96 protein-coding genes and 1 pseudogene (1 of these 97 running past the window's edge) are annotated in these 115,343 nt (G+C 60.7%); 50 read left to right on the top strand and 47 right to left on the bottom strand.

Annotated elements, in window-relative coordinates; all coding sequences use genetic code 11:
• The 6 genes from ABH944_RS35720 to ABH944_RS35695 form a co-directional block, all read left to right on the top strand.
• On the top strand, positions 1–637 hold the 3' portion of the coding sequence (locus ABH944_RS35720) for an ABC transporter substrate-binding protein (RefSeq protein ID WP_404612166.1). It extends 332 nt beyond the left edge of the window; only the last 637 of its 969 coding nucleotides appear in the window; its start codon lies off the left edge, out of view; its stop codon occupies positions 635–637.
• A gap of 107 nt (positions 638–744) precedes the next feature.
• Positions 745–2,259, top strand: coding sequence for a sugar ABC transporter ATP-binding protein (locus ABH944_RS35715; RefSeq protein WP_404612168.1), 1,515 nt, complete (start codon positions 745–747; stop codon positions 2,257–2,259).
• Positions 2,256–3,293 (top strand): ABC transporter permease, encoded by a 1,038-nt coding sequence (locus ABH944_RS35710; protein WP_404612170.1) that lies wholly within the window; start codon positions 2,256–2,258, stop codon positions 3,291–3,293. Before ABH944_RS35715 ends, ABH944_RS35710 begins: the two co-directional genes overlap by 4 nt.
• Positions 3,290–4,384 (top strand): galactofuranose ABC transporter, permease protein YjfF, encoded by a 1,095-nt coding sequence (gene yjfF, locus ABH944_RS35705; protein ID WP_404612172.1) that lies wholly within the window; start codon positions 3,290–3,292, stop codon positions 4,382–4,384. The genes ABH944_RS35710 and yjfF overlap by 4 nt, the downstream gene beginning before the upstream one ends.
• 166 nt (positions 4,385–4,550) lie before the next feature.
• Entirely contained in the window at positions 4,551–6,293 is a 1,743-nt protein-coding gene (locus ABH944_RS35700) for an IlvD/Edd family dehydratase (protein WP_404612174.1), read from the top strand.
• A gap of 64 nt (positions 6,294–6,357) precedes the next feature.
• Positions 6,358–7,287: a Gfo/Idh/MocA family protein gene (locus ABH944_RS35695; RefSeq protein WP_404612176.1), complete on the top strand. Its 930-nt coding sequence runs from the start codon at positions 6,358–6,360 to the stop codon at positions 7,285–7,287.
• Between the two features lie 66 nt (positions 7,288–7,353).
• Here ABH944_RS35695 and araH read toward each other — a convergent pair whose 3' ends face one another.
• The 5 genes from araH to ABH944_RS35670 form a co-directional block, all read right to left on the bottom strand.
• A complete protein-coding gene (gene araH / locus ABH944_RS35690) occupies positions 7,354–8,358 on the bottom strand; it encodes an L-arabinose ABC transporter permease AraH (protein ID WP_404612178.1) in 1,005 nt (334 codons plus the stop codon).
• Between the two features lie 68 nt (positions 8,359–8,426).
• The gene (gene araG / locus ABH944_RS35685) at positions 8,427–9,935 is read right to left on the bottom strand and encodes an L-arabinose ABC transporter ATP-binding protein AraG (protein WP_404612180.1); all 1,509 of its coding nucleotides are present in this window, start codon (positions 9,933–9,935) and stop codon (positions 8,427–8,429) included.
• A gap of 91 nt (positions 9,936–10,026) precedes the next feature.
• The gene (locus ABH944_RS35680) at positions 10,027–11,031 is read right to left on the bottom strand and encodes an arabinose ABC transporter substrate-binding protein (RefSeq protein WP_404612182.1); all 1,005 of its coding nucleotides are present in this window, start codon (positions 11,029–11,031) and stop codon (positions 10,027–10,029) included.
• Between the two features lie 664 nt (positions 11,032–11,695).
• The gene (locus ABH944_RS35675) at positions 11,696–11,953 is read right to left on the bottom strand and encodes a hypothetical protein (protein ID WP_404612184.1); all 258 of its coding nucleotides are present in this window, start codon (positions 11,951–11,953) and stop codon (positions 11,696–11,698) included.
• 33 nt (positions 11,954–11,986) lie between these two features.
• The gene (locus tag ABH944_RS35670; protein WP_404612186.1) at positions 11,987–12,484 is read right to left on the bottom strand and encodes a lecithin retinol acyltransferase family protein; all 498 of its coding nucleotides are present in this window, start codon (positions 12,482–12,484) and stop codon (positions 11,987–11,989) included.
• 583 nt (positions 12,485–13,067) lie between these two features.
• Between ABH944_RS35670 and ABH944_RS35665 the strand changes: the two genes are divergently transcribed.
• On the top strand, positions 13,068–13,352 hold the full coding sequence (locus tag ABH944_RS35665; protein ID WP_062090882.1) for a hypothetical protein: 285 nt from the start codon (positions 13,068–13,070) through the stop codon (positions 13,350–13,352).
• Positions 13,353–13,473: 121 nt separating this feature from the next.
• Positions 13,474–14,253: a PP2C family protein-serine/threonine phosphatase gene (locus ABH944_RS35660; protein ID WP_404612188.1), complete on the top strand. Its 780-nt coding sequence runs from the start codon at positions 13,474–13,476 to the stop codon at positions 14,251–14,253.
• On the opposite strand, the gene ABH944_RS35655 is transcribed toward ABH944_RS35660, so the two are convergent.
• The 9 genes from ABH944_RS35655 to ABH944_RS35615 form a co-directional block, all read right to left on the bottom strand.
• Positions 14,250–15,542, bottom strand: coding sequence for a sigma-54 interaction domain-containing protein (locus ABH944_RS35655; RefSeq protein WP_404612190.1), 1,293 nt, complete (start codon positions 15,540–15,542; stop codon positions 14,250–14,252). The genes ABH944_RS35660 and ABH944_RS35655 overlap by 4 nt on opposite strands.
• On the bottom strand, positions 15,539–18,598 hold the full coding sequence (locus ABH944_RS35650) for a peptidase domain-containing ABC transporter (RefSeq protein ID WP_404612192.1): 3,060 nt from the start codon (positions 18,596–18,598) through the stop codon (positions 15,539–15,541). The genes ABH944_RS35655 and ABH944_RS35650 overlap by 4 nt, the downstream gene beginning before the upstream one ends.
• A gap of 28 nt (positions 18,599–18,626) precedes the next feature.
• Complete coding sequence (locus ABH944_RS35645) at positions 18,627–19,379, bottom strand: peptidylprolyl isomerase (protein WP_404612194.1); 753 nt, start codon at positions 19,377–19,379, stop codon at positions 18,627–18,629.
• Between the two features lie 66 nt (positions 19,380–19,445).
• The gene (locus ABH944_RS35640; RefSeq protein ID WP_404612196.1) at positions 19,446–20,819 is read right to left on the bottom strand and encodes a beta-barrel domain-containing protein; all 1,374 of its coding nucleotides are present in this window, start codon (positions 20,817–20,819) and stop codon (positions 19,446–19,448) included.
• Positions 20,797–23,331 (bottom strand): FHA domain-containing protein, encoded by a 2,535-nt coding sequence (locus tag ABH944_RS35635; RefSeq protein ID WP_404612198.1) that lies wholly within the window; start codon positions 23,329–23,331, stop codon positions 20,797–20,799. Before ABH944_RS35635 ends, ABH944_RS35640 begins: the two co-directional genes overlap by 23 nt.
• Before the next feature lie 255 nt (positions 23,332–23,586).
• A complete protein-coding gene (locus ABH944_RS35630; RefSeq protein ID WP_404612330.1) occupies positions 23,587–25,041 on the bottom strand; it encodes an efflux transporter outer membrane subunit in 1,455 nt (484 codons plus the stop codon).
• Positions 25,042–25,234: 193 nt separating this feature from the next.
• Entirely contained in the window at positions 25,235–25,501 is a 267-nt protein-coding gene (locus ABH944_RS35625; protein ID WP_404612200.1) for a hypothetical protein, read from the bottom strand.
• 275 nt (positions 25,502–25,776) lie between these two features.
• Complete coding sequence (locus tag ABH944_RS35620) at positions 25,777–26,211, bottom strand: DUF4399 domain-containing protein (RefSeq protein ID WP_404612202.1); 435 nt, start codon at positions 26,209–26,211, stop codon at positions 25,777–25,779.
• Positions 26,212–26,270: 59 nt separating this feature from the next.
• Positions 26,271–26,666, bottom strand: a complete 396-nt coding sequence (locus tag ABH944_RS35615; protein ID WP_231937306.1) for a DUF4399 domain-containing protein — start codon at positions 26,664–26,666, stop codon at positions 26,271–26,273.
• Positions 26,667–27,113: 447 nt separating this feature from the next.
• Here ABH944_RS35615 and ABH944_RS35610 point away from each other — a divergent pair, with 447 nt between their 5' ends.
• Positions 27,114–29,000 carry an SUMF1/EgtB/PvdO family nonheme iron enzyme gene (locus ABH944_RS35610; protein ID WP_404612204.1) on the top strand — a complete coding sequence of 629 codons (1,887 nt, stop codon included), beginning with the start codon at positions 27,114–27,116 and terminating at the stop codon, positions 28,998–29,000.
• A 13-nt stretch (positions 29,001–29,013) separates the two neighbouring features.
• On the opposite strand, the gene ABH944_RS35605 is transcribed toward ABH944_RS35610, so the two are convergent.
• A complete protein-coding gene (locus tag ABH944_RS35605) occupies positions 29,014–31,095 on the bottom strand; it encodes a serine/threonine protein kinase (RefSeq protein WP_404612206.1) in 2,082 nt (693 codons plus the stop codon).
• A 379-nt stretch (positions 31,096–31,474) separates the two neighbouring features.
• Here ABH944_RS35605 and ABH944_RS35600 point away from each other — a divergent pair, with 379 nt between their 5' ends.
• The 7 genes from ABH944_RS35600 (at position 31,475) to speG (ending at position 36,716) form a co-directional block, all read left to right on the top strand.
• Positions 31,475–31,741, top strand: a complete 267-nt coding sequence (locus ABH944_RS35600) for a hypothetical protein (protein WP_062090870.1) — start codon at positions 31,475–31,477, stop codon at positions 31,739–31,741.
• A gap of 81 nt (positions 31,742–31,822) precedes the next feature.
• A complete protein-coding gene (locus tag ABH944_RS35595) occupies positions 31,823–32,098 on the top strand; it encodes a hypothetical protein (RefSeq protein ID WP_404612208.1) in 276 nt (91 codons plus the stop codon).
• A gap of 136 nt (positions 32,099–32,234) precedes the next feature.
• Positions 32,235–32,456, top strand: a complete 222-nt coding sequence (locus ABH944_RS35590; RefSeq protein WP_404612210.1) for a hypothetical protein — start codon at positions 32,235–32,237, stop codon at positions 32,454–32,456.
• Between the two features lie 254 nt (positions 32,457–32,710).
• Positions 32,711–34,105: a selenium-binding family protein gene (locus ABH944_RS35585; RefSeq protein ID WP_404612212.1), complete on the top strand. Its 1,395-nt coding sequence runs from the start codon at positions 32,711–32,713 to the stop codon at positions 34,103–34,105.
• A 49-nt stretch (positions 34,106–34,154) separates the two neighbouring features.
• Positions 34,155–34,796 carry a hypothetical protein gene (locus ABH944_RS35580; protein ID WP_404612214.1) on the top strand — a complete coding sequence of 214 codons (642 nt, stop codon included), beginning with the start codon at positions 34,155–34,157 and terminating at the stop codon, positions 34,794–34,796.
• 329 nt (positions 34,797–35,125) lie between these two features.
• Positions 35,126–36,097: a LysR family transcriptional regulator gene (locus tag ABH944_RS35575; RefSeq protein ID WP_404612216.1), complete on the top strand. Its 972-nt coding sequence runs from the start codon at positions 35,126–35,128 to the stop codon at positions 36,095–36,097.
• Positions 36,098–36,173: 76 nt separating this feature from the next.
• Positions 36,174–36,716, top strand: a complete 543-nt coding sequence (gene speG, locus ABH944_RS35570) for a spermidine N1-acetyltransferase (RefSeq protein ID WP_404612218.1) — start codon at positions 36,174–36,176, stop codon at positions 36,714–36,716.
• Between the two features lie 64 nt (positions 36,717–36,780).
• On the opposite strand, the gene ABH944_RS35565 is transcribed toward speG, so the two are convergent.
• A complete protein-coding gene (locus ABH944_RS35565) occupies positions 36,781–38,079 on the bottom strand; it encodes a glycosyltransferase (RefSeq protein WP_404659643.1) in 1,299 nt (432 codons plus the stop codon).
• 253 nt (positions 38,080–38,332) lie between these two features.
• On the opposite strand from ABH944_RS35565, the gene ABH944_RS35560 reads away from it, so the two are divergent.
• Positions 38,333–41,530: an autotransporter family protein gene (locus ABH944_RS35560; RefSeq protein WP_404612222.1), complete on the top strand. Its 3,198-nt coding sequence runs from the start codon at positions 38,333–38,335 to the stop codon at positions 41,528–41,530.
• Between the two features lie 271 nt (positions 41,531–41,801).
• Entirely contained in the window at positions 41,802–42,746 is a 945-nt protein-coding gene (locus tag ABH944_RS35555) for a cupin domain-containing protein (RefSeq protein ID WP_404612224.1), read from the top strand.
• On the opposite strand, the gene ABH944_RS35550 is transcribed toward ABH944_RS35555, so the two are convergent.
• Complete coding sequence (locus ABH944_RS35550) at positions 42,743–43,714, bottom strand: LysR family transcriptional regulator (RefSeq protein ID WP_404612226.1); 972 nt, start codon at positions 43,712–43,714, stop codon at positions 42,743–42,745. The two genes, ABH944_RS35555 and ABH944_RS35550, sit on opposite strands and share 4 nt — an antisense overlap.
• A 475-nt stretch (positions 43,715–44,189) precedes the next feature.
• Here ABH944_RS35550 and ABH944_RS35545 point away from each other — a divergent pair, with 475 nt between their 5' ends.
• The 5 genes and pseudogenes from ABH944_RS35545 to mug all read left to right on the top strand — a co-directional run bounded on the left by ABH944_RS35545 (position 44,190) and on the right by mug (position 47,382).
• The gene (locus tag ABH944_RS35545) at positions 44,190–44,900 is read left to right on the top strand and encodes an SDR family NAD(P)-dependent oxidoreductase (protein ID WP_404612332.1); all 711 of its coding nucleotides are present in this window, start codon (positions 44,190–44,192) and stop codon (positions 44,898–44,900) included.
• 68 nt (positions 44,901–44,968) lie between these two features.
• Positions 44,969–45,205, top strand: a complete 237-nt coding sequence (locus ABH944_RS35540; RefSeq protein ID WP_404612228.1) for a tautomerase family protein — start codon at positions 44,969–44,971, stop codon at positions 45,203–45,205.
• Positions 45,206–45,703: 498 nt separating this feature from the next.
• Positions 45,704–46,615, top strand: a complete 912-nt coding sequence (locus ABH944_RS35535; RefSeq protein WP_404612230.1) for a LysR family transcriptional regulator — start codon at positions 45,704–45,706, stop codon at positions 46,613–46,615.
• 18 nt (positions 46,616–46,633) lie between these two features.
• Positions 46,634–46,828: pseudogene (locus tag ABH944_RS35530) on the top strand (GlxA family transcriptional regulator); the annotation flags it as partial.
• Between the two features lie 8 nt (positions 46,829–46,836).
• The gene (gene mug, locus ABH944_RS35525) at positions 46,837–47,382 is read left to right on the top strand and encodes a G/U mismatch-specific DNA glycosylase (protein WP_404612231.1); all 546 of its coding nucleotides are present in this window, start codon (positions 46,837–46,839) and stop codon (positions 47,380–47,382) included.
• A 286-nt stretch (positions 47,383–47,668) separates the two neighbouring features.
• Here the strand turns inward: mug and ABH944_RS35520 are convergent, their stop codons facing one another.
• Positions 47,669–48,529, bottom strand: a complete 861-nt coding sequence (locus ABH944_RS35520; RefSeq protein WP_404612233.1) for a class I SAM-dependent methyltransferase — start codon at positions 48,527–48,529, stop codon at positions 47,669–47,671.
• A 307-nt stretch (positions 48,530–48,836) separates the two neighbouring features.
• A complete protein-coding gene (locus ABH944_RS35515; RefSeq protein ID WP_404612235.1) occupies positions 48,837–49,781 on the bottom strand; it encodes a helix-turn-helix domain-containing protein in 945 nt (314 codons plus the stop codon).
• A gap of 123 nt (positions 49,782–49,904) precedes the next feature.
• Between ABH944_RS35515 and ABH944_RS35510 the strand changes: the two genes are divergently transcribed.
• Entirely contained in the window at positions 49,905–51,152 is a 1,248-nt protein-coding gene (locus tag ABH944_RS35510) for a DUF1479 domain-containing protein (RefSeq protein WP_404612237.1), read from the top strand.
• A gap of 13 nt (positions 51,153–51,165) precedes the next feature.
• Here ABH944_RS35510 and ABH944_RS35505 read toward each other — a convergent pair whose 3' ends face one another.
• Complete coding sequence (locus ABH944_RS35505) at positions 51,166–51,384, bottom strand: hypothetical protein (protein ID WP_404612239.1); 219 nt, start codon at positions 51,382–51,384, stop codon at positions 51,166–51,168.
• A 315-nt stretch (positions 51,385–51,699) separates the two neighbouring features.
• Entirely contained in the window at positions 51,700–52,575 is an 876-nt protein-coding gene (locus ABH944_RS35500; protein ID WP_404612241.1) for a LysR family transcriptional regulator, read from the bottom strand.
• 128 nt (positions 52,576–52,703) lie between these two features.
• Between ABH944_RS35500 and ABH944_RS35495 the strand changes: the two genes are divergently transcribed.
• Positions 52,704–53,570, top strand: coding sequence for an alpha/beta hydrolase (locus tag ABH944_RS35495; protein WP_404612343.1), 867 nt, complete (start codon positions 52,704–52,706; stop codon positions 53,568–53,570).
• A gap of 130 nt (positions 53,571–53,700) precedes the next feature.
• Entirely contained in the window at positions 53,701–55,077 is a 1,377-nt protein-coding gene (locus tag ABH944_RS35490; RefSeq protein ID WP_404612243.1) for an MFS transporter, read from the top strand.
• 65 nt (positions 55,078–55,142) lie between these two features.
• On the opposite strand, the gene ABH944_RS35485 is transcribed toward ABH944_RS35490, so the two are convergent.
• A complete protein-coding gene (locus ABH944_RS35485; RefSeq protein WP_404612245.1) occupies positions 55,143–56,621 on the bottom strand; it encodes a hypothetical protein in 1,479 nt (492 codons plus the stop codon).
• Between the two features lie 359 nt (positions 56,622–56,980).
• On the opposite strand from ABH944_RS35485, the gene ABH944_RS35480 reads away from it, so the two are divergent.
• Positions 56,981–60,277: a patatin-like protein gene (locus ABH944_RS35480; protein ID WP_404612247.1), complete on the top strand. Its 3,297-nt coding sequence runs from the start codon at positions 56,981–56,983 to the stop codon at positions 60,275–60,277.
• A gap of 168 nt (positions 60,278–60,445) precedes the next feature.
• On the top strand, positions 60,446–61,267 hold the full coding sequence (locus tag ABH944_RS35475; RefSeq protein ID WP_404612249.1) for a DUF72 domain-containing protein: 822 nt from the start codon (positions 60,446–60,448) through the stop codon (positions 61,265–61,267).
• A 31-nt stretch (positions 61,268–61,298) separates the two neighbouring features.
• Here the strand turns inward: ABH944_RS35475 and ABH944_RS35470 are convergent, their stop codons facing one another.
• A complete protein-coding gene (locus ABH944_RS35470) occupies positions 61,299–62,180 on the bottom strand; it encodes a LysR family transcriptional regulator (protein ID WP_404612250.1) in 882 nt (293 codons plus the stop codon).
• Positions 62,181–62,269: 89 nt separating this feature from the next.
• Between ABH944_RS35470 and ABH944_RS35465 the strand changes: the two genes are divergently transcribed.
• Positions 62,270–62,842: a PACE efflux transporter gene (locus ABH944_RS35465; RefSeq protein WP_404612252.1), complete on the top strand. Its 573-nt coding sequence runs from the start codon at positions 62,270–62,272 to the stop codon at positions 62,840–62,842.
• On the opposite strand, the gene ABH944_RS35460 is transcribed toward ABH944_RS35465, so the two are convergent.
• Positions 62,826–63,575 carry a GntR family transcriptional regulator gene (locus tag ABH944_RS35460; RefSeq protein ID WP_404612254.1) on the bottom strand — a complete coding sequence of 250 codons (750 nt, stop codon included), beginning with the start codon at positions 63,573–63,575 and terminating at the stop codon, positions 62,826–62,828. The two genes, ABH944_RS35465 and ABH944_RS35460, sit on opposite strands and share 17 nt — an antisense overlap.
• A 157-nt stretch (positions 63,576–63,732) precedes the next feature.
• On the opposite strand from ABH944_RS35460, the gene ABH944_RS35455 reads away from it, so the two are divergent.
• From ABH944_RS35455 to ABH944_RS35445, 3 genes are all read left to right on the top strand, one after another.
• The gene (locus ABH944_RS35455) at positions 63,733–65,238 is read left to right on the top strand and encodes an SLC13 family permease (RefSeq protein WP_404612256.1); all 1,506 of its coding nucleotides are present in this window, start codon (positions 63,733–63,735) and stop codon (positions 65,236–65,238) included.
• Positions 65,239–65,281: 43 nt separating this feature from the next.
• Positions 65,282–67,681, top strand: coding sequence for a hypothetical protein (locus ABH944_RS35450; RefSeq protein WP_404612258.1), 2,400 nt, complete (start codon positions 65,282–65,284; stop codon positions 67,679–67,681).
• A 244-nt stretch (positions 67,682–67,925) separates the two neighbouring features.
• On the top strand, positions 67,926–68,858 hold the full coding sequence (locus tag ABH944_RS35445) for a glycoside hydrolase family 6 protein (RefSeq protein ID WP_404612260.1): 933 nt from the start codon (positions 67,926–67,928) through the stop codon (positions 68,856–68,858).
• A 60-nt stretch (positions 68,859–68,918) separates the two neighbouring features.
• Here ABH944_RS35445 and ABH944_RS35440 read toward each other — a convergent pair whose 3' ends face one another.
• A complete protein-coding gene (locus tag ABH944_RS35440; RefSeq protein WP_404612262.1) occupies positions 68,919–69,788 on the bottom strand; it encodes an intradiol ring-cleavage dioxygenase in 870 nt (289 codons plus the stop codon).
• 299 nt (positions 69,789–70,087) lie between these two features.
• Between ABH944_RS35440 and ABH944_RS35435 the strand changes: the two genes are divergently transcribed.
• The 5 genes from ABH944_RS35435 to ABH944_RS35415 all read left to right on the top strand — a co-directional run bounded on the left by ABH944_RS35435 (position 70,088) and on the right by ABH944_RS35415 (position 78,291).
• Positions 70,088–70,828, top strand: a complete 741-nt coding sequence (locus tag ABH944_RS35435) for a response regulator (RefSeq protein ID WP_404612264.1) — start codon at positions 70,088–70,090, stop codon at positions 70,826–70,828.
• Positions 70,821–72,140, top strand: coding sequence for an ATP-binding protein (locus ABH944_RS35430; protein WP_404612266.1), 1,320 nt, complete (start codon positions 70,821–70,823; stop codon positions 72,138–72,140). Before ABH944_RS35435 ends, ABH944_RS35430 begins: the two co-directional genes overlap by 8 nt.
• 269 nt (positions 72,141–72,409) lie before the next feature.
• The gene (locus tag ABH944_RS35425) at positions 72,410–73,660 is read left to right on the top strand and encodes an efflux RND transporter periplasmic adaptor subunit (RefSeq protein WP_404612267.1); all 1,251 of its coding nucleotides are present in this window, start codon (positions 72,410–72,412) and stop codon (positions 73,658–73,660) included.
• A gap of 12 nt (positions 73,661–73,672) precedes the next feature.
• Complete coding sequence (locus ABH944_RS35420; RefSeq protein ID WP_404612269.1) at positions 73,673–76,861, top strand: efflux RND transporter permease subunit; 3,189 nt, start codon at positions 73,673–73,675, stop codon at positions 76,859–76,861.
• Positions 76,858–78,291, top strand: a complete 1,434-nt coding sequence (locus ABH944_RS35415) for an efflux transporter outer membrane subunit (RefSeq protein ID WP_404612271.1) — start codon at positions 76,858–76,860, stop codon at positions 78,289–78,291. Before ABH944_RS35420 ends, ABH944_RS35415 begins: the two co-directional genes overlap by 4 nt.
• Before the next feature lie 995 nt (positions 78,292–79,286).
• Here ABH944_RS35415 and ABH944_RS35410 read toward each other — a convergent pair.
• The 3 genes from ABH944_RS35410 to ABH944_RS35400 all read right to left on the bottom strand — a co-directional run bounded on the left by ABH944_RS35410 (position 79,287) and on the right by ABH944_RS35400 (position 81,932).
• The gene (locus ABH944_RS35410) at positions 79,287–79,997 is read right to left on the bottom strand and encodes a YceH family protein (protein WP_404612273.1); all 711 of its coding nucleotides are present in this window, start codon (positions 79,995–79,997) and stop codon (positions 79,287–79,289) included.
• Positions 79,998–80,187: 190 nt separating this feature from the next.
• Positions 80,188–80,601, bottom strand: coding sequence for a DoxX family protein (locus ABH944_RS35405; RefSeq protein WP_404612275.1), 414 nt, complete (start codon positions 80,599–80,601; stop codon positions 80,188–80,190).
• 239 nt (positions 80,602–80,840) lie between these two features.
• Positions 80,841–81,932: an alpha/beta fold hydrolase gene (locus ABH944_RS35400; RefSeq protein ID WP_404612277.1), complete on the bottom strand. Its 1,092-nt coding sequence runs from the start codon at positions 81,930–81,932 to the stop codon at positions 80,841–80,843.
• Between the two features lie 128 nt (positions 81,933–82,060).
• Here ABH944_RS35400 and ABH944_RS35395 point away from each other — a divergent pair, with 128 nt between their 5' ends.
• The 6 genes from ABH944_RS35395 (at position 82,061) to ABH944_RS35370 (ending at position 88,542) form a co-directional block, all read left to right on the top strand.
• Entirely contained in the window at positions 82,061–82,972 is a 912-nt protein-coding gene (locus ABH944_RS35395) for a LysR family transcriptional regulator (RefSeq protein WP_404612279.1), read from the top strand.
• Positions 82,973–83,204: 232 nt separating this feature from the next.
• The gene (locus ABH944_RS35390; RefSeq protein ID WP_404612334.1) at positions 83,205–83,834 is read left to right on the top strand and encodes a TetR/AcrR family transcriptional regulator; all 630 of its coding nucleotides are present in this window, start codon (positions 83,205–83,207) and stop codon (positions 83,832–83,834) included.
• 369 nt (positions 83,835–84,203) lie between these two features.
• Positions 84,204–84,866, top strand: coding sequence for a DUF3313 domain-containing protein (locus ABH944_RS35385; protein WP_404612281.1), 663 nt, complete (start codon positions 84,204–84,206; stop codon positions 84,864–84,866).
• 202 nt (positions 84,867–85,068) lie between these two features.
• Positions 85,069–86,340 carry a paraquat-inducible protein A gene (locus ABH944_RS35380; RefSeq protein ID WP_404612336.1) on the top strand — a complete coding sequence of 424 codons (1,272 nt, stop codon included), beginning with the start codon at positions 85,069–85,071 and terminating at the stop codon, positions 86,338–86,340.
• A 1-nt stretch (position 86,341) separates the two neighbouring features.
• Positions 86,342–87,958, top strand: a complete 1,617-nt coding sequence (locus ABH944_RS35375) for a PqiB family protein (RefSeq protein WP_404612337.1) — start codon at positions 86,342–86,344, stop codon at positions 87,956–87,958.
• Positions 87,958–88,542, top strand: coding sequence for a PqiC family protein (locus ABH944_RS35370; protein ID WP_404612283.1), 585 nt, complete (start codon positions 87,958–87,960; stop codon positions 88,540–88,542). Before ABH944_RS35375 ends, ABH944_RS35370 begins: the two co-directional genes overlap by 1 nt.
• Positions 88,543–88,625: 83 nt before the next feature.
• Here the strand turns inward: ABH944_RS35370 and ABH944_RS35365 are convergent, their stop codons facing one another.
• The 9 genes from ABH944_RS35365 to ABH944_RS35325 all read right to left on the bottom strand — a co-directional run bounded on the left by ABH944_RS35365 (position 88,626) and on the right by ABH944_RS35325 (position 97,062).
• Entirely contained in the window at positions 88,626–88,979 is a 354-nt protein-coding gene (locus tag ABH944_RS35365) for a RidA family protein (RefSeq protein WP_404612284.1), read from the bottom strand.
• A gap of 60 nt (positions 88,980–89,039) precedes the next feature.
• Positions 89,040–90,176 (bottom strand): NAD(P)/FAD-dependent oxidoreductase, encoded by a 1,137-nt coding sequence (locus ABH944_RS35360; protein WP_404612286.1) that lies wholly within the window; start codon positions 90,174–90,176, stop codon positions 89,040–89,042.
• Positions 90,169–91,563 (bottom strand): FAD/NAD(P)-dependent oxidoreductase, encoded by a 1,395-nt coding sequence (locus ABH944_RS35355; protein WP_404612288.1) that lies wholly within the window; start codon positions 91,561–91,563, stop codon positions 90,169–90,171. Before ABH944_RS35355 ends, ABH944_RS35360 begins: the two co-directional genes overlap by 8 nt.
• Complete coding sequence (locus ABH944_RS35350; protein ID WP_404612289.1) at positions 91,553–91,924, bottom strand: (2Fe-2S)-binding protein; 372 nt, start codon at positions 91,922–91,924, stop codon at positions 91,553–91,555. The genes ABH944_RS35355 and ABH944_RS35350 overlap by 11 nt, the downstream gene beginning before the upstream one ends.
• A 120-nt stretch (positions 91,925–92,044) precedes the next feature.
• Entirely contained in the window at positions 92,045–93,187 is a 1,143-nt protein-coding gene (locus tag ABH944_RS35345) for an NAD(P)/FAD-dependent oxidoreductase (protein ID WP_404612291.1), read from the bottom strand.
• Positions 93,184–93,981: an ABC transporter permease gene (locus tag ABH944_RS35340; RefSeq protein ID WP_404612293.1), complete on the bottom strand. Its 798-nt coding sequence runs from the start codon at positions 93,979–93,981 to the stop codon at positions 93,184–93,186. Before ABH944_RS35340 ends, ABH944_RS35345 begins: the two co-directional genes overlap by 4 nt.
• Before the next feature lie 13 nt (positions 93,982–93,994).
• Entirely contained in the window at positions 93,995–94,867 is an 873-nt protein-coding gene (locus tag ABH944_RS35335; protein WP_404612295.1) for an ABC transporter permease, read from the bottom strand.
• A complete protein-coding gene (locus tag ABH944_RS35330) occupies positions 94,854–95,933 on the bottom strand; it encodes an ABC transporter ATP-binding protein (RefSeq protein WP_404612297.1) in 1,080 nt (359 codons plus the stop codon). The genes ABH944_RS35335 and ABH944_RS35330 overlap by 14 nt, the downstream gene beginning before the upstream one ends.
• Positions 95,934–95,982: 49 nt before the next feature.
• Positions 95,983–97,062 carry an ABC transporter substrate-binding protein gene (locus tag ABH944_RS35325; protein ID WP_404612299.1) on the bottom strand — a complete coding sequence of 360 codons (1,080 nt, stop codon included), beginning with the start codon at positions 97,060–97,062 and terminating at the stop codon, positions 95,983–95,985.
• A 138-nt stretch (positions 97,063–97,200) separates the two neighbouring features.
• On the opposite strand from ABH944_RS35325, the gene ABH944_RS35320 reads away from it, so the two are divergent.
• Positions 97,201–98,124: a LysR substrate-binding domain-containing protein gene (locus ABH944_RS35320; RefSeq protein WP_404612301.1), complete on the top strand. Its 924-nt coding sequence runs from the start codon at positions 97,201–97,203 to the stop codon at positions 98,122–98,124.
• Between the two features lie 30 nt (positions 98,125–98,154).
• On the opposite strand, the gene ABH944_RS35315 is transcribed toward ABH944_RS35320, so the two are convergent.
• Together ABH944_RS35315 and ABH944_RS35310 are read right to left on the bottom strand one after the other, a co-directional pair.
• Positions 98,155–98,715, bottom strand: coding sequence for an ureidoglycolate lyase (locus ABH944_RS35315; protein ID WP_404612303.1), 561 nt, complete (start codon positions 98,713–98,715; stop codon positions 98,155–98,157).
• Positions 98,705–99,682, bottom strand: a complete 978-nt coding sequence (locus ABH944_RS35310) for a LysR family transcriptional regulator (RefSeq protein ID WP_404612305.1) — start codon at positions 99,680–99,682, stop codon at positions 98,705–98,707. The genes ABH944_RS35315 and ABH944_RS35310 overlap by 11 nt, the downstream gene beginning before the upstream one ends.
• A gap of 208 nt (positions 99,683–99,890) precedes the next feature.
• On the opposite strand from ABH944_RS35310, the gene ABH944_RS35305 reads away from it, so the two are divergent.
• Both ABH944_RS35305 and ABH944_RS35300 read left to right on the top strand, forming a co-directional pair.
• A complete protein-coding gene (locus tag ABH944_RS35305) occupies positions 99,891–100,574 on the top strand; it encodes a DUF2848 domain-containing protein (RefSeq protein WP_404612306.1) in 684 nt (227 codons plus the stop codon).
• Positions 100,575–100,797: 223 nt separating this feature from the next.
• Positions 100,798–101,895: a branched-chain amino acid ABC transporter substrate-binding protein gene (locus ABH944_RS35300; protein ID WP_404612339.1), complete on the top strand. Its 1,098-nt coding sequence runs from the start codon at positions 100,798–100,800 to the stop codon at positions 101,893–101,895.
• A gap of 55 nt (positions 101,896–101,950) precedes the next feature.
• On the opposite strand, the gene ABH944_RS35295 is transcribed toward ABH944_RS35300, so the two are convergent.
• The 6 genes from ABH944_RS35295 to ABH944_RS35270 form a co-directional block, all read right to left on the bottom strand.
• A complete protein-coding gene (locus ABH944_RS35295; protein ID WP_404612308.1) occupies positions 101,951–103,099 on the bottom strand; it encodes a porin in 1,149 nt (382 codons plus the stop codon).
• 166 nt (positions 103,100–103,265) lie between these two features.
• A complete protein-coding gene (locus tag ABH944_RS35290) occupies positions 103,266–104,090 on the bottom strand; it encodes a quaternary amine ABC transporter ATP-binding protein (protein WP_404612310.1) in 825 nt (274 codons plus the stop codon).
• Positions 104,091–104,121: 31 nt separating this feature from the next.
• Positions 104,122–105,078 (bottom strand): ABC transporter permease, encoded by a 957-nt coding sequence (locus tag ABH944_RS35285; RefSeq protein ID WP_472975142.1) that lies wholly within the window; start codon positions 105,076–105,078, stop codon positions 104,122–104,124.
• 47 nt (positions 105,079–105,125) lie between these two features.
• Positions 105,126–106,163: an ABC transporter substrate-binding protein gene (locus ABH944_RS35280; RefSeq protein ID WP_404612312.1), complete on the bottom strand. Its 1,038-nt coding sequence runs from the start codon at positions 106,161–106,163 to the stop codon at positions 105,126–105,128.
• A gap of 62 nt (positions 106,164–106,225) precedes the next feature.
• Complete coding sequence (locus ABH944_RS35275; protein WP_404612314.1) at positions 106,226–107,452, bottom strand: M24 family metallopeptidase; 1,227 nt, start codon at positions 107,450–107,452, stop codon at positions 106,226–106,228.
• 30 nt (positions 107,453–107,482) lie between these two features.
• Positions 107,483–108,370, bottom strand: a complete 888-nt coding sequence (locus ABH944_RS35270; protein ID WP_404612316.1) for a HalD/BesD family halogenase — start codon at positions 108,368–108,370, stop codon at positions 107,483–107,485.
• 117 nt (positions 108,371–108,487) lie between these two features.
• On the opposite strand from ABH944_RS35270, the gene ABH944_RS35265 reads away from it, so the two are divergent.
• Both ABH944_RS35265 and ABH944_RS35260 read left to right on the top strand, forming a co-directional pair.
• Positions 108,488–109,390 carry a LysR substrate-binding domain-containing protein gene (locus tag ABH944_RS35265; protein WP_404612318.1) on the top strand — a complete coding sequence of 301 codons (903 nt, stop codon included), beginning with the start codon at positions 108,488–108,490 and terminating at the stop codon, positions 109,388–109,390.
• A 90-nt stretch (positions 109,391–109,480) separates the two neighbouring features.
• The gene (locus tag ABH944_RS35260) at positions 109,481–110,023 is read left to right on the top strand and encodes a GNAT family N-acetyltransferase (RefSeq protein ID WP_404612320.1); all 543 of its coding nucleotides are present in this window, start codon (positions 109,481–109,483) and stop codon (positions 110,021–110,023) included.
• Here the strand turns inward: ABH944_RS35260 and ABH944_RS35255 are convergent.
• Positions 110,020–110,952 (bottom strand): LysR family transcriptional regulator, encoded by a 933-nt coding sequence (locus ABH944_RS35255; protein WP_404612322.1) that lies wholly within the window; start codon positions 110,950–110,952, stop codon positions 110,020–110,022. The genes ABH944_RS35260 and ABH944_RS35255 overlap by 4 nt on opposite strands.
• Positions 110,949–112,505 carry a methyl-accepting chemotaxis protein gene (locus ABH944_RS35250; RefSeq protein WP_404612324.1) on the bottom strand — a complete coding sequence of 519 codons (1,557 nt, stop codon included), beginning with the start codon at positions 112,503–112,505 and terminating at the stop codon, positions 110,949–110,951. The genes ABH944_RS35255 and ABH944_RS35250 overlap by 4 nt, the downstream gene beginning before the upstream one ends.
• Before the next feature lie 401 nt (positions 112,506–112,906).
• Between ABH944_RS35250 and ABH944_RS35245 the strand changes: the two genes are divergently transcribed.
• Together ABH944_RS35245 and ABH944_RS35240 are read left to right on the top strand one after the other, a co-directional pair.
• Positions 112,907–113,677 (top strand): putative hydro-lyase, encoded by a 771-nt coding sequence (locus tag ABH944_RS35245; protein WP_404612326.1) that lies wholly within the window; start codon positions 112,907–112,909, stop codon positions 113,675–113,677.
• A gap of 28 nt (positions 113,678–113,705) precedes the next feature.
• Positions 113,706–115,010 (top strand): MFS transporter, encoded by a 1,305-nt coding sequence (locus ABH944_RS35240; protein ID WP_404612328.1) that lies wholly within the window; start codon positions 113,706–113,708, stop codon positions 115,008–115,010.
• Positions 115,011–115,343: the final 333 nt, after the last annotated feature.

Below are 115,343 nucleotides of genomic sequence, written 5' to 3'. Positions count from 1 at the left end.
CAAGATCCCGGTGATTCTCACTGACCGCAATATCGACGTCAAAGATACCTCGCTGTACGTGACCATGATCGGTTCGGACTTCCTCGAAGAAGGCCGCCGCGGGGGCAAATGGCTAGAAGACCACTATAAGAACGACGCCGGTCCCATCAACATAGCCGAGTTGCAGGGCACGGTCGGCTCAGCGCCCGCCAACGACCGTCGCGCCGGATTGCTTGAAGTGATCAAGAACGATCCGAAGTTCAAGGTCATCGCGTCGCAAAGCGGCGACTTCACGCTCGCCGGCGGCAAGCAGGTCATGGAAGCCTTCATCAAGACCTACGGCAAGCAGATCAACGTGGTCTATGCCCATAACGACGACATGGCGCTTGGGGCAATCCAGGCAATGGAAGAGGCCGGCATCAAGCCCGGCAAGGATGTGACCGTGGTCTCGTTCGACGCCACCAAGGGCGGCTTCGAAGCCATGGTCGCGGGCAAGATCAACGTCGACGTGGAATGCAGTCCGTTGCTTGGGCCCCAACTCATGACGGCCGTCAAGGACGTGAAGGCGGGCAAGACCTTGCCCAAGCGCATCGTGACCGAGGAAACCATCTTCCCGATGAGCGTTGCAGCGCAAGTCCTGCCGCAGCGCAAGTATTGAGCCGCGGCAGCCACGGAGAAAACACCCGGCAAACGCGAGTCCGGCTGTAACAGCGGACTCGCGGCGCACTTGCAATCCCCCCTTTCCTCCCTTTACGGCCTTCGTTCATGACCGGCTCGCCCATTCTTGAAACCATCGGTATCTCCAAGTCGTTCCCGGGCGTCAAGGCGTTGCAGAACGTGGACTTCAGCTTGTTTCCCGGCGAGATCCATACGCTGATGGGTCAGAACGGTGCCGGAAAATCGACGCTCATCAACGTACTCACCGGCGTCCATGCACACGATGCAGGCGAGATACGCCTCGGCGGCGAAGCCGTCAATTTCGCGACCCCGCTCCACGCGGAAGCGGCTGGAATCAGGACGCTTTATCAGGAAGTGAACCTGTGCCCGAATCTGTCCGTCGCTGAAAACGTGTTCGCCGGCCGGCAACCGAAACGGCGTGGCGCGATCGACTGGAAGACCATTCATGCCCGGGCCGAAGAGGCCTTGGCCGAGCTGAACGTCTTCCTGGACGTGACCAAATCACTCGATACCTATCCGATCGCCGTGCAGCAGATGGTGGCCATCGCGCGTGCGGTTTCGGTGGATGCGCGTGTGCTGATCCTCGATGAACCCACCTCGAGCCTTGACGACGGCGAAGTCGCGAGGCTCTTCGACGTTCTCCGCAAGCTCAAGCAATCGGGTATGGCGATCCTGTTCGTCACGCACTTTCTCGAACAGACCTACGCCATATCGGACCGCATCACGGTCATGCGTAATGGTGAACGTGAAGGCGAATATCTCGCCCGCGATTTACCCGTGGAACTCCTCGTTTCAAAGATGGTGGGCCATGAACGCATGACCGAGCGCCTGAAGCACGCGGCGGATGAACCGCCTGCGCCCAAGACCGCCGTGCCGCCATTCTTCGCCATGCGCGGGATTGGCCGGCGCGGTGTGATGAATCCTGTCGATATCGACGTTCAGCCCGGCCAGATCCTCGGGCTGGCCGGGCTGCTGGGTTCCGGCCGCACCGAAACGGCCCGGCTCCTGTTCGGCGCGGAGCGTGCGGATGCAGGTTCAATGTCTATCGATGGAAAACCGGCGAAGCTTCGTTCTCCTCGCGATGCGGTGCGCCGCGGCATCGGCTATTGCCCGGAGGACCGGAAGAAGGAAGGCATTGTCGCGGATCTTTCCATACGAGAAAACATCATTCTCGCGCTGCAGGTGCAACGCGGCTGGTGGCGCGTTATCGGCCGGGCGAAACAACGCCAGATAGCGGACGACTACATCGAGCGGCTGGGCATCAAGGCGCCCGATGCCGAACAGCCCATCGGGCTTCTGTCGGGCGGGAACCAGCAGAAGGTCCTGCTGGCGCGCTGGCTGGCGACAGAACCGAAGATGCTGATCCTCGATGAACCCACGCGCGGCATCGACGTCGCGGCCAAATTCGAAATCATGGATCGCGTGCTCGCGCTCTGTGCGAAAGGGCTCGGCATTGTCTTCATCTCGTCGGAGGTGAGCGAGGTGGTGCGCGTGAGCCATCGGATCGCGGTGTTGCGCGACCGGCGCAAAGTGGCGGAGGTCGAGGGACACGCGGCGTCGGAAGATCAGGTGTACAGACTCATTGCAGGGGGTAGCCGATGAACCGCATCAAAGCCGCGTTGCAACACCCCCTCATATGGCCGCTCATCACGCTCGTGCTGCTGTTCGTGCTCGACCTGAGCCAGAACGCCCACTTCCTCTCAATCACCGTGCTGGACGGTCACTGGTTCGGCGCGCCTATCGATATCCTCAACCGTGCCGCGCCGCTCGTGCTCGTCTCGCTCGGCATGACGCTGGTGATCGCAACACGCGGCATTGATATCTCTGTCGGCGCGGTCGTTGCAATTGCCGGTGCGGCAGCCGCCAGCATCCTGGCCGACGACCCTTCGCGAGTGATTGAAGCCCTGGCCGCAGCACTCGCAGTAGGTGTGCTCGCCGGCATGTGGAATGGCGTGCTGGTGGCGTTCGTCGGCATGCAGCCGATCATCGCCACGCTGATCCTGATGGTGGCCGGACGCGGCGTCGCGCAACTGCTCACGGGAGGCCAGATCATCCCCATCGGCGCACCGGGTTATCTCGTGGTGGGCGGCGGTTATCTGGCCCGCATGCCATGTTCCGTGTGGGTCGCGGCCGGTGCGATTGCGGCGACAGCGCTGCTCATGAATCGCACCGCGCTCGGCATGTTCATCCGTGCAATCGGTATCAATCCGGTGGCCACGAAACTGGTCGGCTTGCGTTCCAGCGCAATCGTGTTCGGCGTCTATACCTTCTCCGGACTGACGGCGGCCATAGCGGGCATTCTGATCAGCTCCAATGTGCGCAGTGCCGACGGCAACAACGCCGGGTTGTTGCTCGAACTCGATGCGATCCTCGCGGTCACGCTCGGCGGCACGTCGCTGCTCGGTGGAAGATTCAGTCTCGCCGGCACCGTGCTCGGCGCATTGATCATCCAGACGCTGACCTACACCACGTACTCCATCGGCGTACCGCCTGAAGCCACGCTCGTCGTGAAGGCAGCGGTGGTGCTGGTGGTCAGCGTGATCCAGTCGGCCACCGCCCGCACGGTCATCATGCGGCAACTGAAACGTGCCTTCCCCTTCACCCCGAAGAAGCCCCTTGCCGAGGCTGCAAAATGAGGAACCTTCTCGACCGCCTGGTCGATCCGCGCACCCTGCCGATCGTCGTCACAGTCGTGTTATTCATTGCGCTGTTCGGGTTCGGCTCCGTGATGTACACCGGCTTTTTCTCGCTCCAGGTGCTGCTCGGCCTGCTCGTGGACAACGCTTTCCTGCTGATCGTCGCGATCGGCATGACGTTTGTGATCGTATCGGGCGGCATCGACCTGTCGGTGGGATCGGTCGTCGCCTTGACGACCATTCTCTGCGCGGTCTTCGCTGAACATCTGCATTGGCCGATATGGGTCATCGTGCCGCTCGTGCTCGCGCTGGGCGCGTTGTACGGCGCAGCAATGGGCGCGCTGATCCACTTCTTCAAACTCCAGCCGTTCATTGTCACGCTGGCGGGCATGTTCCTCGCGCGCGGCGCGTGCTTCCTGATCACCACGCAGTCGATCACCATCAACGACCCCGCCTTCCACGCGCTGTCGGGCTTTCACATCGATATTCGCGGCGCTTCGCTCACGGCCGGCGGCCTGATCGCCATCGCAACGCTTCTGCTCGCCATCTTCGTCGCGCACTTCACGCGCTTCGGGCGCAACGTCTATGCGGTCGGCGGCAACGAACGCTCCGCGCTGCTGATGGGGCTGCCCGTGGCGCGCACCAAGGTCGGCGTGTATGCACTGAGCGGCTTCTGTTCGGCGCTCGGCGGCGTGGTGTTCACGCTGTACGTGCTCTCGGGGTACGGCTTGCAAGGCCAGGGCATGGAACTCGATGCGATCGCCGCCACGGTCATCGGCGGAACCTTGCTCACAGGTGGCGTCGGTTATGTGATCGGATCGGTCTTCGGCGTTGGCATTCTGGGGACCATCCAGACCCTCATCACGTTCGACGGCACGCTGAGTTCATGGTGGACCCGCATCGTCATAGGGGCCCTACTGTGCGCGTTCTGCTTGCTGCAACGCGTGATCGAACGGCATGCGGCACGCCGCAAGTCGGACGGGACGGCATCGGGTGAACGAGCAAGCTCAAAGCTGAAGCGACGGGATGCGGCACGGCAACACGATGGCGCGAACAAAGCCGATCCTGTTGCACTCGGGTCTCGGAGCTGACTCGATCCGGTGAGATCAGTTGGACATGTAAGACAGCGCGACTGCTCTGCATGTTCTATAAAACGGATAAGCCGGTGTGCTTGATGCAATCGCTAAAAAGGTCCTGAACGCCTGCCGCGTTCGTGCAAATGAAGTGTTGAAATGGTAAACGGTTAAGGAAAAATCGATGTCAGACGCAAAACGCCCGCTGCGCTCCACCCAATGGTTCGGCGCTGCCGACAAGAACGGTTTCATGTACCGAAGCTGGATGAAAAACCAGGGCATCCCCGATCACGAATTCCAGGGCAAGCCGATCATCGGCATTTGCAATACGTGGTCGGAACTCACGCCCTGCAACGCACATTTCAGGAAGCTCGCCGAGCATGTGAAGCGCGGCGTGTTCGAAGCGGGTGGATTCCCGGTCGAATTCCCCGTGTTCTCCAATGGCGAATCCAACCTTCGCCCGACCGCCATGTTCACGCGCAATCTCGCCAGCATGGACGTGGAGGAATCCATTCGAGGCAATCCCGTCGATGCCGTCGTGCTGCTCGTCGGCTGCGATAAAACCACGCCCGCGTTGTTGATGGGCGCCGCGAGTTGCGATGTGCCGGCCATTGCGGTGAGCGGTGGCCCGATGCTCAACGGCAAACATCATGGCCGCGATATCGGCTCGGGCACGGTGGTCTGGCAGTTGAGCGAGCAAGTGAAGGCGGGCAAGATCACACTGCACGAATTCATGTCGGCGGAAGCGGGCATGTCGCGCTCGGCGGGCACATGCAACACCATGGGCACGGCATCCACCATGGCCTGCATGGCCGAGGCGCTTGGCGTTACGCTGCCGCACAACGCTGCGATTCCCGCGGTGGATTCCAGGCGCTACGTGCTCGCGCACATGTCGGGCATGCGGATTGTGGAGATGGCGCTGCAGGACATAAGACTTTCGAAACTCCTGACGAAAGAGGCCTTCGAAAATGCGATTCGCGTGAACGCGGCGATCGGCGGATCGACGAATGCGGCGATTCACTTGAAGGCGATCGCCGGCCGTATTGGCGTGAATCTTGAACTCGATGACTGGACGCGCATTGGACGCGGCACACCCACGCTTGTGGATCTGCAACCATCGGGGCGCTTCCTGATGGAGGAGTTCTATTACGCGGGCGGCTTGCCCGGCGTCATCCGGCGCCTGGGAGAAGCAGGCTTGCTGCCCCATCCCGACGCGCTGACGGCGAACGGCCATTCGCTGTGGGAGAACTCTAAAGAAGCGCCTATCTACGACGAGGAAGTCATCCGCCCGCTCGACAAACCCCTCGTCCCCGACGGCGGCTTGTGCATCGTGCGTGGCAATCTCGCGCCCAATGGCGCGGTGGTCAAACCGTCGGCGGCAACGGCGGCATTGCTCAAGCATCGCGGCCGTGCGGTCGTGTTTGAAAACTTCGATGACTACAAGGCCCGCATCGGCGACCCCGGACTCGACGTAACCGCTGACTCTGTTCTCGTATTGAAGAACTGCGGACCGAAGGGTTATCCGGGCATGGCGGAAGTGGGCAACATGGGTTTGCCGCCCAAGCTGCTGGCGCAAGGCGTGACCGACATGGTGCGGATCTCGGACGCGCGCATGAGCGGCACGGCGTATGGAACCGTGGTGCTGCATGTGGCGCCCGAAGCCCGTGCCGGCGGACCGCTGGCGGTGGTGAAGGAAGGCGACTGGATCGAGCTGGATTGCCTGGCTGGAAAGCTGCACCTTGACATCAGCGATGCGGAACTCGCCTCCCGTCTCACCAATTGGGCCGAGGTGCAAACCGTTGCGATTGCGGACACGAGCGGGTATAGAAAGCTGTATGTCGATCACGTCCTGCAAGCCGACCAAGGCTGCGACTTCGACTTTCTCGTGGGGTGCCGAGGCGCCGATGTGCCGCGGCATTCGCATTAATCCGGCGCGCTGCACGTGTCACCGTTGCACGCCACATGAACCAAGCTTTTTTTAAGGTCCAACCATGACAGAGCAAGTTGCGATAGGCATTGCCGGTGTCGGCAAGATCGCTCGCGATCAGCATTTACCCGCTATTGCCGGTCATTCCGGGTTCAAGCTCATTGCAGGAGCGAGCCGGAATGCGCGGATCGACGGGGTTAACAATTATCAGAATGTCGAGGACATGCTCGCGGCAGAGCCGCTTTTGCAGGCTGTGTCGCTCTGCGCCCCGCCGCAAGTCCGCTTCTCCCAGGCACGCGCGGCCCTTGAAGCGGGCAAGCATGTGATGCTTGAGAAACCGCCGGGCGCGAGCGTGACCGAGGTTACCGTGCTCGCTGACCTGGCTCGGCAAAATCAATGCACCCTGTTTGCGTCGTGGCATTCCCGTCATGCGCCGGGTGTTGAAACCGCACGTGCATGGCTGGCCGGAAAAGAGATCAAGGCGGTGAATGTGCTGTGGAAGGAGGATGTGCGCCGCTGGCATCCGGGTCAGGACTGGATCTGGCAACCGGGCGGTTTGGGTGTATTCGACCCGGGCATCAATGCGTTATCCATCATCACGCGCATCTTGCCGCATGCGTTTTTCCTGAAATCGGCGGAGTTGTTCGTGCCGGCGAACCGGCACAATCCGATTGCCGCAAACCTTGATTTTAGCGACGCGCTAGGCACGCCGATCCGGGCGGAATTCGACTGGCGCTTTGGTCCGCAAGAGTTGTGGCAGATTGAAGTGACCACCCGTGATGGCCTCTTGCATCTGGCTCAGGGCGGGAAGTTCTTGAAGATCGATGGGGAGATGAAGGACATCGGTCAGGAGAGGGAATATCCGAGCCTTTATGATCGATTCTTCGAGTTGATCTCGACAGGGGCTAGTGATGTTGATGTGAGCCCGCTTCAGCATGTTGCCGATGCGATGTTGCTTGGCGGGCGGCATGAGGTTGAGAAGTTCGAGGACTAAAGGGTTTCGCTTGAAGCCGCTGCTTTTTATTGGAAGCAGCGGCTTCACACCAGCCAGTTAAGGATCTCAAGCCACCCGCTTGCTTCTGCGGTACTGATCAAACAACACGGCCAGCAACAGGATCCCGCCGCGAATCAGATACTGATAAAAGGTCGGTACATTCATGAGACTCATTGCGTCCTGCACCGAGCCCATGATCAGCACCCCGACCAGCACGCCGGAAATAGTGGCCACGCCGCCCGTCAGTGAAACACCGCCCAGCACGCAGGCTGAAATCACCCCGAGTTCCAGTCCCACCGATGTCTTCGGATCGCCCAGGCTCATCCGCGATGCCAGCATCACGCCCGCAAAGCCGGTCACAAGCCCTTGCAGCACGAACACCGTGATCTTGATGCGCATGACCGGCAAACCGGCCAGCAACGCCGCCTCGCTATTGCCGCCAACCGCCAGCACGTTCTTGCCGAAGACCGTCTTCTTCAACAGAAAACCAAACAACACAAAACCGACGATATTCGACCAGATCGGATACGAGATCCCAAGGAACGAACCGCCGCCCAGATCGAAGAAACTTTCTTCGGAGATCATCACGGCGTCACCATTCGACGTGATGTAAGCCAGCCCGCGCACGACTTCCATCATCGCCAGCGTGACGATCAGCGAGTTGATCTTCCAGCGCGCGATCAGCACGCCGTTCACGAGCCCGACCGCCCCGCCCGCCAGCACGCCGCCCGCAATTCCGAGCGTGACGCTGTGCGTGGCCGTGATCAGCGTGGACGCCACCACGCCGGCAAACGCGACGATGGACGCCACCGATAAATCGACTTCACCGAGCGCGAGCACAAACATCATGGTGACGGAGATGGAGCCGATCAGCGTGACCGACAGCAGCAGGCCCTGGATGTTGCGCGAACTGATGAAACCCGGCACGGTAAAGGACAAGGCCACGAACAAGATCAGGAACACCATGACGATGCCCGACTTGTTGATGAGGTCCCAGGTTCGTGCAGCACGCGCGCGAGTGCCCGTGCTTTCGGTGGAGTTCGACTGATTGGTGACAGGAGTTATTTGCATGATGTCTCTTTCGTTCGCAGCGCATTGACACACGCCGCAGGTAGTCTTTGAGCCAGTGGTCGCGGCCGTCAGCCGGGGAGCGCAAGCTTGATCAGTTGATCCGGCGTGGCCTGCGCCTTGGGCAAATTGCCGACTATCTTTCCTTCGCGCATCACCATCACGCGATCCGCCACGCCGATCACTTCGGCCAGATCGCTCGACACCACGATTACTGTGCGCCCGGCTTCCGCGAGGCCATACAGCAGGCCATAGATCTCGCTGCGCGCGCCGACATCGATACCGCGCGTGGGCTCATCCATCAGGAACACGTCGATCTCTTCCGCCAGCCAGCGCGAGAGAATGACCTTCTGCTGATTGCCGCCCGAGAGCGTGCCAATAGGCGTGTTGCCGTTGCGTGTCTTGATGGCAAGTTTCGCGATGTAGTCGGTCGTGGTCGCGGTTTCCTTGCGGCTATTCAGTATGTTGAACGGGCTGAAATGCCGCCGGCAACTCATGTTCAGGTTGTCGGACACGGAAGCAATCGCGACAATGCCCTCTTGCTTGCGGTCCTCCGGACAAAGCGCCACCCCTGCACGCACCGCATCGCGCGGCGACCTGAACTTGCGTCGCGTCCCCTTGAGGACGATCTGTCCGGCAACCGGTTTCACCGCGCCGTAGATCAGCTTCATCAGCTCGGAACGTCCGGCGCCAACGAGCCCGAAGAACCCGACTATCTCGCCCTTGCGCACGCTGAACGAGGCCGGCTCCGCAAGACCCGGTCCCATCAGTCCCTGGACATCGAGTTGCACGTCGCCTATGTCGCGTGCGCGGTATCCGTACACATCATGGATCGAGCGTCCGACCATGCAACTGATCAGCCGGTCACGCTCGAGTCCATCGACTTCCTCGAAGGTCTCGATGCGACGGCCATCGCGAAACACCGTCACGCGATCACAGAGCGCATACACCTCGTCCATCCGGTGCGTCACATAGATAATCGCGCGCCCTTCCTCCTTGAGCGCGCGGATGATCTTGAACAGTTGCTCCGTCTCGCGCGACGACAGCGAACTCGTGGGTTCATCGAAGGCAATCACGCGGGCGTTGCGCATCAACGCCTTGCCGATCTCGATCATCTGCCGCTGCCCGATCGACAAATGCTTGACCTGCATGTTGGGATCGATCTTTTCGCCAAGACGATCCAGCTCGCTGATCGCGCGCTTCACCAGCGCTTTTTCATCGAGCACACCAAAGCGGCTTGGCATGGCGCCGAGCATCAGGTTCTCGGCCACGGTCAACTCCGGGACGAGATGCAGCTCCTGATAAATGATGGCGATGCCGGCTTCAATGGCCGCCTTGGTGGTCGTGAACTGCTGCTCCACGCCGTCCAGCGACAAGCTGCCGCCGCTCGTTGAATTGACGCCCGAGAGCACCTTGAGCAAAGTGGATTTGCCCGCGCCGTTTTCTCCCATCAACCCGTGGACTTCGCCGGTGCGCACACCCAGCGACACCGAGTCGAGCGCAAGCACGCCGGGAAAGCGCACGGTGATGTTGTCGAGCAAAAGATAAGGCGCGGCCGTGGCCACTGCGGTATCCATCATTGAGCGTTCCTCGTTGAAAACTGAATCGGGGCGTGGTGCAAGTCAACGATCACAACGATCATCGAGCTGCTCGACGCCCGTCGCGAAACGCTCAGATACCCAGTTCCTTGCGCACATCCTGCCAGTTGCTGCGGACCATCAGCTTGCCGGTAGTCTGCGTATCAGCAGGCGGCTGCTTGCCGGTCTTGATCCAGTCGACGAGGTTCTGCGTGCTGTCCTTGCCGTGGTTCGTCGAACTCACCGCGATGGTGCCGTAGAAGCCCGTTTGCTCCTTCTTCTGGAACTCGGCGAATGCTTCGCCCGCGCCATTGATGCCCACGCCGATCACATCCGCCGACGCAATATGCAGTTGCTCGGTGGCCCGCACGGCGCCCAGCACGGTCTCTTCGTTGAGGCCGTAGATCACCCACTTCTTGATGTTCGGATGCTGCGACAACACGGGCGACGCGGCATTGAAACCGCCTTCGTCATCGGTGGTTTTTTGTGGAGCGTCGAAGATGTTTTCCTTCTTGAAGCCCCCGGCCAGCAGCGTCTCCGTTGCGCCGTCCGTGCGTTGCTTCGCCGTGGGCAGTTCGTAATCCGTAATGCGCAGCGCGCCGACTTCTTCTGGCTTCCAGCCGCGTTTTTTCATTTCATCGGAGATCGCGGTGCCTACCTGATTGCCGATCTTGAACGCGGACATGCCAAGGTGCGGCACGTTCGCCAACGGCTTGCCGCTCGAGTCGACAAGCTGGTCATCCACCGTCACGAACTTCATGTTGTAGCGTTTCGCGCGTGCCTCGATAGCCGGTCCAAGGCGCACGTCGGGCGCGCAGATCACGAAGCCCTGCGCGCCTTGCGCTCCCAGATTGTCGATAGCGGAGAGGACCTTCTCACCGTCCGGCGTACCGATGTTCACCACCGAGAATTTTTCCTTCTGCCCGAGAGCCGTCGCCGCTTTCTGCTCATTGATGAACCATGCCTGTTCCGGCATCTTGACGAGGAAACCAACTTTCAGCGGCTCGTCGGCGTGAGCGGACATTTGCGATGCGAACGGAATGCCGAGCACGGTGGCTGCAATAGCGGACAAGGTCAAACGGCGAAGCTTCTGATTCATGGTGGCGTCTCCTGGTGGAATAAAGGCTGCATGGCTTGAGTGTTCTGCAGCGGAGCGCAGGCTTGCCAGCCCGTTCGCCCCTTCTTGCGGTCCTGCTGGTTAATCTTTAGCCGGCGAGGCTGTTGCGCGCGCCTGCCGCGATGCTGCTGCAGCGCTGTACGGCAGCCGTCGCCGCGCGCGCCATGGGCACGCCGCTGACGCTATTGCACTGGAGAGGTACCGCGTGTATTTCAGCGAAGTCGCGCGTAAGGTGGATCCCATTTCCCTGGTGGGAGGCGGCGCGTGAGAGTGGTCGCCAACGGGCTCGTCGAAAGCGGAAGAAGGAACAAGACGACTCACGGTTGCGCTCGTCGCCCGGCCGCCGTGGACATAGCACCCGAATAGCGGGTGGACATGCGATTCGCGTTTCATTGAAGCGGCGGTGTCTCGGAGTTTTAATATTCGAGTGGATATTAAGGAAGCCGCCGATTCCTTTCCAATCAGTTTTTTAACGATACCGATATCAAAACCGGTATGTCCGTGGCTCCTTGCGGGGCGGCACGGCAGAAATGAAGATCGCAAGGCGAATTAGCGAGCTCGTCGCGCACATCGCTCCTACACTTTGGGATGTCGCAGCGCTTAAACGCGTTGTTCCAGCTTCGCTGCAAGCGCATCGCACCGTGCATCACATTGCCAGGCGGCGTGGGCTCATCGTCATGCGTGCGGCTTCGGGCGGAAACACTTGCCACGATCCGTCATCGTGACGGAAGAAAAACAGCGCGAGCACGCCAGTCGGTCGAAGCGCTTCCACGCGGACATAGCGGACATGGTTCGCCGGCATACGGCACAGGCGGATATCGCGAACCGGTGCGGCGGGTGTTGGCGCGAGCCATTTTTCGACTATCCGGCGCAGTGAATTACGTTGGGCAGGTTGGGTGTTCATGATGTTTCTCCTCGATGGTGACAGTGAACAGGTTCAAGCTGCGAGCAGGCCGCCACGACCCCTCGCCGCTATCCAGCCTTTGAGCATGGCTATTGCCACGCGGCATGCGAGACCCGGGTGAGAAAGACAGGCCTCCACTTGCGAACTGCGGTTCTCGCCGAACAGCGCCCACGCACACAGGTGCTCGCAGTTGTTGCTAAGCAGCCGGTAATGGTCTTCACCCAGTCTTGAGCGAACCCGGCGGACCGCATCCTGTCCGGTGAACATGGCCGTGGGATGTACGCGAACACGGATCTCGCGCCCTGCGGCGAAGCGTTCAAGCGTGGTTTCTTCAATCGGACCGCGATGCATCGAGCGGCCAAAGCCGGCGTAGTGCACGACGCGGCCATTGCCGACATAGATGCCGTGATGCTCGTAACCCGGGCGTTGCGTCACGAGATGAGCACCGGGGACGGGTTCGCAGTCGATGGCGACGTCGGGAGTTGAGCGGCCTGGTCGAGCACAAAGCCTGGATGATTGATTGCCCGACATGACCGGTTTCTCCTGGAAGCGTGGAAGCCGGGGTGTTGCATGTAAGCCGGCGGTTGATCAAGTCATTGCATCAACCGGGCCAATGCGCATACCGCCTTGTGTGACAAGGGAGAGAAGGAAATGAGGGAGTTGAAGGCGGCGTAAAGGCAATGAGAGACCCAACACTTTTTCGGGCGATGTGTTGGATCTAACCCATCGCTCGACAGGCTATGAAACCTGCGAGGCGCGACAGGTCGGCGGACGGGTATTAGCGAGCCACGCGTACTCAAAACGCCGCTGTCCTTGCTGCGTTTTTTTGCTTCGGTTTTGCTTCGTCTCTTCACATCAGCCATGAAGATGCGACGCCACGTTCCGGCCAACGTGATCCGCGAGTGTTGGTATTGCGACGACTGAACGGCCCTGGATGTTGGCTCCGGTCCAACCAAATTCATCGGGCAAGGGGCGACCGCATGCCACGCGATATGACTCAAATCCCCATGCCGAAAGGCACGGCGGGAAAAGCACCTCCACGGCTCCGCTGTCGGCATGCGCCTTGCATAAAGAAGCACATTCACTAACCAGGCAAGACCACCGGAGCCTCACCATGACTGCAATCGCCATTGAAGACCTTCCCTGCGATCTCACGCTCGATCGCGAAGCGATGACCTGTATCCACGGGGGTGGTGCGCCCTGGGTGTATGGCTGGATCACACCCTACGTCGCATCCCAACCCTCGATAGGGCCAGTCGTGAACCTGTACGAAACCAATAACAACTTCTATGCTGACCAGATGATCAATCAGTTCCAGACCACCAACGTGAACAACACTGGCTCGAACTCGAACATCTCGGTCAACCCGAACGAGCGCAGCCTCAACCACGCTGCCTGAAGCAGGACGCGGTACCCGGAAGGACATATGAAGCACGCCTGAAGCAGCCGGTTCTGTCTCGCCGCTAATGCGGCACCCCTTCGGCGAAGAAGCACTCGCCGCAGCAGACATCGGAGGTCTTGTGAACAACACTGGTGAGTTTCGATGGACATCGGCCGCTCGCACCGACGTTGGTCTCGTACGCGAGATCAACGAAGACGCCTGCCTTGAAATGCCCGAACACGGCCTGTGGGCCGTCGCTGATGGCATGGGCGGTCACGCAGTGGGCGACGTGGCAAGCCGGATGGTGATCGACTCGCTGGAGCGCTCGCCCGCGCCCGGCAGACCCGTCACGCTCGACGAACGCATGCGCGAAGCGCGGGAGCGGCTCCTCGCCGTGAACGCGGAGTTGCGCTCGGAAGCCGCGCGGCGCCAAGTGCGCCGGATCGGCAGCACCGTGGTCCTTCTGCTGGCGAGCGAGCGGTCCTGCGGCTATGTCTGGGCAGGCGACAGCCGGCTCTATCTTTCGAGGCAAGGCTGCTTGCGGCAATTGACGCGAGATCACAGCCAGGTCGAGGAGCTGAAGGCCCGCGGCCAGATCAGTGCGCAAGAGGCGTTGAATCATCCGGGGAGACACCTGATCACGCGTGCGGTAGGCGCCATGGACACACTCGAACTCGATGCCGACCGTATCGATCTGCATGACGGCGACATCTTCCTGCTCTGCACCGACGGCCTGAGCAACGAAGTCAGCGACGAGGAGATGGGCGGCGTCCTGGCATGCGGCGATTGCGGGCAAGCGGTAGCACAGTTGCTTGAACTCGCGCTGCAGCGTGGCGGCCGCGACAACATCTCGGTCGTCGCGGCGCAAGCCGAGGACATTTTCTGCCTCGACAAAACGCAGATCAATCCAACCCTCTAGCCAGCCTTGCCCTTCTGCGCGGCAGAGCCCGCGTGGTTGCGAAAATCCTTCGAATGCAGCCCATGCTTTTTCAACAGCATCTGCACATGCGAGCGGTTCATCTCGAAGCGTCTCGCCAATTCCGCGACCGTCCCGCCGACTTCGTGCAAGCCGCGCTCGAGAAAAGCGCGCTCTGCTTCATCGCTCGCCGTGCGCTTGGCATCGCTGAGTGAAACAGCGCTTGCGGCCAGACCGCTCATGGCCGACGTTGAATTACCGGGACGGATATCGACGGGAAGATGTTCCAGGTCCGCCGTCTCCGGCGCCAGGCAAACGATCCGGTAGACGAGGTTGCGCAACTCGCGGATATTGCCGGGATAATCGTAGGTCCGCAGGAACTCGCGCAGCCTGAGCGTCATCTTCACCGGCTGACGCTTGAGCGTTGCCGCGGCTTCGTCGCCGAAATAAGCCAGCAGCAGCGCAATCTCGTCGCGCCGCTCGCGCAACGGCGGCAAGGTCAGGTGGATCACGCTGAGCCGGTAGAACAGGTCCTCGCGAAAGCGCCCCTCCTCGCTCATGCGCCGCAGGTTGCGATTTGTCGCCGCCACAATGCGTGTATCCACGGCAATGGGTTCATCGGATCCCACACGCTGGATCTCATGGGCTTCAAGCACGCGCAGGAGCTTGACCTGACCGCTAAGGGGCAGCTCGCCGATCTCATCGAGAAAAATAGTGCCGGTATGCGCGCTCTCGAACTTCCCCTTCCGGTCATTCGTTGCCCCGGTGAATGCGCCCTTCTTGTGACCAAATAATTCGGACTCCAGCAGGTTGTCCGGAATCGCACCACAATTCACCGATATATACGGCCTGTCCGCGCGAGAGCCGTTCGCGTGGATGACCTTCGCCATCAGTTCCTTGCCGGTTCCGCTCTCCCCGTCCACCAGCACCGGAAGGTCGGTTGGCGCCGCCTTTTCGGCAATCTCCAGCGCCTCCAGCAATTTCGGGTTGTCGCCGAAAGTGCCTTCAAATACGAAGCTTCGCGCAAGCAACGCCTCACGGCGCTCGCGCGGCGATCCGGGCAAACGCTGCGGCTCGGCAACAGCCGCCTGCACGAAGCGCTCCCTGTGCGACAACTGCATGATTTCGTCGCGCAGCACGCTCGCCTGCCTCAGCAGCTTCTCGATTTCCGGGCGCTCCATGCGCGACGACCAGCGCAAGGTCGAGCGGAGAATTTCGATCTTCTCCAGGAGCGCCGCGTATGAGGTCGCAGGGCTGGCCGGCAGGTCTTCAATATCGTCGAGTATCTTCATGCGGTGCTCAATTGTTTTTGCACGAGTTGGTAGTACATCCCCTTGCGCGCGACAAGTTCATCGTGACGCCCCTGCTCGACAATCGCTCCTTCATACAATACGAGTATCTTGTCGGCACGCATGATCGTGCTCAGCCTGTGCGCAATGATCACGGCCGTGCGGCCCTTCAGGATCTCCTGCATGTTGCCGAGGATATTGCTTTCCGACTGGGTGTCGAGTGCGGAGGTCGCTTCGTCGAAAACCAGGAGGCGCGGATCGTGATAAAGCGCGCGTGCAATGCACAACCGCTGGATCTGGCCACCCGACAAACCCACGCCGCGCTCACCCACGATCTGCTCATAACCCAACGGCATCTTGCTGATGAACGCGTGCGCGTCGGCCATCCTCGCGGCTTCTTCAATGCGCCGGCGGTCCGGCGCTTCGTCGCCGCTCGCGACGTTCTCCGCGATCGTCCCGGAGAACAGCAGGTTGCTTTGCATCACATAACCTATCTGCGCGCGGTACACGTTCTTGTCGATCACGTTCAGGTCGTAACCATCGACCACCATCTTGCCTTCGGTGGGTGTGTAGAAGCCGACCAGCAGCTTCGCAAGCGTAGTCTTGCCGGAGCCGCTGCTGCCCACTATGGCGATCAGTTCGCCCGGCTTGATGTCGAAACTGATGTTTTCCAGCACGTACTCGGTGTCGCCGCCGCCATAGCGAAAATACACGTTGTTCAGGCTGATCTCGCCTTGCAGGTCGGGCAATATGACGCGCGACTGCAAATCCTCGGGCTTCTGCTCAGGCTCCATGTCGAGCACATCGCCCAGCCGCTCCATGGCTACGCCCGCGTCGTTGAGCAGGCTCCACAAACTGATCAGCCCCATCAGCGGCGTCAGCACACTCCCCATGAACGCGTTGAACGCGATCAACTGGCCGATCGTCATCTCGTGCGTGAGGACCATGTTCGCACCGACCCAGAGAATCGCGATCGTGGTGGCCGCGTTCAGGACCTGGCTTCCGAACGACACCGCAATATTGAACCCCTGCGCGCGATACTGGACCTCAAGCGCCTTCGCGTATTTCTTTTCCCACTTCAGCCGCACCGTGCGCTCGATGCCCATGCCCTTGATGGTTTCCACACCGCCCAGCGCTTCCATCAAGAAGGACTTCGCTTCGGTCGACGCGGAGAAAACCTCGCGCGCATAGTTCTTGATCTTCGGCGTGGCAAGCGCGGTCAGCGCCATGATCGGAATGACGAAGCCGATCAGCAGCAGCGTCATCTTCACGTTGTACAAAAACATGATCGTGAAGTAGATGAAGACCATCAGCAAGTTGAGCGCGGTCGTCACGGTAGATTCCGTGAGGAACGCGCGGATCGTGTGGTTCTCCTGGAAGCGCGCGAAGATATCTCCGGTCTTGCGTTTGGCGAAAAACGAGAACGGCAGCGAAAGCGTATGGCGGAAGAACTGCGACATCATCGCGAAGTCCATGTTGCGAACCATGAAGTTCGCGAGATACGCACGGATAGTCGACATCAATTGTGAGAACAGGTTGGAGATGATCAGGCCGCCAATCAGCAGATGCAGCAGCCCGACGTTCTGGTGAACGATCACCCCGTCGAGAATATTCTGGATGATTAGAGGCGGAATGACACCGAGCACCTGGATTACGAACGTGGCGAGGAAGAGGTGCGCCAGGATCTTCTTGTAGGGCTTCAGGTAGCCGACGAATCGCACCCATGGTGAGCGTCCGGCAGCGGCCTGCGCGAGTTCGGGTGCAGCCGTGAACAGCAGGCAGGTGCCGCTCCAGCCGCGCTCGAATTCCTCCACATCCATCTTGCGAAAACCGACTGCCGGGTCCGCCACCCACACCTGGTTCGCGGAGATGCCATACACCACCACGTAGTGATATCCCTCCCAGTGGACGATGAACGGCAGTTCGAAACCGCGCAGCGACTCGAAGGTGCACTGAACGCCACGCGTCGTAAAGCCCAACACCTCGCCTGCCCGCGCGAGACTGTCAAGCGTCGCACCCTGGGTCGTGACGTTGGCGAGTTCGCGGAGCTTGCCGAGCGTCATGGGGATCTCATAGTGCTTGCAGATCATCGCGAGACTCGCCGCGCCGCAATCCATCTCCTCTGCCTGCTGGACCCACGCGAAGCGGCGTATCACCCGCTCGCCAAGCTCCGGTTTCGAGTGCAGGTCCAGCATGGCCGGCAACGAGCGTCGTTCCTCCAGCTTTTTCTGGCGCTGCAACTCGCGCTCGGTAAAACGAATGCGGTCTTCCAGCACCTCACGAAGCTTCGGGTTGCGCTCGAGCACGAGGTGCACGGTTTTCTCGGGCACGACCAACAGTCGTGTATCCACGTTCGCGATCGCCGTTGCCTGCTGCTCCTGCCGCAGCAGGCAGGCCTTCTCTCCGAACACCTCGCCCGCCCGCAAGGTGGCAAGCAGATACTCGCTCGTGCCCTCCTTGCGGACGATCCGTACTTCGCCCTGCCGGACCACATAAAGCCGCCGGTCATCGCGCGCGTCCTGATGGATGATCTCCTTGCCCGCGGCAACCCGCTTCACGCCGACGCTGCGCACCGACGCCTCCAGCTCGGTCTTGTCTATCTTGCCTCGCAGGTCGAAGAGCTTCGCGACAAAACCGCCGGCCGAACTGATCGCGACGTAGCTCGTGACGAACGCAAGCGCCGCCGGATTGTTCGCAACGATCGGCTCGATCGCGCGACGCGGAATAAACAGCAGCTCCGTCTTGCCCGACGAACGCACCGACGATTCATGCCGGTACTCGCGCAACATGGCAATGTCCGCGAACACTTCCCGTTCGCGGCGCACGCCCATGCTGATCTCCTTGCCGTGCTCCTCCGTGAAGATCCGCACCGAGCCGGCCTTGATGACGAACAGTCCGTCCGCAATGTCACCCGCGTTGCAAACGGTCTCGCCGAATGCGTGAAAACGCGTCTCCGCCTGCTCGGCCAGCCGTTCGATTTCCTCCGCGGTGAACGGCGACAGGATCTCCACGGTCGCGAGGAATGCGGCCGGGGAATCGAGTTTCTGCGGTACGTCCATGTGCTCGCCTCCTGTCGTCCGCGACGCCCTAGCGCGCCTCGATAATGTGTTCCTGCGCCCGCGCCTGCAGCCATTGCTCGCGCAACAACCGGCGAATTTCGGCGGCGACATCGGCATCCAGTTCGGCCGGACGTTTCGCCGTCACCGCAAAGATCTCGTAGGCGGTGCCGTCGGGCGTAGGGAACGGTCCGAGCAGGTCGCCGGCCGCTGCATTGAACACCTTGGCTTCGATCTCGGGGGCGAGCGACCCGCGCAGCACCTTGCCAAGCACGCCACCTTGCTCGCGGGTGTCGGCTATGGAGTGCTCCCGCGCCATCTCCGTAAAGCTGTCGGGATCGTCCTGCAGATACGAAATCATTTCCTTCGCCTGACTGGGTGTTTCGAGCACGATATGACTGATCTCCACGCTGTCGAAACGCGGTGAGTTCAGCTTGAAGAAAGCCTCCACGTCGGCGTCACCGCCAATCTGTTCGAGCATCTTCTCCTGATAGAGCGTGTCCGTGATGAACGCCTCGAACTCGTCGAGATTCACGCCGAGCGCGTCGAGATAACGGTTCATGTCGGCGGCGCGGTGCAGGCCGCGCACGCGCCGGAACTGATCGGCGCGCACCTGGATCTCGCCCTCGGACACGTCGACACGCTGCTTCTTCGCCGCGCGCACGGTGAGCTTGTCGCGCACTAGCTGCTCGACGAGTCCCTCGAATTGCCCGGTCAGTTTCAACACCCGGATGAACTCATCGGCATCGACGACTTCATCGTCTATTCGCACAATCGCCGTCATTTCTTATGCCCCTTGTTAAACATGGAAAGCGCTCGATGAGGACCGCCCCGTCATCCCTTGGACCCATCACCCCGCCACCTGCCGGAACGGGTCAAGCCCGAGATCGATCAGGCGCCGCTCGCGCACCACGATCTCCGCGGTCGCGGTCATGCCGTAGCGCAGCGGGTAGCGCGTATCCGCCACCTGGTAATAGTCGCGGGAGAGCGTCACGCGGCCTTCATACACCGGCTGCTTGGTCTCCGGTGACGGTTTCGTCGCAGGCGAGATGAATTCGAGCGTGCCGTCGATCACCCCGTAGCGCTGATAGGGAAACGCATTGAACTTGAGCTTGACCGCCTGCCCCTCGCGCAGGAACGCGCGGTCATGTTCAGCTATCTCGATCTTCAGCACCGGCCGCGCGTCCTTGGGTGCGATGCCGCCAAGCGGCGTGTTGGCCTGGATCTTGTCGCCGGGTTGCGTCGACGTGACGTCCGTGATGACACCCGACACCGGCGCCAGGATCAACAGGAAGTTATCCTTATCGATATTCTCGAAGCGGATACGGTCAGCCGCTTCGGCGACGAGCCTCGCGGTTTGCAATTGCAGCCGCAGCTTGTCGCCCGCGCTCGCGATCTCCCGCATGGCCGACTCGTATTGCAGCTTCAGGCTGGTCGCTTCCTGACCGCTGGTTTCGAGTTGCGCCTTGGCCTGGGAGTACTCGTGGCTTAGGCGGAAGTCGAGTTCCGTAAGTTTTGACTGGGCGATCCGGGTTGCGTTGTCTGCTTCCATATACGCATTGCGCTTGCTCTCCACCTGGATCTCCGACACGCCCCCGCCGCCCGGCAACGCCAGCAGCCGGGCGTAGCGGTCCAGCTCCAGCTTCGCCGCGTCACGCGTGCGGCGGGCGCTGTCCAGCTCGGTGCGCGCCTCGGCGAGTTGGGCTTTCTGTCCCTCGGCCAGCTTGGTGGTCCCTTCGGACACACGTGTCTGGTGCAGATGCTCCTCCACTTCCATCTGGTCCTTCAGCGCCGCTGCCTTGCGCTCCATCAACAGCTTTTTCTCAGGGAAATCTTTCCAGTCACGCTCCGCGTCATCGAGTTTCAACTGCGCTTCCAGCGCGTTGGTCGCGGCCTGGATAGCGCCCCGCGCGTTGAGCCGCGCGACTACGTCGTCTTTCGAAACCGGTTGTCCCTCCGCGATATAGACATCGGCCAACTCACCGTCGATAGGCGCATAGAACCGCCGCACTTCCGACTCGGGCGAGAGTGTGCCCTGCGCCGTGACGATCACGTCCGCCCGGCCGACAAACGACCATACGAGCGCGCTCACGACCAGCGCGACCATGGTGTAGATGAGTGCGTGGGTCAATCGCAAGGGCTCCGCCACGAGAATGGAGATGCCCTCCACGCTGTGGTCGCCAAGCGATTCGGCGAAGGATTTAGGGTGCGCGTCGTTCTTCACCGTTCGCTCCCTTGTAAGAGGACTTGTCCTCGCCGATCAGCGCCAGCTTGGCGCTCAGCAGCCCGGGATCCAGCACAGGACTCAACTGCAACAGCGAGCGCCGCTGCAAGTCCACTTCCGCGTTGATTTCGGCAAGCAGTTTGTCGGCGAGCGCACTGCGATCCGCCTTCAACTGGCGAAGCAACTGCGCGGCGCGTTGCGCGCCGGACCACGCGCCGGTGAGCAGCTTCGCCTGCTTCCTGAAGCCATCCGACAATCCGGTTTCGAGCCGCTGGTCGCCGCCAATCCCACCGTTGGTCCGATACTGCGTCCACGCCGTCTGCGCCCGGTTGAGCCACTCGTCCGCCCGCTCGAGTGCCTTCTGCCTGAGGGTGCTTAGATCCGGCTGGATCGCATTGACGAACCAGGTATCGGCAAGAGGATCGAGTGATTCGTCAAACGACAGCACACGATCATCGTAGCCTTGCGCGCCACGCGACTTTTGCAGGTCCGCGAACTGGCTGGCCACCGCCTGCTTGTGCGCGAGCTCGGCGCTGACGGCGTCGGCCCACGGCCCACCCGCCATCGATCGAAGCCCTGTCATGGCCGGCTCCGCCTTTCCGTTCCTCCATGCATCCGATACCGCCATGTAGCGCTGCACGACATCTGGAGTTGGCAGGCTGTGCGCTTCAAGCTGGCGCCGCTGTGCCTGAAACGGTGGCGTGGTAAAGCGCGCTTTCTGCATGGCGTCGATCAGCGGACCAAGCTCACGCGACTGCACGGCGTGCTTGAGCGCGAGGTATTGCCGGAGATCGTCCTGCACGCGATCGAGGCCTGCCAGGCGCGGGTATTTGTCGGCGTAATCCGCTATTTCGCCGCTTAGCGCGTCAGGGTCGCCGCCGGGCGCCAGCGCCCGGTCAATACTCCCCTTGAGGCGCTCGATGGCCGCCAGATAAACCGAGTCCTCACTCTCGAGCTTGCGCAGATGACTGAGTGCAACGGCGTACAGATCCCTGAACGCCGGTACCGTGGACGCAATCCGGTCCAGCCGCCGTTGATGAGCGCTCGGGTCGCTCTCCCACTGCGCCAGCAACTCGCTCATGCGGTTTTCATCGGCATAGATGCGAATGGGGGCATCCGCCCTCTCGCGGCTTGCCATGAACGCTTCCAGCCGTCCAATCCACGCGATCTCATCGACGAGAAAACGCGCATCGGAATTGGTCGCGGCCAGTGTCTCCATCTGCGAGACGACCGAGCGCGCGCCGTCGAAATTCCGGCGTTTTAGCTGGTCGAGCCAGTCCGGCAGATAACCCTTGAGAAGCGCTTCCGTACCCAGGACCATCGCATGAGGATCGTCAGGATGTTTGCCCAGATAAGCGTTCGCGACGCTCACGGCATTGCGATAATCGCCGTGAGCGACCAGGCTCTTCAGGTCTCGCTCGGCCGTGCCGCTGAAATAAAGCACGCTGCCGATCGCGATCATTGCTGCGACAAATGCCAGGCCGCAGAAGAGCACCCGGCGCTCCACCGCCTGCCCCCCGCCGAATGCCGCGCCAAGGTCGGAAACAAAGCGCACGAACCTGCTGCGAGAGCGGCGGCGTGCCGGAACACGTTCATCAGGCAAGATCTCGCGGTTGATCTCATCGTCAGACGGTTGACCCTGGTCGACGCAGAAAATATCCAGGAAGGAATGTGCGGTGGTGATGAAGGTGGTCTTGTCGAGATCATCCGGCGTGGCTTGAGCCGCTGAGCCGGTTGAACTCGCCGCCGTAGTGGTGATAGTGGCAGTAGTGGTCGTGATTGCACCCGGCTCCGTTTCCCGCCGCAGGCTCACGATGTACGCGAAGTGATTGCCTCCGAACGCCAGCGATGCACCATCTTGCAGCGGCACAGCGATCTCGCCCACCCGTTTGCCATCGACAAATGTTCCGTTCGTGCTGCCGAGATCCTCGACAAACGGGATGCCCGCCTTGACAAAAATATGCGCGTGCCGCCGCGACACGTAGTTAACCTGATGAGGATAGCGGTCGCTGTATTGCAAGAACGTCTCGTCCGCCTTGCTGACGAGAAACGGAAACTCCGCGAGTTCGACCGGATGCAATCCGAGGTCGCCGCGTTCCGGCGTGAGCGTCAGATGCACCGGTTGCGCTGCATAGGCCCGCGCTACCGCGCGCGGCTCCATCCGCACCCGGAACGTGAGCTTGCCGCCAAAGCCTATGACGTCGCCGCTCTGCAGCCGCATGGGCTTCTCGCGCAGCAACACGCCGTTCACCGTCGTGCCGTTCTTGCTGCCAAGGTCAGCCGCGTATGCTGCGCCGTTCTCGATAAAGATCCGTGCGTGACGCCGCGACAACTGCGCAACGGCGTCGGCTTCACAAGAGGCGAAAGGCGCTTCAAACCGCCCGACCGCAAACAGATTTTCGTCGATACGAATGACGCCGGCCGCGGGATAAGACTCGGGCTCGAGCAAGAGATCGAAGGCCTTGTGCAGCATTGGCCCGGCCTCGGCAACGGAAGCTTCTCCTGGAGCCATGGGTCCACATCTCGAAGGACGTTCATCACGCGTTGAGCGCAGGGCGACGACCCCGCGTTCTCCCATTTTCCCGCCGATGAACCTTGTTGGACGAAACCGCAACGAAAGCAGTGACGCCATGAAGTGTAAGTCACGCTTGGCGGTAGTCAATGATCCAGCAACACATCTGTCGCCAGAGAACTAACACTTTGCATTCCGAACATTGATTTTGGCCGATGTGAACTATCTCCCTTGAATCGTGGCCGTTGCGTGCGCTTAGTTCGTTGCTCCCTTACTTGCGGTGAACTCACGCTGCGCACCATGCGCGGCGGTTGTGTCGCTTGCTTCGTCCGTCTTCTGGACGTCGACCGCCGGCCAGCCGCCGCCCAGGGATTTATAGAGGGTGACTGTGTCGGAGAGCAGTTGCTGATGGTTTTCAAGCAACGCCAGTTCTGCCGCAAGCAACGTACGTTCGGTCTCGAAGACCTCCAGTTGCGACACCACGCCTTCCTTGAGCTGCGCTTCAACCTGGGCGGCCACCACTTGCAGGTGCCCCACTTCCTCCTGCAGTTCCGCGCGCTGCTTCGTATGCGCGTCGAGGTTGACCAGCGCGTTCTCCACCTCCTCGAACGCGCCCATGACAGTGCGCCGATACTGTTGTTCGACCACGACCGTCTGCGCCTCGGTCGTCTTGACATGCGCCCTGACGCCCGGGTCCAGCAAAGGAATGTTGATGCTGGGCAAGAAGCTGAACGTGAAGGACTTCAATAAATCGGTCAGGGCGAAACTCGCGGTACCACCCCGGCCCGTGAGGCTGATGGTGGGCAACTGCGCGAGCTTCGCCTGTCCCACGACGTCGTACGCTTCCAGCACGCGATATTCGGCTGCCACGACGTCGGGTCGCCGCGCCATCAATTGCGCCGGCAAGCCCGCCGGCACGACGGGAATCTGCACACGCTTCTCGAGCTGCCCCGCCGGCACGGTGAACTCGCCGGCCGGGACACCGATCAATGTGGCCAGCGCGTTGTTCGCCAGATCGCGGGCGCGATGCAATTCGAGCAGGTCCTTGGTCATGCGGTTGATTTCCGCGCGCTGCGTCAGGACCTGGGTGCTCGGCACAAGGCCATTCTTCGCCATGCCTTCATAGATGGTCAGGATCTGCTGGTTGGTACGCAGCGTTTTTTGCTGCTGGTCAATCTGGTCATCGAACTGAAGAATCTGAAAGTAGGTCGTGGAGACATCGGACACCAGCGTCAGATATCCCGCGCGCCAATCCGCTTCCGTCGCGCGATATTCGGCCTTCTGCGCCTGCACGCCCTTCTCGACCGCGCCCCAGATGTCGATGTCCCAGTTCACCTGCGTGGCGACGTTGTATTGCTTCGAGAAATCCTGCCGCGTGGTTTTATCAAACTCCGCGCCCGCGCCGAGATCGGCGGTGGGAAGCGCTCCGGCACGTGCCTCGTTGATCTGTCCACCCGCGACCGACACACGCGCCGCGAGAATCTTGATATCGAAGTTTCCTGCTATTGCCCGGCTGACGAGGGAGTCGAGATACGGGTCGTGGAATTGCTTCCACCAGTCGAGCGTAATGGTGTCGGCCGGTGACACGAGCGCCTTGGCCGTTTGCGACCAGGTGGTCTTGGCGGGAGTATCAGGACGCTTGTAGTCCGGCACGTTCACGTCGATGCAACCACTGAGAAGTGTCGTGCAGGCAAGCACCGGGAGCACCATGCGCGCGAACAGGACATGCACGTTACCCGGGGATGAGAAGTTGGATGCGCGGCCCTGCAACCCGCGCGATGGCGACATGACTTGCATGATCTCACTCCGGGTAGGTGGAATGCTGCTGGAAGACTTGCAGAGCTGGGGTCCGGGCCGGTATGGCGACGAAGGCCGGATGACCTTCGCCGCCTGCACCCGTCGATCAAAAGTTGACCGTGTTGTAGTTGTTGGCGCTCTGGGTCGGCTTGACCGTCGCCGAGATACCGCTGGCAAATGCAACGTTGTTGCCGTTGTTGTTGATCGTGTTTTGCGACTGGCTGATCAACTGTTCCGCACTGAACGAGAGGCTCGTCGCCGTGCTGCTGTAGCCCGGCCAGAAGCTGGGCAGGTTGCCGCCGCGGACAGCGGACATTGCACGGCTGTCGAGTTCTTCGGTAACGGAAAGGTCTTTGATGGTGAGTGATTTCATGGCAGTTCTCCTAAGGGTCAAGCCAGGTGGCTTTAAAGGTTGGTGAGCATCATGTCTGCTCGCTGGACACTAACGCATGGCCCGTGCCAGGCGAGTCCGGCAGCCTTCACCCGATGGCTCCGAAGCTTACCGGGAAAGGATCTGCGCCATGACACCGGGGTAGCGGAAGTTGCCGCCCGCGCGCCATCCGGCACGTTCGTGACGGGTGGTAACCAACGCTTTTTCGGGGAACTGTTGGTTCATGCGCGACACTCGCCGCGCGTGAACCGGACCAATCACTTGACGTAGATCGTGATCTTCTTCGAATAGACGGGAGGGTTGTGCGGGACGTGCATGTAGTCGCCCATCAGCAATTGCAGCGTGTGCTTGCCGGGAGGCAGCTCGAGTGTGGTCTCCGTTTCACCCGCGCCAAAATGCAGGTGCTGGCGGTCGGAGGGAATCTCCTCATCGAAGGACGTGGGCAGGTCGGTGTCGATCAACAAATGGTGGTGGCCGGTATTCGGATACTGCACGCCACGCGGGGCGACGCCCATGTAACGCAGCCCGAACCACACGCGAAATGGCTTGCCGGCGGGAAGCGTCTGACCATTGTTCGGGTAGCCGATATACGCGTACGCATTGGGCGGGGCGGGTGTGGGGCCGGCCAGCGCGGAACCGGACACGGATATCAGCGAGACCGCGATCGCCGCGGCAGCGCAAAATCTCTTCATGGCACACGCCCTCCCGTATGATTGCAGCCCACCTGAAAAACACCACTGCGACGCACCCGTCATTTCACGGTGATCGTGATCTTCTTCGAATAGATCGGGGGATCGTGCGGCACGTGGTTGTAGTCGCCCATGAGCAACTGCAGCGTGTGCTTGCCCGGCGGCAACTCGATTCGCGCATCGGTTTCGCCCGCGCCGAAATGCAGGTGTTGGCGGTCCGAGGGAATTTCCTGATCGAACGGCGGCAACTCCGTATCGATCAGCAGGTGATGATGTCCTACATTGGGAATGTTGATGCCCTTCGGACATACGCCCATGTTGCGCAAGCCCATGCGGACCCAGAGTTTGCCGCCCGTGATGACCGCGCCGTCGGGCGGCCAGATGATGAATGCCTCTGCGCCGGGAGGAGAAGGCGTACGCGCCGCCGGGAATGAACGCGACGGTGTCAGCACGGTCATGACAGCGAGCACGCCAAGGACGGTTCTTCTTAGCATTTTCGAATTCTCCCGAACCTTATGCACGGTTTTCTTCTTGTTAGCTTAGGACGGAATCCACTAAAAAGACATGCCTTGGAGAAGGGCCAATCGACCGTTGTCAGGCCATGAGTCAATCGACCATTTCTTGGGTATCGTCTGAATAATTAGGCATCCATCTTTTATCGCGGAGATGCGTTCGTCATAAAAAGCCAATCCCCGGGCCAATCACGACACGTTGCATTGTTACGCCTTCTCGCCCACGTTGATATGAAGTAGTTGCGTGCTATGGTTGGTCGTGATGCTCGCCCATCGGACAAACGGATTCTGCGTGAGTGCTCGTGGCGCTCCCGCGGATCATGCAGCTCTGGCGCGGTTCCTTGAAGGTGCCGTCGAATACCGGTACGGGGTGTGATCATGTGGCGAAGAATCATGTGGAGAAATCTGTGGCTCGCGGTCCTGCTTGGCGCCGTGGCGCTCGGCAGCGGCGCAGCCGAGGAACAGGGTGCGGCGCCTGCGCGCCGGCTTGCGCTGGTGATCGGCAATGCGAGCTATGGAGATCATCCGCTCGCCAACGCCACGCGTGATGCGGCAGCAGCGAGCGAACTGCTGAACCGGCTAGGTTTCGATGTCATGACGTACTCGAACCTTGACCGTACCCGCATGAACGAAGTAATTCACGAATTTAACGAGCGCCTGGCCGTTGGCGGCGTGGGCCTGTTCTATTTCGCCGGACATGGGATGCAGGTCGGCAAGTCCACCCAGCTGCTGCCCGTCGACGCGCAGGACTCGCCTGCGGCTCCGCTCACGCAGGGCATCGACTTGAACAACATAGTGGCGGGCATGTCGGCGCAGCGCAGCAATCAACTTAACCTTGTTGTGCTCGATACCTGCCTGAACAATCCGTATGACCCCGCCAACGTCAGCATGGTGCAGCCGCCCGGCCATACGATCATCGCGTATGCAACCGCGCCCGGCGCATACGCGGCCGACGGCATGCGGCATGGCATGTACACCACGGCGTTGTTGCGCGCGATTGACCAGCCGGGGCGAAATATTGAAGACGTGCTGCACGATGTCGCGCGATCCGTGAGCGTGGCGACTGGGGGGCAGCAGGTGCCGTGGATGATAGCGGGACCAGCCGCGGAGGCAGACCGCCTCAAGTTCGAGTTCACCCCGTCCGCACTGCAAGCGGAAAACAGCAGTCCGAGCTCCTTGAGAGCCGAAACCGTGGTCGCGTACCAGAGCCGGGGAATTCTTCCCAAGGATAGCAACGAGCAATACGAACTCACCTTCTGGGAATCGATCAAGGACAGCACCTATCCAAGCGACTATGAAGCCTACCTGAAGGCCTATCCAAACGGACGCTTTGCCACGCTCGCGCACGCTCGTATCGACCGGCTTCGTGCTGCTGCCTCCGCGCCGAAGGCGCAAGCCCCCGCTCAGGTCAACCAGACGCACGCGGCAACTCCGCCGGCCTCACCCGCTACGCCGGTACCGGCGCCAGCGGAAAAATCCGCGGCCGCAACCGCGCCGCCGCCCACCCCCGCGCCGGCTGCCGCTCCTGCTCCGGCTGCAGCCGTCAAGACAAGCACGTCCGCCGTGAGCGAGATCAAGGACTGTGCCGCCTGTCCGGCGCTGATTGCATTACCGGGCGGCACGTTCGAAATGGGCAGCAATTCCGACGATCCCGCCGAACGTCCCGTGCATAAGGTCAGCATTGGCCGGCCGTTCGCCATCGGCAAATACGAAGTGACCATCGAGCAGTGGAATGCTTGCGCGGACGCAAGCGGGTGCCCGCGCATCGATATTGAAGGCAACAACTCAAAGTCCGCACCCGTGCGCAATCTAAGCTGGGACGATGCACAGGTCTACGTCAAATGGCTCAGCAAGACGACGGGCAAGACGTATCGCCTGCCGAGCGAAGCCGAGTGGGAATATGCCGCACGCGGCGGTACCACCACGATCTACTGGTGGGGCAATGAAATGCGCAAGGGTTACGCCGACTGCAAGGACTGCGGCGAGCCATGGCGCAAGGATGGCCCGGTGAACGCAGGGTCCTTCTTGCCCAATCCCTACGGCCTCTTCGACATGAACGGCAGCGTGTGGGAATGGGTCGGCGACTGCTGGCACGGTTCGTACAAGGGCGCGCCGACAGATGGCCGTGTGTGGGACGAAGCAGGCTGCCCGATGCGCGTGATCCGCGGCGGTTCCTGGCCCGACGGCGGCGCCTACATGCAGTCGTCCACGCGGTTCAAATACAGCACCAGCGTACGGCAATCGCAAAACGGCATGCGCGTGGCGCGCGACATGAAATAGCGGGAAGCGCCCGCTATTTTTTGCGGGGATGCGTATCGATCTGAACAAGGTCCACGGCGATCTTGTCGCGCCCGAATTTATTCGCGATCTCGGCAAGCCGCTTCGCTACAGCGGGCAGATAGTCCCCTCGCGACTCGCTGTCGGGCCTGGCCGTATCGAACAGGGCTGCGGGCGTCACGAGCAGCACGATCATCTCCGTGCCGAACGGTTTCGACACGATCCAGTCGCCCGCGCTGCCAATTGTCGCGGCATAGTTCGGCGGAGCCTGGTTGTCCCTCGAACGTGCATTCGGCAGCAGGTGGACCACGCTGCCGTCGAGTTGGTAGTAGTCGATATTGACCCATGAATCGTAGGGCGGCGTAGTGATCTGGACGACCAGCGGCTGACCCTCGGTCAACTGGGTATTGCGATCCCGGGTTTGAATCGTTGCGGGCCGGTTCGCAGTCAGGTAGGGCGCGATCAGCTTGAGCATGTCGCACTTGTTGTCGTCGACTTCCTGGACCTGTACGGCAGGATTGGCGACGCCCGGAATCTGGCTCAGCGTCGTCCGCAATTTCTGCGTGCCATAGCTACGGCCGAGATAGCCGCTCACGCCAAGTGCCTGATTCCGCACTGAAGCAACCAGCGCCGAACATGGCACGCTCGCGAGCACTGGCGCGACCGTCGCGAGTGAAAGCGCCGGGACAGCCGGGGCGGCCGGCGCCGCGGCAACTGTCTCGGGTGGCGTGGCGGGTTTTTCCGATGACGTGGCGACTTGTCCCGGTGGCGCTGCGGCTTGCTCCGGTGACACTGCGGCCTGCCCCGGTGACACTGCGCGATGCGACGACGCATAGAAATAGCCGCCCGCAGCCACCACGGCCAGCACGCCCGCCGAGACAGCCGCCTTGAGCGCGGCGCCCGGCATGCCGGTGTGCTTTTCCGTACCGCCGAATTCCCGCAGAAAGCGCGTGACCGTCGGCATGCGCGCTTCGCGCTCGAACGCCAGCGAGGTCCTCAGCGCCCGCCATTGCCGCGTTCCCAGCCCCTCGGGACGCTGGGGCTTGAGGCCCGAGCTGCGCGCCTGGGTTGCGGGTACGCGGTCGAACGGATGCCGCCCGGTCAGCAACTCGTAGGTGGTGCAGCCGAGCGCGTAGATGTCGTCGCGTGGATCGGGCTCACGATGCTCCAGCATCTCCGGACTCGCATAAGCGGGTGTCAGCGCGCCGAGACTGCCGGGATCGAAGATTGTTGCGTCGGTTTCTTCTTCAGGCCGCTGGAACACGCGGGCAATACCGAAGTCGATGACCTTCACCTCGCCGGTATCGGTGAGGAACACGTTGGCGGGTTTGAAGTCGCAATGCACGAAACCACGCTCGTGCGCATAGGCGAGCGCGTTCGCCATGCCCGTGAAGATCGGCAACGCCTCCGCATACGGCATGCCCTTGAACTCCGGGGCCCGCAGGATCCGGCTCAGCGGCTTGCCGGACAAATACTCCATGGTCAGGTAGACCACCGGGCCGTCACGATCGAAGTCGTACACCGTCACGATGTTTCGATGCCCGAGCGCCTGCGCTTTTTTCGCTTCGCGCTGCAGTGCAATGAGCGATTTCGGATTGCCGCGAAACTGCAGATTCAGCACCTTGATCGCAATGTACGGACGGCGATCCGATGCTTCGAGCTTGCGCAGGTCGAGCGCCTTGTAGACGGTCCCCATGCCGCCCACACCAAGACATTCCTCGAGCACGAAACGGCCGTTGAGGGTGTCGCCCACCTCCTTGACCTGATCCGTGTCCGACATCACGAAATCACGCGCAGGCGGCGGGAATTGGGAAGAGGGTGTCGAGCGCTGTTGCAACACGCCCGGTGAAGTTTGCAAGCGCGTCTCGTCGGTATTCGCGCCATGGCTTGCCAGCGACGCCTGCTCTATCCGCCGGTGCACAACCGCATAAAGATCGGCTGGCAGCGGCGTCCTGGCTTGTTCTTCGCGGAGTATTTCGAGCAGGCGCCCGGGCGACGTGTCGTCGGCGGACAGCGCGCTGTCGACGAGCATTAAAAACTCATCACGCGACGCACCACTGTTCTGGAAGGTTCGAATAGCTTGCGCAAGACTGGTCATCTCGACGGCTCGTACGCGGCTCCATAGTAAATATATTGTCTGTAGTTACCCTCACTCCCAGTGATTCGATACTAGGTGACAGCCCTGCCTTTCGCAATATGGTTTCGCCGCGGGTGTTCGATCGGGCACATGTTGTTCCAGGCCCAACAGATCGGGTTCCCGCTGTTGGCCCGAAGCCGTCATCCGCTTCGAATGCGAATGCAAGAGCACGCAGGCCGTGCGCTTAGTCGATTCCGCCAAGCCTTATTCCACGAGCCTTTGAGCATTATTTCATTGCTCGCCGGCGCTTCTGGCACAGCCCATGCATTAGTGTCCAGCGAGCAAACAAGATGCTCACCAACCTCTAAAGCCACCTGGCTTAACCCTTAGGAGAACTGTCATGAAATCACTCACCATCAAAGACCTGTCCGTCACCGAAGAACTCGACAGCCGCGCCATGTCCGCCGTACGCGGTGGCAACCTGCCTGGCTACTGGCCTGGCGTCAACGTGTCCTCGTACGAGGCTTCGTTCGATGCCACTCAACTGATCAGCCAGTCGCAGAACACGCTGAACAACAACGGCAACAACGTGGCGTTCGCGAGCGGCATTCACTCGACGGTCGACCCGAAGCAGACCGCCACCAACAAGAACACGATCAACTTCTGAAGCTGCGCGGCAACCCGGAGGCCTCACGGTCTCCAGGCTACCGGTTCAGGCCACCCTTACTTTTCACCTTGGAGCACCGCCATGTCGTCCATCACGATTCAAGATTTATCTCACAGCCGGGAGCTGGACCGCCACGCCATGTCGGACGTGCGCGGCGGTAACTCGTTGCCTGTCAACCCCGGTGCATTTGCCAACGTCAACGTCGCAGTAACCTCGAACGAGAACATCATTCAATATCAAAACGTGGAGGTCAATGCGCTCAACAACGTCGGCGTGATCGGCGCCGGCTTCGGACCGCTACGCCTGAGCGTCAATCCGGCGCAGTATGCAAGCACCGGTTCAGCGATCGCTGTGTGAAGCAACCGCAATGCAGGTCCGGTTGCGTCGGCGTCCGCTGCGGGAAGATTCTTCCCGCAGCGGATCAGGCGTTTCTAAACGCCTGAATTGCCTATACTGGAATGAATGGAAACCCTAACCTACCCTGGATGACACCATGGCTGCAATTCTGATCAAGGATCTACCCGACAGCGTGGAACTCGACAAGCAGGCAATGAGCGCGATTGCCGGCGGCGCGAGATCCAGCTCCCGTCAGGCGCTTCGCTCGTACGCAAGGCCGGCGGGCGGCACGAGGATCGTCAATTTCCCGGCCAGCCAGATTGGCGTGGCCGCGGCTCAACCGGCGGCCAAAACCGCAGGTCGGAAAGCGCGCAAATAGACTGCTCCCACGCACTCGCGCTTTGAACGCCCGGCAAGGAGCAGCCGGGCGTTCGTGTTTACACCCATGCTTGCGGCAAGCAAGCGAGCGCATATCGCCATACGGTATTCGCTTAGAAGAAATCAAGCTTTGGGCGCCAACCGGCTCGGGCAATCGGATGCGGTAAACAAGGTATATTTGCTCGGTAGGTCTGCGGATAATCCCTGTGCGGCTTCCACCCGGCCACCAGGGAAAACGTTCCCTGGAGAAATGGCATGGCTACCTGGACACCGGATCCAACGTTCTATCCTTCCCCGCGGATGGCCATGAAGGCCCCGCACGAAACCATCGCGTACGTCGCGAGTTTCGATCCCACGCGACAGGTGCCGGACGCCATTGCTGTCATAGACGTGGACCCCGCCTCGCCCAGCTATTCGCAACTGATCAGCAACGTCGCCATGCCCAACTCGGGCGACGAGCTTCATCATTTCGGCTGGAACGCCTGCAGTTCCTGCTTATGCCCGAATGCACCCCATCCGCACGCCGAGCGTCGTTATCTGGTCGTGCCCGGTTTGCGATCGTCGAGAATTCATATTCTCGATACCAAGGCCGACCCTCGCAACCCAAAGATCGTGCGCGTGCTGGAGCCCGCCGAAGTCGCCGAGAAAGCCGGTTATACCCGGCCCCATACGGTTCACTGCGGACCCGAAGGTATCTACGTGGCCGCATTGGGAAATGCGCAAGGCGAAGCACCGGGCGGCATTTTCCTGATGGACCATGAGACCTTCGACATTCGCGGCCAATGGGAAATAGATCGTGGTCCTCAGCAACTAGCCTACGACGCCTGGTGGCATCTCGGACACGACACGCTGGTCACAAGCGAATGGGGCTTGCCTGCAACATTCGAAAACGGTCTCGTGCCGCAAATCCTGCTGGGCGGGCAATACGGCCACAAGCTGCATTTCTGGGACCTGCATACACGCAAGCATCAACAGGAGATCGATTTCGGCAAGGAGAACCAGCTCGTGTTCGAGTTGCGTCCCGCCCATGACCCGACCAAGGCATACGGCTTCGTCAACTCCGTGATCAGCCTGAACGATCTATCCGCGTCTATCTGGACCTGGTACCGCGATGGTGACAAGTGGGCCGTCAAGAAGATCATCGAAATTCCGGCCGAGCCCGCCAACCCCGATCTGTTGCCGCCCATGCTGAAGGGTTTCGGCGCGGTGCCTCCGCTTGTCACCGACATCGACCTCTCGATGGACGACCGCTTCCTCTACGTTGCGTGCTGGGGAACCGGCGACTTGCGGCAATACGACGTGTCAGATCCCTTCGCGCCCAAGCTCACCGGGACCGTGAGGATCGGCGGCATCGTGTCGCGCGAGTCACATCCGAAGGCTGACGGCCGCTCCCTGAACGGCGGACCGCAGATGGTCGAAGTCAGCCGCGACGGCCGCCGCGTCTATTTCACCAATTCGCTATACGGCGTGATCGACGAACAGTTTTATCCCGATGGTCTCAAAGGCTGGATGGTGAAGCTGGATGCGTCGCCGGAGGGTGGTATCGAGTTCGATCCGCGCTTCCTGGTCGAGTGGCCTTCCACGCACCGGCCGCATCAGGTACGGCTCGAGGGCGGTGATTGTTCGTCGGACTCGTACTGTTATCCATGAGGTTATCCGCGAGCCGGCGATCTCGTGGAGCGCTCGCGCCGGGCGCGTCATGAACATGGCATGGGCCGGGTCGGGCCACGCATGGGAGTGGCTTGCGATTGCAGGGCTTGGCGTATTTCATGGACTGAACCCCGCCATGGGCTGGCTGTTTGCGGTCGCCCTCGGTCTGCATCGGCGTAGCCGGCAAGCCGTCCTTCTTGCCATCCCGCCAATGGCGCTAGGCCACGCACTTTCTATCGGCATAGTCGCCGCGCTCGTGGCCACCACAGGGATGGTCGTGGACAGCCACCTCATCCGCATCGCAAGCGGCGCGCTGCTGGTCGCCTGGGCGCTGTATCAGGTTCGCTACGGGCACCGGCACCGCGTGCGGGTTGGCATGACGACCGGTTTTGCCGGCCTCGTCCTCTGGTCGTTCCTGATGGCAACCGCACACGGCGCCGGGCTCATGCTGATTCCGGCGCTGATCCCCTTGTGCGGGTCCATGGCAGGCGGATCGTCCGGGACGCTGCTGATCTCGCTCGCCGCCGTCGGCCTGCATACGCTGGCCACCTTGCTCGTGACAGCGGGTATCGCACTGCTGGTGTACGACTGGCTGGGCGTGGGCGTCCTCAGGCGCGGCTGGATCAACTTCGACCGCCTCTGGTCCATCGGGCTCGCGGGCACCGGCGTGCTGCTGATCGCCACGGCTTGACCTTACCGCCGGCTTGCCAGCCCGGCTTCGGCCAAGCGCCTGTCATTCCTCCCTCGTACGCCAAACCGTGCAGTTGCAGCCAAGCAGCGATAATGTGGCTTGCGCGGCCTCTCTGCCCGACGGCCGTGATCGGCTACGATTAACGTCCAAAGCCGCCCGGACGCGTCCACCGCGGCAGGTTTGGCCTGATCCCGATAGAGAATCCGCACTTTCCCGGAACCACGACCTTGTTTGTCACCAAGCGAAAACGATAATGAAAAAAACGTCGGCATGTCCAGTAAGCCAGGAAGCTTTCAGTGTCGTTTTGATTCAGGCATAGGCGCACGGCGATGGCTCAAAGCTACTCGAACTGGTTCGTGCGCGCGCGTCTCAAGACCCGGCAGTTGATGCTGCTTGCGGCCATGGAGGAAGAAGGCAACGTCCGCCGCGCCGCCGATGTCCTCGGTATGACGCAGCCGGCCGCGTCGCGTCTGCTGAAGGAACTGGAGGACATGCTGGAGGTGCGGCTCTTCGACCGCACGCCGCACGGGATGCACGCCACGCTGTACGGCGAAGTGATGATCCGGCATGCGCGCATGGTGCTTTCGAATCTGAACCAGGCGCACGACGAGATCTCCGCGTTGCGCGCGGGACTGGTGGGCCAGGTGCAGATTGGCGCAATTGCCGCAGCCGCCGCGACCATGGTGCCAATGGCCATCGCACGCGTGAAAGCGCTTTATCCGCAATTGCAGATCTGGCTTCAAGTGGAAACATCAGACGTCATGCTGCCGCTGGTTGCGGAGGGCCACCTCGACATCATGATTGGCCGCGTACTCGAGCGGCAGGGCCAGTTCAAGGATGCGGTGCGTTACGAACCCATTGCCGAGGAACCGCTTTGCGTAGTCGTGCGCCCCGGGCATCCGCTTGAACATGCGACCGGATTGACCATGCATGACATTGTCAATGCAGGATGGGTCCTGCATCCGCCGGGCAGCGTGCTGCGGCATAGATTCGATATGGTCTTTTCGCAGATCGGCCTCAGTTCGCCGCAGAATGTGGTGAACACCAACAATATCGTTGCAATCTCGGGCATCTTGCTGCAGAGCGACATGCTCGCCGTAATGCCCGAAGAAGTCGCGCGGCAATATGAGGAGTTCGGCACCCTCAAGCGGCTGGCTATTGAATTGCCGTGCCGCATGGATGCATTCGGCATCATTACGCGGCAAACGCAATTATTGTCGCCCGCGGCAAACGTCGTGCTTCGAGCACTGCGCGATGCCGCGCTCGAAGTCTATGGCGCACGGCTGGATGCCGTCCCTTAAGGCCTATACGCAATCAGGCACGCGCAGGCCCTTAAGTTATATTGCAGGTCGATCCACCATTCGCGGAGTGTCATTCATGATCATCGAAGAGAACAATCAGCTCATGCTGCGGCCGCTCGAACGTACCGATCTCCACTTCGTCCACAGTCTTAACAACAACGCAAAGATCATGCGTTACTGGTTCGAAGAACCCTATGAAACGTTCTCCGAGTTGTCCCAGCTATACGATCGCCACGTCCACGATTTGCGTGAACGGCGCTTCGTCGCTGTCGACAAGGCCGGCGAGACCGTAGGGCTCGCGGAATTGATCGAGCTTGATTACATTCATAGACGCGGTGAATTCCAGATCATCATTGCACCCGGCGCCCAAGGCCAGGGCTATGCAACAAGCGCGACCCTGCTCGCCACGGACTACGCGTTTTCCGTGCTCAACCTGCGCAAGCTTTATCTGATCGTGGATGTATCGAATCAGTCAGCCATTCATGTCTACGAGAAGTGCGGCTTCAAACAGGAAGCCGAACTGATCGAAGAGTTTTTTGGCAACGGCCGGTATCACAACGTGTATCGCATGTGCATTTTCCAGCACGACTTCCTTAAGCAAATACAGGCTGGCAAGTAAGGGCGCGTTGCTTGCGTCGGCGAACGGCGTGTCGAGCTGCCGCTTGCGTCATTTGACCCTCGGTTTACACACGCGCAAGCGATTCCGCCCGTTCGTCCGGCTGTGCCTCGCGCAGCATCTGATGCGTCAGCATGACGTGTTGCCGGGCGAAACCGCGCGTCGTCAGATCCTTCGATACCAACTCCTGTTGCGCGCGGCGAATCCGCTCGGTCGTGCCTTCGGGATCGGCCCCTAACGCGGCGACAGTCTCGCGCAGGCCCGGTGCATCGTGGACCGGTACGTAGGAGACGGCGTCAGCGGAGAAATAGTCCGACAGACCGCCTATGTCTGTTGCGACCACTACCTTGCCGGCCATCACCGCTTCCAGCAAAACCGTAATACCCGATGCATGGTGATTGGGATGAAGCGGTACGACAATCACATCGGCCCAGTCGTAGAGCGCACGCTGCTCCGCCAACCCCGACACCGGTGCAATCACAATGTTGTCCGCCTGATCAGGACGCGTGACTTTGCGCTGGGTCGCCAGCCTCGCGCTAAAGCGCGGGTCGTTTTCGAACGCAGCCATGAAGGTCTGCCAGTCCCGATCACGATCGTTACCAATGGCCGCCACGCGCAAGGGTCCGTGAGGGCGCCACCCGGACACCGGCTGCAAAGGGAAATCGTCTGTACTGATGCCGTAGAGAACCACCGTTGCTTCGCGGTTCCAGAACTTTTTCACTAGTGCGGCGTTGTCGTGAGTCAGGGTCGTCAGCAAACTTGCCTGGCTTAGCAGCCTCTTGAAGATTGCGCGTTTGAACACGCCAAGCGATTCCCAGATGTCCAGCAGCCACACGCTTTGCGCCAGCAGAAGCGGCTTGCACGGACCGCGCTTGAGCATGAGCAGCAACGCCGCCGACAAGTACTCCCGCTCCGTATGCGTCCAGATCACATCCGCTTCAAGCAGCGCAGCGCGGTTGCGAAAGGTATGGATGAGATCGCAGCCGAGAAGCGCTTTCAAGCCGCGTCGAATGGTGCGAAGGACACGTCCTTCAGGATGATCCTGGGAATACGAAAGCGTCATCGACTCCGACTCGGCATAGTGATAGCCATACAGGCACCCGACGTTCTCGTCCTTGCGATACCGGCTTGGATCGACGCCGTAGTAAAGATGAACATGAACGTTCGTCGGCCTGCTCGCCACCGTGCCTTTCGCTCCCATATATCCCCCGATATCAGCGCTTGCCCAAGCGCGTGAAGCGCCGAAAAACGCATCGTACCGATGCATGGGCGCGGAGGGAACGCCTTGAAGCAAGACATTCGCGCTGGAACGATAGGTAACCCACACAACGCGCTGCATCTGCGTTGCGTGTTCGCCAGCGCTCATAGCGCAAGAACAGATTCTGCTATTGGCGCGCCGCTAGCGGACCGGCGCAACGTCACTCAATGACTTCTCGTCGAATTAACAACAATTGACAGTTACCCAATCTCTTTCTGCCGCTTAAAGCGCGATGCTGCACAAAGCGTGTATTACTCGGTAAGGTTTCCGGGCTCGTTCGTTCGGCTAGCCACATTCACCAGAAAGCCTGCTTGTTAAATTCCGCCCGCTTTTACAGATAACAGACACCGGGGGGCGGTTCATGACTCATCAAGTTCGTTCGCGAGCGATCTCGCTTGCACCATCACTGCTGCTGATTCCTTTTCTCCTGAGTCCTATTGCGGCGGCAGCAGCGTGTGCCGTGAACGGCCTCGATACGGTCTGCAATTCAACCTCGCCGAACCCATGGACCACACCCATCGGTACCGGCTATGTAGCGGGCAACGACAATCAGACGGTCACTGTCCAGAACGGCGCGACGATTACCACGGGCGACGCATCGGCAATCAGCCTGGCTAACAACGCCAACATCACGGTTCAGTCGGGCGGCACGGTCAGCAACAACGCCGTCAATTCGCACGGCAACTATGGCACCGGCGCGAACACCATCGAGTTCCAGGACAACGGCACGCTGACCGTTCAAGCCGGCGGCCAGGTGCTGTCCAACGGCACGCAGGACATTGCCGAGGCCGTGAACATACAAGGCCAGGGCAACGTCATCGTCAACAACGGCCTGATCCAGGCGATCAACGCCGGCGCCATCTGGTTCCAGAACAAGGTCGGCGGCAACACCGTCATCAACAATGAAACCGGCGTGATCCAGTCACCCGGCAGCGTGATCGGCTCGAGCGGCGACGCTCCCATCGATTTCACCAACAAGGGCAAGGTGATCGGCGACATCATATTCTCGGGTGGCGACGACATCATGCGCATCTACACCGGTTCATCGGTGACGGGCACGATCGACGGCGGCGCAGGCAACAACCAGTTGTTCCTGAGCGGGCTCGGCGTGGACACGCTGACGGGCAACATCGTCAACTTCCAGACGCTGATCAAGACGGACACCGGTACGTGGACCGTCAATGGCATCCTGCCGGGCGTGCAAAGCGCGGAAGTTGCGGGCGGCACGCTGATCCTGACGGGCGATAACAGCACCTACACGGGCCAGATGCTGGTTGATGCCGCGGGTACGCTTCAAGCGCGGGCGCAAAGCCTGCCGGCCGCGATTACCGACAACGGCCTGGTCCGCTTCGCGCAAACCGATGACGGCACCTACGCGGGGTTGTTGAGCGGCACGGGCTCGATCGAGAAAACCGGTGCGGGCACGTTGTTCCTGGCGCCCACGGCAACCGGCGGCAACACGTATTCGGGCGGCACGCTGATCACGCAGGGCACGCTCAATATCGCAGCCGATAACGCATTGGGCGCGACCACGGGCGGTCTCACGTTCAACGGCGGCACGCTGCAACTGGCCAACAACCTCGACCTTGCCTCGACCCGTGCAATCTCGATCGGCGATAACGGCGGGACGATCGATACGCAGCAATATTCGTCGACGCTCTCACAAGGCGTGACCGGTACAGGCTCGCTGACAAAGCTCGGCAGCGGCGTACTCACGATGAACGGCGTAAGCACCTACGGCGACACGAACGTACTGGCGGGCACCCTTGCGGTCGGCGATGCGCAACACAATCTGGCCAGCATCGGTACAGGCACGACGACCGTTGCGCAAGGCGCCACACTCGGCGGTTTCGGCACCGTGGTGGGCTCGGTGGTCAACTCGGGAACGATCGCTGCGGCGAACGCATTGCCGGCTTTCTCGGCATCGTCGACCGGCACGTTCACGATCCACGGCGATCTCGCCAACAACAACACGATCAATCTGGCAGCTGCATCGGGCGTGACCGGCAACGTGCTGAACGTGAGCGGCAACTACGTGGGGGGGACCAATGCGCAGTTGATCGTGAACACGGTGATGAACGCCGGCGGCGCAGCATCCAATCAGTTCACCGATCAACTGGTCATTGGCGGCAACGCAAGCGGCAGCACGACCGTGACGGTGCTCCCGAGCGGGTTGGGCGCGCTGACGGTAGGCGACGGCATCAAGGTCGTCCAGGTGAACGGCACCGCCGCAGCCACGACTTTCCATATGCTTGCGCCGGTTCAGGCCGGGGCATACCAGTACCTGTTGTATCAAGGCGGCTCAGGTCGTCCCGACGACTTTTACTTGCGCTCGTCGCTCGATAGCGTGCCGGTTACACCTCCCGTGACGCCTCCTGTGACGCCTCCTGTAACGACGCCGGTGCCTCCTGTGACGACACCCGTTACGCCTCCTGTGACGACGCCGACGACGCCTCCTGTGACGACGCCGACCACACCGGCGACACCAACCACGCCGACCGCCCCTAGCGCGGTCGTTACGCCGGTGACGCCGATCGTGTCCGCGGGTACGCCGAACACCACGCCCACCGCTCAGCCTTCGGTCATCGCGTACCGTCCTGCTGTGATCGGCTACACCATGACACCGTCGCTCAACCTTGACTACGGTTTCTCGATCATGAACCGGCTGCATGAGCGTGTCGGCGATGTCGCGAGTCTCGAGAACGCACAGGGAACCTATGGCAACGGCGTGTGGGGACGTATTGGCGGGCAGAGCCTGAACGCCGATTCCGGCGCTCGTTTCTCCGCCGATGAGCGCACGTTCTTCGCGCAGTTCGGCAAGGACTGGACGCTCTCGACGAACCCGGCAGGCGGCAGCACGCATGCGGGTGTCACGGTGACTATCGGCTCGTCGTCGGCAACGTTCGAAGACAGCGCACGCGCTCTGAATCCGACGCTGACGACCGCGACCGGTTCAGTCGAAACGCAGGCTCAATCGCTCGGTGGCTACTGGACCAGGTACCTGAAGGACGGCAGCTATTTCGACGCCGTGGCGCAACTCACCCACTATCACAACAAGTACGGCGATGTGTATGGTGGCGGCGCTTCGCAGAACGGCGTTGGCACGGGCCTGTCCGGTGAAGTGGGCAAGCCGTTGCTGATCGGATCGACAAGTATCGCCATCGAGCCGCAAGCCCAGTTGATGTACCAGTACCTGCATCTGAACGGCTTCAACGACGGCATCTCGCCGGTATCGAGCACGTCGAGCAACGCGTTGCGCGGACGAGCCGGCTTCCGGATCTTCAAGGCGAACCTGACCAATGACACCAAGTCGGGAACAGCGACGCCCTACTTCACCGCCGACGTACTGCACGACTTCCTGACGCCGGGTAACACGTCAGTGGACGGTTCGCCGTTCAACAGCGGGTTGTCGAAGACCTGGTATGAAGTGGGTGTGGGCGTCACCATGAGCATGAGCAAAGCGTCGGAAACGTACGCCAACGTCAAGTACTCCCGCAACATTGGCGGTGATTATCGCCAGGGCGTGTTTGGTCAGGTTGGATACAGATATAGCTGGTAAGCGCTGCGCTCGGGGCTGGTTGTTCAGTCAGCCCTTTGTCAGAAAAGCCGCGCTCCGAAAGGAGCGCGGCTTTTTGTATTGGACGGTCTGTGTTTTTTATCCGGACTTCCCCGAAGCAGATGCGCGATACCCCCCGTTGCGCAACAGTGATTTCGATTTCGGGCACTTCTGCAGCCAGTGACCTGCACCTACAGTGAGTGCAGCTTTCCGACGCAAGCCACCCCGCATGACAAGGCCTGCGCGAAGTTTTCCGAACTCACAGGAGCAGATCATGTTGAACAGAACGTCCCAAGCCACCTTCGCTGAAACGTCTCCCGCGACCAGGGACGCGCAATACTTCGAGTACACGTCGTCCGCCAACCCGATTGGCGCGAAGCTCATCTCGCGCGTGCCGTTCCGCAACTTCCCCCCTTCGCTGTACTCGAACGGCGCAACCCGCGTGGTACCGCTCGACCTGTCGGCGGAACTGGGTTGCCCGGGCCCCGCCACCAGTCCCGGCCTGAGTGCGAATTTCCTGCGCATCAACACAGGTGACGACCTGACGCTCGATCCGAATGCGACGTCCCAGGTTTTTTACGTAATCGGCGGGGCGGGCGGCGTGACGCAAAACAAGACGTCATTCCCGTTCGCCCAGGGCGACTTCTTTACGCTGCCTGGCGGTGCTGCCGCTGTGCTGTCGGCCAACGCGACCGCCACGCTCTACTACGTCAACGACGCCCCTCTGCTGACCTATCTCGGCACAACCGGCGTGAGCGCACGCTTTGCACCCACGCTGTACCCGGCCGCGCGGGCACAGGCCGAATTAAGCCGGGTCTCGGATGAACCCAATGCGGGCCGGCGCAACCGCATCAGCGTGCTGATGGGCAACGCCAACTTCCCGCAAACGCGAACGGTGACCCATGTGCTGTGGGCCATGTTCGGCATTGTGCCGCCCAACTCGACGCAGAAGCCGCACCGCCACCAGTCGATAGCGCTCGACTTCATTGCCGGAGGCAATCCGGGCGTCTATACGTTGGTGGGTACCGAGCTGGATGAGAAGGGCGACATCGTGAATCCAACCCGTGTCGACTGGGAAACCGGGATGACGTTTGTGACGCCGCCGGGATACTGGCATGCGCATTTCAATGAAACGAACGAGAACGCCTATGTGATTCCGATCCAGGATGCCGGCTTGCAAACCTGGCTGCGCGCGCTCGACATCCGCTTCGCCCGCTAAGCCTGCAGCATCAACGCGAGTCCGTCTTCCCAGTAGGGCGGCTCGCCAATCACATCGACGTAGAAATCGACGAATGCGCGCACCTTCGACGAAACGATTTTCTTCGGTGGATAAACCGCCCAGATCGCCGGTTCTGCTCGCCCCGTGCGCGCCTCCCATTCGGGCAGCACGTGCACCAGGCGCCCCTCACGCAGGGCCGGGCCTATAAGCCAGGTCGGCAGCAGCGCAACGCCGCAGCCGGCCAGGGCGAGCTCCAGAAGGGCCTCGGAGTCGTCGCTGCGCAAACGTCCTTTCAATTCCACGAGCACGTGCTGCGGCGCCGTGCGTTTGTGTGTGCGTTTGCGTGCATCCCCGATTCGGGTGAAGGACCATTTGTCGTCTGGTAACAAGGACAAGCGCAGCGAATCGTGTGCGCTCAGGTCTTCAGGAACGGCAGGCGTCCCGTTGCGCTTGAAGTAATCGGGGCTGCCGCAGGCGATGCGCCGGTGCGAGGCCACGCGCTTGGCCATCAATGACGAATCCGGGAGCACGCCAGTGCGAATCGCAACGTCGATGCCGGCTTCGATCATGTTGAGCGTTTCGTCAGCCGACACGATGTCGAGGTCAATGTCCGGATAGCGCCTCATGAAAGCGAGGAGATGCGGCACGATGTGCCGGCGCCCAAATGCGGGAGGTATCGTAACGCGCAGCAGGCCCTGCGGTGTGCGATTCAGCGACGACGTGACGTGGCGCGCATCATCGAGGGCCTGTAGCGCAACCAGCGCATGCTCGCGAAATACCCTGCCGCCCTCCGTCAGGACGAGACCTCGCGTCGAGCGGTTGAACAGGGCAATGCCCAGATCCTTTTCGAGTTCGCTTACATAGCGTGAGACGGTCGAGGTCTTGACCGCCATTTCATGCGCGGTCTTGCTGAAGCTTTGCAGTTCCGCTGCGCAAACGAAGGCGCGTACCGCCGCAAAATAGTCCATGACGTTGTGGTGCGAATCGAGTGTTTTGAAGAGACCTTCACGAAGTGAAGTCCTTGCCCGGGAGACCTGGCGCATGCAGGCCGGAGGCGCCGGTTTGCTGCTGGAACGCGTAGTGTACTGTTCCCGCGTTCCAGCACCATACCCGCGTGGGACACGAACGCCGCCTGTCGCGGCAATCACCCGGTCACCGCATCATCAACTCGCCTGGATGGCTTCCGCCACGCGCACGATCAGCAGTGCCGCGGGAGGACCGTGCCGACCACACGAGCGCCTCGCACTCAATTCTCCAGATGTTTATGCAGCACGGCGCACCGGTAAGCCCAGCCGCGACAGAACTCATTTGTACCTGGCAAGCACGACTGTTTGTCCATGGCGGGTATTCGAATTCGGCGCCAATGCGCATAGATTTCATACCTATCGGAGCCAGCGGCCCGATCAGCATCTGATCCCAAGTATCCAATCTGGAGGTTTCATCATGAACACATCACAAAAAGTCGTTGTTGTTACCGGTGCATCGCAAGGCATTGGCGCCGAACTGGTCAAGGCGTTCCGAAAGCTCGACTACCGTGTTGTCGCAACCGCACGGTCGGTCAGCCCCTCGGACGACCCCAATATTGTGACTATCGCCGGCGACATTGCCGACCCGGCTACCGCACGTCGCGTGATTTCGGAAGGCGTCGCCCGCTTTGGCCGCATCGACACGCTGGTCAACAACGCGGGCATCTTCATCGCCAAGCCTTTCACCAATTACACCGCGGAAGACTTCGCAGCCATGACGGGCGTGAACGTCGGCGGTTTCTTCTACATCACACAACTGGCCATTGCCGAGATGGAAAAGAATGCCAGCGGTCATGTGGTCAACATCACGACCAGCCTGACCGACCACGCCGTCGACGGCATACCCTCGGTGCTGGCGTCGCTGACCAAGGGCGGACTGAACGCGGCCACCAAATCGCTCGCTATTGAATACTCGAAAAAGGGGATTCGCGCCAACGCCGTCTCGCCGGGTATCATCAAATCGCCGATGCACCCGCAGGAAACCCATGCGACGCTCGACGCAATGCATCCGATGGGTCATATGGGCGAGATGAGCGATATCGTGAACGCTGTCCTCTATCTGGATGCAGCACCGTTCGTGACTGGCGAAATCCTGCACGTGGACGGCGGCCAGAGCGCCGGCCACTGATCCCCTTGATCACCTCGGGCGGCGCTAGCGGCCGCCCTTGAAGTCAACCGACCATTACGGAGGACGACATGCCTATCGTTACAATTCAGGTGACCCGCGAAGGGTCCAGGCCCGGCAACCATTCCGTCACTGCCGACGAAAAAGCCCAGCTCATCAAAGGCGTCAGTCAGTTGCTGCTCGACGTGCTGAACAAACCGCTCGAAGCAACCTTTGTTGTCATTGAAGAGGTGGACACCGAGAACTGGGGCTGGGGTGGATTGCCAGTCGAGCTCTATCGCAAGCAGCTAGCCCGGAAGCCGGCCTGAACATCGGGACGCATCCGGTGATTCGGGCCGCTTGGTCTTCGTCGAATGGACACCAGGCGCAACGGGCGCTGGCGTAGAGGCCTTCCTGTACGCCCTGTCAGCGGTCCGCTTTCCCGCTAGCCTGCAAGCTGCTGCGGGCTCGCATGTTTTTCATTTCGAAGGCTGGTTGGATCATCCCCCGCTGCTGGCAACCGCCTCACCAGAGCCGCTGCCTAAGCGGCCCAGTGCGCACCGTATCCAGACTCCCCCTGCGTTTCGCTACGAAACTACGCGCCTTCCCTGCGTCCTGCGCGACGGTATAGGCGCACGGCTTCAGAGACCACGCGTTGGTCATGTCGCTTCCTCCCGGATGCTCCTCGCGTTAGATCCTGATATTCTGTATCGCCCCTTGTTGCGCACCGAAGGCGACCGCGCCGTCCGCTGCGTACACTTTGCGCCCGTTCCGGGCGCCTTTCTGCCAGCGCAAGAAAGCGCGATACCGAAGGTTGTAGAAAGCCCATGCAGCGTCAATTTGAAGATCTTCTCCTGGGCAGTATTGAACTGTTCTGCCTTGCGGCTGAACTCGAGAGCTTTACGGTTGCCGCGAACGCCGCAAGCGTGACGCCGGCCGCCGTGAGCCGTTCAGTCGCGCGCCTGGAGACACGCCTGGGTGTGCGCCTGTTTGTGCGGACAACAAGACAGATCCGCCTGACGGATGCAGGAAGGCGCTACTTCGAACAATGCCGGCAGGTGCTGAGCCTGCTTGCCGACGCCGAGCGTGAAGCAACCGGCCAGCAAACCACACCAACCGGCGTGTTGCGGATCAGCATGCCGACCCCGTATGGCCACTATCGAGTGCTTCCCCTGCTTGCCGAGTTTCGTGCCCGCTATCCGGGTGTCACGATCGAAACGCACCTTAGCAACCGCAATATCGACTTCGCGGAAGAAGGCTTCGACCTGGCCATTCGCGGACGTGCGCCGAGCGACTCCGGTCTGATCGCGCGAAAGATCGAGGATGCGGAACTGGTGGCCGTCGCTTCGCCGGCTTATCTGCGCAATGCCGGCAAACTGGATACGCCGGACGATCTGGTCAATCACGACTGCATCCAGTATGCATTGCCAAGTACCGGCCGCAATCTCCCGTGGGTGTTCAACCAGGAACACGAGGAAGCGGAGATGATGACGCGCGGCGGCTACGCGTCGTCGGGCGATGTGCTTGCCGGAGTGACCCTGGCGCGCCATGGAGCGGGCATTTTCCAGACCTATCGTTTCATTGTCGACAAAGACATCTCAGAAGGAACGCTCAAGGAATTGCTCATCCCTTATGGCGGTTGTTCGCGGCCCTTCGTCCTGATCTATCCGCACGCGAGGCACCTGTCGTCACGCGTGCGGAGCTTCGTCGATTTCCTGATGGAAAGACTGGGGCCGTAGTTGTGCGTGACTGATATCGTTTGCAACGGGGCATTCGTGCTTGCCCATGCGGGACTGCTTGACGACAAGGACGTTACAACTCACTGGGCGGACGCTGACCGCCTTGCCCACGAATTTCCGCAAATGTCAGTGCAGCCCGACAAAATCTTCGTTCGTGACGAACGCCTCTTTAAAAACCGGGGACACGAGCTTGTGGTGCGTGTCGCAAAACGTTCCTATCAATGACTCTCTCATCTGTCACTTACGTAGATTCCCGGCAATCGCTTCCTGATGTCCTTGAACCGGGGTTGTCGATAATATTCTGCGGGATCAATCCAGGTATACGTGCGGCATCGACGGGTCATCATTTTGCGGGCAGAGGCAACCGGTTCTGGCGGGTGATGCATCTTGCCGGCTTTACTCCCGGGCAGATTCGTCCCGAAGACGACCGCACGCTTCTTCAATATGGCTGCGGTCTCACAACGGTGGTCCCGCGGCCAACAGAGCAAGCCGCCGATCTGTCGCGATCCGAGATTGAACTGGCCGGCGATGATTTTCGGCGCAAGATCGAACACTACGCACCGCGGTACATCGTGTTCCTTGGAAAGATGGCGCTCTCGGGAATCTCCGGCACACGCAATATCAGTTGGGGGCTGCAAACCAAGCCATTCGGCGGCGCACGCGCATGGGTCGTACCCAATCCAAGTGGACTGAACAGGGCGTTCGACCTCGATGCACTGGTGGCCGCCTACCGGGAAGTTCGCATTGCAGCAGCGTCCACGCCCTGAAGGTGCGCGTCCTTGCGCAGTGTCTCGGTAACGAATCCCACGAAAGCGCAAATCTTTCCGCTGCTGCTTAAAAGCAACTGCTGGACGGTCAGAGCAATCTGGAACAAAGCAAGGCGACCGCTGCCGCGAACCTCATCACCCTCTGCGAGGCGCTCGGCGGCGGCTGGGAATCGACTTACCCCAATGAATACGTCTTGCGTTGACGGGCGTTGGGGCGGGCGGATGGTGCGTCTCTCGTATGCGTTACCGGTTGCGTAGAGACGTCTGCGGCAGCTTCCAGGGGCAGCTATGTACTTGCCACCAGCAGTTCCTCCGCGTTGTTCGGCGGACGCAGACCATCTGTCCGGCCCGCAAAGTAGCGCTGGGTAAGATCGGCTGCCGAGACATGCCGTGCTTGCCCAAAGCCGTTTTCGCGGGCCAGCGCCAGTATCTCCGGCGGGGTGAAGAAGCTGAGGAAAGGTGTCCCGCTTGCTCGCGCTCCCCTCTCGGCCATCTCAAGCCCGGGACGTACCTCGGGGTCGGCAAGCTCCAGCGGAAGCAGGAACGTCATCGCGAGCGTAGATCCTTGCGCGAGGGCCGCGACCTCGCGCAACGTAGCGGCGTTCGCCTCCTTGGTGAGATACATGCTGACGCCCGTGGAGACCACGATTGCCGGCTTGCTGTTGTCGAAGCCGGCCGTCACGAGCTCGTCCCGCCAGGATCCGCCCGCCTCGAAATCGACCGGCACGAAGCGTAGCCAGTCCGGGACGCCGAAGCCCAGTTCGATCAGACGCTGGCGCTTCCATTCCTGAGGAGCCAGCTGGTCGACTTCGAATACCCTGAGGCGGGACGCTATCTCCGGCCGCCGCTGTACGAAGCTGTCAAGGCCGGCGCCGAGGATCACATACTGACTCAGCCCGTGGCCGACCTGCTCGACGACCAGGTCCTCAATGAAGCGGGCACGAGCCACGATCGATGCGCGAAAGGGCCGCGTGAATTGCGGATCCATGTCCCCACGGTTGCGCCAACCGTCGTCCGGGGACAGCAACTTGAGACCGATCCGGTCTTCCAGCACATGTGGCGGCGGGTCGGCCTCGACATGCAGAGCACGCCACAAGGCGACTCGCGCTGCCGTGCTGTCTGGCGCCACATCTCGCTTGTCGTTCATGACTTTCATCCTGGTTGTTCGCCTTCGGCTAGACGCCTGAAGGTGAGCTGCTAGTAGTGTGCCCGCTATGCAAGAGGTGTTGCTTCGGTCTCTTGGCAATTGACAGAGAGCATTTCACACAGCATCTGCATTGGGAAATGCAGTGAACGCAAGAATATCACCGGCCGAACCTAGCGACGGATTGCGCCGACGAACCGTCGTGCCAGTTGCATCGTTCGTTATCCTTGGTGATTGAAACTCCCGCAGGTTGCGATGACCGTGGTCATCGCAACCTCGTTATCGTACTTGGGTACTTGAGCATTTGATCCTACGGACGTATCCCTTTCCCTTGCAGCGATGGAGAGCGCTCGGTTAGCCGCGCAGTATCGTCGTCATCAGGAACGCCGGCCTCGGCAAACTCCCGGCGATAAGCCGCGGGCGTCGTTTCCCTCACGGTCTTGAACTGCCGGTTGAAGTTGGAAACATTGGCAAACCCGGACCGTGCCGCAATGACGGAAACAGGCAACGACGTGTCACGCAGCATCCGGCAAGCATGGCCGATCCTCACACGCGTCATGTACTGGCCTACGCTTTCGCCAATGTGCTGGGCGAAGTAGCGCGCAAGCGAACGTTCCGAAAGGCTCGCCGCCTCACACAGTTCCGATAACCGCAAAGGCTCGGCGAAACGTGCTTCGATTAACGAAAGCACCCGGTTGATGCGTTCGGGTTCATGACCTGAAGGTCCGCCATCGCGGTCGTTGAAAGCGCCGGGTGACGCAAGCGGTTCGCCCGGTGTGTCGGCGAGCGTGCACAGGATCTCCAGCGTAGCGGCGAGGCGTTCGCGCGCCGCGATCGACAGCAATTCTCCGATCCGCTCGCGCATCGCGCCTCCCGCCTCGGGCTCGAATGCCAGTCCGCAAGCCGCCCTGCGCAGCAACTTGCGCAGCGGTTCATATTCGGGGCAACAATCGGCGAGCCGCCGAGCCCACTCGCCCTCGAACCAGATCACGATCGCCACCTGCGGCAACGACGGCTCAATGGAGCGGTTCGACGCCCACGTATGGGGAAGATCCGGCGGGACCAGCACAAGGTCATCAGACCCGTAGCTGGCAACTGAATCACCAATGTAGCGTTTCCCGTGACTGTTCATTGTCAGCGTCAGTTCGTATTCCGGGTGGTGATGCCACTCGAACGGAATGCGGGGAAGCCGCCGGTGATAGACACGGACGGAACAATTGCCGCCGAACTCGACATGTTCGTATGCTGGCTTCATGGTTGCAGATTCATGGATGCGGATTCATGGCTGAACAAGCAAAGTAGTTGTCTGAATAGTATCACCATGAAGAACGTGCGCGGCATATGCTCCGGTCATGCCAACACTCAGATGGAGACAAGCATGGCCGCCCTGATCATTGACGATCTTCCCGCTGCGATTCGCCAGGCCAAACGGGAGTTGCGCGAGCAATTGCCCAATTATCGAGAGGTATTCGCCGAGGTCGAACAAGCGATCATTGCCGAGGCAAAGCTCATTACCGGGCAGCGCAATCGCGGCGAAGCCGTCATCCCCGAGATCCAGTTTTCCGACATCGCAGAACAGCGCGTCACCGCCGCACAAGTCGAACTCATCAAGACGCGAGGGGCATGCGTGATTCGGCAGGTGTTCGACCCTGCGCTGGTGGAAAGCTGGGACCGGGACATTGCGGACTACGTCGAACGCAATGATCTGGACACACGCCTGCAAAACCGCGCGGAAGACAAATACTTTGGTCAGTTGGCATCCGGCAAGCCGCAGATCTATGGAATCTATTGGTCAAAACCGCAGGTGCTTGCCCGCCAGGCGCCCTCCCTGACCGCCGCGCGAATCTTCCTGAACCGCTTGTGGCGCAGCGAGAGCGAAGGACGTGTGCACTTCGACCCAGACCGCGTTCCTGCCTATGCCGACCGTCTGCGTCGCAGGCCACCGGGGTCTGAGTCGCTCGGCCTCTCCGCCCATTGCGACGGGGGCTCGGTTGAGCGCTGGATAGAAAGTAATTTTCGCAAGGTGTACCGCCATATCTTCGATGGCAGCTGGCGTCAATATGATCCGTTCGACGCTGCGTTCCGACCGGATGTCCGCGAGATCGCATCGCCGGCGGTATGTTCGATGTTCCGCACTTTCCAGGGCTGGACGGCGCTGACACCTCAAGGTCCCGGCGACGGCACCCTGCAACTCGTGCCAATCGCAAACGCAATGGCGTACATCCTGTTGCGCGCGCTTCAGGACGACGTAGCCGACGACGACCTCTGCGGCGCCATGCCGGGACGAGCGTTGTCGATCAAGCCGGAATATCACGCGCCCTTGTTCGACGCGCTCTCGTCAATCCCGAAGATGCAAGCCGGCGACACCGTGTTCTGGCACAGCGACGTGATCCACGCGGTCGAGGACGCGCATCGCGGGCAGGGCTACAGCAACGTGATGTACATTTCGTCGGCACCGGGGTGCGCCAAGAACGACGACTACCTGAAACACCAGTTGCCGAGTTTTCTGGAAGGCAGAAGCCCGCCCGACTTTCCGGCTGACCATTTCGAAGTCGACTTCGGCGGACGAGCCACCGCGGACGATTTGACTGCGTCAGGCAAGTCACAACTGGGCTTTGGTCTGTAGACGCCTGTGAACCTCAAACCAACAGCGAAATGATGCCTCCAATGGTGAGTCCCGCAGCGATCCATCTGCCCGCCGTGTAGAACTCGTTATGGTCCTGTTGCGGCAGGTCGGGGCGCTCGAGTCCAAGCGTCCCATACGCAAGCGACTTCACTGCCGATACATTCGACGCCGATCCCCCGTCACTGCTTGCATCCTGACTGGCCATTGCAGCACCTTCGGGCGAAATCGTCACGGCCGAATCCTGTGTCGCGGCATCTGCCGGTTTGGTCGCTTGGGTTGTTTGTGTTGTTTGTGTTGCCTGCGCCGGGTCGGCGTTGTCTTCGGATACAGACCGTTGGTCAGCCGCGGTGCTCGAAGCGGCAATAGTCCGCCCCGAACTTGGCAACGACGCAACACTGCTTATCTGCATAGCAACTTCCCTCATCCTCTTGTCGGCCTTGGTCGGTCCTGAGCGGCCTCTCCAGCTTATCGACTGAAGCGGCCAGATCTTTAGCGCCGGTAAGAGTAGGTAAGGTTGGGGCGATGCATCGGGGAAATCCAGGGTGGCTCAAGCCAATGTTTGCAGCAGCTTCTGCCGCACGACCGCCGTAATCTCGAGCTGGCGATCACTTTCAAGCATACCGATTACCCGCTTGAGCGGACCGTAGGGAAGTTGTAGTGCAATCAGCGAATGGTCGCGTGCCCATTCCACATGCTTAAGCAAAGGCACGATGGAAACTCCCACGTTTTGCCGGACCAGGTCGATGATCGCGGCTACCGAATTGACCTCGAGAACCTCCTTGGGTTTTATCCGCATGCGCCGCAAGGTCTGCTCGACCTTTGCCCCTGTTGGCGAGGTCCGGTCGAAGCGAATGAACGGATGACTCTTAAGCAGGGACCCAACGTCCGCCTGAGCCGTCGCAACCCGCGTGCTTGCGATCAGCATCAAAGGCTCTTCGTAAAGCGGCGTCCATTGAAGATTGACAGGCATCTCGTACGGTATCTGCACGGTAAGCGCGGCGTCTATCCCGGACGCCGTGACCTGCTCCCCAAGCTCTCCGCTATGACCGAGAACCAGCCGGACATCGAGCGCCGGATACTGCGCTTTCAGGCTGACCACATTCTCCGACAGAAAGCCCATTGCCGAGACAATCGCCCCCACGGTGATGCTGCCTGCAATCTCGTGTCCGGTGTCCGCGTCAGCCAGCATTGCCTCATACGCCGCGACCAGTTTGCGCGCCTGGGGGATCAGCGCACGAGCGGCGGGGGTCAGCGTAATGACTCGCCCCGACCGGGAGAACAGCGGCCTTCGGAACTCCTCCTCCAGCGCGCGCATCTGCTGTCCGACCGCTGCCTGGGTCAACGCAACGCGAGCCGCGGCCGCGGCGAACGAGCCGTATTTTTCAACAGCAAGGAACGTGCGCAAAAACCGGATAGTGCTCATGGAGATAGCGTGCCGACATCGCGAGACTAAAGGTTTAGTTTAGTTTGTGTAAATATAAATCAGTTAGTTTTTTTGAATGACCGACTGCACAATTGTACGGTGAACCATTCCACCACAAGGCTGCAGACATGTCTCAGGCAACCCCCTCCCCGTCCATGGACGAAACCGCCGAGCGCGGACAGGCGTATTACGAACTGGGTTCGACAACCGTGTTTTCCAGTCGCAACGACCCACGTTTCGCTTACACGCTGTACGTGCCGGAAACCGTCCGCCAGTCAGGCAATAACGTCGAGCTCGTGGTGGTCATGCACGGGACGGGGCGTCAGTTCGCTCATTACCGCGATGCGTTCGCGGAGTTCGGGCGCTGGAACAACTGCATCGTCTTATGCCCGCTATTTCCGGTCGGCGTGTGCGGTGACGGCAATCGGGACGGTTTCAAACATCTGATGGAAGGTGACATTCGCTATGACCGCGTGCTGCTCGATATGGTCGACGAGATCAGCGAGCGTTATGGCAAGCGTTTCGACCAGTTCGCATTGTTCGGCTTTTCCGGCGGCGGCCAATTTGCGAATCGTTTCGCTTACCTGCACCCGGAAAAGCTCTGGGCCGTGTCGATTGGTGCACCGGGCTCGGTGACCCTGCTCGATGTCAACCGCGACTGGTGGGTCGGCTTGCGGGGTTTCGAACAACAGTTCGGCAAGACGTTCGACCTCGACACATTGCGCCGCGTGCCGGTTCACATGGTGGTCGGCAAAGCGGACCTGGAAACGTGGGAGATCACGCATCGGGAAGGTGGCCGCCACACCATGCCGGGCGCGAACGACGCCGGCGCTACCCGTCCGGAACGTCTCAGGACGCTCAAGGCGTCGTTCGACGCAGCGGGGGTCAGTGTCGAGATGGATGAACTGGATAACGTTCCGCACAACGGCATGATGGCCGTGAGCGCGGTTCAGGATTTCCTTGCCGGCGTGCTGCGCGAGCGCCGCTCCAGCTAGTTCAAAACAATATGAAGACATAAGCTCGCGAATCCGCGAGGCTCTCTCGCCCGGTGCGTATTCGCGCCGGCGGTGCATATCGCACTTATTTGCCTGCTCTTCAGCGGCAACGCGCAGGAGGAGATGACATATGAATCCAGCAGAACACGAAGGTGCATCAACGCCCGCTGCGCCTGACCGGCGACAGGTCCGCCGCGCACTGGTTGCCTCGGTGATCGGCAGTGGTTTCGAGTGGTTCGACTTCACCGCGTATGTTTATTTCTCGAAGATCATCGCAGAGGTGTTCTTCTCCGTGGGAAGCAGCGTAGTGTCCATGTCGCTCGCTCTCGCCACGTTCGCCGTTGGCTTTCTTGTCCGGCCGCTTGGTGGAGTTCTGCTCGGCATCTATGCGGATCGCGTTGGCCGCACGCGTGCACTTTCGTTGGTTATGCTGATGATGTGTGCCGGCACGCTGATACTGGGCCTGGCTCCCGGGTACGCGACCCTGGGCGTCGCGGCTCCGCTGCTCGTTCTGCTGGCACGGTTGATCCAGGGACTGGCGATCGGCGGGCAGTTCAGCCTTTCGTCGGTGGTTGTGGTGGAAAGTGCGCCGCCCGGCAAGAAGATGTTCTACGGCAGCTTCAACATGTCCTCGCAGGCGCTTGCCATCTTGCTGGCGTCAGGGTGCAGCTATCTGCTGATCAATACTCTCTCGACGAACTCGCTCGTGAGTTGGGGCTGGCGTGTACCGTTCCTGATTGGCGCACTCATCGGACCGCTGGGCTTTTATATCCGGCATAACATTGCCGAGTCGCCTGAGTTCGAGGCGTTGCGCAAGCAAGTCCGCGCCGGCGCTACGCGCGCTTTCCGGCTGCGCGACTTCGTGCGTGAACAAGGCGATGCCGCCTTATGTGCGATGGGCGTAATGATCATAGGCACCGCGTCGAATTATTTGTGGAACGCGTATTTGCCCGTGTATGTGGAACATCAACTGCATCTCCCGCTCAAGTCGGCTTTGCTTGGGACGTTCATTGGCGGGGTCATCAACTTCCTGCTGTTTCCCGTGTCAGGAAAACTCGCCGATAAATTCGGCGCCTACCGGCTTTTCTATCCGCTGGTGATCAGCTGGTTGCTGTGCACGTTCCCTTTGTTCTGGTTCATTGTCTCTGCGCCATCGCTCACGCGCCTGTTGATCGCGCAAATCATTGCGTCCCTTTTCCAGGCTGCCATAGCGGGTCCACATCCCGGCATGCTGTCAGGGATCTTCCCGGCAAAGGCACGTTCGACTGGCGTGGCGCTGTCGTATAACCTCGCGGTGACCTTGTTTGGCGGCATGGCGCCGTTGACTGTGTCAACATTGACGCAGGCGACCGGCAGCCACTATGTGCCCGCTTTTTATGTGGTCTTTGCAGCGCTGGTTTCTCTCGCGCTCGTGGCGTTCACGCGTACCGGACAGTCCGCGTTGGCTAACGACCGCGCTGGCAGGAAGGGCTTCTTCGCGGTGCGGCAAGCACCTCCAGCCGTATGATTCGCGTACGGTTTATACGGGTGTCCGGGCGAGTCCCCTCGCACGGACCGCATACAACGCTATTCCTATTCGTTGCATTGCTGAGAAGACGCAGGTTTAGCGCTCTGAACCTGGGACCCCGGTGCCGATCTAAGCGCCACCGATTCTCCGCTGCGCAGGAGAAATCGCTTTCCCTCTATATAGGCCACGTACTGCACAAGGAAATTCCTGAACACGGGTTCGAAGATTCCGTTATGACCATCAATGATTTTGTCGTGCGTAACGGCCACGATCACCGGGCTATTCGCGGTGGCTGCCGGTCCGCCTGACACGCCCGGCGCTAACGGTTCCAGCTTGACTCCGCTAAATACCGTTTCCCCGCTGAAATCAAATTCCCGTACGGTCTTGCCTGGTTGGGAGCCGCCATAGTCGGAATCGGAAAGCGAGTCCGGTTTAGTGCTCAAATCAAGACGGTGCGTTTGCTGCTGCTGCAGATCTCCGAGTGCAGTGGCCCAAAGCGCGCGTTGATAGTCGTTGTCAGCGGAGCGAAACCCGGGACGGAATGGCCGATTCACGGCCTGTCCAATCGGAAAATATGTTTGCCTGGGAATATCGTTGTCAGCGGAAAACACCACGAGCTGAGGCGTCTGGGTATAGGAAAATGCCAGTTGCCTGTAGAGGGCGTCGATCCGACCGAACTGATAAGCCTCGAGCGCCGGATTAACCAGGATATTCAAGTCCCCGAGGCTATCCACCGGATTTTGCACCATCGTACGGTTCGAGGTGTTCGCATTGGGCGCAAGGATCTGCGCCTCGCAGGGTGCGCGCTGAACCAGCGGATATTCAAGCGCCCTGGAGATCGACCTGAATAGCACCTGGGCACCGAAACTGTGCCCGATCGTAACGAGCCCCATGAAAGGCCGTTGGCCGGGCTGCTTGCCCTCGGCAGTCGCGTTGCGCTGGAGGTAGATACCGTCGAGCCGCTCCACGAACTCGGAAATGTCTCCGTCACCCACCCGCTCTGCCGCGCTCTTGCGCCACCACATTGTGGCGTAGTCAAGCGGCAATGGAAGCGACTTTCCTCTCCACCCCACATAGATACCTACAAGATTAAGCTTCGATGAGCCTGTCTGCGCCTCGCGTACCGCCGAGCGCTGAGGTGTGTCTACCGCCGAACGAAGCGCGGCCATGGTCTCCTTGAAATCAAGAAGATTCTCGTCCCCGGCGGCGGCATTGTGGTGCCAGCCGTGGATAAAGATCACCACCAGCAGGTTCTCATTTTGAGGGACTTCCTTCAGTGCCTGGAGGGTGTTGCCAGCCTCCTTCGGATCCCATAGCGATCCAAAATCATCGACCTGCACCACCTGGAGATCGTAGCCTTGCTGGTGCACGTTCGGCGGTGGATACGGCTGGTTATAGAACGAGCATCCCGAGAGGCTTGCCAATACCGCCAACAAGGCGAAGCGCATGGCCGCCGATGAAAACCTGATTCCAGTGCGGTACATGGATACCCCCCACCATTGACAGACGATGATTGCGGCACTGCAATACTCGTTCTTCTTCAATTAATTATTCGCATACCAAATATATTCTCAACACTTTGTCATCCTCATTAATTGAATGACCGTTCATCGAAAACAGGGAGTTTCTCCACCCCTGCTTGCGGGCACTCATGCATGGCGTAAATATCGTTCCGCACGAAACGAGATTCATGTTCGGTGGCGTACAGTCCGCATGAGAAATCCTCGTTTTCAGACACACAACGAAGAGGCGGCTACTAGAATCGCTCCAGGGACAAGCCACGAATAAACAGGACCGCCCTATTTTTTCGGCCATGGATCGTCTTGCGCAACGCGCAAAGTGACCGGCCGACGCATGTCGGATGTCAAACAATCACTTCAATCGTTCCTAGGCGAGGCCAACCATGCCTGATGAACAACGAGAAGAACTTCGACTGGCGTTAGTCATGAATGGGGGAGTCAGCCTGGCAGTCTGGATGGGAGGCGTCACCAATGAAATCTTCCGTTTGGTGAAGGGACTTGATCCCGTGTACACCGGGTTGCTCGATATGACACAGACAGACGCAAGAGTCGACGTCATAAGCGGCACCAGTGCCGGAGGCATAAACGGCGCTGCGCTTGGGATCGCCATGCTATATGAAGGTGACTTTTCGGAGCTGCGGCAGGTCTGGCAGGAAATGGGCGCATTCGATGACCTCCTGCGTCCGCCGCTGGGTGAAAACCCAGGGTCGCTGCTGAGAGGCGACGACTATTTTTTGCCGCAGATCAAACAGGCATTCACCAGTCTGGCCAGAAATAACCTCTCGCCAATACGCCTTCCCGGCGACATGCCGCTTGACCTCCGGCTGACCACTACGCTGCTTGACGGCTGCCCAAGTTACACGGTGGATGATCTGGGTTCCCCAGTCGGAGATATGGATTACCTTGCCTGTTTTCACTTCACGCGTGACGCGAAACCTGATGATTTCTCCAAACGCGATTCGATGGTCGAGAAGTTATCGCGGGCCGCGAGGTCAACAGCTTCGTTCCCCTTCGCGTTTGAACCTTCAGGGGTTGGAAAAAACGCCAACCTGTGCAATTCGCAAGGCGATGCGCTGGCCTCCGTCTCGACACGTTATGTCATTGACGGCGGAATTCTCGACAACAAGCCGTTTCGGGGAGCGTTGCAAGCGATCTTCCAGATGCCGACACAGCGCGGCGTGCGGCGTGTACTTGCCTACGTCAATCCAGACCCTGGCGACGGCTCATCGACCACTCACAGCGCCACGCCGGATGCTCCACCGGAGCTGGCGCCGGTACTCGCCGCCAGCGTGCTCGGAATCCCGCAATCACAGACCATTTCCGATCAACTGCAAGAGATACAGGACCACAATCACAGTGTACGTACCCGGCGCAACGACGTGCTCAAGCTGGTTCGTTCGTTTAACGCCGCGACGTTGCTCGGGCTCGCTGAAAACCTTTTTCCGCTCTACCGCAAACACCGCATAGCCGATACCTTCGAGACCTTCGTCTATTCCGCGTTGCCCGATATAGTCCGCAAGAACCCGTCGTTAGCGCCGGCTCTTTCCGCCGTTGGAAAGAACGGGCGGGAAATGATGCGTCTGAAGTTCGAAGCAATCGAATGGAAGGGGTGGATTCCAGTCCATTGGTCCGACGATACCCAGTTCACCGGCTGCGCGGACGCGAAGATCTGGGAGTGGGGTTTATCTCCCGTGGAATTTTCGGCAAGTGTATTGCTCAATCTTCTCAGGTTGACGCAACGGCTTTTCGGCTACGTCGTCAAATCCGGCGCGATGCAACTGGAGGAGCAAACAAGCGTGGTAGCAGCCCTGAAAGACCTGTGGGCTCAGGCTTTTAAAATGGTCGATCTGCTTGCCGATCAACGCAAGAGGGAAGACCGGGAGTGGGACAAAAAAACGCGGAAACTGCTGATCGACATGTCTGGACGTGTAAGGAGAAGGGCGCAGAAAGATCCGGCTGATCCCCCGACCGCTGCGGAAGAAGCAACGAAGCCACTGGTCAACGAACAAGACTTCGTGACCATGTTCGAATTTCTCGATACCCCTTCGCGTCGCGAGCAGTGCGGGGATAAGGCGTATCGGATCGCAAGACTGATTCGGCTAGCCTGCCCGGTTGCTTCGGAGGTGATCACGGGTTTGAGTGCCGTGGACCTGAACGCAGCAGATCAAGCCGACCGCAGCGGAGTGCAGGCATTGGTCGAGTTCCTGTCCCCGCCGCTGCAAGCCCCGGCTGACCCGCTCTGCGCCACGCTTTACCGGATGCTGCAGCTCGAGGTCATCAAATACGCGTTCGCTGATCGCGACCAGCTTTCCGACGACGCGTTGATTGAACTGGTTCAGATCAGCGGCAACTCCAGCAGTCCGGTTGGTGGAAAGAGCGCCGCCCGGGACAAGCTGCTTGGGCTGCAGCTCGGTCATTTTGGCGCTTTCTATAAAAAGTCATGGCGTGCCAACGACTGGATCTACGGAAGGCTCGACGGCTCCGAGCGCCTTCTGAAAGTTCTTCTCAACCCGGAACGCTTGAGACGGGTCTATTCAAATCCCGCCCAGGCGGTCGCCGCGATCACCTCGCTCGCACTGACTTCGGTCGCATCCGCCGCGTTACAGGAACAGCTTAAGACAGCGTGGACAACGAACCACTATACGTCGCGGCTGAACGCCGAACTCGCCTTTCTGGGGATTCCCGGCAGTGACATGCCGGACCTCTTGCCAGTGTGTTCCGAAGTCGTGACGTTGAGAATTCACTACGAGATTTTATTGGGTGAACTACGTAACCTGTGCGAATGCATCATATACGACCAGGAACTGGGTGCCGACTCCACAGGCGAAGGAGCGGCATGTCTGCGACAACTGACCAACGGCAAACAGTTAGCTGATCCGACTCCGGCGCTAGCGCAGGACGCGCTGAGAAATGGATTGATTGGCGGCGAGCGGCTGCTTGACGAGGCCGGATCTGACATGTTTACCCGGACGCTTGCGCATACCGTGGCGACGACACAAGCTGCACTATCCAGCAAGAATGCCAAGCTTGGTCCCTTGAGCATGTTGTTCGCATCGGTAAGGGTACCGGTTCTCGGGTTCTATTTCGTTGCCCGCGGCCTGACTCATCAGTCGCGTACGAGCGCCGCCCTCAATGGCGGGATTCTCGCCACCGGTGTCGTACTCGTACTGACGCAATTGTTCATGACGCATGCTAACCCCCCCGATGACGCGAGCTACCCTCATTTGGTCGTAGTAACAGGATGGACGTTGTTCGCGTATGGAATTTTCTTCTCGGTATTGCGTGCACCACGAACAGTCGGGGCCGCGATCCTGATTCTGACCATCGCGACCGCCTCGAGTTTCCATCTCCCCGGCGTGTCGATCCTGACCGTTCTCACTATCCTCTTCATCTTGAGCATCTGGTCGGTGTTGTTGCAGGATCTGATCGGCGTTGGCGCGATTATCGTCGCGGGGCTATGGGGAAGCGAGCAAATCGAGGCGGCTCTGTGCAACCTGCGCTCAGCTATTCATTTACCCGGTAACGCCTGTTCGGCTCCATTCCACCCGGGGCATCCGGTGTTTGTCCTCAGTCTGGTCGTTGCGGCCACGCTGTCACTAGCCACATGGCAAGCGGCACCCATGTGGCGTAAATTCGAGGACTTTGTAGCGCAACGGTTCAAGAAGCGCCGCTTGCCATAGCGCAGCCAAAAACGTCCCGTCCGTTTACCCAGGTCAAAGGATTACCGGTGCTGCTCCGAACCGCGGATTCTTGACCGAGCCCTGTCCGGCGCACTGGGTACGCATCGCACGCCGGGTTCCAATTCGCTACACTTGAGCGCATCGAGTGCACCGGGAGGAATCTCATTCATGGCAACCCGAAAGACAGCGGGCAAGGCCGGGCAGATCAGGATCGGCATCGGCGGCTGGACCTTCGAACCGTGGCGCGGCACGTTCTATCCGCAAGGGCTCGTGCAAAAGCGCGAGCTCGAATACGCGAGCCGCAAGCTGACCACCATCGAGATCAACGGCACGTTCTACGGCTCGCAGAAACCGGCCACGTTTGCGAAGTGGCACGACGAAACGCCGGATGACTTTGTCTTCTCGCTAAAGGCGCCGCGGTTCTCAACACACAGGCGGGTGCTTGCGGAAGCCGGCGAATCGGTCGAACGTTTCCTCGCCAGCGGCGTGCTCGAATTGAAAAACAAGCTCGGCCCGATCAATTGGCAATTCGCCCCGACCAAACAATTCGATGCGGAGGACTTCGAAGCCTTCCTTAGGCTTCTGCCGCATAAGGTCGATGGCCGCGAAATCCGGCATGCGCTCGAAGTTCGGCATGAGAGTTTTCGCGACGAAGCGTTCGTTGCCCTCACCCGCAAGCATGGTGTTGCCATCGTGATGGCGGGTGACTCGAAATATCCACAGATCGCGGACGTAACCGCGAAGTTTGTCTATGCGCGGATCATGGGGACGACCGAACAGTTTGCGCATGGCTATGACGACGACACGCTGGATCTATGGACCAGACGCGCCCGCGACTGGGCGTCCGGCGGCACACCGAAGGGACTTGAAACGGTTGGCAAACCGGCCGCGACGGCCACGCCCCGAGACGTCTATTTGTATGTGATCAGCGGCTTCAAGACACTCAACCCGGCTGCGGGCGTTGCGATGATCGAGCGGCTTGGCGGCTAAGCCGCAGCAGCGCTTGGTGGCTCATTGGGGGTTACTTCGCATCCACTTTTGCACCGGGCGTTGTCAGGGCATCCAGCAGCCAGTTCCCCGCGATGCCCAGCGAAACTCCCTTTAAACACAGGGCGTCGACAGCGACCAACCGGGGCCACCCGCGCGCCGATAATTCCTTCAACGTTTTCGCGCCAAAACGATCCGCGACCCAGCGAGGCAACTCGGTCCATCCGAAGCCCAGCTCCGCCATTTCCAGCAGGAGCAGATAACTGTCGGCAGACCAGACTCGCACGCTTCTCTGATGCTCGCCCGGTTTCACTCCTGTGGTGATCCGTAATTCACGGTGCTTGGCGAGCGCCTCCATAGTCAGGTCCGGAAGGCCACTTAAAGGATGCCCCTTGGCGACGAACAATGCCAGCTCCGACGACTCCGCCAGCCTGATCGAGCGGACATCCGGAGGATAGCCGGCTTGGGCCGCCACTAGGCCAAGCTCGGCGCGGCGCTCCTGCACCAGCGAGACCACGTCTTCGTCCTCCTTGACCAGGCACTCGAGTTCGACCGTGGGAAAGCGCTTTTCGAATGCAACGAGCAACTTCTCGTAATGAGGGGGCTGATACGTGTTGGAAATGGCCAGGCTCAGGCTCGGCTCCAGGCCCGCGCTTAGCCGTGCCGCTGCCTGCACCAGGCGATCATGTGCTTCAAGCGTCTCCCGGGCGTTGGCAAGCAACGCCTCCCCATGCGCTGTAAGACGGGGTTTTCGCGAAGACCGGTCAAAGAGTTCGACGGCCAGGTCAATCTCCATGTCCGCAATGATCGTGCTGACGGTTGATTGACTGCGTCCCAGCTTTCTCGCGGCCGCCGAGAACGAACCCGCCGCAGCGGCCTCCGAAAACACAATCAACGCGTCGATGGAAACGACCATGATCTATCTGGTTTTCCGATAGTAAGCAATTTGGAATAGTAGGCGCGACCCCTGAAAATGGCAACCATCCATTCACAAGGGAGGTCGAGATGACCACGCCACGCGGCTTATATGAACGCATTTTCCAGGTCCTTCTCTTCGAAGGACTTGCCATCAGTATTTTTGCTCCCGTCCTGTCATGGGTCGTCGACAAGCCATTGGGCGATGCCACGGCATTGACCGCTGCAATTTCGATCACCGCCATGCTGTGGGGTTTCGCGTTTAACTCTTTCTTCGGCATCCTTATTTCTTATGCATCGAGCAAGGTTCAGAAATGGCAGCGCGTGATTCATGCGCTGGGTTTCGAAACGGGTCTGGTCCTGATAGCGGTCCCCTTGTCCGCATGGTGGCTGCAAATGACGCTGGTTCAGGCGCTGCTCATGGATCTCGGACTGCTGCTCGTTTTCCTTCCGTACACGTTCTGTTTTTATTGGGCGTACGACATGGTGAGACAACATCTGGTCAAAGCGCGGCTCAGGCCAAACGCTTTAGAGCCGCATAAGCCGTCGGTCAATAGCCGCCCGCGCAATACGCTGCTGCCAGACCGGTCAAAACCAACGGGTCGTAATGGGGACGTCGTCGGTGCAGGGCTTGCCGTAGAGAACCCTAGCGCGCGGTCGTGATCGATACAGACGTTGAAGTGCTGCTTAAAACGAATTCGTAGTGCTCGGGACGAATATGAAAAACCGTTGTCTCGCAGGCTCGTCCGTCGGTGAGATAAGAAGTGCGCTTCATTACAAGCAAAGGCGCAAGCTTGCGAACACCAAGGCCACGAGCAAGCTCACCCGAGGCCGCAACGGCGCTGATCGATATGTCAGCCCGATCGATTGTCCACCCCAAAATGGATTCAATCATTTCGTAGGAGGTCGTACTGGCCGCCTGTTCGCGCGAGATCACCCGCGCTTCCGGCAGAAGATAGGTTTGCGCCAGCGCGACGGGTTTATCGTCGACCGAATGCACCCGCTCCACATACATGCACGTCCCCACATCCGGCGCAAGCGCCCACTGTGCGCTCTTCGGTACGGGACGTTCTTCGAACCGCAGTAGCGCCATCTGCGGCTCGGCGCCCTGCCGGGCAAGAGAATCGTAGAAGCCTTGCAGCACGTCGAGCCGGTGCGTCAATTGCCTGGCGGTGGCGAACGTGCCTTTTCCCTGCTTTCGCTCGACAAGATTCTGGGTTGCCAGTTTGCCAATAGCGAGGCGCACGGTCACCCGGCTCACGCGAAAGCGCTCGCTGAGTTCCGCCTCCGAAGGCAGTTTGCCCGTCGGTCCGAAAGCCCCGCGCTCGATCTCGGCGCGCAACGTGTCGGCCATCTGTTCATACAGCGGCGTTGCGTTCTCTCGTTGCAGTTTCATAGACGGTTACTTGCATGGCCGCATGACGCGACGGAGCCTTTTCGCAAATCTGTGTATCGATATGACAAACCGTTGGCTCCTCAACTTGTATTAATACGTATTATGCCAACTCTGATTGAAGCCGTCGCATTTAAGCCTAGTCATCAGGGGTTTGCAAGTGAGCAAAGAAACACCAGGGGTTCTATCGGTAGAGGCCAACGGCCCGCTATCAGGGTCGGGGACAGCCTGGCGAGGGCCCGCCGGATTCATTTTTGCGTGGCTGTGCTTCGTTGTCGTTGCCTGGATGATCCCCACTCCGGCGGGTCTGACAGCGCAGGGCAAGGCCACCCTCGCGGTCGTTGTCTGGGTAGCCATTGTATGGATCGTCGAAGCCATTCCTGTTGGCGTGAGCGGCATACTCATTCCCATGCTGCTGGTGCTCTCGCACGCGGTCGGAGCATTCCCGAAGGCTGCGAGCGGATTTTCCACGCCCGTCGTGTTCTTGTGCCTGGCGGCGTTCCTGTTCTCGGCCATCATGCAGGCGGCAGGACTCGATCGTCGCATCGCCCTGGTGTTGCTCGACAAATTGAAGGTGCAGAGCGCCAATGGCGTGATCTGGGCCATGTTCGTCGTAAATTTTGTGATGTCGCTTATCGTGCCCGCTGCGAATGCACGGGCGGCGACGTTGTTGCCGGTGACCAACGGCATTGTCGGGCTGTTCGGTGACACATCGCGCGAACGCGACGCGAAGAAGGCAATCGTTATTCAGACGCTGGTCTACGGATCAATGATCAGCGGCATGTGCATTCTCACCGCACATTTACCCAACATGGTGGTCTCGGGGCTACTTGAAAAGCAGCTTGGCATACGGATCTCCTATTTCACCTGGTTCCGTTTGCAGTGGCCTTATCTCGGCATGTTTGCGCTGACCCAATGCTGGGTACAGTATTACTTCAAGTCGAGGGCGGTCTCCATTCCGGGAGGGCGCCAGGCTATCAATACCGAGCGGCGCAAGCTGCCGGCCGCCTCGCCCCAGGATTACCGGATACTTGCCATCCTCGCGCTCGTTGCGTTGATGTGGGCAACCGAACCGCTGCATGGCATGCCGTCGGAAGTCGTCGCGCTGATCGCCGTTGCCTTGATGTTTTCTCCGGGCGTGCTGAGTTTTGGCTGGAAAGAAATCCAGGAGCGCACCATCTGGGGCACGCTTTTCTTGCTTGGCGGTGCACTGTCGCTGTCATCCGCCATCAGCGGTTCCGGACTGGCGCAATGGGCAGCGGACCACATCTATGCGGTCACCTATGGGCACGTCTGGTGGTTGATGCTGGCCATCGTCATGCTTGGTACGCATGTGATTCGAATTGGCATGTTATCGAACGTGGCGGCGGTCACCATGATCGCCCCGATCGCGCTGGCTCTGGCGCCCCGCCTTGGATTGCATCCGGTCACCTTCACGCTGCTTGTCAGCGATACAGACAGCTTCGCTTACTTGCTACCTACGCAAATTACAGCCGGCGTCATTGCGTACAGCAGCGGCGCATTTTCGACAGCGGACTACGCCAAGGTTGGGGTCATTTCAGTCTTGATCGCGGTCGCCTACGGAATCTGCGTGATGGCGCCCTGGTACGCCTACCTCGGAATTCCGATCTGGAACCCTACCGCTCCATGGCCATTTGCGCATTGAGTCCGCTACCCGGAAGACCGCTACAAACATGAAGGACAAGCTAATGAGCAAAATACACGAAAGCATTGAAGCGGCGGGCGTTGCGTTACGCGAGCGTCTGGGACGGCACGTTGCGCCTGTCGGACTTTATGAAAGGCACAAGGCACTGCCGTTTGCCGGACGAGTGACTTGTAACGTTACCCGTCTCGAAGCCGGCGAGTGGAGCGAGATCGTGCTCGACTACGAGGTCGGCGCGTCAGGGGTTGCGGATGGCGCCTGGCTCAAGGCGACTTTCAAATTCTATTCCGACTGGGCGCTGTTCCAGACGGGTGATCCCGGCGCGGCGAACTTTATCAGCGCCGAGTATCAGGCTGCGCCGCTCGTGCCGGGCCAAAGCCCGGCAACTGTGCAGTCACTCAACGTACGGTTCGATCAGAAGGGCCATGAGCGTCCGTTTCAAAAAGCAATCATTGTCGATGTTGCCGATGGTTATCTCAATGCGGGCGATCACATTGTTATCCGGCTTGGCGATCGCCGACGCGGTCCGGGAACGCGCGTCCAGACCTTTATTGAGGATACCTTCCGGTTTCGTTTCTATGTCGATCCGCTTGGCACGTCGCGTTTTGTGGCCGTACCGGGCGACGTGGTCATTGATATCCATGCGGGTGCGCCCTGCCGGGTGCTGGTGAATGGGCCACGCTTCGTTCATCCGTCCCGGCGCGCACCGTACCGGCTGTCACTGCAGGACCGTTGGGGCAATGTATGCAGCAACATCAACACCCCATTGCGGGTGCAGGTATTTGATGGCGCCGGGACGGTTGTCTACAGCCGCGAACTGAGTCTTCCCGAGCCGGGGTGGGCGACCTGCGAACTTGAAGACCTGCCGACAGAACGGGGAACGCTGCGTATTGTGGTGGACGCACCGGCGTTGACCGGCGTACGTCCTTCCGAGGTTTTCCTGACAGTCGATGAGAGCCTTCCCGCCCCACGCTCGATATATGCGGACCTGCATGTCCACGCGCACGATACGGTAGGCACCAACAGTCCGGCCTATAACGCGGCATACGCACGCGACATAGGCGGTATCGACGTGCTCGGGTACACGGCGAATGACTTCCAGATCACCGATGCAAACTGGGCGTTGGGTGTTGAAACGGTCGAGCACTTCAACGAAGCCGGTCGCTTTGTCGTCTATCCAGTGCAGGAGTGGTGCGGCAGCTCAACGGCCGGCGGTGACCACAACGTCGTTTTTCTCGGAGAGGAGCCCCCCGGATTCCCCTACAACGCTCGCGGCGAACATAACCGGACGCTGGTATGGAACGAGGACATGAAGGGCACAGGCGTCGATCTGGGGCGTTGGCCCGTCGAAGAACTGTGGGACGCTTATCTTGACGATGCGGAGAATCACCTTGTCATGCCGCATGTCGGAGGCCGGCGCTACATCCCCGACTGGCACCATCCGGAACTGGAGCGCCTGGTCGAAATTGCGTCGAGCTGGGGGCACTTCGACTGGCTTTATCGCGATGTGATCGCGCGCGGCTATCAGCTTGGCGTTGCCGCGAGCGGTGACGAACACCGCGGTCGACCCGGAGGAGGCGCGCCTGGCGTACAGGTGTTCGGCGTGAATGGCGGCCTGACCGGCGTGATCGCCGATACATTGGATCGCGGCACCGTTGGCCGTGCGCTCCGCGCGCGTCGCACCTGGGCTACGACGGGCGAACACAGCGCGGCGCTGGTTCGGTGCGGCCAGCACTGGCAGGGTGATGCATTTACCCACCGGGGACCTGCTGCACTCGACTACCGGTTGCTCGGCCGTGCCGGCTGGGAATACGTTGCGGCGTTCGATCACTCAGGCCTGATCTGGGAGCGCAATCTGCATGCGGAACTCGGCTATGCGGAGCGGAAGATCCGCGTGCGATGGGGCGGCGCCCGCATTCGCGACAGATATAGGTGGGCGTCGTGGCACGGCCGGATTCGTATCATCAACGGCACCATCGGCAATTTCAGCTCATCAGGGTTCGAGCATATTGAAGAAGCCGCCTGGCGCACCGGCACGACGGACATTGAATTTCGCAGCGACACCTACGGAGATGCCGACAGCATCGAGATTGATATCAGCAATCTTGCGAACGCGCGGATCGTAATTGAAGGGACCATAGACAGTTTCGTGAAGGTGGGAGATCCGCTCAAGGGCAACCCGTTCGCTCATGCACCGGAATTCCGATGGGAAATCAGCGGTGCAGCGTTGCTTGAACAAGGAGCGTTGAGACATGAATTGGGGGGTACGGAACTCTTCCTCGCTGCGGAGCGCATAACCGATAAACCCTTGCCGGTAGATTTGGCCGGCACGCTTGAAGTGGCTCCGCTGAACTCCGGATTCGGCTTTCGGCCGGTGTATTTCTTTGCGCGCCAACGGGACGACAGCAAGGTCTGGACGTCTGCCCAGTTCATTACTTTCGAATAGGTGTCCGGCGCTGAATAGCCGTCAATTCCGGTTGCGTGGCGTCGTTTGCTTTACTTGATAAGTGAACCTCGCCAACGGGAAATGAATCTACGTGCGCCAGCGCGATGTGGCGGTCTTCTGTAAGCTGCTGCTATTTGCCACGAATGGGTTCGTCGCAGGCTGCCAATCCTTATTCGTGGGAAAGAACCTCAGCTCGATACAAAGACATACACGGCTGCATCCTCCCTGGGAGCCGAACCGAAAAATGCGCATCAAACACGCTCTTGCTATCGCCGCCCTGGTCTTTCTGGGTGTTGCACAAGCGTATGCCGGCGCCGGGTTTTATGTCGATCCCGACTCGAGTCCCGCATTGTGGGTGCGAAGCCATCAAGCGGATCCCCGCGCGCCTCGCATCAAGGAATCGATTTCCAGCGTGCCAATGGCGCGCTGGTTCGGCAATTGGAGCGGTGACGTTCACAAGGCGGTCAAACGCTTCGTCGACCGGGCGGATGCCGCGCATCAGGAACCCATCCTGGTCGCCTACAACATTCCCAATCGCGACTGCGGAGGGGCATCGGCGGGAGGTCTGGCCGACGCCTCGGCTTATCGCACCTGGATAGATTCGTTCTCGCGCGGCGTGGGCAATCGCCGTGCGGTTGTTATCGTAGAACCGGATTCGACCGCTCAACTGGACTGCTTCAAGACCGACGCCGAGCGCGACGAGCGGCTTGGCCTGCTGCGTTATGCCGTGTCGCGCTTTCGCCAGAACGCACCCGCCGCGGACGTGTATGTCGACGGCGGCAACGCACACTGGGTTCCCGCGGCCGTGATGGCGGCCAGGCTTAATGCGGCGGGTTCGAGCGAGGCAAAAGGTTTTGCGCTGAACGTATCCAATTTCTATACGACGCAGGAATCCGCGGATTATGCAAACTCCGTGAATGCGGCCCTGACGGGGCAATTCGGCTATAGCAAACCATTCGTTGTCGATACAAGCCGTAACGGCAAAGGTTCAGATGGCCAGTGGTGCAATCCGCCCGCCAGGATGATTGGCGCGCGCACGACCGGCGCGACGGGCGCCATGCTGCCGGTATGGATCAAGGTCCCGGGCAATTCCGACGGACCCTGCGGGTCAGCACCCACCATACCCGCCGGAGCGTTCAGCCCGGAACTCGCGGTTCGTCTTATCGACGGCGACTGATCAATGACAGCGCTGCTTAGCCGGTGATGACTTTAAAAGGAAAGTCACCTGGTAGGCAGGTCACCCGCGAAACGCACCCGGCGAGCGCCGCGCGGGGGCCGGGCTCGCGTCCGGATCGACGACCGCGACAATCTGCGCACGCAAGCCGTTCGCCACTGCGGACTGATCGACTGCCTGCACGCGCGCTATTGATTTAGCGCCTTGCTGATCGACGAATACCCCGTCATCGGACAGGGTTGTACGCCGGATTTTATGATCGCGATAAGGCCGGTTACGCATCAATTCAACCGTCAGCTCCTCGGGGAAGAAAATCTGGCCGACATGCGAGACATGCTCGCCACTGAGCGACCCGTCGCCGGCTTTCGCCGCGACCCGCACCTTGAAGTGAATGTGATTGGTCCGCCCGGGATAAACGCCGGGAAAAATCGTTTGGAAAACGACATTCCCCCGAGCGTCCGTACGTTGCACGCCTCTCAGGAAAGTCAGCCGATCACCCGGTCGGCTTGGCGGCGGAGGCGGTGGTTCGCCATGACGGTCACCGGTCTCGGGAGGAGGCCCGAAACTCGGGGCGCCCGGGGGCGGTGGACCCGGCGGTAGCGCACCCTGCCTGGTGAATCCCGAATAGATGCCAAGTGCGTCGCACTGCCATACATCGATGATCGCATTCGCAAGCGGCGAACAACGGCGCTCATCAACGATCGCTATGTTCAGCAGAAGAGGAATGCCCGGGCGCCCCTCGGTAATGTCGGACCTTAGCAATGCATCTTCAATGTAGTACGGGCCGACCTCCTGCTCTGCGCTTAGCCGGCATAAGGCGCTGTTGCTTGTGCTGCCGGCCGCTTGCGCACCAGCCGGAAATCTTAGTGCGGCTCCGAGTGCGAGGGTGGTGGAAATGAATTGACGACGGGTATTGCGGGTCTTGCTAACCATCTGGCTCACTCTTGATTGACATGAATGACGTGCCCTGATCGTTGCGATTCAGTCACGCCGACCGCACTATAAGACGCAGCGGATTTTTGTTGGTTACCCCTGTCTTACGACGCCTTAGAGGTTCTGAGCCAACTGTCCGGTGTGCCGCACGGACCATGTCGAGCGCCAGCTCGACGGCACCACTCGCGAAAAGCGCTGAAAGAATCGCTAAGACGCCGTAACACGCCCTCGGTGCGCATCGTTTATAGTCGATTCGATTGCAGCTTACAAAGCCGTCAAGGCTCATCCAGGTTCACGCCATGTCCAACAGCGAAACCCGAATCCTTCTAGTCGACGACGACGCCGCGCTGCGCGACCTGCTGAAGGCTTTTTTCGATGAACGCGGCCTCGCCGTCACATTCCGGCAAGACGCGCGCGACCTGAATCAGGTGGTGATGCGCGAACGCCCGTCGATCATCGTGCTCGACCTGATGATGCCGGGCGTCGACGGCCTGACGGCGCTCACCCGGCTGCGCGCCGACAATGACGACACACCGGTCATCATGCTGACGGCGCGTGCGGACGACATCGACCGCGTGGTTGGCCTGGAGATGGGTGCGGACGACTACCTCGGCAAGCCGTTCATGCCGCGTGAGCTGCTTGCGCGCATCAACGCGGTGCTGCGTCGCCAGGGCGTGGCCCGCTCGCCAAGCCCGATCACTCCGCGCTCGGAACCGGTGCGTTTCGGGCGCTTCGAACTCGACTTCGACGGCCGCACGCTCACGCGTGACGGCGAACCGCAGCGTCTCACCAACAGCGAACTGCGTCTGCTCAACGTGCTCGTGCGCCATCCAATGGAAACGCTGTCGCGTTCGCGGCTGCTTACGCTCTGGTACGGCACGCATGCGGACGTGACGGAACGCGGCATCGATGTGCCCATCTGGCGCCTGCGCCAACTGATTGAAGACGATCCCTCGCAACCGCGCATCATCCAGACCATGCGCGGGATTGGCTATATGTTCGTGCCACCGCGAGCCCCCGGCGAGACCCCGGATGCATAAGCCGATGTATAAGCTGCTGCGCCCTCTCAACACGATCTTCGGCCGGCTTGCGTTGCTGTCCGTGGGCCTGCTCGTCATGATGCAACTGACGTGGCTCGTGATCGTCGATCGCGAGCGAGGCATCATTGAGGCGGATCACGTCAGCCGGCTGGTGCGGCTGGTGCTGGATCCGGCAGCGAGCGCAGCCGACGGCTCGAGTGAGCGTCTGGCCACCGCGCTCGGCCTGCGTTTTGTCGACGCCGGGACGCGGCCCGCGCCGCTCGAGTGTCCGCCCCCCTGCGCCGATTCCGACGGCCCGTTCGAGACCACCCTGCGTGCACACCTGCCGCCGCAAAGCCGCGTGGTGTTTGACCACACCGAAACGCTCATGTGGGTGCGTTATGGCTCATCACCTCGATGGCTTGTGATTCCAGCCTCGGTACCGCCCGTGAGCCGCTTGCTGAGTGCAAGCGCCCTCATGCTGTTCCTTGCCATTTTTATCGCACTGCTCGGCGCGTGGCAGATACAGAAACCCGTATTGCGACTGGCACGGGCAGCACGTGAATTCAGATTGGGGCATCGTCCGCCGATGGTCCTTGCCAACGGTCCATCGGAAGTCAGGGGCCTGATTGGCGACTTCAACGAAATGGCCCGGGAACTGAGCGACGCCGAGCAGGAGCGCGCAGTCATGCTGGCCGGCGTGGCGCATGACCTGCGCGCGCCTATCACACGCATCCAGGTCCGCGCGAACCTCGTGCCGGACACCGCCGCGCGCAACGGTTTTTTCCACGACACTGAATCGCTTGCGCAGATCGTCACGCAATTCCTCGACTTCGCCCGCGATGCCGAAACAGACGCGCACGCACCGTGGATTTCAGTCGATGCGTTCTGCCGCAGACACTACGCGGAAGCTGAAGCGGATGTCGACGGCAACGACGTGCTCGCGCGAGAGCCGCTGTTCGTACTCGGCCTGCAGGCGGGCGACGATTTTTGCCTGCCCGCCGTGGAACTGGACCGGATCCTGTCAAACCTCGTTGAAAACGCGTTCACCTACGGCGCGCCGCCGTTGTGTATCGCGACGTCGCGGAGCAACGGGCGTGACCGCCTCAGCGTGCGCGATCACGGCAAGGGCATGCCCGAAGCGCATTTCGCGCGTGCGCTAAGGCCCTTCGTGCGGATCGATCCTGCCCGCGGAGGCGACGCGCATTGCGGCCTGGGCCTGACGATCGTACGGCGTCTCACGCGCCGTTACGGCGGTGACCTGTCCATGCACAACGCCGACGGCGGCGGCCTCGCCGTCGTGCTCGACTTCCCCTCGCGCATGCGCACCTGACACTGTTGCGGCGTACACCTGTACGCCCGCCTTCAGCAGAGTTACATCGTGTAATCAGTGACTAATCCAGCGTAAGGCGCGGCTTGTTAAGCTCGTGTCATCCCTGCCGCTGGCATGGCGTTGCGCGGTTTTCCCCGAGCCTCCGTGGCCTGGTCGAACGCCTCTCGAGGCGACCCTCCTTCGCTTTCCCTCGCGTCTTTCGAAAGACCTGCGTGTCGATGTCTGCCCGGCGGCCCTTTGTCGAACCTTGATCGAAGGATGCTCACCGCATGACCCGAATAATCCATCAGGTATCCGTACTTCATTCCGGAACCGTACGATCACTGCGCACCCGTGCGCTTGTGGCCGTTGCCGCTTCGGTGACCGCGTTGTCGCTCGCCGCTTGTGGCGACGGCGGTTCACAGCGTCCGCCACAGGACACGCCTGAAGTGGGCGTTGAAACCATCGCGCCGCATCCGATCGTCGCCAGCACCGAACTATCCGGCCGCCTGTCTGCCGTGCGTGTGGCCGACGTCAGGCCGCAGGTGCAGGGCATTGTGATGAAACGGCTCTTCACGGAAGGCTCGCTGGTCGCGGCGGGCGGGGTGCTCTACCAGATCGATCCGGCCAGCTACCAGGCGACCTACGACCAGGCCGTCGGGACGCTGGTGAAGGCGCAAGCCACGGCCGACGCCGCGCAAACCAAGGCCACGCGTTATACGGACTTATCGAAGATCGACGGCGTGAGCAAGCAGGATTACGACGACGCCATCTCGTCGCTGCAGGAAGCGAAGGCCGACGTGGTCGCCGATCGCGCGGCATTGAAAACCGCCGCCATCAACCTCGGTTACACGAAGGTCGTGGCGCCCATCGCCGGCCGTATCGGCAAATCGAGCGTGACCGAGGGTGCGCTTGTCACCGCCGAGCAGACCACGGCGCTCGCCACCATTCAAGCGACCAGCGAGATGTACCTCGATGTCACCCGATCATCGGTCGACTGGCTGCGGCTGCAAAAGGAATTCGCGAGCGGCCAGTTGCAGCAGGCGGGCAGCGACGGCGCGGTGGTGCATCTCGTGATGGAAGACGGCAGTGATTATCCGCATGTCGGCAAGCTGCTGTTCTCGGATATCACCGTCGACGCCACCACCGGTTCAGTCACGCTGCGCAGCGTGTTCCCGAACCCGGAGGGCACGCTGTTGCCGGGCATGTTCGTGCGGGCGCGGCTTGAGGAAGGCGTGAACCAGCAGGCGATCACGGTGCCGCAACTGGCGGTGTCGCGCGCATCGGACGGCTCGGCCAGCGTGCTCACCGTCGGCGCCGACAGCAAGGTCGCGCAGACCACCGTGACCACCAGCAGCGCCAACGGCACGGACTGGATCGTCACGAGCGGCCTGAAAGCCGGCGACCGCGTGATCGTCTCGGGGTCACAGAAGGCGCGAACCGGTGCACTCGTCAAGGCGGTCGAAAGCCCCTCTCCTTCCGATTCAAATTCCGATGCCCCCGCTACGGCGGCGACGGCCGCGTCGGCAACCCGCGGTTAAAGCGAGAACCTTATGGCAGGCTTTTTCATTAACCGACCGATTCTTGCGTGGGTCATCGCCATCGTCATCATGATGGTGGGGGCGGCGTCCATCCGCACGCTGCCCGTCGAGCAATATCCGAGCGTCGCGCCGGTGTCTGTGCAGATCACGGCGAGCTATCCCGGCGCTTCCGCCGAAACCGTGGCGACCACGGTCACGCAAGTGATCGAACAGAAGCTGAGCGGTATCGACAACCTGCTCTACATGTCCTCCACCAGCAGCTCTGCGGGCACGGCGACCATCACGCTGACTTTCCAGCAGGGCACCAACGCCGACATCGCGCAGGTGCAGGTGCAGAACAAGGTGGAGCAGGCAAGCTCCTCGTTGCCGCAGACGGTGCAGAACCAGGGTGTGCAGGTCGCGAAGGCGGCCAGCTCGTTCCTGATGATCGTCTCGCTGTCGTCCTCCGACGGCAGCATGAATTCCATCGATCTCGGCAATGTCATTGCGACGCAGATCGAGGACCCGCTGACGCAGATCGACGGTGTGGGAGACGTAACGCTGTTCGGCGCGCAGCACGCCATGCGCGTGTGGCTCGACCCCGTCAAGCTGCAGGCGGTAGGTCTGACAGCAAGCGACGTCACCACCGCGATCACCAACCAGAACGTGCAGCTATCGGTCGGCCAGATCGGCGGTTCTCCATCGACGAAGACGCAGGCGATCAACGCCACCCTCTCCGCTTCCAGCCTGCTGACCACACCCGCAGAGTTCGGCTCGATCCTGCTGCGCGTGAACACGGACGGCTCCAAGGTGCTGCTAAGCGACGTCGCGCGTGTGGAAGTGGGCGGCGACGATTACAGCACGGACTCGCGGCTCAACGGCAAGCCTGCCGCTTCGCTTGCGGTGAAGCTTGCCAGCGGCGCGAATGCAATGAGCGTCGCGAAGGCAGTGCGCGCAAAGCTCGAACAGTTGACGCCGCAGCTACCGCGTAGCGTGGTGGTCGACTATCCGTACGACACTACGCCGTTCGTGCGTATATCGATTGAAGAGGTGGTGAAGACACTGATCGAAGCGGTGATGCTGGTGTTCGTCGTGATGTACGTGTTCCTGCAGAACCTGCGCGCCACGCTGATCCCGACCATCGTGGTGCCAGTCGCGCTGCTTGGTACGTTCGCGGTGATGTCGGTGGTGGGGTTCTCCATCAACGTGCTCTCCATGTTCGGGCTGGTGCTTGCCATCGGCTTGCTGGTGGACGACGCCATCGTGGTCGTGGAGAACGTCGAGCGCTTGATCGCGGAGGAAAAACTGTCGCCGCTTGAAGCGACGCGCAAAGCGATGAAGCAGATCACCGGCGCGCTCGTTGGCATCACGACCGTGCTGATCGCCGTGTTCATTCCCATGGCCTTCTTCTCCGGTTCCACGGGTGCGATCTACCGGCAGTTCTCGATCACTATCGTGGCGGCCATGCTGCTTTCGGTATTCCTCGCGTTGACGCTCACTCCTGCGTTATGCGCGACACTGCTCAGGTCTTCGGACGTGGAGCATCACGAGAAACGCGGGCTGCTCGGCTGGTTCAACCGCGTGCTTGCGCGCGGCACCGACCGCTACTCGACCGGTGTATCCCGCGTGGTCGGCAAGCCCGTGCGTTATCTCGTGATCTATGCGCTGATAGCAGGCGTGGTCGTGCTGCTCTTCACGAAGCTGCCGTCGTCTTATCTGCCTGAAGAAGACCAGGGCATCCTCATTACGTCGATCTCGACGCCGGTCGGCACGCCTTCCGCGAAAACGCTCGAGACCGTGAAGCAGGTCGAAGACTACTATCTCGGCTTGCCGCAGGTGGACAAGATCATCGCGCTCACGGGATTCAGCTTCAACGGCTCGGGCCAGAACAATGCGCTCGCATTCGTCAAGCTCAAGGACTGGAGCACGCGCCGCGGCAAGGACGGACAGGCGGCGTCGATCATCCTGCATGCCAACATGCATTTCGCGACCACCGCACGCGACGCCCAGATCTTCGCGCTCAATCCGCCCGCCATCCATGAACTCGGCACGCAGAGCGGACTCGACTTCGAACTGGAGGATCGCGCGGGGCAAGGCCACGACAAGCTGATGGCCGCACGCCGCGAGTTGATCGCGCTGGCCGCGAACAACAGCCTGCTCTCGGGCATGCGTCCCGGCGGTCTCGACGATACCCCGCAGTTCCACGTCGACATTGATCGCGAGAAGGCCAGCGCGCTAGGGCTCTCCGTTGCCGATGTAAACGACACGCTGGAGACGGCGTTCGGCTCAACCTACGTGAACAATTACGTCGATACGGGCCGTATTCAAAAGGTCTATGTGCAAGCCGATGCGCCCTATCGGATGATGCCTTCGGACATCGGACGCTGGTACGTGAAGTCGAGCACATCGAGCACAACGAGTACATCGAGCACCTCAAGCAGCACGACCACGAGCACCACGAACTACGACGGCCAGATGGTGCCGTTCTCGGCGTTCGCCACCGGCAAGTGGACTTTCGGGCCGCCGCAGATCGAGCGTTTCAACCGCACGCTCGCGATGGAAATCACCGCGCAAACCGGCGCGAACGCAAGCACCGGCCAGGCGATGGACGCAGTTGAAGCGCTCGTCAAAAAACTCCCGGCCGGCTTTGGCATCGACTGGACCGGGCAGTCTTATCAGGAGCGGCTCGCGGGTTCGCAAGCGATCTATCTGTATGCGATCTCGCTGATCGTTGTGTTCCTGTGTCTCGCGGGTCTGTACGAAAGCTGGTCTATCCCGATCGCAGTGATTCTTGTCGTGCCCCTCGGCGTGCTCGGTGCGGTACTCGGCGCACATCTTCGCGGGCTTCCCGACGACATCTATTTCAAGGTCGGTCTGCTGGCGACCATTGGCCTGTCGACGAAGAACGCGATCCTGATTGTCGAATTCGCGAAGGACCTTCAAGCGCAGGGCCGCAGCCTGATCGACGCCACGCTGGAAGCGGCGCGCCTGCGCTTGCGGCCGATCCTGATGACCTCGCTCGCGTTCATATTCGGCGTGCTGCCGCTTGTGATCAGCACGGGCGCGGGATCGGCGAGCCGCCACGCGATAGGCACCGGCGTGATGGGCGGCATGATCGCCGCCACTGTACTCGCGATCTTTTTCGTACCGGTGTTCTTCGTCGTCGTGCGGCGTTTGTTCGGCGAGCACGGCCACACCACGCATAACGAAGGTGAGCAATGATGAGATTGAAACTGGGTGTTCGCCTGCTGCCGCTGGCGATCGCGACGATCGCAACACTCACCGGCTGCACGCTCGACCCGCATTACGAGCGGCCCGCCGCGCCGGTGGCCTCAACCTATCCCCATGGTGATGCTTACGAAAGCACGGTCGCCGCGCAGAAGACAGCCGCGGATACATCAAATACCCTGGCCGTCGATACCCAATGGCGTACCTTCTTTCGCGATCCGCGCATGCAGCGGCTGATCCAGATTGCGCTCGACAACAACCGCGACCTGCGCGTGGCGGCGTTGAACGTAGCGGAATACGAGGCGCAATATCGCATCACGCGGGCGGCGTTGGCGCCGTCGATATCGGCAAGCGGCAGCGTGACGCGCGAACGCACGTTAGGTGCGACCAGCGTATCGAACGACCTCAGCATTGGGACTACGTCGTGGGAGATCGACTTCTTCGGGCGTCTGCGCAGTCTCAAGCGGCAAGCGCTGGAAAACTATCTATCGACCGAGGCATCGCGGCAAAGCACGCGCATCAGCCTGATCGCAACGGTGGCGACCGACTACCTGACGTGTCTATCGGACGAGCGCTTGCTGAAGATCACGCAGGACACGGTGGCGTCTGACCAAGCCACCTACGACGTCACGAAGCGCATACAGGAACTGGGCAACTCCTCTCTGCTCGATGTTCGGCAGGCGCAGAACACGCTTGCCAGCGCGCAGGCCAGTCTGGCGTCGTATCGGCGGGCCGTAGCCCAGGACCGCAACAACCTGGTCGCTGTGCTCGGCGCGCCCATTCCAGACGATCTCCCGGCCGCGCCCGCATTTGACCAGGCCACCGCCACATCGATGTTCGCCGAGATCGATGCGGGGTTGCCGTCGACCTTGCTTACGCGCCGGCCGGATATTGTGGAGGCGGAGCATGCGTTGAAAGCGGCGAACGCGAACGTTGGCGTCGCGCGGGCGGCGTTCTTCCCGAAGATAGAACTGACCGCGACCGCGGGGGCGTCGAGTTCTACGCTGTCCGGTCTGTTCAAGGCCGGCACCGGCGCGTGGACATTCGCGCCGACCGTGTCCTTGCCGATCTTCGATTACGGCAGCAACAAAGCGTCGCTGGACGTTGCGAAGATCGAAAAGAGCATCGAGATTGCCGACTATGAGAGTGCGATCCAGACCGCGTTCAAGGAGGTATCGAATGCGCTGACGGCGCGTGCAACGTACATCGATCAGGTGAGTGCGGATCACGATTATGTAACGTCGGCGCAGAGCTATTACACGATTGCGCAGGCGCGGTACAAAGCGGGTACGGACAGCTTCCTCACGTTTCTTGATGCGCAACGCACGCTCTATACCGCGCAGCAGCAGTTGGCTTCCGACACGCTGTCGCAGCAGTCCAACCTCGTGACCTTGTATAAGGTGCTGGGTGGTGGCGTGAAGTGACCAAGGGGTTTCGTTCGCACTTGGTTTTCGGGTTTGGGTTTGCCGGTGCGGTTTGGGTTAGCGGTCGGGGTTGATGCCGGGTTGCCAGGTTCTGGGGTTAGCGGTCGGGGTCTATACCGGGTTGCTGCTTTCAAGGTCCTCGCGCGTTATATGTTGGCTGATCTTTTTTGCTCTATTAGCCACTGTGCGTGGCGGCGCGTCATTTCTTTGTCCAAAGTGACAAAGAAACGAAGCAAAGAAAACGCTTTAACCGCACTACCCTAAGTGTCCACAGCGTGCAGTTTTAATTCATGGGTGCCCCAAAAGCACGGTGCTCGCCAGAGCCACGGATGTCTGAACCCCTCCTTCTCGCGAATCCTGACATGAACACGCTTCGCCACCAGTGCTCTCGGGCAAGCACCCGTTTCCAAGGAACCGGGACGGCATCACGCATTTTTGCGGCCTCATTTCTTGGTTGGTTGGCTGCGTGAGCTGCACGGTTATTTTCGTGAGTTAAGGCCTTGTGCATTTCTGCGGCTTTCTTCCCAGGTGGGTTGTCTACGGGGTTCGACGTGTGTACAAATTCGGTGGAAGGTTGTCCGCGGATAGCGCGGGGTGAACCTTGGGCAGGTTCAATCACTGGTGGCGAAGCGTGTGGGTATCTGTGTTCGGAGAAGGAGGGGTTCACACATCCGTCGCTCTGGCGAGCACCGTGCTTTTGGGGCGCCCATGAATTAAAACTGCACGCTGTGGACACTTAGGGTAGAGCGGTTAAAGCGTTTTCTTTGCTTCGTTTCTTTGTCACTTTGGACAAAGAAATGACGCGCCGCCACGCGCAGTGGCTAATAGTGATAAAGAGAAAATCCGACTCTCGCAGACCGCTAACGCCGAAAGCAGCAACCCGGCATTGACTCCAACCGCTACCCCCCAGAACCTGACAACCCGGCATAGACCCCTGACCCCTGAGCACCGAACACCGGCAGACCTCACCCCAAAACCGAGTGCGAACGAAAACCCTAAGACTGTTCGCTCGTTTTATCGAGGGTGATGCCCAGTTCGGCCGCCATCTGCTCGACCATGGTCCGCAACCGGATGAACTCCTCGCTGAGCCGTTTGTGCTCCGCTTTGAGCATCTCGAACTCGGTGTACGAAACGGAGTCATCTACAGCACCGCCGGCTGAAGCTTCACTGACACTCACGCTCACTTCACCGCATAACAGGTGCGCCCAGCGGCTTTCGCGCTCACCCGGAGTGCGCGGCAGTTTCACGACTCGGGGCGGATCGCCGGCGGCAAGTTCATCGAGAAATGCCTCGACCGACGAGACATCGGCGAAACCATGCAGGCGTGCAGCATTCAGGCGAAGCTCCGCCGCAGTCTGAGGCCCGCGCAACATCAACGTAGTGAGCAGCGCAGCGGCCTGGCTCGGGATGCCCAATACCCGGTTCATGTTGTGCTCAAAGCGCGGCACGCGGCTGCTGCTGCCTTCAAAAACCAGGCTAAGCCGCTTCAGGTCGTCAACGGTCGTGAGGACATCAGCCTCAGTGACGTTCATCACCGGCGAGCGCGCGGTCTTCTGGTTGCAACCCGAGGTCAGCGCGTTGACCGAGAGCGGATACGCATCCGGAACCGTGTGCTGTTTTTCGACGAGTACGGCCAGCACCCGCGCCTCGAGCGGCGTCAGAGTGCGCATGGGCGGGCGTGAGGGCGCAGCGGGAGTGGAATTCATGCTTGACGTCGCTGGGTGCAGATACGGGTATCGGGCCGGGCGAGAGCCGGGCGGCGGATGTCTATAGGCGCTTAACCAGCCCTGTGAAGATCAGTATGATATCCGCCCTGCCCGGTCCCGAGAATACACAGTGATCGATGCGCCTATGGATGACCTATGGATGACCTTATGAATCGGCTTAGGGATTCGCTTACCTTCGGTCGACCGAATATTTGCCTGCGCCTGTCACGCACAACAGCAGCAGGCCGCCCATGATGCTGATGTTCTTGTAAAAGTTGATCATGTTGGCCATATACGCGTCGCCGGTCATCGTCCAGAAGTGGTGTCCTATCAGCGCCGTGCCCAGCGTGTACAACGCCAGAATCAGCGCGAGCGGCCGGGTGTAGAACCCGATCACGATCGCAATACCGACAAAAAACTCCATGACGACCGCGATGATGGCCGAGACCATGGGAAATGGTGCACCTTCCGTGGTCATGAAACCGACCGTGCCCGAGAAACCCGTCAATTTGCTCCAGCCGAAGATCACGAACAGGATCATCAGGAGTACGCGTGCAACCAGAATCAATTCGTCTTTACGTTGCTCGAACAGGGTGTATCGCATGATGGCTTTCCTTTGGAAAGAGCACGACCGTACACGGGGATGGAGCGCTCAACGGGCGCCAGTCGAACAGTAGCATCGCTATGTTGCAGCAGGCAAACAGCAGGATTGTTTCTTGTTTCCATAAGACAAGGAAGCGGCGGCACGCGCGATGATCGCGGAATAAAAACGCCAGGAGGCTCAAGGCGACCTGGCGTTACCGTATGCTTCGCAGCATCAAACACCGCAACGTTGCAAGCGACCTAACTCACGGCCTGCGTTGCTGTGGACCACGTCGTTATCTCAGCCGGTTTCGACAGCATTCGAGTCAGCCTTGCCATATCGCCGCGCTCGGTGCGCCACGCAATGTACCTCTTGAATGCCGCCTCGCTTTCCCACTCTTCCACAAACAAAATCGCGTTGGCGCGCTCAGCATTGCGGAACGCGCGAACCGATCGCGCGCCCGGCGAAGAAGACGTTTCGCGCATCAGCGCAGACAGGCCGCCAACAAAATCCGCTGCGAAGTCCTCCTTCACGTTCATGAGCAGGGTGACCGTGATCGCATCGCCGCCGGCGTGCTCAAGCCCATCGACAAACTCGCGAATGATCCCGGCCACTTCCACCGGCGACTCCAGCGGTGACAAGTGCCCGGTACCGGGCAGCACATGCATGACCGCATGCGGAACACGCGTGAGCAATTCCGCTTCGAGTATGGCGGTGCCATCAATACGGTCAAGCTCGCCGGCAATCACGATAGTCGGGACATTGATCGCAGCGACATCGAGCGTGATGTCTTCCAGGCTCGTGGATTGGGGCCACGCCAGCTTCGCCTGAGACGCACCACGCAGGCTGTCTTCAATCACCTGTTCCCGGTGCTTCGGGCTGAGCGGCTTGGCGGTCAGCATCTGGTCTATCGCCATGCCGACGGACTCCCGCGAGAGGTAAGCGCCTTCCATTGCCGCGCGCACTTCACCAGGCAGGACCAACGGCACGGGCGGAGACGGCGCAACCAGCACGAGCCCTGCAAGTCCCCGGGGGCGACGCGACGCGAGCAACTGCGCAATCTTGCCGCCCATCGAGTGGCCGGCCAATACGAACCGGTTCAGGTTCATGGCGACAAGCATGTGCTGCACGTCGTCGGCGAAATCGGCAAGCGCGTACCCGGCGGCCGGCGCGTCCGAGTCGCCCCAGCCCCGCAGGTCCGGAGCGATGGTCCTGTATCCCGCCGGAAGCGCCGCAATCACGTCATCCCACGTGCGCGACGAGCCTCCCCAGTAATGTAGGAAAACGACCGGCAGTGTGCCGTCGCCCTGGTCTTTCACGTGAATCTGTATGCCGTTGGACGCTACTTTCATCGCAAACTCCTTGATATCGGCGGCTTGACCGCGGTCGGCCAAACTCACAAGGCGATGTTAGATTAGCGAATAAAAGACGATAATCCCTTCTTTTGTATCATCACCCAATCGCTTGGCTATCGAATAAAATGGACCGTTTTGCAAGCATCGCCGTGTTTGTCGCCGCCATTGACGAGGGCAGCCTGGTGGCCGCCGGCAAACGTTTTGGCCTGTCGGCTTCCATGGCCGGCAAATATGTCAGCGCGCTCGAAGCCGAGTTGAACGTGCGCCTGCTTCATCGCAGCACCCGGAGCCTGAGCCTCACCGACGCCGGGCGCACGTACTACGTCCGGTGCCAACGTATCCTCGAAGAATTCGACGATGCCAACCGGGAAGCCAGCGACGCGCACAGCACGGTACGCGGCATCTTGCGGGTCGCCGCGCCTGTCACGTTCGGGGCAATGCATATGGGCGACGTGGTCGCGCGCTACCTTGACGACCATCCTCATGTCAGCATTGAAGTCTCGCTCGACGATCGTTATGTCGACCTGCAAAGCGCCGGCATTGACGTCGCTATCCGCATTGGCAAGCTGCCCGACTCTGATCTGGTCGCTCGACGTCTCGCACCCTGCCGCATGGCGATCTGCGCGTCGCCGGCATACCTCGCACGCGAGGGCGCGCCGAAGAATCCCGAAGACTTGCGGCGTGCACCTCGTCTTGCGTTCAGCGAGGCGGTATCGGTTCCCGAGTGGACGCTGACCGATAAACAGAATCGCGAGCATGTGATCGACGGACCGCTTCGGATGCAGGCCAACAACATGCAGATGCTGCGCTCCGCAGTGCTCGCGGGCGTCGGGATTGCGTATGGCCCCACCTTCGTTTTTGGGCAGGATATCAAGGCCGGGAACCTGATCCGGTTGCTGCCCGACTACAGGACGGCGGAGCTGACCATCAATGCGATTTATCCGACTGCGCGCTATGTGCCGTCGAAGGTTCGCCAGTTCATCGATTACCTTGCCAACGCGTTTCGCGACGAACCGCCGTGGGACCGTCATGACTGATCGTGTTGAACCACCAATGACGCGGGCATGATGACGGCCCGTGCGCAATAGCCGCCTGAGACCCATGTAAAGTTCAGGTCCAGAGGCCGCTTTAAAAGTATGCGAAGCTATGCGCTAGCCGTCAGGCAGGCATCCCTCCCGGGATAAAGAACAACAACGCTTGAGCAGCCACTCATGCTCTAGCGATTTTTTATGCAGTTGCGTGAACGCGTATCTGCTCTTGAGAGAATTTATGGACAATCCAACCCGCTCGGAACGCTCCCGTGCAGCGGCCATCCAGGCGGCGCTCACCATTGTTTGCCGCGATGGTCCGGGCCAGCTCACGTTCGACGCCATCTCGCGCGAAAGCGGTATCAGCAAGGGCGGCCTGATGCATCAGTTCCAGACAAAAGGAAACGTGCTGAAAGCGTTGCTCGAACACCGCACCGAGTATTTCGAGAACTTCTCCAGAGACTATCTGGCGAAGCTCGATCCTGAAGAGCCCAGCCCCACGCTGTTGTCGCAGATCGCCTCGACCCGCGAATCCATGGGCCGACAGAACCCGGTCGGCCATGCCATCCTGGCGGCTCTGGTGGAAGACCCCTCACTGATGGAATCCGTTCGGGAAGCAGATGCGAAAAGGATCAAACGCATCAAGGCCGAAGCGGCGGACCCGGACCTGGCCTTGTTGCGTCTGGAAGCGGCAAGAGGTCTCGCGTTGAGCGCCCTGCTCGGGCTCTGTCCGCTTTCCGACAAGGAGCGGGGCCGTTTGTTCGATCGTCTGCTGGACGAGCGCCAGTGGCCGTCTTCTGCAGAAACGCCTAAAAAAGCACGCTCGGTGCGCGCGCCGCGCAGCGCAAGCGCGCGCGATCAAAGCGCCTGAAAAGAGCTTGTCCGCCGGGTGACAACCTCGGCGGGAATTCCCCCGCGCCGCGACGCATCCGCTACGGATGTCAGTTCCAGACAGGCCGGCTCTGGCCAGTCACGCATGCGAAAACCGGGTCACGGGATTCGTCCAATAACGAAAGCTCCCCGCCGACCGTCCCAAGGTATCCCTGAATCCGCGACGCAGCGCATTTGCCCCATTTGCGTGCGTCCGTAACAAAACTGCCATCACGTTGCAGTTCGACATCTCTGCCAGTTTATTTTACAAACAAACCGCCCGGTCGGTTTACATCGATATTATTCGATGTTAGTCTGGCGCCACACATGAGCTGTCATGTCTGATGCAGAAACCGAACCGGAGATATGAATGGTCAAGACGATCAATTCGCGGCACTTGCTGCTAACTGTGATTTGCGCAGCCTTGGTGGGCTGCACAACCGTGAAGCCTGATGCGTATTCAGGGATTGAATCGTCATCCTATTTAAAACCCGATCCGCAGGATACGACTGGACGAGTGCCTTATCGCTTCTCGACCCAGGTGGATTGGCGGCAATACCGCCGGTTGATCATTGATCCGGTCGTGGTTTATCGGGGCGCTGACAACCAGTTTGGCGACATGACGGATGCGGACAAAGCGTCCCTCGCCAGCTATATGCAAACGAAGTTTGCGGAAAAACTGGGGACCCGCTTCGAGCTGACTAACAACCCAGGTGCGGACACGCTGCGCGTCAAGCTGACATTAACGGGCGCGGCGACTACCACCCCGGTTATCGGCACCCTTTCACGGTTCGACATTGCCGGCGGTTTATACAACGGCGTGCAAGCGGCCCGGGGCAAGGAAGGCGCCCTCACAGGTTCCGTCATCTACGCCGTCGAAATCCACGACGCTTCGACCAACCGCCTGCTCAGTGCCTACGTGACAAAACAGTACCCGAACCCGTACAACATTGGGGCAAGCGTCGGGAAGTTGAACGCGTCGAAGACCGGTATCGAAAAAGGGGCTGACGCGCTGGTAGCGCAGCTTAAGTGAAGCCGGACAGGGAACGACCAGATCGCATTCGAGCAACGGCCGATCCCGTATCGCCTGTAAGCGCAGCGGCTTCTCGAAGGCGCCCAACCATGCCGCGTCTCGTCAAGTCAGCCGATCTCTGCGGCGCCCGCACGATTGCAGCCGCGCCAGTCGGATAAAAGGTATGCGCTACGGATCGAGCGCCCGCCAGCGGATGTCGAAGATGAATGAAGCCAAGTTAATCGCGTGTCACGAATGTGATCTGCTCCAGTGGGAGACGGCACTAACGGATGGTGGTACTGCACGTTGTCAACGGTGCGGCGCTACCCTCTACCGGAGCTTGCCGGCCACATTCGATCGGGCACTGGCACTCACCGTGGCTGCAGCCATCCTGTTCGCGATTGCCAACTGCTTTCCGGTCGTCGGACTTTGGGTCAATGGCACGCTTGTCAATACCACGCTGTTCGGTGCGGCTTCATCGTTGTATGCAGATGGCATGTGGGCCATAGCAGGCCTTGTCTTTGTGACCACCATCCTGATGCCGGCACTGAATATAGCGGCGGTGATTTATCTGCTATTGCCCTTGCAACTAGGCGGTTTTCCTCAAAAGCCCGAGATTGTTCTTCGGGTGCTGCGGCACATCGCGCCCTGGGGAATGATTGAAGTGCTCATGCTCGGCTTGCTGGTCGCACTCGTCAAACTCCAGCACATCGCATCCGTCGTTCCCGGCGTTGCGATCTGGGCATTCGGCGCAGTGATGGTGCTGCTCGCGGCTGCAGCCGTGACGTTTAACCCGCGCGATAGTTGGGCGCGGATCGGCGGCGTGCGAAACAACACCGATGTGTCATACGGGGTCGCCGCAAGCTCCTCCACAACGGCTACCGGTGCGCGTGCCGGTCTATTCACCTGTCACCACTGCGACCTGCTCTCGAAGCCGCCGGCTCACGCGCACGGCGCGAGTTGCCCACGCTGTAACGCAAGCTTGCATCTGCGCAAGCCGGACAGCCTCAAACGCACCTGGGCATTCACCTTCGCCGCCATGATCCTCTATATCCCGGCCGCCCTTTTGCCGATCATGGTCACCAGTACCCTCTTCGGCGCGCAATCCGACACGATCATCAGTGGTGTTGTTTATCTCTGGACGACAGGATCGTGGTCGCTTGCCGTTATCGTTTTCATTGCAAGTGTCGTGGTACCCATGCTCAAGATCCTGTCGCTCACCTATCTCGCGTGGAGCACGCAGTTGCGCTCTGCGTTGATCCCGCGTGAAAGAACCCGCATTTACCGGATCGTCGAATTTGTCGGCCGTTGGTCGATGCTCGATATCTACGTCATCACCATCCTGGTCGCCCTCGTGCAGTTCGGTTCGGTTGCGAGCATTGAAGCCGGACCCGGCGCCATCGCTTTTGGCGCGGTGGTCGTGCTGACCATGTTCGCCGCGTTGTCATTCGATCCGCGGCTTATATGGGACGCAGTGGAGCTGGAACGTGAATAAGGTGGCGGGAGAGGAGGATCGAGGGGACGTGCCCGTTTTTCCCATAGCAGCGGCATCCGGACGGTCGAAGTGGCGCGTGCAGCTTGTGTGGTTGGTGCCGCTTGTCGCCGTGCTGATTGCCGGCTGGCTGGCGGTGCAATCCATCATGCAAAAAGGCCCGACCATCACCATCAGCTTTTCGACCGGCGAAGGAATCGAGGCGGGCAAGACGAAGATCAAGTTCAAGAACGTGGATATTGGCACGATCAAGAGCGTGGCGCTCTCGGACGATCACAAGACGGTGCTGGCTAGTGCAGAGATGTCCCGCAACGCGTCCAGCATGCTGGTTGACGATACCCGCTTCTGGGTCGTCCGACCGCGCATCTCCGGCGGCACCGTGTCGGGCATAGGGACGTTGTTATCCGGTTCGCACATTGGCATGGACGTTGGCACGGCAAAAGAGTCCCGTAGCGACTTTGTCGGACTCGAGACGCCGCCCGTCCTTGCATCCGGTGCGCCGGGACGCGAGTTCGTGCTTAAAAGCGAAAACCTGGGATCGCTCGACATAGGTTCGCCGGTCTTCTTCAGGCGGCTTCAGGTGGGCCAGATTGTTTCGTACGCGCTTGATCCCGATGGCAAGGGAATGACCTTGCACGTGTTCGTCAATGCGCCTTACGACAAGTACGTGACGAACGACACGCGCTTCTGGCATGCAAGCGGCGTTGATGTGTCGTTGGACACGACCGGCGTGAAGATCAACACCGAGTCACTGGTTTCCATCCTGATAGGCGGCCTCGCCTTCGAGGATCCGCCCGACAGCACCACCAAGCTTGAAGCGGATGCACAGCACCCGTACGCGTTGTTCTCCGATCGGGCCGAGGCCATGAAACGGCATGACGCAATCGTCGATAAATACGTGCTGAACTTCAAGGAGTCCGTGCGCGGGTTGGCCGTCGGTGCGCCCATCGACTTCCGGGGGATCGTGATTGGCGAGGTCTCCGCGATCAAAACGCACTTCGACAGGGTGAACAAGGAATTCAATATCCCCGTCGAGGTGAGCATTTTTCCCGAGCGTTTGATCGAGAGCGACGACTCGGAAAACCGCAGCGCGCGTATTCCGGCGGAACGAAAAGAGTTCGCGGACTTCCTGGTATCGAAAGGGCTGAGGGCGCAGTTGAGGACCGCGAGCCTGCTTACCGGACAACTGTATGTGGCGATCGATTTCTTCCCCGCGGCTCCCAAGGCGACCGTGGACTGGAGTAAAAAGACACCCCAATTGCCGACGGTGCCGGGCAATCTGCAGGGTTTGCAGGACTCCGTCACGAGTCTTGTCGCCAAGCTCAACAAGATTCCGTTCGAAGGAATCAGCAACGACCTGCGCAAGACGCTGAGTGACGCGGACGTGCTGGTCAATACGATCAATACCGATCTGGCGCCTGAAGCAAAAGCGACGCTGGCCGCGGCCCGCGAAGCGCTCACGTCGGCCAATCGCGCGTTGCAAAGCGACTCGCCAATGCAGCAAAGCACCACCGACACCATGCGCGAATTGTCACGGACCGCCGCCTCGTTCCGTTCGCTTGCGGAGTATCTCGAACGCCATCCGGAAGCGCTGATCCGTGGCAAGACAGGGGACAAGTGATGCGATTTTTCTTGCTGTCTTTGAGCGTGATTGCGTTGAGTTTTTTGCCGGGATGCGCGACATCGCCCGAATCGAAGTTCTATACGTTGAGCGCTGTTCCGGTGGTCGAACAGCCGCCAAAGGTTGCGCAGGTGACTATTGTTATTGATCCGGTTACGGTCCCTGAACTGATCGACCGGTCGCAAATAGTCACCAAGGTGGATGCGAACCGCGTGTCTATCGATGAGTTCGCTCGTTGGGCCGAACCGCTGAAGAGCCAGATCTCCCGCGTATTAGCGGCGGACCTCGAGCAGTTTATACCGGGCGCGATAGTGTCCACTTACCCGCAACGTGTGGACGACAACGCCTACCGCGTCTCGGTTGATGTGCAGGGCTTCGACGCGTCGGCGAGCGGCGCAGTGACGCTGGCTGTGATCTGGTCGGTGCGTCCGCCTAATCGAGGAGAGAGGATAAGCGGGCGCTCCGTTGTACATGAAGCCGCGGATGGGCCCGGCTACGACGCGCTGGTGAAGGCGCATAGTCGGGCTCTTGTATCGGTGGCGAGCGATATCGCCGTGGCCATGCGTTCGGCTATGGTGCGGTGAACAAATGAGCGACGGTTTAAACGGACGGAGCGATCGCCGCTGAATTCAGCATCGGCTCAGGCTCCGACCTTCACCCCACAAAATCACGCCAGCGCTATCACCGTGATCTCAACCAGCAGATCCGGCGCGGCCAGCTTCGACTCCACCGTCGCGCGTGTCGGTGCGCAACCCGGCGCGACCCAAGCGTCCCACACTTCGTTCATGCCCGCGAAGTCGCGGCCAATGTCCGCCAACCAGACTTGCGCAGAGACCAGCCGCGTTTTATCAATACCCGCCTGCGCGAGATAACCATCGATCTTCGCAAGAACCTGCTGCGTCTGTCCCTTCACATCAAGCGTGCGGTCATTCGACGTTTGTCCGCCGACAAACACCAGCCCTGCAGCCTTCACCACGCGGCTCATCCGTTGATTGGTTTCGAACCTGACGATATTATTCATAAGTATTCCTTGTTTATTTAAAATAACCATCAATCAGCATGGCACAAACATGTGTCATCTCTATGCTGCCGCAACATCCTTGAACCGGTCGATGGCAAATGCATCCAGCGGCAACGACGCTACGCCGTCCAGCACCAGCTCGGAGACCAGCTTCCCGCACGCCGGTCCAAGCTGAAACCCGCTGCCGCAATATCCGAACGAATAGGTCAGGTTGGACGCACGCCGGCTGGCCGAGATCACGGGCAGCGAGTCGTCGGTAAAGGCTTCCACACCCGCCCATGCCCGGTTGATCCCGAGATTGTGCAAATGCGGAAACAGATCGACAACCGTATTCGCGCTCTTGACCAGCCGCGCGAAATCGACTTCGCCATGACGTCCCGGCAAATCCGCGATTCCGATCAGTTTGCCGCCAATCACGACCGTGCCGTTATCGAATTGCTTGAAGGAAAGAGGCCTCCCGGTTGCGCCCAGCGTTGCGCGGCAGAACGGTGCGGCCCGATGCGTGACCATCAGCATCAGCCCTTCCGGATACACCGGCACGGGCTCGCCCACTTGCTGCGAGAGTTCGCCCGCCCATGCCCCGGCCGTGACCACCAGCTTCGCAGCCGAGAAAACTCCGGACGGCGTATGCGCGAACCAGCGCTCGCCCTTCTGTTCAATGCGCGTGACCGGTGTGCCTTCATGGAACACCGCCCCATGACGCTCTGCTGCCAGCCGGAACGCAGTGGTCGTCCTGAACGGCAACGCGTAACCATCGCGTTCGACCCAGATGCCGCCGGTCACATGCGGCGTAAGCGCCGGCTCCAGTTCAAGCAAGGTCTCGCGGTCGATGATTTTCTCATGCGTGAAACCATGCGCCTCAAGCAGCGCGACACGTTCGCGGCATTCATCGAGTTCGGCTTCGGTCTCCGCAATCTTCAACTGGCCCGACGCCACGAAACCGCAATCGTCACCGATCGTATCGACAATGTTGTGCCAGATTTCCCGCGACATCAGCGCCAGTGGAATCTCGGGCAATGGCCGTCCGAGCGTGCGCACGCCGCCTGCATTGACGCCCGATGCATGGCGACCGACGTAATCGGCTTCCAGCACGGTCACGCTCGCGCCGCGGCGTGCGATATGGAATGCGCTGCTCGATCCATGCAGCCCACCGCCAATAATCAGCACGTCCGACTCATTGGCTACGGGCTTATTCACCGGCCAGTTCTCCGAGCGTGAGCGGTTTGATCGGCGGACGGATGCGGTAGTAGCCCACAGTCTCGGGAGCCACGCTGCGCGCATCCGCAATAATTTCCGTGACGGTCAATCCACACAGGCGACCTTGGCATGGGCCCATGCCGCATCGGCCGAAGGACTTCGCCTGGTTCGGTCCGAGACAGCCGAGCTTCACGAAATTCCGGAGTTCACCAGCCGTCACTTCCTCGCAGCGGCACACAATGACCTCGTCCTTCGGCACGCGGTTTTCGTCGCGCGGACGATAAAGACTGTCGAGGAACGGACGAATGCGCATGACCTCCGCCAGGCGGCGAAGCAGCGGTGCGGCGCTGCGATCGCGCGCGGCGGTATCAATTGCGCCAAGCTGCGCGGCAATCGCCAGCGCCGTCACCTCGCCTTGCGTCTCTGCCGCCTGCGCGCCGCCAATGCCGCCACCATCGCCCGCGACGAAGATGCCCGGGACATCCAGCTCGCCCCATTGATCGGTGACGGGCGCGAAGCATAACTGCGCGTCGTCCCACTTATGCGCCGCCCTGAGCGAAAGCGTGAACTGCGTATTCGGCACCACGCCCTGATGCAGCAGGATCACGTTGGCTTCGATCCGATGCGACACGCCGCGTACCGAGAAATTTAAAGCCCGTGCCCGCTCGGAACCGTCTTCATCGATACCGCTTTCCACCCGCAGGTCGTCGGCGGCTTCGTGCATCGGCACGCCCGCCTCGCGCAAAGTGCGCATCAACTGCAGGCCCTTGCTCAGATACGGCCACGCACGCAAGGCGGACAACATGTGCCGCTTGGCGCGCCAGCGATCCTCGTGACGCGTGGTGTCCACCAGTGCGCGAATGGGTACACCCGCGCGAACATACTGCCATCCGAGCAGGTAAAGCAGCGGTCCGCAGCCGACGAGTATCGGCGGTTCGGCCGGCGCCTCACCCGCGCTTTTCAGCAGGATCTGCGCGGCGCCGGCGGTCATCACGCCGGGCAGGGTCCAGCCGGGAATCGGGAAGGGCCTTTCCAGCGCGCCGGTCGCGAGCACCACGCGCCGGGCCTCGAAGCTGCTTACCTTGCCGTCCTTCAGGTAGTGCACCGAGCGCTCGCGCGTGACTTGCCAGACCGATGCGTTCGGCACATAACGCGCGCCCGAGCGTGCAAACTCGCTCGCCAACGCCGCACCGGCGGTATAGTCCGGGCCGAGGATGGTGCGGCGTTGCGTGTCGCTTCGTTCGATCGCGCGATAGATCTGGCCGCCCACCGCTTCCTGCTCATCGAGCAGGACCACGGACAAGCCCGCTCTCGCAGCCTGGGTTGCGGCAGCGAGCCCGGCAGGTCCGGCACCGATCACGGCGACATCGACAATATCAACGGCCATGAGCGTTCTCCAGGGGGTTCACATCCGAAAACGGCGGCAGATCGCGCGCTCCCTCTTGCGAATGAATACGCATGCCGTCCTGCACCGTGACGAGACAACTCTGGCGGCTCGGCATGCCGTCGATCTCGACCAGGCATTCGAAACACGCGCCCATCATGCAATACGGCGCACGTGGCGCACCGGACACCGGCGTCGCGCGAAACCGCTGAACGCCGGCGGCCAACAATGCGGCGGCAACCGAGCGTCCGCCCGGTACGCTGAGCGGCTGGTCGTTGAACCAGATCTGGATAGTGGTGGCCTCGGCCTGAGCATCGGTGCCGGCGGCTGGGGAGAGCACTCTGAATAGTGGTTTTGAAGTCATAGTCGGACAGGTCGAAGCAAAGCGGGATGTCGGCGTTCAAGACGCATCGCGGAGAAACGGTAAGGGCGGCGGCAAGCCGCCCCTGATGCCGAAGCCCATGCAAGCGATACGTTGAAACGGCTAATGAGCATGGCTGGTCGCGCGATCGGCGGCGAGAAAACGGCCGCCCCGGAACGCGGCGAGTTCATCGGGGATCGGTCCGCCCGTGATCCACGGAGCAATGCGCATGGCATGCGCTGCCGCGAGCGTCACACCGCTGTGACACGTGACGACGAACGCGCCCGGATACTGCAGCGACTGCTCGTAGATCGGGAAACCGTCCGGGCTGTACACACGTAGCGCGGCCCACGTGCGTACCAGCCGCACGTTCTTCAACAGCGGAAACGCACGCACACCGCGCCGCGCGATGGTCGACAGCACATCGACACTCGTGAAGTCGTTGTAGCCGACCTCCTCCATTGAGTCGCCGAACTGCACCGAGCCTTCATCGGTCTGGCGCACATTGATGGTCGGGTAATGCAGGAACGGCGAGACCCGTTCACTGACCAGCACCTGTCCGCGATTCGGCGCAACCGGCGCGTGCAGGCCCACCTGGGCGCTGAGCGCACGGTTGCCAAGGCCTGCTGACAGCACGACCTTCGGTGCACGCCACACGGCGTTCTTGCCATGCACGGCGAAACCGTTGGTCTCGGGAACAATGCGCCCGATGTCTTGACCGCTGATCAGTTTCACGCCGCGCCGCTGGATGGCGTCGTGCAGCGCGCGCAGCAGCTTGAGCGGATTCACGTGACCGTCCATGGGCGTATAACTTGCGCCGATCACTTCAGGTCCGACGGCGGGCAGGCGTTCGCGCAACTCCTGCGCGTCGAGCAGTTGATAGGGATACTCGCCGCCCAGTTCTGCCTGCAGCGTGGACAGGCGCTTCTCGCGCTCGGCCATCTCTTCGTCGGAGAAACACAGGTGGAAACCACCCGGCTGCTTCAGCGATACATCAATCCCGGTTTCTTCCAGCAACGCCGCAGCGAGTCCCGGCCACAGCCGCGACGAACTACGCGACCAGCGTGCATAGGGTGTCAAACCATAGCCCTTGCCCTGCACCCATACCAGTCCGAAATTGCCACGCGATGCGCGAAAACCGCCATCGCCCTGGTCCAGCACCGTGACCTTCGCTCCCTCGCGCGCCAGCCCGTAGGCCACCGCGGTTCCTACCAGCCCACCCCCGACCACCAGCACGTCGGGACTGTCGACTGAATGACCTCTCATCGTGTTTCTCCAATCAGGACGCGGTCCAGACCCACCATCCGGTCGAGCACCAGCATCAGAACTATTGTGCCGACGATCAACACGGTCGACACGGAGGCCACCAGTGGATCGATCGTCTGCGCGATCTGGTTGTACATCGCGACGGGCAGCGTGGTCGTGCCGGGCGTCGCGACAAAAATGGTCATCGTGAGTTCGTCGAAGCTCTGGATGAACGACAGCACCCAGCCGCCAGCGACACCGGTGCGGATCATCGGCAGCACGACGCGGCGAAAGGCGGTGAAGCGGCTGGCGCCGCACGACAGCGCCGCGCGTTCGGCATCGCGATCAAGGCCAATAGCCGATGACAACGCGAGCCTCAACGCATACGGCAACACGATGATCACGTGCGTCGCGCACAGCGCCCAGAACGAACCGCCAAGCCCGAGCAAGCTCAGGAATCGCAGGAACGCGATGCCGAGCACGACGGCGGGGATCATCATGGGCGAGAGGAAGAAGCCGGTCAGCGCGGCGCGGCCCGGGAAGCGATAACGGGCGATGGCCAGCGCCGCCGGCAACGCGAGCGCGACCCCGGCTGTCGCCGCCACCAGCGCGAGACGCACCGAGAGCCAGAAGGCATCGACGATCTGGTCGTTGTCCAGGATCGCCTTGAACCAGCGCAGCGACGCGCCATCGAACGGCAGCGAGATGAAGCCCTTGTTGGTGAACGAGACCGCGATCACCACGACCAAAGGCGCGGCGATAAACGTGAGAAACAGCACGTTGAACAACAGGCCCAGGAATCCGTTTTGTTTCATGGCGTCTCCCGGTTCAGTCGAAGATGTGCTTGAAACGACGCTCAGCCAAACGACTGCAGCCCAGCACGATTGCCACGTTGGCGATCAGCAGCAGGACAGCGATTGTCGCTCCCAAAGGCCAGTTCAGCGTACCGAGAAACTCGTCGTATGCAGCGGTCGCGACCACCTTGAGACGCCGCCCGCCGATCAACGATGGCGTAGCAAATGCCGATGCGGACAGCGCAAACACAATGATCGATCCAGACAGGATGCCCGGCAGGATCTGCGGCAGCACGACGCGCCGGAATACGCGGAACGGCGATGCGCCCATGGACCGGCCGGCCCATTCCACCTGCGGGTCGAGCTTCTGCAGTGTCGCCCACACCGACATCACCATGAAGGGCACCAGCACGTGCGTCAGCGCGATCACAACCCCGGTCATGGTGAACACGAGGCGGATAGGTTCCGACGTGATGTGAAGCGCCTGCAACGCATTGTTGAGCACACCGTTATTACCAAGCAGGATCTGCCAGCCGAGCGTGCGCACGACGACCGATATCAGCAGCGGACCAAGCACGACGAGCAGGCAGACGGACTGCCATGGCCGCTTCATGCGCGCAAGCACGATGGTCTCGGGCACGCCAAGCAAAATGCAGAGGAAGGTCACCGCGAACGCCATTCCTGCGGTGCGAGCGAAGATGGCGCCGTAGTAGGGATCCGTGATGACTTCAAGGTAGTTGCGCAGCGTGTAGGTCGCAAGCGTGCCCTGGCTGTCGCTGAAAACGTGGAAGGACAACACCAGCGTCAACAGCAACGGCACCAGCAGCAGGCTGCCGAACAACAGCAACGCGGGGGCGGACAGGAGCCACGGCGTTACGCCGGGGCGCTCGTTATCAAGCGTGGCCATGAAGTCCCTCCCGCTGAAGCACACGCAAGTCGTCGTCCGACCACGCCACGCCAACCTGCGCGCCTTCATCCGGCGGCGGCGCGCCGTTGTTCGGCTGGGCCACGCTCAGTTGCCCAAGACCGGTATCGATCAGCAGAAGCCACTGGTTGCCGGTGAATACGCGCGTGGTAATCCGGCCGGTGGCGCGAACAGCTGCTGTATCCAGAGTCGCGAGATGGACCTTCTCCGGGCGGATATACACGTTCACCTCGCCCTGCACATCGCGGCCTTCGTGCGGCACCTTGAGCGTGGTGCCCGCAACATCGACTTCAGCGCAGCGTGCGTTGAGGCGCAATACCGCGCCGGGCAGCAGGTTGGTCTTGCCAAGAAATGCCGATGCAAACGGTGTCTCCGGCCGTTCGTACGCTTCGAACGGCGTGCTCAGTTGCGCGATCACGCCGCGATGCATCACCGCAATGCGATCGCTCATGGTCATGGCTTCGACCTGATCGTGCGTGACAAGAATGGTCGTGATACCCAGGCGCTTCTGGATCGACCGCAATTCGATGTGCATTTCCTCGCGCAGTTTCGCGTCGAGATTGGACATCGGTTCGTCGAGCAGCAGCAGTTCGGGGCGCATTGCAAGCGCACGCGCAATGGCGACGCGTTGCCGCTGACCGCCCGACAACTCCTTCGGATAACGCGCACCGAGTCCGCTCAGGCGCACCAGGTCGAGGGCTTCGGCCACGCGTTCGGCGCGTGCCGCGCGTTTCATGTTGCGCATCTCGAGGCCAAAGCCGACGTTGCCGTTCACCGTCATATGCGGGAACAACGCGTAGCTCTGGAACACGACGCCCATGCCGCGTTTCTCCGGCCGCTCATGCGTGATGTCGCGGCCGTCGAGCAGGATGGTGCCGGTGCTCGGCGTGACAAAACCCGCGATCATCTGCAGGGTCGTGGTCTTGCCGCAACCGGATGGACCGAGCAGCGACAGGAACTCACCACGCTCAACGTCAAGGTCGATCTGTTCGATAGCGGTGAAGTCGCCGTAGCGCTTCGAGATGCCTTTGAGAGTCAGAAAGCTCATGTGCGTCCGTGGGTTGAAGTCGGCGGTCGGTCTGTCCGGTCTGTGAAGCTCACCGCTCCACGCTGCGATTCCAGCGTTCGGTCCACTCGGTCCGGTGCTGGTTGATTGTCGTCCAGTCCACTGCAACAAGCTTCGAAATCTGATCAGGACCATACGGCACGCGCGCCGCCACTTCCGGCGTCAGTTGCACGGTCTTGTTGACCGGGCCGAGGCCAATCGCCTGCGCCTGGATCATCTGCACTTGCGGGCTCAGCAAGTACTGGATGAACTGCTGCGACAACGCGGGCTGCGCGTTCTCCGCCACCGCGCAAGCGCCGACCTGCAGCGCGACGCCGCCTTCTTTCGGATAGAAGAACTTCAGCGGGAAACCCGTATTTTGCAGCGCAACGGCACGGCCGCTCCCATACGGCGCGAGGATCACATCGCCGCTTTGCATCAAGCCGTCCATCTCTCCCGGAGTCGGCGCCCACGACAGCACATCGGGCGCCACCTGTTTGGACATGGCGGTAAACCCCGGGTCGATATTCTTCTCGCCGCCGCCGTTCAAGCGCGCCAGCATCACCAGCGTATGCAGGCCGTAAGTGTTGGTGATAGGCGGCATACCGAGCTTGCCCTTCAGGCGCTTGTCGTACAGCACGCTCCAGGAATCCGGCGGGGGCAGGCCCATCTTCTTGAAGGCATCCGCGTTGTAGCCAATCCCGGTTGCGACCATACCGACACCCACCGCCGTGGGACCTAGCCGCGCGAGCGGATATAGATCCTTCATCACCGGTGCTTCCTCGACCTTCGCGCACAAACCCATCTGCATCGCCTGGTACATCGGGCCGTCATCCATCACAGCGACGTTGATCTGCTGGTGCCCTTTCTGCGCCTGTAATTTCGCGAGCGTGTCGCTGGAATTACCCGCAACGTAGACGATCTTGACGTCGTGCGCCTTCTCGAACGGCGGGATAATCTTCTCGCGATACATGGTCTCGTTCGACCCGCCGACGTTCGCCACATACAGCGTGGTTTCAGCCTGCGCCAGAAGCGATGCGGACAACGCCCCGGCGCAGCCGAGCGCGGCCAGCAGGGGCCGCAGATACGAACGAGAAGACGACGAGCAATGGCTTTGCTGCAGTTGTTTCATGTGCGATTCTCCAGACTGTGCAGGGTCGGACGCTTGCGGAAGGGTGCCCCCAAGTGAAATTATTCTGTTCGCCGCAAGGCATATCGTCCAATACGAATAAAATAACTAGCTATACAGGGCTGATATGGGTTTCATTCAATGAATCTTAAGCACATTGAGGCGTTCCGGGCAGTCATGCTGGCGGGTTCCATGACCGCGGCGGCCAAGGAATTGTTCACATCACAACCTAATATCAGCCGCCTGATCACGCAACTGGAACGCGAGACCGGCTTGCTGCTGTTCCTGCGCAGCGGCGTCCGGCTGATTCCCACGAGCGAAGGTAATGCGTTTTTTCGCGAGGTGGAACGCGCGTATGTGGGTCTGCAGGGGCTGACGAATGCCGCAGCGCAGATCAAGAACCTGGGGACCGGGCGATTGCGCATCGCAGCAATGCCGTCAGCGGGATTGACCCTCGTGCCGCATGCAATCCAGCGCTTCCAGGCCTTGCACCCTGAAGTCACCATCTCGTTGCACGTGAACACCTCAGGCACCGTCAATCATTGGACGAGTTCGCAGTTCTGCGATCTCGGGGTCGCGGTTTATACCAGCGAAGCGTCCAACTGCGAGATCGAGTTGTTATCGAAGGTGGCGGCGGTATGTGTATTGCCGGCAGGTCATCGGCTAGCGAAGAAAGCGACGCTCAAACCCAAGGATCTCGAGGGCGAGCGGTTTGTATCCTTGTGCCACGGCGACGGCACGCGCGCGCAGATGGACGAGGCGTTCGAACGCGCGGGAGTCGAACGGGTGCTCGCGATCGAAGCGCAGTACTCCGCGATCTGTTGCGAGATGGTTCGCTGCGGCATGGGCGTGACGCTGGCGCATCCCATTGTTGCGCAGGATTTTGCAGGTCCCAATATCGTGATCCGGCCGTTCACGCCGGCGGTCGTGTTTCCGACCTATCTGCTATTTCCGCCGCATCAGCCACGGGCGCGTTTGACGCTGGAGTTCGTTGAGGTGCTACGCAAAACCCATGACGAACAATTGGCGGCGATGGAAAAGCCCGAGAGGCTGAAGCGGGCTTGAGGGGCTGACGCAGACCTGTATGGGTCCTGGCTAGCGGTTATCCGACAGGCCCGCCAACCGATGTGTCGGAATCGGCTTGATTGCGCTCTCGCACGCGGGCGCTCCGGTCTCCAGATGGACCACCAGGTCGTAGGTCGTGGAGCGACGGGTAAGCATCAGGCATGTCGACTCGCCGTGTGGTTGAAGTACCCGCGTTGCGTGCCAGCAGTGTGGCCGCATGCAGACACCCTCACCTTGCGGCACCCAGAACGCGCGCAGCGATTCCATGTCGGGTTGGCCGCCCTCCGTGCTCGTTGCGACGATCTGGATGACAGGCCCGGTCAGCGGCACGATGGCTTGCTGCGTGAGCCAATGGGCTTCGAGGCTTGCGACCGTTTCGTCGGCGTTCCTGTACTTGACCCACAGGACTTCGGTTTCCCCCGCCGCGCCGGTATCGAAGAGATGTTCGCGCCAGAAATCCGAGGCCGGGCTGGTGTACGCGGGAGCGTGGCCATCGCGTTTAAGCGGTTTGCCCAGCATCCAGCCATAGGCGTTGAAGGCCTCGGCGCTGAGCGGTTGAATCGTGAGCGAGGGGTAGGAATCAGTCGGCATTTTTCGGCAAGGCGTGAAGGGTTGATGATGAAACCGGCTGATCACCCGGGTTGGGAAACAGCGCGAACTCGGGGCCGTTGGCGAGGCTGAAATCGCGTACGACCTGCAATGCAAGCCGTGTGATGGATTCGCACAGCAGGCTGTCCGGGCTGCGCCTGAACGCGGCAACGAGCGGGAGCGCCGGAACGCGGTGCGTCACCTGCAGCAATTGCAGCCGCCCCGACTGCAACTCGTGCATGACAAATGCGCTTGGCAGCACGGCTATGCCGAACCCGTCGACGACAAGGCGAATGATCGCGGCCACGGACGAGACGCAGTTGATCTGAACGGTGGTCTCGCCGCTGGCCGCGAACAACTCGGTGAGGAAGCCATGCGGCGCCGAGTGCCGCGCAAAACTGACGATGGGAAACGCGGCCAGTTCCGCCTCGGAGAGCGCTTCAGCCGAGAGGTTGAGCGAGGGACTCGCCACCCATCGCATGGGGAGCGTCCCAAGCGGAATGTTGACTGCGTCGCTGCCGGTCACATTCGTGGTCAGCAACGCGACGTCGACGTTGCCGTTGACGAGATGCCCGGAAAGATTGGCCGTGGTGTCCGACGTGAGTTCGATCGTCAGGTTCGGGTACTCCTCCCTTACCCGCTTCAGCAGATCCGGCAGCCAGGTATGCACGACCGACTCGATCACACCCAGCCGCAGCAGCCCCGCGACCTTGGAACGGTCGCTGACGCTCGCGAGCATGTCGCGGTTCAGCTTCAGGATCTGCTCCGCGAAAACAAGCGCCTTGGTGCCTTCCTGCGTCAGCGTCACATCACGGGGCCCACGGTCGAACAGACGCACGCCAAACTCCTGCTCCAGGGCAGAAATCCGGCTGGAAATGGCGGCCTGGGTGGCGTGCAGGTGCTCGGCCGTCATCCGGAAGTTGCGCAGCTTGGCGAGCCATACAAACGTTTCGAGAAAGCGGACATTCATGGCGCACCCCGGCTGATGCGTTGTGTAACAAAGCTGAGGAAGCTGGCGAAGCGGCGGGCATCGACCGAATCATTGCGTCAGTTTATCGCCGGAAGAATTCCCGCGTGACAAGAAAAAGTGAGCACGTGGGCCCACATTTACTTGTTGGACATCGGCACACCCTTCTTCAAGACTGTCATTCATTGAATCCACCCGGTGAAAGATTTCGATGAAGACACTTGAATGCAGGATAGATAGCGGCGTCGATATCGAAGTTTTGGTGAGCCGCCTGGTCATCGCCGGCTGGGCGGGGCGTGACGCGCACGACGTCGAGCACCATATCCGCGAACTGGAAGCGCTCGGCGTCAAACGCCCGGCGTCGGTGCCCACTTTCTACATGGTCTCGCCCGCCTTGCTGACGACCGACGGCGCAATCCATGTTGTGGGCACGCACTCATCCGGCGAGGTCGAAGTCGTGCTGATCCAGAGCGCGCGCGACGGTTTGCTGGTCGGCATAGGGTCCGATCATACGGACCGCCGGGTGGAAAGCTACGACGTCGCCGTGTCGAAGCAGATGTGCGCCAAGCCGGTGAGCGCCGCGCTCTGGCGTTATGCAGATATCGCCCCGCACTGGGATTCGCTGATCGCGCGCAGTTGGCGAATCGAGGGCGATGCCGCCCCCGCGCTGTACCAGGAAGGCACGCTCGCCCGTTTGCTGCGTCCGGACGAGCTGATTAAACGAGGTTTCGGCGCGACCGCCATGCCGCCCGGATCGGCGATGTTCTGCGGCACGCAAGCCGTGCTCGGCGAACTAGGCGCAGCAGCGGGCTACGAGCTCGAACTGCATGATCCGGTACTTGGACGCAGCCTTCGGCACCGCTACATGGTCGACACGCTCGCCCATGTTGAATGACGGCGAGGCATTAGATTTGTTTATTGCCGTCCAACACAATTAGTCGTTGGACGGCGCAAATTGGCGTTTGAATACTGAGCCACATTCGCCGTCCGTGTTGCGGAATCGCATTCGATGGACGCCCCGCGCTCACTCTCCAAGCCCCAAGGATCCGCCCGTGACCTCCTCCGCCCCGCTCCGTTTTTCGCGTCCCGCTTGCTGCGCCCTCGCCGCCGCGGTTCTTCTGATTGTCAGTGGACAAAGCTACGCCGCCGACCCGGCCGTCGTCCTGATCGGCCACGCGGCACCGCTGACCGGGCAGCTTTCCCACATGGGCAAGGACAGCGAAAATGCCGCCCGGCTGGCGATCGACGAGATCAACAGCCAGCACCCGGTGATCGGCGGCAAGCCGGTCAGGTTCCAGCTCGACTCCCAAGACGATGCCGCCGATCCGCGTACCGGCACGCAGGTCGCCCAGAAGCTGGTGGATGACGGCGTGGTGGCTGTCGTGGGCGACATCAACTCGGGCGTCTCCATCCCCGCGTCGAAGATCTACAGCGAAGCAGGCATTGTGCAGATTTCGCAAGGTTCGACCAACCCCACGTACACGCTGCAGGGTTACAAGACCACGTTTCGCGTAGTCGCTACCGACGCGCTTCAGGGACCGGCACTCGCCCATTACGCGCTCGACTCGCTGCACGCGAAGCGGATTGCGATCATTGACGACTCCACCGCCTACGGCCAGGGACTCGCCGATGAATTCGAAAAGGCTGCGAAAGCGAAAGGCAGCGCGATCGTCACGCGCGAACAGACCAACGACAAGGCAACCGATTTCCGCGCAATCCTGACGAAGATAAAAGGCTTGCGTCCCGACGTCATCATGTACGGCGGCTCGGACGCCACCGCCGGGCCGTTGGCCAAGCAGGCGGGCAATCTCGGGATAACAGCGAAGGTGCTCGGCGGCGACGGCGCATGCACGGAGAAGATGATCGATCTGGCCGGTGACGCTATTGGCAACGTGACGTGCTCGGAGGCGGGCCTCGCGCTCTCGAAGATGCCCAAGGGACAGGACTTCGAAAAACGCTACATGGCACGTTTCAATACGCCGATCGATGCGTACGCGCCGTTCACCTATGACGCCGTCTATGTCATCTACAACGCGATGAAACGCGCGGACTCGACAGACCGCAGCAAAGTGCTCGCCGCGATGCCATCGACTCAATATGACGGCGTGATCGGCCGCATTGCGTTCGATCCGCATGGTGATCTCAAGGATGCAGCCGTCACGATCTATGAGTTCAAGGACAAGAAGAAGACCGTCATGGATGTCATCAAGATGTGACGCTTGCGGCGGGTGTGTTCGCGGACCACGGATGCCGCCCGCGAACACACCGCACTCAGAACGCGTGCCGTATCGCGAGCCGCACGACAACCTGCTTCGACGTGGACGAAGCGTCCGCCGCACCCGGCACGTAGGCGTCATCCAGCGCGGTCCCGGTGGTGTCGCCGCCGACCGATTGAAATGCTGCCTGGGCGTAGACATCGGTGCGCTTGGACAGCAGGTAGTCCGCCATCAATCCCACCGACTGATAGTTCGGGTGAGCCGTGCCGGTGCTGGCGTTATCAGTAGCGCGTGTATAGACGTACTGCGCGCCGACAAAAAACGCCGGAGTGAATTGATACTTGCCGTTGATCTCGAAGTTGTTGAACTTGAGCGACGATATCGACCCGCCTGCCGGCACGATCGACCCCGAGATATAGGTCGTGGAAGTCGGATCGGACAGGTTCGAGTTGGTGTACGCAAAGCCCACCGTAGCGTTACCCATGGTGTAGTTGATACCCGCGCCGAAAACCCGCAGGCGCTGCGCGAGGAAGTTCTGGTCGGTCGTGGAAATGGCGCCGCCCGTCGTGCCGGAAGGGTTGTCCGAGTTCAAATAGGCTGCCGCGATCAGCAGGCCCCCGTAGGTGTACTGCGCACCCACGCTCATCAGCCGGTTGTTGGCAAAACCCCCAGCCACGTTACTGAACCCATACATGCCGCCGAATTGAAAACCGGCCCATGCCGGGCTTGTGTATTTCACCGTGTTATTCACGCGGAATGAATTGTCGGTATTGTCGTTATCGTACGGGTGCGCAAACAGATACCCCGCCCAGTTTCCATTGGCCGTTGTCTGCGCGAGAAAATCCACTACCGAATCATATTGCCGGCCCAACGTGACCGTTCCGTATGTGGCGTCGCTAATGCCCACGAAAGCCTGCCGGCCGAATTCCAGGCCGCCCTGACCCAGCCGTCCGTTGTTCAGGTTAAACCCATTTTCAAGGGTGAAGATCGCCTTGACGCCCCCGCCCAGGTCTTCATTGCCCTTCAATCCCCAGCGGCTGCCTTGTGCATAACCGCTCTGCATTTCATAGGCTTTATTGCCGTTGACGTTATTCGTATAGTCGAACCCTTCGTCAATGACACCATACAGCGTCACACTGTTTTGGGCATGCGCGCCCGAGACGAACAGGCATGACAAAGTCATGCAGATTGCTTGCTTTTTCATTGATGGCTCCAAAACCATGGACCCGGCGTGTCGCCGGCGTGGACCTGCTTTTTTATGACGCTTCTTTTATTGATCGCCCGGTACGGGCGTGTGTATCCAGGACCCCCGTTGCGGGCCCTGTCCTGCGCTCAGTCAATCGTGTTAACTGATTGGCTAACTGATTTATTCAAGCAACGCGTTCGGCGCGCCGCTCGACGAACCGGCGGACATAGTCGTTCGCGGGGAAACGCACGATATCTTCAGGTGTGCCTTGCTGCACGAGTTCGCCATCGCGCAGAATCGCGATCTGTGTGCCCAGTCTCAATGCTTCATCCAGGTCGTGCGTGATGAAGACAATGGTCTTGTTCAACGTCCTCTGCAGCTCGAGCAACTGATCCTGCATCTCGGTGCGGATCAACGGATCAAGTGCCGAAAATGCTTCGTCCATCAGCAGTACTTCCGTGTCCGCCGCCAACGCACGGGCAAGCCCCACGCGCTGGCGCATCCCGCCCGAAAGCTCGTCGGGGAATTTATCGCCATAACCATCCAGGCCCACCTTGCCGAGCCAGATCCGGGCTTTCTGGTTCGCTGCATCATGGCGCTCGCCTCTTACACGCAATGCGTACGCCGCGTTCTCCAGCACCGTTGCATGAGGCAACAGGCCGAAGTTCTGGAACACCATGCTTACGCGATGCCGGCGGAACTCGCGCAGCCCCGCCGCGTTGAGCGAGAGGATGTTCTCGCCGTCAATCACGATCTCGCCTGCGCTCGGATCGATCAGCCGGTTGAAGTGGCGCACGAGCGTGGACTTGCCGGACCCGGACAAGCCCATGATCACGAAGATCTGACCGGCCTCGATATTCAGGTTGATGTTGTTGAGACCGACGTTACAGCCGTTGTCGGCGAGCACGTCCGCCTTCGACGCGCCGTGCCGGAGCATGTCGATAACACGTGCATGGGTCATCGTCGGCCCGAAGATCTTGTAGACGTTGCTGACTCGGATAGCTGTCATGTTCGCGCTCCGCAAAAGGGATGGATGAGGGTCAGACGCGACGCGACGCGGCGTCGCCCGCCGCCTCCGGCTCGCCAAGACCGGCACTGCGCGCGCTCTGGCGAGCCTGCACGCGGGCCCTTCTGTTCGCACTTAGCGCCAACCGTGCACGCCGCTCCTGACCGTAACCCTGCGAGATCCGGTCGATTACTATCGCCAGGATCACAATGGCAATACCCGCCTGCATGCCCTTGCCGACATCGAGTGTCTGGATACCGGCCAGCACATCTTCGCCGAGACCGCGCGAACCGATCATGGATGCAATCACGACCATGGACAGCGACATCATGGTGGTCTGGTTGATACCGGCCATGATGCTCGGCCGCGCGAGCGGCAACTGCACGCCTATCAGCATCTGCCAACGTGTCGTGCCAAAGGAGCGCGCGGCTTCCACCACGTCGCCATCCACCTGCCGGATGCCCAGGTCCGTGAGCCGGATCAGCGGCGGCAGCGAATAGATCACCGTGGCGAAAATGGCCGGCACCTTGCCCAGCCCGAAGAGCATCAGCACCGGGATCAGGTACACGAAGCTGGGCAGCGTCTGCATCACGTCAAGCACGGGCAGCAGCCCCCGGCGGACCCAGCGGTTCTGCGAGCACAGGATGCCAAGCGGGATGCCCAGCACGATCGACAACACGGTTGCGACCAGCATCAGCGCAAGCGTCTGCATCAGCTTGTCCCACAGCCCGAACGCGCCGATTGCGTAGAGCAGCAGCACGAACAGCGCGGCCAGCGAGAGCTTGCGCGTGGCGTGCCAGGCGAGCAGACCCGCGAGGATTAACAACAGCCACGGCGGCATGATCCGCAAGCCGCTTTCCAGCGGCACCAGCAGGTACTTCAGCACGACCAGGCTGAACGAGTGGAAGGCATCGCCATAGTTCTGGACCAGCAATGCGACCTTGTCGTTGATCGGGTCGGCAAGCGACAGATGCGGAAAGATGGACGTCATGGTTCACTCGTCTTGAGAAGGATCGCGGTGAAGGAAAGGGCCCGTTTTCAAGTGCCCAGTCTGGCCTGCACCTTGGCCGCTACATCGGCCGGCACCCAGGTCTTCCACATCTCGGGGTGCGTGCGCAGGAACGTGGTGGCCATGGCCGAGCCGTCGATCTTCTTCGAAGTCATCTCGAGAATCGTGCTGTTCAGGAAGTCCATCGGAAAGCTGACTTTCGAGAACAGATCAATGGCTTGCGGTTCGGCTTCGCTGAAGGGCGTCGAGACACCCACCGTCACGTGCGAAACCATATACGACGAAGCACATTGCTTCGTGCTGCTTTCATCGCGCAGGGTCTTCCAGCAGGCGTCGTTGTACGGCGGCATCTTGAGTTCGACGAACTTGTATTTCGCCATCAGCGCAGCGGGGCCCCAGTAATAAAACACCAGCGGCTTGCCGCGCTGATACGCCGATTCTATCGATGCATCGAGTGCGGCGCCCGTACCCGGATGGAAATTGGTGTATGACGCGTCGAGGCCCAACACCTTGAGCAAACGCGTATTCACGCGTTCGCAGTCCCAGCCTGTCGGGCAATTCAGGAACCGGCCCTTCTCCGGTTCTTCGTCATCGGCGAACAGGTCCTTGTATTTCGGCAGGTCGGTGACCGAAACAAGTCCCGGTGCGCTGGCCTTGATGTTGCGGGACGCATCGCCCTTGATCACGTATTCAGGCACGAACCAGCCCTCCTTCGTGCCACCCGGGAGGGTGTCGCCTACCAGTTTGACCTTGCCGGCAGCGACCGCTTTCGACGTGATTTCGCTGCGGCCGGTCCATTGCTCGGCCCAGACCTGCACGTCGTTGCTTGCCAGCGCGGTCTCGGTGGCGGCCGTGCTGCCGGGCACGACGTCCGTCGCGCAGCCGTAGCCCTTTTCAAGAATCTGACGCAGCACTTCAGTCGCAAACGCGCCGCTTTCCCACGTAATGCCCGCAAAGTGCACGGTCTTGCCCGAGCTGCAGAAAGTCCCTGCGGCGTGCGCAGTGCCCGCGGTCGCCGTTACCACGACCAGAGCCGAAATGCCTGCTTTGAAGAATCGTTTGAGCATCGTCTTGCACCTATGGGGTTGGTTTGCTATCGGTTTTTTTAATGACGCGCCGTCTGCGAGGATCAGGCCAGCAACCTCGCCTCGAACGGGTAGTCCGAGAGCAGTTCGACGCGGCCGTCGTCGCGAACATAGACCTGCTCTTCCAGCTTCACGCCCTCGCCGCCAGCCTCATGTCCAATATAGCTTTCAATGCACAGGGTCATGCCCGGCTCGATCACGCCGTCATACCCCTTGGCCTCGTTGTCCTCTCTATGCACGATATACGGATACTCGCCCGTCATGCCGACGCCATGCGCGAGCGCGAAATAGCGGCGTGCGCGGTATGGCTCGGGAATCTTCCACGCCCGGGCAATGAACTCCTGGAAAGTCGTGCCCGCGCGCAAGTTCTCCATGTTCGAATGAATCTGCTCGTACGCCAGCTGGTAGAGGTTCTTTTGCGCGGCCGTGGCCTGCACATCGCCACACAGGAACGTGCGCGAAAAATCCGCGTAATAGCCGAAACGGCCGACCACGTCCGTGTCGAGCCCGACGAGTTCGCCCGACTGGATCTTGCGCGGGCTGCTTTCCTGGAACCACGGATTGGTACGCGGCCCCGAACTGATCAGGCGCGTTTCAATGTAGTCGCCATCGGTTGCAATGATGTGCTGGTGCAGATGCGACCACAGCTCGTTCTCGCTGATGCCCGGCACAAGCGCCGCTTCCAGCTTGCGCACGCCTTCTTCAGCCGCACGCAGCGACGCGCGGATCATCTTGATCTCGTTGGGCACCTTGATGGCGCGCGCGCGTTCGAGCGGCTCCTGTGCGTCGAAGACCTGATAGCCGCGTGCCTGCAACGCGAACGCTGCAGCGGAGGTCGCGCTTTCGATCGCAATGCGCTTGCCGCCACCGCTTTGTGTCATCAGCTCGTCAATCTCGGCTGCCCAGCGCTCGGTGACCTGGCCGAGCATGTCATCACAAAAGTAGTAGGAGATCGCGGTGGCGGGGCGGACTTCATCCACCGTGTCCAGGCCTTCGGCCAGGAAGTCGCAGCCCGCGTATTCGAACAGCACGACCTTGCCTTCCGCCGGCACGAACACATAGCGGGCAGGGTTGCGCATTGAATAGACCTGCATGTTGCGCGAGCCGGTGGCGTAGCGCATGTGCGTGGGGTCGAACAACACAGCGGCGGTCAGGTCGCGCTTCTTCAGTTCACGGCGCACCGCAGCCAGCCGGTCACGTTGAATCTGCGCAATTTCAGCGGCCGTGGGTTCGCAATCTTCAGGAAGATGGGTAGGGCGAATAATCGACATGTGGGGGTTTTATAAGCGTTAATCGACGGGTTAATCAACCAGGCTGTCGGCGCGAACGAGCCGTTGCTCGGCTTCCAGATGAGCTTCCGAAACGCGGCCGTATAACTGGCGTGTCCGTTCAAGCCGTCCGATCACGCCAGGCTTTTGCGAGTACGCAAAGATGGCTGTGTGGCGCTCGATTTCGCCCGCTACCTGGGTGACGCGGTGCAGCGAAAAGCGGCCTTTGAACAATTGCAGGTCGCCCGGACGCAGCGTGATGACGTTGATGGCTTCGCGGGTTTCCCCGCGTACCACGCGGCCGACGCCTTCGTAGTTCTCGCCTTGCGGCGTGCGAATGTTCGGGCAGTATTCGAAGTCGCCGCCCGCGGTGGGCTGCTGGGTCATCATCGAAACAATGAATTCGTTCGTGTCGTAATGCCACGGCTGCTCGGTGCCGGGCGGCATCACGTTTTGCACCAGACCCGCATATGGATCGGCGTATTCCCACACCCGCGTTTCGCCCAGGCAATCCGCCACGAAACGTTTCATCGCCTGGGCGACATAGATGCGATGCACAATCGCGTCCGCCGGAATCAGGTCGCGTGTCACGAAACCGCTGGTGCGGTCCATGAAGATACGGCGGGGATCGGTGTCGGAGAGCGTGGGGTCGTCGGCGGTAAAGTAAGCATTGACCTTACGAGTTGAAAAGTAGGTTTTGGCGGCCAGCGCGCGACCCTCGTTGCGTGCCCGCTCAAGCGCCTCCGGGCGCAGGAAATCGTGCAGCACGGCGCTGCCGCTAGCGGCCAGCTCGGCGCGGCAGGCCGCCACCAGTTCGGTCAGGCGTGCGCTGTCCGGATCATGCAGGGGGTAGCGGTCAGTGTTGACGATATCGCTGAGATCGAGGCATTCAGCATCGGCAAGTGAAACGGAGAGAACCACGGCAGGCTCCAAATCGATATTTTGGCGAGTGGATTTACGGGTCGACTTCAACAACAATCTGCGAACGACGGCCCGATCTTTTGGCGGCCAATTTCTTTTGGAAAGCGAGTATTTCCGATGGATTCCATTAGCGAACCCGATTGGTCGAAGATCGCTTCACTCGATGCGGAACTCGTGCGCGCGTTTGTCGTGGTGGCTGAAAGCGGGGGTTTTACGGCGGCGGCGCGCCAGCTTCATCGCACGCAATCGACCATCAGCCTGCGGATCCGGACGCTCGAGGAGCGGCTTGGGGCGCACCTGTTCATGCGCAACAGCCGTCATTTCGCGCTCTCGAGCGACGGCGAGAATTTCCTGATCCACGCACGGCGGATATTGCAGGTGCAAAACGAGGCAATTGCTTCGCTCACGCGCGGGAGCCGCGGCAATGTGATTCGTTTCGGGTTGCCGGAAGATTATGCGGAGCTATGGCTGCCGGAACTGCTGCGGGCGTTTTATGCGGTGCGCCCCGGTGCGCGGCCGCATATTCATTGCCGGACATCGCTGGAATTGCTGGAACGGCTGAGCGCAGGTGAACTCGATCTGGCGCTGGTCGTGCGGCACGGCGAGCGTGCCGGGGGAAAACCCCTGGCGCGCCAGGAACTGGTGTGGGCAGCGCATCACGATTTCGAGTTGTGCGCGGATGCGCCGGTGCCGCTCGCCCTCTTCGACGAAAGCTGTACTTACCGGCAACGGGGATTGCAGGCACTGACCGCAATCGGGCGGGATTATCAACTCGTGTACACGAGCCAGAGTCCGACCGGAATCCGCATTGCGGTGAATCATGGCGCGGCGGTGACGATCATCGATCGCCGGACGCTGCCCGCGTGCTGGCGCACGTTCGATGAATCGGACGGCCTGCCGGCGCTGCCGCCCGCGGAACTGGAGCTTCATGTTGCCCCAACCATGCGTAACGAAGCAACGCGAGACCTGAGCGCGTTGATCGAGATGCTGGTGTCGGAGCATAGCGGCGCGATGGCCTGACGCGGTTGTGTGGCTGCGTCTTTCTTCGCGTTCGCCGCCTCGGCCTGAACGGTTATATTCCCTGCTCCATCCACGCACACATGTTTCCCCATGCCCCACTCCACCGCTGCCCTGGAAACCGATCGTCTTATCCTGCGTGCCCCGCAACGCGCTGATTTCGACGACATCTACGCCATGTGGTCGGACCTCGCGGTCGTGCGCCATGTCACCGGTGTTGCGTTCACAAAGGAGGAAGCATGGGCGCGCCTGCTTCGAAGCGCGGGGCATTGGGCATTGATGGGATTCGGCTATTGGGTAGTCAGCGAGAAGCACAGCGGCAAGTTCATCGGTGAGGTCGGCTTCGGGCAATACAAGCGCGGTATCGACCCGGCATTCGATGAAGCGCCGGAGATCGGATGGATGTTGACGTCCGGGTCGCAACGACAAGGCTACGGCGCCGAAGCCGTGCGTGCCGCGTTGCGGTGGGCGGATACACGCTGGCCCGACGATGAAATCGTCTGCATTATCTCGCCGGAAAACGCACCCTCGCTTGCACTCGCCAGGAAATGTGCATTCGCGCCAAGCCGCACGACAAACTACAAGGGCAAGCCAACCGTCGTGTTCCAGCGCGAGGCGCCGTCGCCCAAAGATTAAAGCCCTTCCAGGAAGTCTTTTTTAATCGATTTCGAGTAGGCGGAACACGCAACGTGCGCTGCGTTGGCCGCTGCATTGACCATCACGCTGGCATCGACGGGCTTGCATAGCGACACGACAATCGGTGGCGGAACCGGCTTCAGCGGCAGCTCGACGAACTCGCCGCTTTGCAATTCCTTGGCGACGAAAAGACTGGGAATACCGGCGACGCCATATCCGTCGCGCACCAGTTGAACGATCGCGGCGACCGATGGCGAGCACGTGATACGCGTTTGTTCGGGCCGCATGTTCTCTTGCCGGGCAAGCGTATGCACGATACTTTCCAGCGCTACCTGCGGTGCCGTCCCACGGCCGAACGTGACTATCGGCCGTTGCAACACGCGTAGCGCAAGCCCGGCGGAGCGCCGCGACAACAGCCCGCGTCTTGCGATCCAGCGCACCGGGTAACTCGCAATCGCACTCGATGCAATCTTGGTACTGTCGATCCCTTCCACCCGTATGACGAGATCAAGCTCGCCGCTCAGCAAGCGGCGCTGCAACACGGAACTCGAATCGACGGTGAGATCGACATCGAGCTTCGGATAGTTCGCGTTGAGATAGGTGATGTAGTGCGACAGCCAGCTATGCACCACAGTTTCGATCACCCCGAGCCGCAGCTTGCCGCCGACCACCACCTCCTGGCCCGCCGCCTCGCGCAACGCACGCGCGGCATCCACCACGTTGCGCGCGAGCCCGAGCAGGCTCTGTCCCGCGGTAGTCAAACGAAATGCGGTTGAGGACCGGTCGACCAGCTCGGTCTTCAACTCGTCCTCGAGCGACTTGATGCGTAGCGAGATGGTCGCGGGCGTGGCGTGCAGGACACGCGCGGTCGCCCGGAAACTTTCCAGTTCCGCCAGCGTCACGAAGGTCTCGAGGAAGCGTGTATTCATGCAGGCGTCAGCCGGAACGACTGCATGGCGTCACCCAGGCGCAGCGCCTGGTCGTTCATCGAACTCGCCGCGGCCGCGGCCTGCTCGACCAGCGCCGCGTTCTGCTGCGTGGTGCCGTCCATCTGCGCGATCGCCCGGTTGACCTCTTCAATCCCCACGCTTTGCTGGTTCGACGCAGTAGCAATGTCTTCCACAATGGTTGTCACGCGTTTGACCGCCGTGACAATGTCGGCCATGGCCTTGCCCGCGTTTTCGGCGAGTCCCGCACCGCTTTCGATCTGCGTCAGCGACGTGTCGACCAGCACGCGGATCTCCTTTGCCGCCGCCGCACTGCGTTGCGCGAGGCTGCGCACTTCGCCCGCCACCACCGCAAAACCGCAGCCGTTTTCACCGGCGCGCGCCGCTTCAACCGCCGCGTTCAGCGCGAGAATATTCGTCTGAAACGCAATGCCGTCGATCACCGCCGTGATCTCGGCGACCTGCTTCGAACTGGTCGCAATCGCGCGCACGTTCTCGACCACATCGTCCACCACGCTACCGCCTCGCAGCGCTTGCGCCGACGCGCTTGCCGCCACCTGACTTGCTTGCGACGCATTGTCGGCGTTCGCGCGTACCGTGGACGTGATCTCGTCCATGGCCGCCGCGGTCTCCTGCAGCGCCGCTGCCTGCTGCTCGGTGCGGCTCGACAGGTCCGCGTTGCCGCTGGCAATTTCCGCTGCGGCAAGCTTGATGGCGTCGGCGGCGTCCTTCACGCGCGATACCGTGCCCGCCAGGCTGTCGCGCGTATGGGCAATCGCTGAAATAACGCTCTGCGTATCGCCCGCCGTTACGTCGATGCGCCCCGTCAGGTCGCCCGATGCAATCTGCCGCGCAAGGTGTGCAGCGGCGGCGGGTTCACCGCCAAGCGAGCGGCTCACGCTCTTGATTGCCAGGGACGCAAACAGCGAAATGGCCGCGCCGAGTACCAACAGCATCAGGAGCGAATGCAGGAGCGTGCGATAGAACGCGGCCTGGATATCGTCCTGGTACGTACCGGCGATCATGTCCCAGTCCCACGGCTTGTAGCGTTTCGTATAACCCAGCTTTGAGCTCGGTTCGGTCGCGCCCGGCTTCGGCCACCAGTATTCGAGAAACCCTCCGCCTTCCGCGGAACTGCCGGCTGCGGCGATAGCCTTGTAGAGCGAATTGCCCTTGGCGTCCTTCCAGTCCGACATGTCCTTGCCGTCCAGTTTCGGGCTGATCGGATGCATGATCATGACCGAGTTCGACCCGACAATCGTCACGTAACCACCGCCGTCGTACCGCAGGTCGCCGATCCGCGCGATAGCTTCCTGCTTCGCGGCATCGACGGACATCCTGCCGCTCTGCGCCAGCTTGTCGAGGCCGGCGGCGATTGAATACGACATCGAGACAATGTCATCCAGGTCGCGATGACGCTCGGACAACTGCAGGTCACGCGTCTGGTATGCGTGCCAGACAGTCAGCGTAAGAAGGCCGAACCACGAAAGAATCAGCGGCATCCATAACTTCTGGCGCAAGGACAGACGGTTCATTTTTGTTTTCCAGTTGAAAGGAACTGCGGTCAGGAGAGGCGCGGGAGAACGAGCCCGCTCTTTCGCTTAACGGCAGCCCGGAGGAATTATTAACTCCGCCAAAAAAATACGCCTGTTTAATCGATAGTTTCTGCAGGATGTTTCTGAGCAGCACACGTCCTTCGGTGCGGCTGCGTCCACGCGTTAAAACACCGCGCACAAAGGCATGCAGCCTCGCTCAGCACCTATTCATCCGGCTGCGTGCGCCGGGTCCGTTACGTGAAAATCCCAATGAAACTGTTAAGAAAACCTTAACGCATGCGAGCGGAATAACTCGCTGGCGCCACTTTTTTTGCGGCCCTAACCTGCATCTCGTCACTTGTTTCGCCGCCATTTCATTGCATTCGTGAGGGACCTGAACCATGCCGCATCTTTTCCGCCAGCAAGTCCGCAGCAAGCGTTTTACCGGTCCCACGGCCGGGCACTGCGGTGAGTTCGCGCAAGCCAATCTCGCCATCATCCCAAGCGTTTATGCAGAGGATTTCCTGCGTTTTTGCGTGCGCAACCCCAAGGCGTGCCCGCTGCTGGGCGTGGGTGAACCGGGCCAGTGGAACGTGCCGGCGCTGGGCCGCGACCTCGATGTCCGCACCGACGTTCCCGGCTACAACGTGTATCGCGACGGCGTGCTGTGCGAGCAACCCGACGATATCGTCGAACTCTGGCGTGATGATCTGGTGGTGTTCGCCATAGGGTGTTCGTTTTCATTCGAACAGATGCTGGCGCGCGAACGCATCCCGTTGCGGCATGTGGATGAGGGCGTCAATGTGCCGATGTTCCGCACGAACATGTCCAACCAGGCGGCCGGGCCATTCGGCGGCAAGCTGGTCGTCTCGATGCGTCCCATGAGCGGTGCGCATGCGGTGCGCGCCGTCCAGATCACGAGCCGGTTCCCTTCCGTGCATGGTGCACCGGTACATCTGGGCAGCCCGGCCGTACTGGGTATTGAAGACCTGATGCAGCCCGACTACGGTCAACCGGTTTCTATTCACGACCATGAGATACCCGTGTTCTGGGCGTGCGGCGTGACGCCGCAAAGCGCGATCGAAAGCGCGCGGTTGCCGTTCGCGATTGCGCATCGGCCGGGCCACATGCTTGTGACCGACATCCCCAACTCATCGCTCGCTGTGCTCTGAGCGCGCGCTCACGAACCCTGGAGAAAACATGACTACTGAAGCACGCTATGCGAGCACGCAGGTTGAAGCGCTGCCCGACGAACCCGCCAGCGGCGGCATGTTCGGCTGGTACAAGCACACGACTCCAAGCGAGAAGCGTGCGTTCTGGAGCTGCAAGATAGGCTATGGACTCGACGCCATGGACACGCAGTTCCTGAGCTTCGTGATCCCCACACTGATCGCTACCTGGGGTTTGAGCAAGGGCGAGGCGGGATTGATCGGCACGGTGACGCTGCTGACTTCGGCGCTTGGCGGCTGGGTGGCGGGCATTCTGTCGGATCGCATTGGCCGCGTGAAAACGCTGCAGATCACCATCCTCTGGTTTGCGTTCTTCACGCTTGTCTGCGCGTTCGCCCAGAACTACACGCAGTTGCTGGTCGCACGTGGCTTGATGGGTTTCGGTTTCGGCGGCGAGTGGACCGCGGGTGCGGTGTTGATCGGCGAGGTCATCCGGCCGCGTGATCGGGGCAAGGCCGTGGGCATGGTGCAAGCGGGCTGGGCAATCGGCTGGGCTGTCGCCGCCGGTCTCTATACGCTGGTGTTCTCGTTCCTCCCCGGCGACGTTGCGTGGCGGGCACTGTTCGCGCTCGGCATCTTGCCCGCGCCATTTGTGATCCTGATCCGCCGTCTGGTCGATGAACCTGAAGTCCACAAGCAGCAGAAACAACGCGAGCTGGAAAGCAACGACCGCAGCTCGTTCCTCGAAATCTTCGGCCCTGGCATCTGGTTTACCACGCTGCGCACCGCTATTCTCGCGACCGGCACGCAAGGCGGTTATTACGCCATCACCACGTGGCTGCCGACTTACCTGAAGACCGAGCAGCACCTGAGCGTAGTTGGCACGGGCGGTTATCTCGCCGTGGTGATCGCGGGGTCGTATGCGGGGTACCTGTGCGGTGCGTTTCTCAGCGATCGCTTTGGCAGACGGCTAAACTTCATTGTGTTCTCGCTGGCTTCGATGGTCATCGCGCTGGTCTATACCCGCGTGCCGATGAGCAACACCATGCTTCTGATCCTCGGCTTTCCGCTCGGTTTTTTTGCATCGGGTATCTTTGCCGGCATGGGCGCGTTCATGACGGAACTGTTCCCCACCCGCATACGGGGTTCTGGTCAGGGCTTTTGCTACAACTTCGGCCGTGCGGTCGGCGCCACGTTTCCATTCCTGATCGGTTTTGTTGCTCAGAAGATGTCCTTGGGCATCGCGATTGGAACCTTCGCGGCAGCGGCTTACGGCGTAGTGATTCTTGCGGCGCTGACGTTGCCTGAGACGCGTGGCGCCAAGCTTGTTGCGTAGGTTTTCGCTCGCGCCGGTGGACGGGTTTTGGGGTTTTGTGGGCTTGGGGTTAGTGGTCGGGGTCTATGCCGGGTTGGTGCTTTCGGCGTTAGTGGTCTGCATGAGTCGGATTTTCTCTTTATCACTATTAGCCACTGTGCGTGGCGGCACGTCATTTCTTTGTCCAAAGCGACAAAGAAACGAAGCAAAGAAAACGCTTTAACCGCTCTACCCTAAGTGTCCACAGCGTGCAGTTTTAATTCATAGGTGCCCCAAAAGCACGGTGCTCGCCAGAGCGACGGACAGTTGAACCCCTCTTTCTCGCGAATCCTGACATGAACACGCTTCGCCACC

Source organism: Caballeronia udeis (assembly GCF_044909315.1).
Taxonomy (GTDB): Bacteria; Pseudomonadota; Gammaproteobacteria; order Burkholderiales; family Burkholderiaceae; genus Caballeronia; species Caballeronia udeis_A.
The sequence above is the reverse complement of the archived record's forward strand: the minus strand, read 5'-3'. Positions and strand labels throughout refer to the sequence as shown.

Bases quoted from the DNA above. Each gene is read 5' to 3' on its own strand.
- ABH944_RS35715 (WP_404612168.1), top strand. From the start codon at position 745: ATGACCGGCTCGCCCATTCTTGAAACCATCGGTATCTCCAAGTCGTTC.
- ABH944_RS35710 (WP_404612170.1), top strand. From the start codon at position 2,256: ATGAACCGCATCAAAGCCGCGTTGCAACACCCCCTCATATGGCCGCTC.
- yjfF (WP_404612172.1), top strand. From the start codon at position 3,290: ATGAGGAACCTTCTCGACCGCCTGGTCGATCCGCGCACCCTGCCGATC.
- ABH944_RS35700 (WP_404612174.1), top strand. From the start codon at position 4,551: ATGTCAGACGCAAAACGCCCGCTGCGCTCCACCCAATGGTTCGGCGCT.
- ABH944_RS35695 (WP_404612176.1), top strand. From the start codon at position 6,358: ATGACAGAGCAAGTTGCGATAGGCATTGCCGGTGTCGGCAAGATCGCT.
- araH (WP_404612178.1), bottom strand. From the start codon at position 8,358: ATGCAAATAACTCCTGTCACCAATCAGTCGAACTCCACCGAAAGCACG.
- araG (WP_404612180.1), bottom strand. From the start codon at position 9,935: ATGATGGATACCGCAGTGGCCACGGCCGCGCCTTATCTTTTGCTCGAC.
- ABH944_RS35680 (WP_404612182.1), bottom strand. From the start codon at position 11,031: ATGAATCAGAAGCTTCGCCGTTTGACCTTGTCCGCTATTGCAGCCACC.
- ABH944_RS35675 (WP_404612184.1), bottom strand. From the start codon at position 11,953: ATGAACACCCAACCTGCCCAACGTAATTCACTGCGCCGGATAGTCGAA.
- ABH944_RS35670 (WP_404612186.1), bottom strand. From the start codon at position 12,484: ATGTCGGGCAATCAATCATCCAGGCTTTGTGCTCGACCAGGCCGCTCA.
- ABH944_RS35665 (WP_062090882.1), top strand. From the start codon at position 13,068: ATGACTGCAATCGCCATTGAAGACCTTCCCTGCGATCTCACGCTCGAT.
- ABH944_RS35655 (WP_404612190.1), bottom strand. From the start codon at position 15,542: ATGAAGATACTCGACGATATTGAAGACCTGCCGGCCAGCCCTGCGACC.
- ABH944_RS35650 (WP_404612192.1), bottom strand. From the start codon at position 18,598: ATGGACGTACCGCAGAAACTCGATTCCCCGGCCGCATTCCTCGCGACC.
- ABH944_RS35645 (WP_404612194.1), bottom strand. From the start codon at position 19,379: ATGACGGCGATTGTGCGAATAGACGATGAAGTCGTCGATGCCGATGAG.
- ABH944_RS35635 (WP_404612198.1), bottom strand. From the start codon at position 23,331: ATGGCTCCAGGAGAAGCTTCCGTTGCCGAGGCCGGGCCAATGCTGCAC.
- ABH944_RS35630 (WP_404612330.1), bottom strand. From the start codon at position 25,041: ATGGTGCTCCCGGTGCTTGCCTGCACGACACTTCTCAGTGGTTGCATC.
- ABH944_RS35625 (WP_404612200.1), bottom strand. From the start codon at position 25,501: ATGAAATCACTCACCATCAAAGACCTTTCCGTTACCGAAGAACTCGAC.
- ABH944_RS35620 (WP_404612202.1), bottom strand. From the start codon at position 26,211: ATGAAGAGATTTTGCGCTGCCGCGGCGATCGCGGTCTCGCTGATATCC.
- ABH944_RS35615 (WP_231937306.1), bottom strand. From the start codon at position 26,666: ATGACCGTGCTGACACCGTCGCGTTCATTCCCGGCGGCGCGTACGCCT.
- ABH944_RS35610 (WP_404612204.1), top strand. From the start codon at position 27,114: ATGTGGAGAAATCTGTGGCTCGCGGTCCTGCTTGGCGCCGTGGCGCTC.
- ABH944_RS35605 (WP_404612206.1), bottom strand. From the start codon at position 31,095: ATGACCAGTCTTGCGCAAGCTATTCGAACCTTCCAGAACAGTGGTGCG.
- ABH944_RS35600 (WP_062090870.1), top strand. From the start codon at position 31,475: ATGAAATCACTCACCATCAAAGACCTGTCCGTCACCGAAGAACTCGAC.
- ABH944_RS35595 (WP_404612208.1), top strand. From the start codon at position 31,823: ATGTCGTCCATCACGATTCAAGATTTATCTCACAGCCGGGAGCTGGAC.
- ABH944_RS35590 (WP_404612210.1), top strand. From the start codon at position 32,235: ATGGCTGCAATTCTGATCAAGGATCTACCCGACAGCGTGGAACTCGAC.
- ABH944_RS35585 (WP_404612212.1), top strand. From the start codon at position 32,711: ATGGCTACCTGGACACCGGATCCAACGTTCTATCCTTCCCCGCGGATG.
- ABH944_RS35580 (WP_404612214.1), top strand. From the start codon at position 34,155: ATGAACATGGCATGGGCCGGGTCGGGCCACGCATGGGAGTGGCTTGCG.
- ABH944_RS35575 (WP_404612216.1), top strand. From the start codon at position 35,126: ATGGCTCAAAGCTACTCGAACTGGTTCGTGCGCGCGCGTCTCAAGACC.
- speG (WP_404612218.1), top strand. From the start codon at position 36,174: ATGATCATCGAAGAGAACAATCAGCTCATGCTGCGGCCGCTCGAACGT.
- ABH944_RS35565 (WP_404659643.1), bottom strand. From the start codon at position 38,079: ATGAGCGCTGGCGAACACGCAACGCAGATGCAGCGCGTTGTGTGGGTT.
- ABH944_RS35560 (WP_404612222.1), top strand. From the start codon at position 38,333: ATGACTCATCAAGTTCGTTCGCGAGCGATCTCGCTTGCACCATCACTG.
- ABH944_RS35555 (WP_404612224.1), top strand. From the start codon at position 41,802: ATGTTGAACAGAACGTCCCAAGCCACCTTCGCTGAAACGTCTCCCGCG.
- ABH944_RS35550 (WP_404612226.1), bottom strand. From the start codon at position 43,714: ATGGACTATTTTGCGGCGGTACGCGCCTTCGTTTGCGCAGCGGAACTG.
- ABH944_RS35545 (WP_404612332.1), top strand. From the start codon at position 44,190: ATGAACACATCACAAAAAGTCGTTGTTGTTACCGGTGCATCGCAAGGC.
- ABH944_RS35540 (WP_404612228.1), top strand. From the start codon at position 44,969: ATGCCTATCGTTACAATTCAGGTGACCCGCGAAGGGTCCAGGCCCGGC.
- ABH944_RS35535 (WP_404612230.1), top strand. From the start codon at position 45,704: ATGCAGCGTCAATTTGAAGATCTTCTCCTGGGCAGTATTGAACTGTTC.
- mug (WP_404612231.1), top strand. From the start codon at position 46,837: ATGACTCTCTCATCTGTCACTTACGTAGATTCCCGGCAATCGCTTCCT.
- ABH944_RS35520 (WP_404612233.1), bottom strand. From the start codon at position 48,529: ATGAACGACAAGCGAGATGTGGCGCCAGACAGCACGGCAGCGCGAGTC.
- ABH944_RS35515 (WP_404612235.1), bottom strand. From the start codon at position 49,781: ATGAAGCCAGCATACGAACATGTCGAGTTCGGCGGCAATTGTTCCGTC.
- ABH944_RS35510 (WP_404612237.1), top strand. From the start codon at position 49,905: ATGGCCGCCCTGATCATTGACGATCTTCCCGCTGCGATTCGCCAGGCC.
- ABH944_RS35500 (WP_404612241.1), bottom strand. From the start codon at position 52,575: ATGAGCACTATCCGGTTTTTGCGCACGTTCCTTGCTGTTGAAAAATAC.
- ABH944_RS35495 (WP_404612343.1), top strand. From the start codon at position 52,704: ATGTCTCAGGCAACCCCCTCCCCGTCCATGGACGAAACCGCCGAGCGC.
- ABH944_RS35490 (WP_404612243.1), top strand. From the start codon at position 53,701: ATGAATCCAGCAGAACACGAAGGTGCATCAACGCCCGCTGCGCCTGAC.
- ABH944_RS35480 (WP_404612247.1), top strand. From the start codon at position 56,981: ATGCCTGATGAACAACGAGAAGAACTTCGACTGGCGTTAGTCATGAAT.
- ABH944_RS35475 (WP_404612249.1), top strand. From the start codon at position 60,446: ATGGCAACCCGAAAGACAGCGGGCAAGGCCGGGCAGATCAGGATCGGC.
- ABH944_RS35470 (WP_404612250.1), bottom strand. From the start codon at position 62,180: ATGGTCGTTTCCATCGACGCGTTGATTGTGTTTTCGGAGGCCGCTGCG.
- ABH944_RS35465 (WP_404612252.1), top strand. From the start codon at position 62,270: ATGACCACGCCACGCGGCTTATATGAACGCATTTTCCAGGTCCTTCTC.
- ABH944_RS35460 (WP_404612254.1), bottom strand. From the start codon at position 63,575: ATGAAACTGCAACGAGAGAACGCAACGCCGCTGTATGAACAGATGGCC.
- ABH944_RS35450 (WP_404612258.1), top strand. From the start codon at position 65,282: ATGAGCAAAATACACGAAAGCATTGAAGCGGCGGGCGTTGCGTTACGC.
- ABH944_RS35445 (WP_404612260.1), top strand. From the start codon at position 67,926: ATGCGCATCAAACACGCTCTTGCTATCGCCGCCCTGGTCTTTCTGGGT.
- ABH944_RS35440 (WP_404612262.1), bottom strand. From the start codon at position 69,788: ATGGTTAGCAAGACCCGCAATACCCGTCGTCAATTCATTTCCACCACC.
- ABH944_RS35435 (WP_404612264.1), top strand. From the start codon at position 70,088: ATGTCCAACAGCGAAACCCGAATCCTTCTAGTCGACGACGACGCCGCG.
- ABH944_RS35430 (WP_404612266.1), top strand. From the start codon at position 70,821: ATGCATAAGCCGATGTATAAGCTGCTGCGCCCTCTCAACACGATCTTC.
- ABH944_RS35425 (WP_404612267.1), top strand. From the start codon at position 72,410: ATGACCCGAATAATCCATCAGGTATCCGTACTTCATTCCGGAACCGTA.
- ABH944_RS35420 (WP_404612269.1), top strand. From the start codon at position 73,673: ATGGCAGGCTTTTTCATTAACCGACCGATTCTTGCGTGGGTCATCGCC.
- ABH944_RS35415 (WP_404612271.1), top strand. From the start codon at position 76,858: ATGATGAGATTGAAACTGGGTGTTCGCCTGCTGCCGCTGGCGATCGCG.
- ABH944_RS35410 (WP_404612273.1), bottom strand. From the start codon at position 79,997: ATGAATTCCACTCCCGCTGCGCCCTCACGCCCGCCCATGCGCACTCTG.
- ABH944_RS35405 (WP_404612275.1), bottom strand. From the start codon at position 80,601: ATGCGATACACCCTGTTCGAGCAACGTAAAGACGAATTGATTCTGGTT.
- ABH944_RS35400 (WP_404612277.1), bottom strand. From the start codon at position 81,932: ATGAAAGTAGCGTCCAACGGCATACAGATTCACGTGAAAGACCAGGGC.
- ABH944_RS35395 (WP_404612279.1), top strand. From the start codon at position 82,061: ATGGACCGTTTTGCAAGCATCGCCGTGTTTGTCGCCGCCATTGACGAG.
- ABH944_RS35390 (WP_404612334.1), top strand. From the start codon at position 83,205: ATGGACAATCCAACCCGCTCGGAACGCTCCCGTGCAGCGGCCATCCAG.
- ABH944_RS35385 (WP_404612281.1), top strand. From the start codon at position 84,204: ATGGTCAAGACGATCAATTCGCGGCACTTGCTGCTAACTGTGATTTGC.
- ABH944_RS35380 (WP_404612336.1), top strand. From the start codon at position 85,069: ATGAATGAAGCCAAGTTAATCGCGTGTCACGAATGTGATCTGCTCCAG.
- ABH944_RS35370 (WP_404612283.1), top strand. From the start codon at position 87,958: ATGCGATTTTTCTTGCTGTCTTTGAGCGTGATTGCGTTGAGTTTTTTG.
- ABH944_RS35365 (WP_404612284.1), bottom strand. From the start codon at position 88,979: ATGAATAATATCGTCAGGTTCGAAACCAATCAACGGATGAGCCGCGTG.
- ABH944_RS35355 (WP_404612288.1), bottom strand. From the start codon at position 91,563: ATGGCCGTTGATATTGTCGATGTCGCCGTGATCGGTGCCGGACCTGCC.
- ABH944_RS35350 (WP_404612289.1), bottom strand. From the start codon at position 91,924: ATGACTTCAAAACCACTATTCAGAGTGCTCTCCCCAGCCGCCGGCACC.
- ABH944_RS35345 (WP_404612291.1), bottom strand. From the start codon at position 93,187: ATGAGAGGTCATTCAGTCGACAGTCCCGACGTGCTGGTGGTCGGGGGT.
- ABH944_RS35340 (WP_404612293.1), bottom strand. From the start codon at position 93,981: ATGAAACAAAACGGATTCCTGGGCCTGTTGTTCAACGTGCTGTTTCTC.
- ABH944_RS35335 (WP_404612295.1), bottom strand. From the start codon at position 94,867: ATGGCCACGCTTGATAACGAGCGCCCCGGCGTAACGCCGTGGCTCCTG.
- ABH944_RS35330 (WP_404612297.1), bottom strand. From the start codon at position 95,933: ATGAGCTTTCTGACTCTCAAAGGCATCTCGAAGCGCTACGGCGACTTC.
- ABH944_RS35325 (WP_404612299.1), bottom strand. From the start codon at position 97,062: ATGAAACAACTGCAGCAAAGCCATTGCTCGTCGTCTTCTCGTTCGTAT.
- ABH944_RS35320 (WP_404612301.1), top strand. From the start codon at position 97,201: ATGAATCTTAAGCACATTGAGGCGTTCCGGGCAGTCATGCTGGCGGGT.
- ABH944_RS35315 (WP_404612303.1), bottom strand. From the start codon at position 98,715: ATGCCGACTGATTCCTACCCCTCGCTCACGATTCAACCGCTCAGCGCC.
- ABH944_RS35310 (WP_404612305.1), bottom strand. From the start codon at position 99,682: ATGAATGTCCGCTTTCTCGAAACGTTTGTATGGCTCGCCAAGCTGCGC.
- ABH944_RS35305 (WP_404612306.1), top strand. From the start codon at position 99,891: ATGAAGACACTTGAATGCAGGATAGATAGCGGCGTCGATATCGAAGTT.
- ABH944_RS35295 (WP_404612308.1), bottom strand. From the start codon at position 103,099: ATGAAAAAGCAAGCAATCTGCATGACTTTGTCATGCCTGTTCGTCTCG.
- ABH944_RS35290 (WP_404612310.1), bottom strand. From the start codon at position 104,090: ATGACAGCTATCCGAGTCAGCAACGTCTACAAGATCTTCGGGCCGACG.
- ABH944_RS35285 (WP_472975142.1), bottom strand. From the start codon at position 105,078: ATGACGTCCATCTTTCCGCATCTGTCGCTTGCCGACCCGATCAACGAC.
- ABH944_RS35280 (WP_404612312.1), bottom strand. From the start codon at position 106,163: ATGCTCAAACGATTCTTCAAAGCAGGCATTTCGGCTCTGGTCGTGGTA.
- ABH944_RS35275 (WP_404612314.1), bottom strand. From the start codon at position 107,452: ATGTCGATTATTCGCCCTACCCATCTTCCTGAAGATTGCGAACCCACG.
- ABH944_RS35265 (WP_404612318.1), top strand. From the start codon at position 108,488: ATGGATTCCATTAGCGAACCCGATTGGTCGAAGATCGCTTCACTCGAT.
- ABH944_RS35260 (WP_404612320.1), top strand. From the start codon at position 109,481: ATGCCCCACTCCACCGCTGCCCTGGAAACCGATCGTCTTATCCTGCGT.
- ABH944_RS35255 (WP_404612322.1), bottom strand. From the start codon at position 110,952: ATGAATACACGCTTCCTCGAGACCTTCGTGACGCTGGCGGAACTGGAA.
- ABH944_RS35250 (WP_404612324.1), bottom strand. From the start codon at position 112,505: ATGAACCGTCTGTCCTTGCGCCAGAAGTTATGGATGCCGCTGATTCTT.
- ABH944_RS35245 (WP_404612326.1), top strand. From the start codon at position 112,907: ATGCCGCATCTTTTCCGCCAGCAAGTCCGCAGCAAGCGTTTTACCGGT.
- ABH944_RS35240 (WP_404612328.1), top strand. From the start codon at position 113,706: ATGACTACTGAAGCACGCTATGCGAGCACGCAGGTTGAAGCGCTGCCC.